Source organism: Streptomyces sp. Act143 (genome assembly GCF_003143935.1).
In the GTDB taxonomy this organism is placed as follows: Bacteria; Actinomycetota; Actinomycetes; order Streptomycetales; family Streptomycetaceae; genus Streptomyces.
Genome location: NZ_QFRX01000001.1, coordinates 7895412 through 8009020 on the forward strand (window position 1 = coordinate 7895412; position 113609 = coordinate 8009020).

105 protein-coding genes, 1 tRNA gene and 1 pseudogene (2 of these 107 cut by a window edge) are annotated in these 113609 nt (G+C 71.4%); 63 read left to right on the top strand and 44 right to left on the bottom strand.

Annotated features, from left to right (window positions below):
• The 4 genes from DI272_RS36030 to DI272_RS36045 form a co-directional block, all read left to right on the top strand.
• Positions 1-1118, top strand: partial view of an NYN domain-containing protein gene (locus DI272_RS36030; RefSeq protein ID WP_109499368.1) — the 3' portion only. The gene continues 97 nt to the left of window position 1, outside the view; 1118 of the gene's 1215 nt are visible here — the last part of the coding sequence; its start codon lies off the left edge, out of view; the stop codon is at positions 1116-1118.
• A gap of 106 nt (positions 1119-1224) precedes the next feature.
• Positions 1225-2199 carry an ABC transporter ATP-binding protein gene (locus tag DI272_RS36035; RefSeq protein WP_109499369.1) on the top strand — a complete coding sequence of 325 codons (975 nt, stop codon included), beginning with the start codon at positions 1225-1227 and terminating at the stop codon, positions 2197-2199.
• Positions 2200-2311: 112 nt separating this feature from the next.
• Positions 2312-3133, top strand: a complete 822-nt coding sequence (locus DI272_RS36040; RefSeq protein ID WP_109499370.1) for an ABC transporter permease — start codon at positions 2312-2314, stop codon at positions 3131-3133.
• Between the two features lie 34 nt (positions 3134-3167).
• Complete coding sequence (locus DI272_RS36045) at positions 3168-3839, top strand: AAA family ATPase (RefSeq protein WP_109499371.1); 672 nt, start codon at positions 3168-3170, stop codon at positions 3837-3839.
• Between the two features lie 260 nt (positions 3840-4099).
• On the opposite strand, the gene ybaK is transcribed toward DI272_RS36045, so the two are convergent.
• The 4 genes from ybaK to DI272_RS36065 form a co-directional block, all read right to left on the bottom strand.
• Complete coding sequence (ybaK, locus tag DI272_RS36050) at positions 4100-4606, bottom strand: Cys-tRNA(Pro) deacylase (protein ID WP_109499372.1); 507 nt, start codon at positions 4604-4606, stop codon at positions 4100-4102.
• 19 nt (positions 4607-4625) lie between these two features.
• Positions 4626-5366, bottom strand: a complete 741-nt coding sequence (locus DI272_RS36055) for an LON peptidase substrate-binding domain-containing protein (protein WP_109499373.1) — start codon at positions 5364-5366, stop codon at positions 4626-4628.
• Positions 5367-5377: 11 nt separating this feature from the next.
• Entirely contained in the window at positions 5378-6400 is a 1023-nt protein-coding gene (locus tag DI272_RS36060) for a hypothetical protein (RefSeq protein ID WP_109499374.1), read from the bottom strand.
• A 127-nt stretch (positions 6401-6527) separates the two neighbouring features.
• Positions 6528-8087 (bottom strand): oxidoreductase, encoded by a 1560-nt coding sequence (locus tag DI272_RS36065; RefSeq protein ID WP_309221686.1) that lies wholly within the window; start codon positions 8085-8087, stop codon positions 6528-6530.
• Between the two features lie 158 nt (positions 8088-8245).
• Between DI272_RS36065 and hisD the strand changes: the two genes are divergently transcribed.
• The 10 genes from hisD to DI272_RS36110 all read left to right on the top strand — a co-directional run bounded on the left by hisD (position 8246) and on the right by DI272_RS36110 (position 15952).
• Entirely contained in the window at positions 8246-9571 is a 1326-nt protein-coding gene (gene hisD / locus DI272_RS36070) for a histidinol dehydrogenase (protein WP_109499376.1), read from the top strand.
• Positions 9568-10677 (top strand): histidinol-phosphate transaminase, encoded by a 1110-nt coding sequence (locus tag DI272_RS36075; RefSeq protein ID WP_109499377.1) that lies wholly within the window; start codon positions 9568-9570, stop codon positions 10675-10677. The genes hisD and DI272_RS36075 overlap by 4 nt, the downstream gene beginning before the upstream one ends.
• On the top strand, positions 10674-11267 hold the full coding sequence (hisB, locus tag DI272_RS36080; RefSeq protein ID WP_030932889.1) for an imidazoleglycerol-phosphate dehydratase HisB: 594 nt from the start codon (positions 10674-10676) through the stop codon (positions 11265-11267). Before DI272_RS36075 ends, hisB begins: the two co-directional genes overlap by 4 nt.
• On the top strand, positions 11264-11428 hold the full coding sequence (locus DI272_RS44755; protein WP_181387431.1) for a hypothetical protein: 165 nt from the start codon (positions 11264-11266) through the stop codon (positions 11426-11428). The genes hisB and DI272_RS44755 overlap by 4 nt, the downstream gene beginning before the upstream one ends.
• Positions 11425-12072 (top strand): imidazole glycerol phosphate synthase subunit HisH, encoded by a 648-nt coding sequence (gene hisH / locus DI272_RS36085; RefSeq protein ID WP_375138087.1) that lies wholly within the window; start codon positions 11425-11427, stop codon positions 12070-12072. Before DI272_RS44755 ends, hisH begins: the two co-directional genes overlap by 4 nt.
• The gene (priA, locus tag DI272_RS36090) at positions 12072-12809 is read left to right on the top strand and encodes a bifunctional 1-(5-phosphoribosyl)-5-((5-phosphoribosylamino)methylideneamino)imidazole-4-carboxamide isomerase/phosphoribosylanthranilate isomerase PriA (protein WP_109499379.1); all 738 of its coding nucleotides are present in this window, start codon (positions 12072-12074) and stop codon (positions 12807-12809) included. The genes hisH and priA overlap by 1 nt, the downstream gene beginning before the upstream one ends.
• Entirely contained in the window at positions 12806-13210 is a 405-nt protein-coding gene (locus DI272_RS36095; protein WP_109499380.1) for a RidA family protein, read from the top strand. The genes priA and DI272_RS36095 overlap by 4 nt, the downstream gene beginning before the upstream one ends.
• Positions 13207-13962 carry an imidazole glycerol phosphate synthase subunit HisF gene (gene hisF / locus DI272_RS36100; protein WP_109499381.1) on the top strand — a complete coding sequence of 252 codons (756 nt, stop codon included), beginning with the start codon at positions 13207-13209 and terminating at the stop codon, positions 13960-13962. The genes DI272_RS36095 and hisF overlap by 4 nt, the downstream gene beginning before the upstream one ends.
• A gap of 122 nt (positions 13963-14084) precedes the next feature.
• Positions 14085-14675, top strand: coding sequence for a helix-turn-helix domain-containing protein (locus DI272_RS36105; RefSeq protein ID WP_109499382.1), 591 nt, complete (start codon positions 14085-14087; stop codon positions 14673-14675).
• A gap of 14 nt (positions 14676-14689) precedes the next feature.
• Complete coding sequence (locus tag DI272_RS36110; RefSeq protein ID WP_109499383.1) at positions 14690-15952, top strand: MFS transporter; 1263 nt, start codon at positions 14690-14692, stop codon at positions 15950-15952.
• 4 nt (positions 15953-15956) lie between these two features.
• On the opposite strand, the gene DI272_RS36115 is transcribed toward DI272_RS36110, so the two are convergent.
• Positions 15957-16592: a TIGR03085 family metal-binding protein gene (locus DI272_RS36115; RefSeq protein ID WP_109499384.1), complete on the bottom strand. Its 636-nt coding sequence runs from the start codon at positions 16590-16592 to the stop codon at positions 15957-15959.
• Between the two features lie 83 nt (positions 16593-16675).
• On the opposite strand from DI272_RS36115, the gene hisI reads away from it, so the two are divergent.
• The 11 genes from hisI (at position 16676) to lgt (ending at position 25582) form a co-directional block, all read left to right on the top strand.
• Positions 16676-17068, top strand: coding sequence for a phosphoribosyl-AMP cyclohydrolase (gene hisI, locus DI272_RS36120; protein WP_109499385.1), 393 nt, complete (start codon positions 16676-16678; stop codon positions 17066-17068).
• Positions 17069-17079: 11 nt separating this feature from the next.
• The gene (locus DI272_RS36125) at positions 17080-18558 is read left to right on the top strand and encodes an anthranilate synthase component I (RefSeq protein ID WP_109499386.1); all 1479 of its coding nucleotides are present in this window, start codon (positions 17080-17082) and stop codon (positions 18556-18558) included.
• Positions 18559-18677: 119 nt separating this feature from the next.
• Entirely contained in the window at positions 18678-19319 is a 642-nt protein-coding gene (locus DI272_RS36130; protein ID WP_109499387.1) for a TIGR02234 family membrane protein, read from the top strand.
• Between the two features lie 179 nt (positions 19320-19498).
• Entirely contained in the window at positions 19499-19747 is a 249-nt protein-coding gene (locus DI272_RS36135; protein WP_109499388.1) for an HGxxPAAW family protein, read from the top strand.
• Positions 19748-19852: 105 nt separating this feature from the next.
• Positions 19853-20302 carry a DUF2752 domain-containing protein gene (locus tag DI272_RS36140; protein WP_109499389.1) on the top strand — a complete coding sequence of 150 codons (450 nt, stop codon included), beginning with the start codon at positions 19853-19855 and terminating at the stop codon, positions 20300-20302.
• Between the two features lie 138 nt (positions 20303-20440).
• On the top strand, positions 20441-21250 hold the full coding sequence (gene trpC, locus DI272_RS36145; RefSeq protein ID WP_109499390.1) for an indole-3-glycerol phosphate synthase TrpC: 810 nt from the start codon (positions 20441-20443) through the stop codon (positions 21248-21250).
• A gap of 22 nt (positions 21251-21272) precedes the next feature.
• Positions 21273-21521 (top strand): tryptophan biosynthesis modulator TrpM, encoded by a 249-nt coding sequence (gene trpM, locus DI272_RS46310; RefSeq protein WP_109499391.1) that lies wholly within the window; start codon positions 21273-21275, stop codon positions 21519-21521.
• A gap of 59 nt (positions 21522-21580) precedes the next feature.
• Positions 21581-22864 (top strand): tryptophan synthase subunit beta, encoded by a 1284-nt coding sequence (gene trpB / locus DI272_RS36155; protein ID WP_109499392.1) that lies wholly within the window; start codon positions 21581-21583, stop codon positions 22862-22864.
• A complete protein-coding gene (gene trpA / locus DI272_RS36160) occupies positions 22861-23679 on the top strand; it encodes a tryptophan synthase subunit alpha (protein ID WP_109499393.1) in 819 nt (272 codons plus the stop codon). Before trpB ends, trpA begins: the two co-directional genes overlap by 4 nt.
• A gap of 88 nt (positions 23680-23767) precedes the next feature.
• Positions 23768-24544, top strand: coding sequence for a thioredoxin domain-containing protein (locus tag DI272_RS36165; protein WP_109499394.1), 777 nt, complete (start codon positions 23768-23770; stop codon positions 24542-24544).
• 93 nt (positions 24545-24637) lie between these two features.
• Positions 24638-25582, top strand: a complete 945-nt coding sequence (gene lgt, locus DI272_RS36170; protein WP_109499395.1) for a prolipoprotein diacylglyceryl transferase — start codon at positions 24638-24640, stop codon at positions 25580-25582.
• 140 nt (positions 25583-25722) lie between these two features.
• On the opposite strand, the gene DI272_RS36175 is transcribed toward lgt, so the two are convergent.
• The 7 genes from DI272_RS36175 to DI272_RS36205 form a co-directional block, all read right to left on the bottom strand.
• On the bottom strand, positions 25723-26550 hold the full coding sequence (locus tag DI272_RS36175; protein WP_109499396.1) for a CoA ester lyase: 828 nt from the start codon (positions 26548-26550) through the stop codon (positions 25723-25725).
• Positions 26547-27737, bottom strand: a complete 1191-nt coding sequence (locus DI272_RS36180; RefSeq protein ID WP_109499397.1) for a CaiB/BaiF CoA-transferase family protein — start codon at positions 27735-27737, stop codon at positions 26547-26549. The genes DI272_RS36175 and DI272_RS36180 overlap by 4 nt, the downstream gene beginning before the upstream one ends.
• Complete coding sequence (gene rbsK / locus DI272_RS36185; RefSeq protein WP_109499398.1) at positions 27734-28630, bottom strand: ribokinase; 897 nt, start codon at positions 28628-28630, stop codon at positions 27734-27736. Before rbsK ends, DI272_RS36180 begins: the two co-directional genes overlap by 4 nt.
• Complete coding sequence (locus DI272_RS36190) at positions 28627-30033, bottom strand: ADP-ribosylglycohydrolase family protein (protein WP_109499399.1); 1407 nt, start codon at positions 30031-30033, stop codon at positions 28627-28629. The genes rbsK and DI272_RS36190 overlap by 4 nt, the downstream gene beginning before the upstream one ends.
• On the bottom strand, positions 30021-31133 hold the full coding sequence (locus tag DI272_RS36195; protein WP_309221702.1) for an ADP-ribosylglycohydrolase family protein: 1113 nt from the start codon (positions 31131-31133) through the stop codon (positions 30021-30023). Before DI272_RS36195 ends, DI272_RS36190 begins: the two co-directional genes overlap by 13 nt.
• 113 nt (positions 31134-31246) lie before the next feature.
• Complete coding sequence (locus DI272_RS36200; RefSeq protein ID WP_109499401.1) at positions 31247-32503, bottom strand: ADP-ribosylglycohydrolase family protein; 1257 nt, start codon at positions 32501-32503, stop codon at positions 31247-31249.
• Entirely contained in the window at positions 32500-33582 is a 1083-nt protein-coding gene (locus DI272_RS36205; RefSeq protein WP_109499402.1) for an ADP-ribosylglycohydrolase family protein, read from the bottom strand. The genes DI272_RS36200 and DI272_RS36205 overlap by 4 nt, the downstream gene beginning before the upstream one ends.
• A 273-nt stretch (positions 33583-33855) precedes the next feature.
• Between DI272_RS36205 and DI272_RS36210 the strand changes: the two genes are divergently transcribed.
• From DI272_RS36210 to DI272_RS36220, 3 genes are all read left to right on the top strand, one after another.
• Positions 33856-34587, top strand: a complete 732-nt coding sequence (locus DI272_RS36210) for a VIT1/CCC1 transporter family protein (protein ID WP_109499403.1) — start codon at positions 33856-33858, stop codon at positions 34585-34587.
• A gap of 372 nt (positions 34588-34959) precedes the next feature.
• The gene (gene gltB / locus DI272_RS36215; protein ID WP_109499404.1) at positions 34960-39558 is read left to right on the top strand and encodes a glutamate synthase large subunit; all 4599 of its coding nucleotides are present in this window, start codon (positions 34960-34962) and stop codon (positions 39556-39558) included.
• On the top strand, positions 39551-41014 hold the full coding sequence (locus DI272_RS36220) for a glutamate synthase subunit beta (protein WP_109499405.1): 1464 nt from the start codon (positions 39551-39553) through the stop codon (positions 41012-41014). Before gltB ends, DI272_RS36220 begins: the two co-directional genes overlap by 8 nt.
• 99 nt (positions 41015-41113) lie before the next feature.
• On the opposite strand, the gene DI272_RS36225 is transcribed toward DI272_RS36220, so the two are convergent.
• The 3 genes from DI272_RS36225 to DI272_RS36235 all read right to left on the bottom strand — a co-directional run bounded on the left by DI272_RS36225 (position 41114) and on the right by DI272_RS36235 (position 44311).
• Positions 41114-41776, bottom strand: coding sequence for a calcium-binding protein (locus DI272_RS36225; RefSeq protein ID WP_181387432.1), 663 nt, complete (start codon positions 41774-41776; stop codon positions 41114-41116).
• Positions 41773-42936, bottom strand: coding sequence for a non-hydrolyzing UDP-N-acetylglucosamine 2-epimerase (wecB, locus tag DI272_RS36230; RefSeq protein ID WP_109499406.1), 1164 nt, complete (start codon positions 42934-42936; stop codon positions 41773-41775). The genes DI272_RS36225 and wecB overlap by 4 nt, the downstream gene beginning before the upstream one ends.
• A 130-nt stretch (positions 42937-43066) precedes the next feature.
• Positions 43067-44311 (bottom strand): glycosyltransferase family 2 protein, encoded by a 1245-nt coding sequence (locus tag DI272_RS36235; protein WP_109499407.1) that lies wholly within the window; start codon positions 44309-44311, stop codon positions 43067-43069.
• A gap of 444 nt (positions 44312-44755) precedes the next feature.
• Between DI272_RS36235 and DI272_RS36240 the strand changes: the two genes are divergently transcribed.
• Together DI272_RS36240 and DI272_RS36245 are read left to right on the top strand one after the other, a co-directional pair.
• Positions 44756-46648: a polysaccharide deacetylase family protein gene (locus DI272_RS36240; RefSeq protein ID WP_258314782.1), complete on the top strand. Its 1893-nt coding sequence runs from the start codon at positions 44756-44758 to the stop codon at positions 46646-46648.
• Positions 46645-47679 carry a hypothetical protein gene (locus tag DI272_RS36245; RefSeq protein WP_258314783.1) on the top strand — a complete coding sequence of 345 codons (1035 nt, stop codon included), beginning with the start codon at positions 46645-46647 and terminating at the stop codon, positions 47677-47679. The genes DI272_RS36240 and DI272_RS36245 overlap by 4 nt, the downstream gene beginning before the upstream one ends.
• A 183-nt stretch (positions 47680-47862) precedes the next feature.
• Here DI272_RS36245 and DI272_RS36250 read toward each other — a convergent pair whose 3' ends face one another.
• Positions 47863-48771 (bottom strand): chitosanase, encoded by a 909-nt coding sequence (locus DI272_RS36250; protein ID WP_109499409.1) that lies wholly within the window; start codon positions 48769-48771, stop codon positions 47863-47865.
• The gene (locus DI272_RS36255; RefSeq protein WP_109499410.1) at positions 48768-49691 is read right to left on the bottom strand and encodes a rhomboid family intramembrane serine protease; all 924 of its coding nucleotides are present in this window, start codon (positions 49689-49691) and stop codon (positions 48768-48770) included. The genes DI272_RS36250 and DI272_RS36255 overlap by 4 nt, the downstream gene beginning before the upstream one ends.
• Before the next feature lie 99 nt (positions 49692-49790).
• Between DI272_RS36255 and DI272_RS36260 the strand changes: the two genes are divergently transcribed.
• Positions 49791-50519: a VWA domain-containing protein gene (locus DI272_RS36260; RefSeq protein ID WP_109499411.1), complete on the top strand. Its 729-nt coding sequence runs from the start codon at positions 49791-49793 to the stop codon at positions 50517-50519.
• Here DI272_RS36260 and DI272_RS36265 read toward each other — a convergent pair.
• Positions 50500-51354: an aldo/keto reductase gene (locus DI272_RS36265; protein ID WP_109499412.1), complete on the bottom strand. Its 855-nt coding sequence runs from the start codon at positions 51352-51354 to the stop codon at positions 50500-50502. The genes DI272_RS36260 and DI272_RS36265 overlap by 20 nt on opposite strands.
• A gap of 59 nt (positions 51355-51413) precedes the next feature.
• Here DI272_RS36265 and DI272_RS36270 point away from each other — a divergent pair, with 59 nt between their 5' ends.
• Together DI272_RS36270 and DI272_RS36275 are read left to right on the top strand one after the other, a co-directional pair.
• A complete protein-coding gene (locus DI272_RS36270; protein ID WP_109499413.1) occupies positions 51414-51782 on the top strand; it encodes a MerR family transcriptional regulator in 369 nt (122 codons plus the stop codon).
• Positions 51783-51814: 32 nt separating this feature from the next.
• Complete coding sequence (locus DI272_RS36275; protein WP_109499414.1) at positions 51815-53464, top strand: cytochrome bc complex cytochrome b subunit; 1650 nt, start codon at positions 51815-51817, stop codon at positions 53462-53464.
• Here DI272_RS36275 and DI272_RS36280 read toward each other — a convergent pair.
• The gene (locus DI272_RS36280) at positions 53439-54383 is read right to left on the bottom strand and encodes an acyl-CoA dehydrogenase family protein (protein ID WP_109499415.1); all 945 of its coding nucleotides are present in this window, start codon (positions 54381-54383) and stop codon (positions 53439-53441) included. The two genes, DI272_RS36275 and DI272_RS36280, sit on opposite strands and share 26 nt — an antisense overlap.
• On the bottom strand, positions 54383-55522 hold the full coding sequence (locus DI272_RS36285; RefSeq protein WP_109499416.1) for an acyl-CoA dehydrogenase family protein: 1140 nt from the start codon (positions 55520-55522) through the stop codon (positions 54383-54385). Before DI272_RS36285 ends, DI272_RS36280 begins: the two co-directional genes overlap by 1 nt.
• Before the next feature lie 70 nt (positions 55523-55592).
• Here DI272_RS36285 and DI272_RS36290 point away from each other — a divergent pair, with 70 nt between their 5' ends.
• From DI272_RS36290 to DI272_RS36300, 3 genes are read left to right on the top strand one after another with little or no spacing between them, the layout of a single operon-like run.
• Positions 55593-56378, top strand: coding sequence for an SDR family oxidoreductase (locus DI272_RS36290; RefSeq protein ID WP_109499417.1), 786 nt, complete (start codon positions 55593-55595; stop codon positions 56376-56378).
• Positions 56379-56393: 15 nt separating this feature from the next.
• Positions 56394-57005 carry a TetR/AcrR family transcriptional regulator gene (locus DI272_RS36295; RefSeq protein ID WP_109499418.1) on the top strand — a complete coding sequence of 204 codons (612 nt, stop codon included), beginning with the start codon at positions 56394-56396 and terminating at the stop codon, positions 57003-57005.
• Positions 57006-57028: 23 nt separating this feature from the next.
• Complete coding sequence (locus DI272_RS36300) at positions 57029-58186, top strand: acetyl-CoA C-acetyltransferase (protein WP_109499419.1); 1158 nt, start codon at positions 57029-57031, stop codon at positions 58184-58186.
• Here the strand turns inward: DI272_RS36300 and DI272_RS36305 are convergent.
• Genes DI272_RS36305 through DI272_RS36320 form a run of 4 tightly spaced genes read right to left on the bottom strand, consistent with a single transcriptional unit; the run spans position 58170 to position 61526 of the window.
• Positions 58170-59219, bottom strand: coding sequence for a nitronate monooxygenase family protein (locus tag DI272_RS36305; RefSeq protein WP_109499420.1), 1050 nt, complete (start codon positions 59217-59219; stop codon positions 58170-58172). The genes DI272_RS36300 and DI272_RS36305 overlap by 17 nt on opposite strands.
• The gene (locus tag DI272_RS36310) at positions 59219-59950 is read right to left on the bottom strand and encodes a CoA-transferase subunit beta (protein ID WP_109499421.1); all 732 of its coding nucleotides are present in this window, start codon (positions 59948-59950) and stop codon (positions 59219-59221) included. The genes DI272_RS36305 and DI272_RS36310 overlap by 1 nt, the downstream gene beginning before the upstream one ends.
• Positions 59947-60783 carry a CoA transferase subunit A gene (locus DI272_RS36315; RefSeq protein WP_109499422.1) on the bottom strand — a complete coding sequence of 279 codons (837 nt, stop codon included), beginning with the start codon at positions 60781-60783 and terminating at the stop codon, positions 59947-59949. Before DI272_RS36315 ends, DI272_RS36310 begins: the two co-directional genes overlap by 4 nt.
• Complete coding sequence (locus tag DI272_RS36320; protein ID WP_109499423.1) at positions 60780-61526, bottom strand: enoyl-CoA hydratase family protein; 747 nt, start codon at positions 61524-61526, stop codon at positions 60780-60782. The genes DI272_RS36315 and DI272_RS36320 overlap by 4 nt, the downstream gene beginning before the upstream one ends.
• A 54-nt stretch (positions 61527-61580) precedes the next feature.
• Here DI272_RS36320 and DI272_RS36325 point away from each other — a divergent pair, with 54 nt between their 5' ends.
• Positions 61581-62321, top strand: coding sequence for an SDR family oxidoreductase (locus DI272_RS36325; protein ID WP_109499424.1), 741 nt, complete (start codon positions 61581-61583; stop codon positions 62319-62321).
• Position 62322: 1 nt separating this feature from the next.
• A complete protein-coding gene (locus tag DI272_RS36330) occupies positions 62323-63228 on the top strand; it encodes an SDR family oxidoreductase (protein WP_109499425.1) in 906 nt (301 codons plus the stop codon).
• Between the two features lie 115 nt (positions 63229-63343).
• Here DI272_RS36330 and DI272_RS36335 read toward each other — a convergent pair whose 3' ends face one another.
• The gene (locus DI272_RS36335) at positions 63344-64225 is read right to left on the bottom strand and encodes a hypothetical protein (RefSeq protein WP_109499426.1); all 882 of its coding nucleotides are present in this window, start codon (positions 64223-64225) and stop codon (positions 63344-63346) included.
• A gap of 45 nt (positions 64226-64270) precedes the next feature.
• Entirely contained in the window at positions 64271-66004 is a 1734-nt protein-coding gene (locus tag DI272_RS36340; protein WP_109499427.1) for a beta-galactosidase family protein, read from the bottom strand.
• 97 nt (positions 66005-66101) lie between these two features.
• Between DI272_RS36340 and DI272_RS36345 the strand changes: the two genes are divergently transcribed.
• From DI272_RS36345 to DI272_RS36370, 6 genes are all read left to right on the top strand, one after another.
• The gene (locus tag DI272_RS36345; RefSeq protein ID WP_109501234.1) at positions 66102-66977 is read left to right on the top strand and encodes an AraC family transcriptional regulator; all 876 of its coding nucleotides are present in this window, start codon (positions 66102-66104) and stop codon (positions 66975-66977) included.
• Positions 66978-66988: 11 nt separating this feature from the next.
• Positions 66989-67339 carry a chorismate mutase gene (locus tag DI272_RS36350; RefSeq protein WP_109499428.1) on the top strand — a complete coding sequence of 117 codons (351 nt, stop codon included), beginning with the start codon at positions 66989-66991 and terminating at the stop codon, positions 67337-67339.
• Positions 67340-67481: 142 nt separating this feature from the next.
• Complete coding sequence (locus DI272_RS36355) at positions 67482-68033, top strand: two-component system response regulator (protein ID WP_109499429.1); 552 nt, start codon at positions 67482-67484, stop codon at positions 68031-68033.
• Between the two features lie 56 nt (positions 68034-68089).
• A complete protein-coding gene (gene pepN, locus DI272_RS36360; RefSeq protein WP_109499430.1) occupies positions 68090-70585 on the top strand; it encodes an aminopeptidase N in 2496 nt (831 codons plus the stop codon).
• A gap of 160 nt (positions 70586-70745) precedes the next feature.
• Positions 70746-72152 (top strand): aminotransferase class V-fold PLP-dependent enzyme, encoded by a 1407-nt coding sequence (locus tag DI272_RS36365; protein WP_109499431.1) that lies wholly within the window; start codon positions 70746-70748, stop codon positions 72150-72152.
• Positions 72149-73585, top strand: a complete 1437-nt coding sequence (locus DI272_RS36370; RefSeq protein WP_109499432.1) for a lysine N(6)-hydroxylase/L-ornithine N(5)-oxygenase family protein — start codon at positions 72149-72151, stop codon at positions 73583-73585. Before DI272_RS36365 ends, DI272_RS36370 begins: the two co-directional genes overlap by 4 nt.
• Before the next feature lie 67 nt (positions 73586-73652).
• Here DI272_RS36370 and DI272_RS36375 read toward each other — a convergent pair whose 3' ends face one another.
• On the bottom strand, positions 73653-75458 hold the full coding sequence (locus tag DI272_RS36375) for a bifunctional UDP-sugar hydrolase/5'-nucleotidase (protein WP_109499433.1): 1806 nt from the start codon (positions 75456-75458) through the stop codon (positions 73653-73655).
• Positions 75459-75608: 150 nt separating this feature from the next.
• On the opposite strand from DI272_RS36375, the gene DI272_RS36380 reads away from it, so the two are divergent.
• Both DI272_RS36380 and pyk read left to right on the top strand, forming a co-directional pair.
• Positions 75609-76325, top strand: a complete 717-nt coding sequence (locus tag DI272_RS36380) for an SIMPL domain-containing protein (protein ID WP_109499434.1) — start codon at positions 75609-75611, stop codon at positions 76323-76325.
• Positions 76326-76426: 101 nt separating this feature from the next.
• Complete coding sequence (gene pyk, locus DI272_RS36385; RefSeq protein WP_109499435.1) at positions 76427-77863, top strand: pyruvate kinase; 1437 nt, start codon at positions 76427-76429, stop codon at positions 77861-77863.
• A gap of 10 nt (positions 77864-77873) precedes the next feature.
• On the opposite strand, the pseudogene DI272_RS36390 reads toward pyk, so the two are convergent.
• A pseudogene (locus DI272_RS36390) lies at positions 77874-78662 on the bottom strand (helix-turn-helix domain-containing protein).
• A gap of 77 nt (positions 78663-78739) precedes the next feature.
• A tRNA-Leu gene (locus tag DI272_RS36395) sits at positions 78740-78826 on the bottom strand.
• 96 nt (positions 78827-78922) lie between these two features.
• Here DI272_RS36395 and DI272_RS36400 point away from each other — a divergent pair.
• On the top strand, positions 78923-79579 hold the full coding sequence (locus DI272_RS36400; protein WP_079310942.1) for an ANTAR domain-containing response regulator: 657 nt from the start codon (positions 78923-78925) through the stop codon (positions 79577-79579).
• Between the two features lie 65 nt (positions 79580-79644).
• Here the strand turns inward: DI272_RS36400 and DI272_RS36405 are convergent, their stop codons facing one another.
• The 9 genes from DI272_RS36405 to DI272_RS36440 all read right to left on the bottom strand — a co-directional run bounded on the left by DI272_RS36405 (position 79645) and on the right by DI272_RS36440 (position 89373).
• Positions 79645-80361 (bottom strand): ABC transporter ATP-binding protein, encoded by a 717-nt coding sequence (locus tag DI272_RS36405; protein WP_079310941.1) that lies wholly within the window; start codon positions 80359-80361, stop codon positions 79645-79647.
• The gene (locus tag DI272_RS36410) at positions 80358-81239 is read right to left on the bottom strand and encodes an ABC transporter ATP-binding protein (RefSeq protein ID WP_109499436.1); all 882 of its coding nucleotides are present in this window, start codon (positions 81237-81239) and stop codon (positions 80358-80360) included. The genes DI272_RS36405 and DI272_RS36410 overlap by 4 nt, the downstream gene beginning before the upstream one ends.
• 3 nt (positions 81240-81242) lie before the next feature.
• A complete protein-coding gene (locus tag DI272_RS36415) occupies positions 81243-83069 on the bottom strand; it encodes a branched-chain amino acid ABC transporter permease (protein ID WP_109499437.1) in 1827 nt (608 codons plus the stop codon).
• Between the two features lie 5 nt (positions 83070-83074).
• The gene (locus tag DI272_RS36420) at positions 83075-84007 is read right to left on the bottom strand and encodes a branched-chain amino acid ABC transporter permease (RefSeq protein WP_109499438.1); all 933 of its coding nucleotides are present in this window, start codon (positions 84005-84007) and stop codon (positions 83075-83077) included.
• A gap of 130 nt (positions 84008-84137) precedes the next feature.
• Positions 84138-85367, bottom strand: coding sequence for a branched-chain amino acid ABC transporter substrate-binding protein (locus DI272_RS36425; RefSeq protein ID WP_109499439.1), 1230 nt, complete (start codon positions 85365-85367; stop codon positions 84138-84140).
• Positions 85368-85654: 287 nt separating this feature from the next.
• Positions 85655-86263, bottom strand: a complete 609-nt coding sequence (locus DI272_RS36430) for a Tat pathway signal sequence domain protein (RefSeq protein WP_109499440.1) — start codon at positions 86261-86263, stop codon at positions 85655-85657.
• Positions 86260-86496, bottom strand: a complete 237-nt coding sequence (locus tag DI272_RS44290) for a hypothetical protein (protein ID WP_146238417.1) — start codon at positions 86494-86496, stop codon at positions 86260-86262. The genes DI272_RS36430 and DI272_RS44290 overlap by 4 nt, the downstream gene beginning before the upstream one ends.
• 49 nt (positions 86497-86545) lie before the next feature.
• Positions 86546-87034: a PaaI family thioesterase gene (locus DI272_RS36435; RefSeq protein ID WP_109499441.1), complete on the bottom strand. Its 489-nt coding sequence runs from the start codon at positions 87032-87034 to the stop codon at positions 86546-86548.
• Between the two features lie 59 nt (positions 87035-87093).
• Positions 87094-89373 carry an FdhF/YdeP family oxidoreductase gene (locus DI272_RS36440; RefSeq protein ID WP_109501235.1) on the bottom strand — a complete coding sequence of 760 codons (2280 nt, stop codon included), beginning with the start codon at positions 89371-89373 and terminating at the stop codon, positions 87094-87096.
• Positions 89374-89800: 427 nt separating this feature from the next.
• On the opposite strand from DI272_RS36440, the gene polA reads away from it, so the two are divergent.
• Together polA and DI272_RS36450 are read left to right on the top strand one after the other, a co-directional pair.
• Positions 89801-92527 (top strand): DNA polymerase I, encoded by a 2727-nt coding sequence (polA, locus tag DI272_RS36445; protein WP_109499442.1) that lies wholly within the window; start codon positions 89801-89803, stop codon positions 92525-92527.
• 432 nt (positions 92528-92959) lie between these two features.
• Complete coding sequence (locus tag DI272_RS36450; RefSeq protein WP_181387433.1) at positions 92960-93385, top strand: hypothetical protein; 426 nt, start codon at positions 92960-92962, stop codon at positions 93383-93385.
• Here the strand turns inward: DI272_RS36450 and DI272_RS36455 are convergent.
• Positions 93297-94160 carry a DUF4184 family protein gene (locus DI272_RS36455; protein WP_109499443.1) on the bottom strand — a complete coding sequence of 288 codons (864 nt, stop codon included), beginning with the start codon at positions 94158-94160 and terminating at the stop codon, positions 93297-93299. The genes DI272_RS36450 and DI272_RS36455 overlap by 89 nt on opposite strands.
• A 276-nt stretch (positions 94161-94436) precedes the next feature.
• Here DI272_RS36455 and DI272_RS36460 point away from each other — a divergent pair, with 276 nt between their 5' ends.
• The 3 genes from DI272_RS36460 to DI272_RS36470 all read left to right on the top strand — a co-directional run bounded on the left by DI272_RS36460 (position 94437) and on the right by DI272_RS36470 (position 97451).
• Positions 94437-96155, top strand: coding sequence for a lytic transglycosylase domain-containing protein (locus tag DI272_RS36460; protein ID WP_109499444.1), 1719 nt, complete (start codon positions 94437-94439; stop codon positions 96153-96155).
• A 150-nt stretch (positions 96156-96305) separates the two neighbouring features.
• The gene (locus DI272_RS36465) at positions 96306-96440 is read left to right on the top strand and encodes an SPW_0924 family protein (RefSeq protein WP_109499445.1); all 135 of its coding nucleotides are present in this window, start codon (positions 96306-96308) and stop codon (positions 96438-96440) included.
• A gap of 21 nt (positions 96441-96461) precedes the next feature.
• Positions 96462-97451: a DUF3068 domain-containing protein gene (locus DI272_RS36470; protein WP_109499446.1), complete on the top strand. Its 990-nt coding sequence runs from the start codon at positions 96462-96464 to the stop codon at positions 97449-97451.
• On the opposite strand, the gene DI272_RS36475 is transcribed toward DI272_RS36470, so the two are convergent.
• Together DI272_RS36475 and DI272_RS36480 are read right to left on the bottom strand one after the other, a co-directional pair.
• Positions 97441-100269 carry an ATP-dependent helicase C-terminal domain-containing protein gene (locus DI272_RS36475; protein ID WP_109499447.1) on the bottom strand — a complete coding sequence of 943 codons (2829 nt, stop codon included), beginning with the start codon at positions 100267-100269 and terminating at the stop codon, positions 97441-97443. The genes DI272_RS36470 and DI272_RS36475 overlap by 11 nt on opposite strands.
• Positions 100270-100273: 4 nt before the next feature.
• Complete coding sequence (locus DI272_RS36480) at positions 100274-101086, bottom strand: class I SAM-dependent methyltransferase (protein WP_109499448.1); 813 nt, start codon at positions 101084-101086, stop codon at positions 100274-100276.
• A gap of 366 nt (positions 101087-101452) precedes the next feature.
• On the opposite strand from DI272_RS36480, the gene rpsA reads away from it, so the two are divergent.
• From rpsA to DI272_RS36500, 4 genes are all read left to right on the top strand, one after another.
• The gene (gene rpsA / locus DI272_RS36485) at positions 101453-102949 is read left to right on the top strand and encodes a 30S ribosomal protein S1 (RefSeq protein WP_031166273.1); all 1497 of its coding nucleotides are present in this window, start codon (positions 101453-101455) and stop codon (positions 102947-102949) included.
• A 494-nt stretch (positions 102950-103443) separates the two neighbouring features.
• Positions 103444-104382 (top strand): PAC2 family protein, encoded by a 939-nt coding sequence (locus DI272_RS36490; protein ID WP_109499449.1) that lies wholly within the window; start codon positions 103444-103446, stop codon positions 104380-104382.
• A gap of 45 nt (positions 104383-104427) precedes the next feature.
• Positions 104428-105099: a dephospho-CoA kinase gene (gene coaE / locus DI272_RS36495; RefSeq protein ID WP_109499450.1), complete on the top strand. Its 672-nt coding sequence runs from the start codon at positions 104428-104430 to the stop codon at positions 105097-105099.
• 50 nt (positions 105100-105149) lie between these two features.
• Entirely contained in the window at positions 105150-105530 is a 381-nt protein-coding gene (locus DI272_RS36500; protein WP_109499451.1) for a tetratricopeptide repeat protein, read from the top strand.
• A gap of 4 nt (positions 105531-105534) precedes the next feature.
• Here DI272_RS36500 and DI272_RS36505 read toward each other — a convergent pair whose 3' ends face one another.
• Positions 105535-105855 (bottom strand): DUF6343 family protein, encoded by a 321-nt coding sequence (locus DI272_RS36505; RefSeq protein WP_109499452.1) that lies wholly within the window; start codon positions 105853-105855, stop codon positions 105535-105537.
• 49 nt (positions 105856-105904) lie between these two features.
• On the opposite strand from DI272_RS36505, the gene DI272_RS36510 reads away from it, so the two are divergent.
• From DI272_RS36510 to DI272_RS36520, 3 genes are all read left to right on the top strand, one after another.
• Positions 105905-106837 (top strand): acyltransferase domain-containing protein, encoded by a 933-nt coding sequence (locus DI272_RS36510; protein ID WP_109499453.1) that lies wholly within the window; start codon positions 105905-105907, stop codon positions 106835-106837.
• 49 nt (positions 106838-106886) lie between these two features.
• Complete coding sequence (locus DI272_RS36515) at positions 106887-107588, top strand: bifunctional 2-polyprenyl-6-hydroxyphenol methylase/3-demethylubiquinol 3-O-methyltransferase UbiG (protein WP_181387434.1); 702 nt, start codon at positions 106887-106889, stop codon at positions 107586-107588.
• A 98-nt stretch (positions 107589-107686) separates the two neighbouring features.
• Positions 107687-108175, top strand: a complete 489-nt coding sequence (locus DI272_RS36520) for a DoxX family protein (protein WP_109499455.1) — start codon at positions 107687-107689, stop codon at positions 108173-108175.
• 99 nt (positions 108176-108274) lie between these two features.
• Here DI272_RS36520 and DI272_RS36525 read toward each other — a convergent pair whose 3' ends face one another.
• Positions 108275-108862: an RNA-binding S4 domain-containing protein gene (locus tag DI272_RS36525; RefSeq protein ID WP_109499456.1), complete on the bottom strand. Its 588-nt coding sequence runs from the start codon at positions 108860-108862 to the stop codon at positions 108275-108277.
• 213 nt (positions 108863-109075) lie between these two features.
• On the opposite strand from DI272_RS36525, the gene DI272_RS36530 reads away from it, so the two are divergent.
• Positions 109076-109753, top strand: coding sequence for a uracil-DNA glycosylase (locus DI272_RS36530; RefSeq protein ID WP_109499457.1), 678 nt, complete (start codon positions 109076-109078; stop codon positions 109751-109753).
• Positions 109754-109790: 37 nt separating this feature from the next.
• The gene (gene pip, locus DI272_RS36535) at positions 109791-110744 is read left to right on the top strand and encodes a prolyl aminopeptidase (protein WP_109499458.1); all 954 of its coding nucleotides are present in this window, start codon (positions 109791-109793) and stop codon (positions 110742-110744) included.
• Positions 110745-110772: 28 nt separating this feature from the next.
• On the opposite strand, the gene DI272_RS36540 is transcribed toward pip, so the two are convergent.
• Complete coding sequence (locus DI272_RS36540; protein ID WP_109499459.1) at positions 110773-111432, bottom strand: GntR family transcriptional regulator; 660 nt, start codon at positions 111430-111432, stop codon at positions 110773-110775.
• Between the two features lie 146 nt (positions 111433-111578).
• Between DI272_RS36540 and DI272_RS36545 the strand changes: the two genes are divergently transcribed.
• Both DI272_RS36545 and DI272_RS36550 read left to right on the top strand, forming a co-directional pair.
• On the top strand, positions 111579-113057 hold the full coding sequence (locus DI272_RS36545) for an NCS1 family nucleobase:cation symporter-1 (protein ID WP_109499460.1): 1479 nt from the start codon (positions 111579-111581) through the stop codon (positions 113055-113057).
• A gap of 5 nt (positions 113058-113062) precedes the next feature.
• Positions 113063-113609, top strand: partial view of an aspartate/glutamate racemase family protein gene (locus DI272_RS36550; RefSeq protein ID WP_109499461.1) — the 5' portion only. Its footprint extends 173 nt past the window's final position; 547 of the gene's 720 nt are visible here — the first part of the coding sequence; the start codon lies at positions 113063-113065; the stop codon falls past the right edge of the window.

The window sequence follows — 113609 nt, forward strand, 5'->3', positions numbered from 1 at the left end:
ATCACGCCGCCCTCATCCAGGGCCTGCGCGACCGCGCCGAGTCGGACACGGAACGGCCGCTGCTGCGCATCTACTGGTTCGACGGCGCCCCCGACCGCGTCCCCCAGCCCGAGCACCGCCGGCTGCGCGTGATGCCCCGGGTCACCGTCCGGCTCGGCGCCCTGACCCGCAGCGACGGACGCTGGGCCCAGAAGGGCGTCGACGCCGCCATGCACGCCGAGCTCACCGAGCTGGCCCGCAACCGCGCCTGCTCCGACATCGTCCTGGTCACCGGCGACGGCGACCTGCTGCCGGGCATGATGGCCGCCAAGGAGCACGGCGTCGCCGTCCACCTGTGGGCCGTACAGGCCGCCGACGGCGACTACAACCAGTCCGAGGACCTGGTCGCCGAGGCCGACGAACGGCGCGTGCTGGACCGTACGTGGATCACCAAGGCCGTCCGCGCCAAGGAACTCGGCGGGGTCTGCGCCCCGCCGCCCGCGCCCCGGCCCGAGATCGCCGCGATCCTCTCCGCGCCGCTGCCCGAGTCCGCGCTCACCGCGGCCGCCGAGCGCTCCGCCGACGAGGGCGAGCACACCCCCGCCGCCGCGTCCGAGAACGGCACCCAGGAACGGGTGCCCGCGCCCAAGGGCGTGCCCACCCCCAAGGACCTGGCCGCCCTGCGCGCCCCCGGCGTCCAGCCCCAGCACCCGGCCAACGCCACCCTGCGCTGGTCCTCCGACAAGGGCTGGGTCGACCGCCCCGGCGGCTCCGCCGAACCGCCCGAGGTCGCGGCCATGCCCACGCTCGCCCAGCTCACCACCGCCGAGCAGCGCTGGGCCGACCGCGAGGAGGACATCACGACCGTCGGCGGCGACCCCTACGAGGTGGGGCAGGTCTTCGCCCGGCGCTGGATGGAGCGGCTCGGCGACCAGAGCCACCTCCAGAAGCTGTCCGGGATGTACCCGCGCGTCCCGCACCGCATCGACGGCGAGCTGCTGCGCTATGCCGCCCGCTTCGGGCTGCTCGCCCACAAGGACGACCAGATCGACGAGCACGACCGGTACGCGATCCGGGCAGGTTTCTGGCGCGAGATCGACGTACGCACGGCCGCCGAGCACGCGCCCGCGGGGGAGTGAAACGGCACATACGCCGCCCCAAGGGCGAGCAGGGGGTGCCGACCCCGTAGGCTCGTCCCTTGTGAGTACGCGCGCGGGACAGGCACTTCGGCACGGCGACGATGTCGTGTGCGCGGTGCGCGGACTGACCAAGACCTATCCCGCGGGACGCGGCCGGCGCGGCGTCCCCGCGACGCCCGAGGTGCGGGCCACCGACGATGTACGACTCGACATCCGCGGCGGTGAGATCTTCGGGCTGCTCGGTCCGAACGGTGCCGGCAAGTCCACCCTCGTGCGCCAGCTGACCGGCCTGATGCGCCCCGACAGCGGCAGCGTCGAGATCCTCGGGCACGACATCGTGCGCCACCCGGAGCGGGCCGCGCGCATCCTCGCCTACCTCGGCCAGGAGTCCACCGCCCTCGACGAGCTCACCGTCTCGCTCGCCGCCGAGACCACCGGACGGCTGCGCGGCCTGGAGGCGCGCGCGGCCCGGGCCGAGCGGGACGCCGTACTGGAGGAGCTGGGGCTCACCCCGCTCGCCGGGCGGGCGATCAAGAAGCTGTCCGGCGGTCAGCGGCGGCTGGCGTGCTTCGCCGCCGCGCTGGTCGGGGAGCGGCCGCTGCTGGTGCTCGACGAGCCGACCACCGGCATGGACCCGGTGGCGCGGCGGGCCGTGTGGTCCGCCGTCGACCGGCGCCGGGCCGAACGCGGGACGACCGTGCTGCTCGTCACCCACAACGTCATCGAGGCCGAGACCGTCCTCGACCGGGTCGCGGTCCTCGACCGGGGGCGGGTGATCGCCTGTGACACCCCCGCCGGGCTCAAGGAGCAGGTCGCCGGGGAGGTCCGGGTCGACCTCGTGTGGCGCGAGGCCGCGCCGCTGCACGTCCCCGAGGTCGCGGCCCTGCACGACCGGGCCGTCGAGGCCGGACGCCGCTGGACGCTCCGGCTCGCCCCCGAGGAGGCCCGCGCGGTCGTCGCCACCGTCACCGGCGGGGCCGCCTTCGCCGCCCTGGACGACTTCACGCTGGCCACGCCCAGCCTGGAGGACGTGTACCTGGCACTCGGCGGGGCGGCACGGCAGGGGCTGGTGAAGGCATGAACGCTTTGAAGGCTCTTGAGCCGGGCTTGAGCACCCGGGCCGTAGCATCCGTACGGAGACCGAACAGGGCGAACGTATCGGTGACCCCGCTGGTGAAAGGGAGCAGCGCCACGTGAGTGTCGTACCCGCCGAGGTGCTGCCCGGCGGCGCCGTGGCCGTCGAGGAGACGGACCGGGGCGCGGCCGAGCTCGGGCCGCGGGCGCGGCTGTGGCCGGCGCTCGTGGCCGTGTACCGGGCGCAGCTGTCGCGCGCCCGGGTCGCGCGCATCCCGCTGCTGTTCGTGGCGACCTTCCAGTCCGTCGGGATCATGATCCTGATGCGCGGGGTCGTGGACGGCGGCGGCGAGGCGCGGGCCGTGGTCGCCGGGTCGGCGGTGCTCGTCGTGGCCTTCGTCGCGCTGAACCTGCTCGCCCAGTACTTCGGGCAGCTGCGGGCGAGCGGGGGGCTGGACCACTACGCGACGCTGCCCGTGCCGCCCGCCGCCGTCGTGCTCGGCGCGGCGGGGGCGTACGCCTCCTTCACCGTGCCCGGGACCGTCGTGACGGCCGTGTTCGGGTGCGTGCTGTTCGGGCTGCCGATGGCGCACCTGTGGGTCCTCGTCGCGGTGATCCCGCTCGCCGGGGCCGCGCTGGCCGGTCTGGGCGCGGCCTTCGGGCTGCTCGCGCCGCGGCCGGAACTGGCGACGGTGCTCGGCCAGTTGGGCATGTCCGCGGCGCTGCTGCTGGGGGTGCTGCCGGCCGACCGGATGCCGGAGGGGGTGCGGTTCCTGCGGGACCTGCTGCCCTCGACCTACGGCGTGGAGGCCTTCGCGCGGACCTTCGGGCCGCATCCCGACTGGGCGTTCGTCCTCGGTGACCTGGCCGTCTGCGCCGCGGTCGGGGTCGTCTCGCTGGGCGTGGCCACCTGGGCGTACCGTCGGGCGGCCGTCCGGTGACGCGCCGCACAGGCGGGCCTGGCACGATGTCAGGGTGACCGCACCGCTGACTCCTCCTCCACCGCCGAGTGACCCGTCTTCGCACCAGGCCTGGCAGGTGCCACCGCCGTACGGTGCCGGCGGGTCCGGAAGTCTGTACGAACAGGACGGTCCCGGCATGAAGACCGAACTGCGGGAAGCCGCCGTGATCACGGTGGCGGTGGCGCTCGGCGGGGCGCTGCTGGGGGTGCTGTGGTGGTGGCTGGCGCCGCATGTGCCGCTGGTCGGGGACATCGTCGAGAAGCGCTGGGTCGTCTACCTCAAGGACTCCGAGGGGGAGCAGGCGGTCGGCGTCGACGGAACGTTCACGCTGCTCGGGCTGGCCTTCGGGGCCGTGACCGCGTTCGTCGTGTTCCTGCTGCGACGGCGTGGGGGAGTGCCGTTGGTGGTGGCGCTCGGGGTCGGGGGGCTGCTCGGGTCGCTGCTGGCGTGGCGGGTCGGGATCTGGCTCGGGCCCGCGCAGGACGTCCTGGCCCATGCCAAGTCCGTGGGCAAGGGGGTGACGTTCTCGGCGCCGTTGAAGCTCGGGGCCAAGGGGGCGTTGCTGGCCTGGCCGCTGGGAGCGTTGCTGGTGCACCTCGGGCTCACGGGGTTGTTCGGGCCCCGGGACCCTGAGGTGCCGTACGGGATGGGGCCGGGGCCTTACGGGGCGAAGCCGTCGGTGTAGCTCGTCAGTGGCCCGGGGTGGGGGCTGGGCGGGGGCGGGTCTCGCTCGGCCCGCGCTGGCGGGGTGCCGCTGCGCCCATCCGTGCCGCCCTGCGGCACGACTGCCCGCAGCTACGCGGGGGGAGCACGTGCCGCTGAGAACCCTCTACGCCGGGCGCCTGCCGTGGTTCGAGCGGCCCTTCTTGATGCGCCACTTCCGCTTGCGCGTCTTCTTCGACATGTCCCTCGTACTTAGCCGAGGAACGGGCCCGCGTCGAGAGGTCACGCACGGCCGATGGGGGCCACCACCGCTTCCGTGAGCTTCGCCAGGTCCTCGGGGGACAGTTCGACCTCCAGGCCGCGGCGGCCCGCCGAGACGCAGACGGTGGTGTGCGCGGACGCCGACGCGTCCAGGACCGTGGGGAGCTTCTTGCGCTGGCCCAGGGGGGAGATGCCGCCGCGGACGTAGCCCGTGGTGCGTTCGGCCAGGGCCGGGTCGGCCATCGCCGCGCGCTTGCCCTTCACCGCCGCCGCCAGGGCCTTCAGGTCCAGCTGGCCCGCCACCGGGACCACCGCCACCGTCAGGGCGCCGTCCACGTCCGCCACGAGGGTCTTGAAGACGCGCTCGGGGGACACGCCCATCGCCTCGGCCGCCTCCTCGCCGTAGGAGGGGTGGTTCGGGTCGTGGTCGTAGGCGTGGACGGTGAAGGTCACGCCCGCCGCAGTCAGGGCCACCGTCGCGGGGGTGCCGCCCGACTGCTGGGCTTGCTTCTTGGACTTCTTCGCCATCGGTCGTCGTCCTCGGGGCTCAGTTCAGACTCGTCGGGCCGCGCGTCAGGTCCGACGCCGGCAACGACGGCAGATTACGGATGATCGCCGTCTCCGAGCGAAGGAGTTTCAGTTCGTCGCGCAGCCGGGACGCGGTGTCCGGGGCCTGGAGGAGGCGCTGCTTGGTGGGGGTGTCGAGCATCATCGCCGCTGCCACCAGGTAGGACACGACCGCCGGTTCGTCCGGCAGCTCCGAGCCCGTGGTCAGGGAGCGCTCGCGGGCGCCCGCCAGCCGCTTCTGGTACTGGCGGAAGGCCCGCAGGACGCCCTCCGCGAGCGCGCCGGCCTCCTCGCCGCGCTCCTCCGGGAGTTCCTCCAGCTCCGCCGTCAGGTACGGGCCCGACGCGTCCACCGACAGCAGCTTCACCCGTGTCGTGCCGGTCGCCAGCACTTCGAACGTGCCGTCGGCCCGCTCTCTGACGGTCGCCGCGTCCGCGATGCAGCCGGTGCCGTGGAAGGCCTGGGCGGGGTCGGCGCCGAAGCCCGCCGCCGGGCCCTTGTCGGGGCTCGCCGTGGGATCGGGCAGGCCGGGTTCGCTCGCCGCCACCTCGTGGCCGTCGCGGATCGCGACGACGGCGAAGCGGCGCGGTTCGTCCTCGGGGGCCTTCAGGAGTTCACGCATCATGGCGCGATAGCGCTCCTCGAAGACGTTCAACGGGAGCACCAGCCCCGGGAACAGAACCGAGTTCAGGGGGAAGAGCGGGAGCCGGACGGTGGTCACGGCGCAAAAGCCTAATGGTCGCGGGAGTGTGCACGGGCGCGGTGCTCACTCCGTGGATGGCCGGAGGCCGATCGGAGGCGCAGATCCTGGCGCAGTTCCAGGAACCGGCCCAGCGGATCGTCCGACACCTGGTCCCAGGGGAAGGAGGTCGCGTACGGACCGATCCGGCGCATCTGCTCCAGGGCGTCGGGCCGGCGGTCCAGCAGTGAGAGGACGTACGCCAGCTTGTTGCGCATCTCGGCGGGCCACGGGTCCGCCGTCGGGAACCGCGCCGACAGCGCGATCGCCCGGTCCGCCGCCGCGTCCAGCCGGGCGCGCGGGATGTCGGGGCCGCAGCCGTCCGTCAGATAGGCGAGCGCCGCCCGCGTCGGCAGGGCCTGGACGAGGGAGTCGGCCGGGGCGTCCTGCGCGGCCGTCTCCGCGAAGTCGAAGCACTCGTGGTGCGAGCCGTGCCAGCTGTCGGCCAGATAGTGCAGGGCGGCGGCGTGGCAGCCGTAGTGGTGCGGGGCGCGGCGGATCGCCGCCTCCCACAGCTCCTCGAAGTACTTGTGCCCGGCGTTCGAGCCGCGCGCGTGGTCCAGGGCGATCCGCCACGGCACCGGATCGCGGCCGTCACCGCGCGCGGCGGCCGTGATCAGCGGGCTCACCTCACGCAGCAGCTCCGCGCGGGCCGGCGACCGCCAGGCGCGGGTCACGGCGAGCTGGGCGCCCAGCACCAGCAGGTCCGGGTCGCGCGGGGCGGCCGTACGCCAGTTCTCGAACCACTCGGGGCGGGAGTGCGCGAAGGACGCGAGGCGTACGACGTACCGGTCGCGGTGTTCCCAGGCGGCGCCCGTGCGGGTGGCCGCGAGCAGCTCGGCCGCCACCTCGTACGATCCCTGCCCCGCGGCCACGAGGGCCGGGCCGAGCCGGTCGTCGGGCGCGTCAAGGAGCACCTCGGCGTCGGCCGGGAGCGCGACGTGCGGGTGATCGACGGTCCTGGTCGGCCGGGAGGAGCGGACGAACGGGGGCAGCAGAGCCATGGTGTCGACCATTGAAAAGCCGCAGGTCGCGGATGCGCCAGAGGTTGCGGGCAAAGTGCGGAAAGTTGTACGCCGTCAGGTCAAGAGCGCGTAAAAAGGTTACTGTTCAACAACTGTTCGCTCGCTGTGCCCCTCAGGGTCAATTGCGTCTCAGCAGCCTCGTCGCCCCCGCCGCCACCGTCGTGGCCAGGATCCAGCCCAGCAGGATCATCGCCGCCGCCAGCCACTGCCAGCCGCCGCGCAGTTGCCAGAACCCGACCTGGCCGAGGTCGATGACCGGCAGGAGCAGGTCGAGGGCGAACAGGGTGGTGTTCCAGTGCGGCCCCTCACCGCCCTTGAGCGGCGGATGGTCCGCGTGCGCGAACGCCACCGAGCCCGCCGCCCACAGCACCGCCATCCACACCAGCGCCCGCCCCGGCCGGTAGCCGTAGGCGACCGTCCAGTCCTGCGCGTACCCCCACAGCTTGGCGGCCGGGGGCAGCGTCTCGCGGCGGCGGCGCTGCTTGGCGAGCAGCACCTCCCGCGCGTCCTCGTCCTCGCCGCCGGCCCGCAGCACGGTCGCGAGCCGCTCGTACGGCTCCGGGTTGTACTCGGCGGTCGCCGCGGACACCCAGTCCAGCCGCTCCTCCAGCGGGAAGGGGCCCCTCGGCACCAGGTTCTCGTAGCTGAAGCCGCCCATGTGCAGCCGCCCCGGGCCCGGCCAGCTGTCCGTGCGGTCCATCAGGTTCACCACCCGCGCCCCCGACAGCACCACCCGGCCGCGCGCGGGCGCTTCCCCGAGGAACCGCAGCTCGGGCGTCTGGATGCGGCGCAGCGACAGCTCCTGGTCGTCGGTGAGGGTGAACCGGGCCTTCTCGAAGTCGACCGCGTCCCCGAACCGCCCGTCGTCCAGGCGCAGCCCGCCCTCGCAGGTGAAGCGCTGGACGCGCGTGCCCTGCGCCGGGGTGGCCCCGCTGAGCAGCGGGCTGCCGATGCCCGCCGGGGTCAGGTACATCGAGCGGCCGACGGTCAGCTGGGGGGCGTTGAGCGCGAGGCGCGTGTAGGGGTTGGCCAGCTTCGCGCCGCGCAGGCTCAGCGAGACGCCGATCTTGGCGCTGCGCAGGCTCAGCTCGCCGTGCGACTCCAGGAGCTCGGCCTGGAGGTCCTGCCCGACCGTCATGCCGTCGGCGGCGATCGACCGGCCGCTGCGGTCCCGGTAGACGATCGCCTGGTTGAGCAGCAGGTCGGTGCCGATGTGCGCGTCGGTCAGCCGGACGCCGTTGTGGAAGCGGCAGCGGGGCAGATGCAGATCGCCCTCGGTGTGCACGCGGGCCGCCTCCAGGCGCGGCACCGAGCAGTTCACCAGGCGGACGGTGGTGAAGCGGGCCTCCGGCAGCAGGACGTCCCGCTCGAACCGGCAGCCCTTCATCTCCACGTACGGCACCACGATGCCGCCGGCCAGCTCCAGGGCGCCGCTGATCTGCACGCCGGACAGCTTCAGCGACGACACCCGGCCGGCCAGCGCGGGCGGTCCGTCCAGCAGCAGCCAGCACACGATGCGGGCCCGCACGGTCCGCTCGGGGCCCCACGGGTGCCCGCCGTGCGGATCGTCGACGATCGCGTCGCCGCTGCTCAGGTCGTACACGCTGCCGTTGCGGAAGGCCTGCCACATGCCGACCTCGGCCGGTGTCAGGTCGTCCGGCAGGTCCCCCTCGGTCACCGGTCCTCCCATCGTGTCCTCGCACCCCCGGTCATGCCCGTTCGGTCACCCCCGAAGCACAGGACGTGAGGGCGATCTTCCGGGTTCCGTATCAGGCCGCGTATCAGTCACTGGAATGCCCGGACGACGCCGAACCGGGGTCTGAGAGAATTGACCCCGTGATCTCCCGAACCGATCTGCGCGGCGACGCCCTCCCCGAGGGCCCCGCCCTGCGCGACCTGCTGCCCCGAGCCGACTTCGACGTTCAGGCCGCCCTGGAGAAGGTGCGTCCGATCTGCGAGGCCGTGCATCATCGTGGCGACGCGGCGCTGATCGACTTCGCGGAGAAGTTCGACGGGGTGCGGCTGCAGCAGGTGCGGGTGCCCGCGGAGGCGCTCACCAAGGCCCTCGCCGAACTCGACCCGGCCGTGCGCGCGGCCCTGGAGGAGTCCATCCGCCGCGCCCGTCTCGTCCACCGCGAGCAGCGCCGCAGCACCCACACGACCCAGGTCGTGCCCGGCGGCACCGTCACCGAGAAGTGGGTGCCCGTCGACCGGGTCGGGTTGTACGCGCCCGGCGGCCGGTCGGTCTACCCGTCCTCCGTGATCATGAACGTGGTGCCCGCGCAGGAGGCCGGCGTGCCGTCCGTCGCGCTCGCCTCGCCCGCCCAGGCCGAGTTCGACGGCCTCCCGCACCCGACGATCCTCGCCGCGTGCGCGCTGCTCGGCGTCGACGAGGTGTACGCCGCCGGCGGCGCGACCGCCGTCGCGATGTTCGCGTACGGCACCGAGTCCTGCCCGCCCGCCAACATGGTCACCGGCCCCGGCAACATCTGGGTCGCCGCCGCCAAGCGCTACTTCACCGGCAAGATCGGCATCGACGCGGAGGCCGGCCCGACCGAGATCGCGATCCTGGCCGACGCGACGGCCGACCCGGTGCACGTCGCCGCCGACCTGATCAGCCAGGCCGAGCACGACCCGCTGGCCGCCGCCGTCCTGGTCACCGACTCCGTCGAGCTCGCGGACGCCGTCGCCAAGGAGCTGGAGCCGCAGGTCGCGGCCACCCGGCACATCGAGGACCGGATCGTCCCGGCCCTCGGCGGCAAGCAGTCCGCGATCGTCCTCGTCGACGGCGTCGAGGAGGGCCTGCGGGTCGTCAACGCCTACGGCGCCGAGCACCTGGAGATCCAGACCGCCGACGCCGCCGCGGTCGCCGAGCGGGTGACCAACGCCGGCGCGGTCTTCCTCGGCCCCTGGGCACCGGTGTCGCTCGGCGACTACGCCGCCGGGTCCAACCACGTCCTGCCCACCGGCGGCTGCGCCTGCCACTCCTCCGGGCTCTCCGTCCAGTCCTTCCTGCGCGGCATCCACATCGTCGACTACACGAAGGACGCGCTGGCGGAGGTGGCGCACCACGTGGTCACGCTGGCGGAGGCGGAGGACCTGCCCGCGCACGGCGCGGCGATCAAGGCCAGGTTCGGTTGGAAGGTGCCTGAGAGCAAGTGAGCTTCGGAATCGACGATCTGCCCGTACGGGACGAGCTGCGCGGCAAGTCCCCCTACGGCGCGCCCCAGTTGGACGTGCCGGTACGGCTGAACACCAACGAGAACCCCTACCCGCTGCCCGAGCCGCTGGTCGAGCGCATCGCCGAGCGCGTCCGCGAGGCCGCCCGCGACCTCAACCGCTACCCCGACCGGGACGCGGTGGAGCTGCGCACCCAGCTCGCCAGGTACCTGACGGACACCTCGGGGCACGAGGTCGGCCTGGCCAACGTATGGGCCGCCAACGGCTCCAACGAGGTCCTCCAGCAGTTGCTGCAGACCTTCGGCGGGCCCGGCCGTACGGCCATCGGCTTCGAGCCGTCGTACTCGATGCACGCGCTCATCGCGCGCGGCACCGGCACGGGCTGGATCTCCGGTCCGCGCAACGCGGACTTCACGATCGACGTCGAGGCGGCCACGCGGGCCGTCGCCGAGCACCGGCCGGACGTCGTCTTCATCACCACCCCCAACAACCCCACCGGCAACGCGGTCCCGCCGGAGACGGTCCTCGCGCTGTACGAGGCCGCGCAGGCGGCGAAGCCGTCGATGGTCGTGGTCGACGAGGCGTACATCGAGTTCAGCCACGGCGACTCGCTGCTGCCGCTCATCGAGGGGCGGCCGAACCTCGTCGTCTCGCGGACGATGTCGAAGGCATTCGGCGCGGCGGGCCTGCGCCTCGGCTACCTCGCCGCGCACCCGGCGGTCGTGGACGCCGTACAGCTCGTACGGCTGCCCTACCACCTGTCGGCCGTCACCCAGGCGACCGCCCTGGCCGCCCTGGAACACACCGACACGCTGCTCAAGTACGTCGAGCAGCTGAAGTCGGAGCGGGACCGGCTGGTCAGCGAGCTGCGGTCGATCGGCTACGAGGTCGTCGAGTCCGACGCGAACTTCGTCCAGTTCGGCCGCTTCGCCGATGCCCACACGGCCTGGCAGCAGATCCTCGACCGGGGTGTCCTGGTCCGGGACAACGGCATTCCGGGGTGGCTGCGGGTCTCCGCCGGAACCCCCGAAGAGAACGACGCGTTCCTCGACGCGGTCCGTGACATGAAGAAGGAGCAGAGCGCATGAGCCGCGTAGGACGCGTGGAGCGAGTCACGAAAGAGACCTCCGTGCTCGTCGAGATCGATCTCGACGGCAGCGGCAAGGTCGATGTGTCGACCGGTGTCGGCTTCTACGACCACATGCTCGACCAGCTCGGTCGCCACGGCCTGTTCGACCTCACGGTCAAGACCGAGGGCGACCTGCACATCGACTCGCACCACACCATCGAGGACACCGCCCTCGCCCTCGGCGCCGCCTTCAAGCAGGCGCTCGGCGACAAGGTGGGCATCTACCGCTTCGGCAACTGCACGGTCCCCCTGGACGAGTCGCTGGCCCAGGTGACGGTGGACCTGAGCGGCCGCCCCTACCTGGTGCACACCGAGCCCGAGAACATGGCGCCGATGATCGGCGAGTACGACACCACCATGACCCGGCACATCCTGGAGTCCTTCGTCGCCCAGGCCCAGATCGCGCTGCACGTGCACGTGCCCTACGGGCGCAACGCCCACCACATCGTGGAGTGCCAGTTCAAGGCGCTGGCCCGGGCGCTGCGCTACGCGTCCGAGCGGGACCCGCGCGCGGCCGGCATCCTCCCCTCCACGAAGGGCGCGCTGTGAACGGCCTGTCCACCGTCCTGATCGTCCTCGGCCTGTTCCTGGTCGGCGGCATCATCTCCTTCGTCAAGCAGGGGATGCCCAAGCAGCTCATCGTGCTGCTCTCGATCGGCGCCGCGATGTGCCTGGTCGCCGGTGTCCTGAGGCTGGAGGTGTGGAATTGAGCGCGGCATCGAGCAAGAAGGTCGTCGTCTTCGACTACGGCTTCGGCAACGTCCGCTCCGCCGAGCGCGCCCTCGCGCGCACCGGAGCCGACGTCGAGATAACGCGTGACTTCGACAAGGCCATGAACGCCGACGGGCTGCTGGTGCCGGGCGTCGGTGCCTTCGCCGCCTGCATGAAGGGCCTCAAGGAGGCGCGCGGCGACTGGATCATCGACCGCCGGCTGTCCGGCGGGCGGCCGGTCATGGGCATCTGCGTCGGCATGCAGATCCTCTTCGCGCGCGGCATCGAGCACGGCGTGGAGACCGAGGGCCTCGACGAGTGGCCCGGCTCGGTCGAACCGCTCCAGGCCGAGATCGTGCCCCACATGGGCTGGAACACCGTGGACGCCCCGGCCGGCTCCCAGCTCTTCGCGGGCCTGGACGCGGACGCCCGCTTCTACTTCGTGCACTCCTACGCCGTCCACGACTGGTCCCTGGAGACGCACAACGCGGCCCTCACGGCCCCGCTGGTGACCTGGTCGACGCACGGCAAGCCCTTCGTGGCCGCCGTCGAGAACGGCGCCCTGTGGGCCACGCAGTTCCACCCCGAGAAGTCCGGCGACGCCGGAGCGCAGCTGCTGAACAACTGGATCGGAACCCTCTGATGCCCTCGAAGCCCGCACGGCTCGAACTCCTCCCCGCCGTCGACGTCCGGGACGGCCAGGCCGTCCGCCTCGTGCACGGCGAGTCCGGGACCGAGACCTCGTACGGCTCTCCCCTTGAGGCCGCCCTCACCTGGCAGCGCTCGGGCGCCGAATGGCTCCACCTCGTCGACCTGGACGCGGCCTTCGGCACCGGCGACAACCGGGACCTGGTCCGTGAGGTCACCGAGGCCATGGACATCAAGGTCGAGCTGTCCGGCGGCATCCGGGACGACGCCTCCCTGGCGGCGGCCCTCGCCACCGGCTGCACCCGCGTCAACCTCGGCACCGCTGCCCTGGAGACCCCGGAGTGGGTCGCCAAGGTCATCGCCGAGCACGGCGACAGGATCGCGGTGGGCCTGGACGTCCGCGGCACGACCCTGAAGGGCCGCGGCTGGACCCGCGACGGCGGCGACCTGTACGAGACGCTGGCGCGCCTCGACTCCGAGGGCTGCGCGCGGTACGTCGTCACCGACATCGCCAAGGACGGCACGCTGCAGGGCCCCAACCTGGAGCTGCTGCGCAACGTCTGCGCGGCGACCGACCGGCCGGTCGTGGCGTCCGGCGGCGTGTCCTCGCTGGACGACCTGCGTGCCATCGCCGAGCTGGTACCCCTCGGTGTCGAGGGCTCCATCGTCGGGAAGGCCCTGTACGCGAAGGCGTTCACCCTGGAAGAGGCCTTGGAGGCTGTGTCGTCATGACGTCGGAAGCCGTACGGCGGGTGCAGAGCGGAAGCCCCTGGGAAGAGTCCTTCGGTTTTGCACGCGCCGTCGCGGCGGGCGACCGTGTGCTGGTGTCGGGCACGACCTCCTTCAAGGGAGACGTGCTGTACGGGGAGGGCGACCCCTACGAGCAGGCCAAGGTGGCCTTCACCAGCGCGGTCGAGGCGATCGGCGAGTTCGGGCTCGATGTCGGGTCGGTCATCCGGACCAGGATGTTCCTCACGCACTCGCGGGACGTCGACGAGGTGGGCCGTGCCCACAAGGAGCTTTTCGACGCGGTGCGCCCGGTCTCGACCCTCCTCGTCGTGGAGGGCTTCGTCGACCCGCGCATCCTCGTCGAAGTCGAACTAGAGGCATTCAGAGGAGCCGTGAACTCATGACCCTGGCGGTCCGAGTCATCCCCTGCCTGGACGTGGACAACGGCCGGGTCGTCAAGGGCGTCAACTTCCAGAACCTGCGCGACGCGGGCGACCCCGTCGAGATGGCCAAGGTGTACGACGCCGAGGGCGCCGACGAGCTGACGTTCCTGGACATCACCGCGTCGTCGGGCAACCGCGAGACGACGTACGACGTGGTGCGCCGCACGGCCGAGCAGGTCTTCATCCCGCTCACGGTCGGCGGCGGCGTGCGCACCGCCGAGGACGTGGACAAGCTGCTGCGGGCCGGTGCGGACAAGGTCGGTGTGAACACCGCCGCGATCGCGCGTCCGGACCTCATCCGCGAGATCGCCGAGCGCTTCGGCCGGCAGGTGCTGGTGCTGTCCGTGGACGCGCGCCGGACGCCCGAGGGCACCTTCGAGGTCACCACCCACGGCGGCCGCAAGGGCACCGGCATCGACGCCGTCGAGTGGGCGCACCGGGCCGCCGAGCTGGGCGCGGGGGAGATCCTGCTCAACTCGATGGACGCGGACGGCACGAAGGACGGCTACGACCTGGAGATGATCGCCGCCGTCCGCAAGCACGTGACGGTCCCGGTGATCGCCTCCGGCGGTGCCGGCAAGCTCGCCGACTTCGCCCCGGCGATCGAGGCGGGGGCGGACGCGGTGCTGGCGGCGTCGGTGTTCCACTTCGGCGATCTGCGGATCGGAGAGGTGAAGGACGCGCTGCGGGAGGCCGGGCACCCGGTGCGGTGACGCGCTGCTGAGCTGAGCCCCGGGCGCCGGTGAGGTGGCCGGGGCTTTCTCACCGAAAGATGCGAAAGGTAAGTTGCGCAAAATATGTTGTGCAATTTTTCCTTCGCATCTACGGTGGAGGCATGACAGGAAAAGAGCGGGACCGGCGGATCACGGACGTGGGCACCCTCAAGGCGCTCGCGCACCCCCTGCGGATGAGGCTCTGCCGGAACCTCACGCTGATGCGGGTCGCCACCGCCTCTCAGCTGGCCGAGCAGGTCGACGAGGCCGTCTCGCTGGTCAGCTACCACCTGCGCAAACTCGCCGAGTTCGGGCTCATCGAGGAGGCCGAGCCGCAGAGCGCGGACGGTCGCGAGCGGTGGTGGCAGCTCGCCTCCGACGGGGTCAGCATCCACCACGAGGACTTCAGCGCCGCCCCCGAGGAGGCGGCCGCGCACACCGCGGCCAGCAGGCTCTTCGCCGAGCAGCGCATGGACATGTACCGGCGCTGGCTCGACGAGCGCGCCCACTGGAGCGAGGCATGGAACCGCAGGGCCGAGTCCTCCGAGTCGGCGCTCCGCCTCACCGCGGACGAACTGGCCGAGCTGAACAAGGAGATGCTCGCGCTCCTGCACAAGTACGACGAGCTGGGCCGGGCCGCCGAGACCGCCGGCGACACCGAGGGCCGCGAGAACGTCGCGGTGCACACGTACGCCTTCCCGTTCCGCGCCTGAGAGGACCCGGCCCCGTGACCGCCACGCTCGCAGCCCCGCTCGACGCAGCCTCCGCCCGGCCCGCCCACCGCGACGGCAACGTCCTGCGCTGGCTCGCCGCCTACACCTCCTCCATGGTCGGCGACAGCGTGTACTACATCGCCCTGTCCTGGGCCGCCGTCCAGGCGGGCAGTCCCTCACAGGCCGGGCTCGTGATGTCCGTGAGCGCGCTGCCCCGCGCGGTGCTGATGCTGGGCGGAGGAGTGATCGCCGACCGGCTGGGACCGCGCCGGGTCGTCATCGCCAGCGACGCGGTGCGCTGCGCGGCCGTCCTCGCGGTGGCGGCGCTGCTCTTCCTCGGCAGCCCCGGACTGTGGCCGCTGGCCGCGCTGGCGTTCGTCTTCGGCACCGTTGACGCCGTGTTCATGCCGGCCGTGGGCGCCCTCCCCGCGCGCGTGACGTCACGGGACCAGCTCGCGCGCGTGCAGGGCATGCGGGGCCTGGCCATCCGGTTCGCGAGCGTGGTCGGCGGACCGCTCGGCGGGCTCGGGGTGGCCGTCGGCGGGGCGGCGGCCGCGTTCGGACTCGCCGGGCTGCTGATCGCGGTGTCGGTGCCGCTGCTGGTCAGCGTGCGGATGACGGGGCTGCCCGCCGACGACAACGACAAGGCCGGCGCACAGGACAGGGGCACCGCCTGGAACGACCTGGTGAGCGGCCTGCACTACATCCGCCGGCACCGCGTCCTCGCCCCGCTGATGCTGGCCATCGCCCTCGGCGACCTCGGCTTCGTCGGCCCGCTCAACGTCGGCCTGACCCTGCTCGCCGACGAACGCGGCTGGGGCGCCTCCGGCATGGGCGCGGTGCTCGCCGGGTTCGGCGTCGGCGCGGGCGCCGCCGCCCTGCTCCTCACCGTGCGCGGGCGCCTGCCGCACGCCGGGCAGGTCGCGGCGTACGCCATCCTCGCGGGCTCCGTCGCGATCGGCGCGCTGGCCTACGTGCCGACCCTGGTCGCCGCCGTCGGCACCGCCCTGCTCGTCGGGCTCCTCGCCGGACTCAGCGGCGCGATGTGCGGGGCCCTGCTCCAGACCCACGCCGACCCCGCCTTCCTCGGCCGCGTCACCGCCGTCGCCGGACTGGTCAGCCTGGGCTTCGCGCCGCTGAGCATGCCGCTGTCCGCCGCGGCCATCGGGGCGTGGGGCACCGGACCGGTGTTCGTGGTGAGCGCGGCGGTGTGCGGGCTCGGCGGGGTCGTCGCCCTGCTGGTACGGGACCTGCGCCGCGCCGAGCTCCCGGAGTAGGTGCCTAGATCCCCAGCTGCTTCCCCTCGTGCAGCTTGGCGATGGCCTCCTTGTCGCCGTCCAGCTCCACCTTGGCGGCGCTCTTGCGGCCGTAGAGGAACAGCAGCAGCTCCGACGGCTCGCCCGTCACCGTCACCACCGGCGTGCCGCGGTGGGCGACCGCCGTCTGGCCGTCGGGGCGGCGCAGTACCAGGCCGGTCGGGACGCCGCGGCCCATCAGGCGGGCGGTGCGCTCCAGACGGGACCACAGGGCGTCCTGGAAGACGGGGTCGAGCTCGCGGGGCGTCCAGTCGTCCTGGGCGCGGCGGACGTCCTCGGTGTGGACGTAGAACTCGATCGTGTTGGACGCCTCGTCGAGCTGCTTGAGCTGGAACGGCGAGAAGCGCGGCGGGCCGGTACGGATCAGCTGGATCAGCTCCTCGTACGGCTTGGCGGCGAACTCCTCCATCGCCTTGTCCAGGCGGCCGGAGAGCTGCTTGATGAGGAGACCGGCGGAGGCGTCCGGGCGGCGCTCGCGCACCACCACGTGCGCGGCGAGGTCCCGGGTCTGCCAGCCCTCGCACAGGGTGGGCGCCTCGGGACCGGCGGTCTCCAGGAGGTCGGCGAGCAGAAGTCGTTCACGCTTGGCGAAAGTCGACATGCCGTCAGCCTACGACCGCGCAGCAGGTCCGCACAGTGGACACCACGCCAGGACTGTCCGTGGCGCGCGGCACAATGGCACCCATGACCAGCACGCCCCCGCCCAGCAACCTCGACCCCGCGATCGCCGCGCGCCTCAAGCGCAGCGCCGACGGGCTCGTCCCCGCGATCGCCCAGCAGTACGACACCGGTGAGGTGCTGATGCTGGGCTGGATGGACGACGAGGCGCTGCACCGCACGCTGACCACCGGCCGCTGCACGTACTGGTCGCGCAGCCGCCAGGAGTACTGGGTCAAGGGCGACACCTCCGGCCACTTCCAGTGGGTCAAGTCGGTCGCCCTGGACTGCGACGCCGACACCGTGCTGGTCAAGGTCGACCAGGTCGGCGCCGCCTGCCACACCGGCGCGCGCACCTGCTTCGACGCCGACGTGCTGCTCAAGGACGCCGATTCCGGCGCACGGGCCCAGGATCAGTAAGGTCACCGGCCATGGACCTCGAGACCTTCCGCAAGCTCGCCACCGACCGGCGTGTCATCCCGGTCACGCGCAAGCTCCTCGCCGACGGCGACACCCCGGTCGCGCTCTACCGCAAGCTCGCCGCCGAGCGCCCCGGCACCTTCCTGCTGGAGTCCGCGGAGAACGGCCGTTCCTGGTCCCGGTACTCCTTCGTGGGCGTGCGCAGCGCCGCCACCCTCACCGCCCGCGACGGCCAGGCCCACTGGCTCGGCGCGCCGCCCGTCGGCGTCCCCACGGACGGCGACCCGCTCGCCGCCCTGCGCGCCACCATCGAGGCCCTGCACACCCCCCACCAGGAAGGCCTGCCGCCCTTCACCGGCGGCATGGTCGGCTACCTTGGCTACGACATCGTGCGCCGCCTGGAGAAGATCGGCCCGGGGGAGCGGGACGACCTGAGGCTCCCCGAGCTGACCATGCTCCTCACCAGCGACCTCGCCGTGATGGACCACTGGGAGGGCTCGGTCCTGCTGATCGCCAACGCGATCAACCACAACGACCTCGACACCGGTGTCGACGAGGCCCACGCGGACGCGATGGCCCGCCTGGACGCCATGGAGGCGGACCTCACGCGCGCGGTGGCCCAGCCGCCCGCCGTCCTGCCGCCCTCCGAACTCCCCGAGTACACGGCCCGGTGGGGCGGCACGGAGTTCCAGGCGGCCGTCGAGGACATCAAGGAGCGCATCCGCGCGGGCGAGGCCTTCCAGGTCGTCCCCTCCCAGCGCTTCGAAACGCCGTGCACGGCGAGCGCGTTGGACGTCTACCGGGTCCTGCGGGCCACCAATCCCTCCCCGTACATGTACCTGTTCCGCTTCGACGGCTTCGACGTGGTCGGATCCAGCCCGGAAGCCCTGGTGAAGGTCGAGGACGGCCGGGCCATGGTCCACCCCATCGCCGGCACCCGCTGGCGCGGGGCCACCCCGCAGGAGGACCAGGCCCTCGCCGACGAGCTGCTCGCCGACCCCAAGGAGCGCGCCGAGCACCTGATGCTGGTCGACCTCGGCCGCAACGACCTGGGACGGGTCTGCGAGCCGGGCTCGGTCGAGGTCGTCGACTTCATGTCCATCGAGCGGTACTCCCACGTGATGCACATCGTCTCGACGGTCACCGGAAAGGTGGCGGAGGGCCGCACGGCCTTCGACGTCCTCACCGCCTGCTTCCCGGCCGGCACCCTCTCCGGCGCCCCGAAGCCGCGCGCGATGCAGATCATCGACGAACTCGAGCCGTCCCGGCGCGGGTTGTACGGCGGCTGCGTCGGCTACCTCGACTTCGCGGGCGACTCCGACACGGCCATCGCGATCCGTACGGCCCTGCTCAGGGACGGTACGGCGTACGTCCAGGCGGGCGCCGGGATCGTCGCCGACTCCGACCCGGTCGCCGAGGACACCGAGTGCCGCAACAAGGCGGCGGCGGTGCTGCGGGCGGTGCACACGGCGAACCGACTCGGCAGCTAGCACCCCTCTCGGCACCCCTCTCAGCACCCCTCTCCGAGGACGGACAGCGGCTCTCCCCGAGAAATGGGGCGCTTCTCATACGAACCCCGGGTGACGGTTCGCCCGGGGTTCGGGCGATAGTGGAGTACGTGACTGCTGTACCTCACCCCCGTTCCGAAGCCGCAGGACCCGCCAGGGCCGGCCGCCTCAGCCTCGCCGTAGCCCTGCTCTCCGGCGCGCTCGGCGCCGCCGTGGCGCTGCTCGCGACCCGCCAGCAGTGGTCCTCGGGCACCGCGACCGTGGCCGGCGGCGACTTCCCGCTCACCGCGAAGGGCAGCGACGTCACGGGCGTCCCCGCGGCCCTCGCCATAGTGGGCCTCGCCGCGCTCGTCGCCGTCTTCGCCGTCCGCAAGGTCGGCCGCTTCGCGGTCGCCGGGCTGCTCGCGCTCTCCGGCGTCGGCATCGTCGTCGCGGCCCTGCTCGGCGCGTCCGACAGTTCGGCGCTCGACGAACAGGCGGCGTCCGCCTCCGGCGACGCGGCCGCCACCGTCGACGGGCTCAGCCACACCGCGTGGCCGTACGTCGCGGTCGCCGGCGGGGCGTTGATCCTGCTCGCCGGGTTGCTCGCGCTGCGGTACGGGCGGATGTGGCCCGCGATGTCCGGGCGGTACGAGCGCAACGGGGAGCCGCGGGCGGTTCGGCGGACGAAGGCCGTCGATCCTGAGCGGCCGGAGGAGATGTGGAAGGCGCTCGACCGAGGAGAGGACCCCACGGGGGCCTGAGGGGCCGTTTCCGGCCCGTGGGCCGGCGGGGCCGTTCGCGCAGTTCCCCGTGCCCCGGGTCGCTTCGCTCACCGGGGTCGACCCGCTAGGGCCACCCCTGCTCACGTCCCCCGCGCGCGTGCGGGACAATGGACCCGAGCGTCCGGCTCAGACACGAATACAGCAACGAGGAGCAAGTCATGGCGGGCAGCAGCCACGGTCACACCCCGGCCGCCTGGACCGGTGTCACGATCGCCTTCATCGGTTTCTGCGTCGCGGGCGCCTTCATGGTGATGGCCCAGCCCGCGGGCTTCTGGGCCGGCATGGCGATCGTGGTCATCGGCGGCGTCGTCGGCTGGATCATGAGCGCGATGGGCCTGGGCCAGCCGAAGGACGCCCACAAGGACCTCCTCGCCTCGCAGCCGGAGCCGGCGAGCGCCCAGGGCTGAGCGGCACCCAGGGCTGAGAGCGACAGCAGCCACCTCGTGGAGGGGCGGACCGGTCATGAGGCCGGGACCGCCCCTCACGCGCGTCCGGGGCCCTGCGGGGGCACAATGCAAGGCGTGAACGCCGACAGCCAGAGGGTGACGAGCGTGATGACCCCCACGCGCGTGCTGGGGCGCCTGGCCGTGCCCGCGGGCGTCCTCGCGGCCGTCGCCGGGGCCTTCGCCTACGTGGCCGCCGTGGACCCCAACGAGCCCGGCCACTACCCGGTCTGCCCGCTGCTGCGCCTCACCGGCCTGTACTGCCCCGGCTGCGGCGGACTGCGCAGCGCGCACGCCTTCGTCCACGGGGACGTCATGGCGGCCCTCCAGGCCAACGCCCCGGCCGTGCTCGGCTATCTGGGGTTCGCCGTGCTGTGGACCGTCTGGGTGGTCCGCGCGGCGCGCGGACGGCCGCTGCGGATCGATCTCGGCCCCGTCCACCTGTGGACGCTGGGGACGTTGCTGCTGGTCTTCACCGTTGTCCGGAACCTGCCGTTCGGTGGCTGGCTGCATCCTTGATCAATTGGCGAACGTCCAGGTAGTGGGACCGGCGTCAACCGGATGCGAGGCCTACGCCCTCCTGCGGATACCATCGCAGTGACCACCTGTTTTCACCGGTCGCTGGAACTGTCAACCGTCTGGAAGGGGGCCGCTCGCGTGAGTGTGCTCGACGAGATCATCGACGGAGTCCGTGCCGACCTCGCGGAGCGGCAGGCGCGCGTCAGCCTCGACGAGCTCAAGGAGCGCGCGGCGAAGGCTCCCGCGGCAAAGGACGGCGTGGCCGCGCTGCGCGGCGACGGCGTCAAGGTCATCTGCGAGGTCAAGCGTTCCAGCCCCTCCAAGGGCGCGCTGGCCGCGATCGCCGACCCGGCGGGCCTGGCCGCGGACTACGAGGCGGGCGGCGCCGCCGTCATCTCCGTCCTCACCGAACAGCGCCGCTTCGGCGGCTCGCTCGCCGACCTGGAGGCCGTCCGCGCGCGCGTGGACATCCCGGTCCTGCGCAAGGACTTCATCGTCACGTCGTACCAGCTGTGGGAGGCCCGGGCCTACGGCGCCGACCTCGCCCTGCTGATCGTGGCGGCCCTCGAACAGCCCGCCCTGGAGTCCCTCATCGAGCGCGCCGAGTCCATCGGGCTCACCCCGCTCGTCGAGGTCCACGACGAGGACGAGGTCGAGCGGGCCGTGGACGCCGGCGCGAAGATCATCGGTGTCAACGCCCGCAACCTCAAGACCCTTGAGGTCGACCGCGGCACGTTCGAGCGCGTCGCCCCCGAGATCCCCGACCACATCGTCAAGGTCGCCGAGTCCGGCGTCCGCGGCCCGCACGACCTCATCGCGTACGCCAACGCCGGCGCCGACGCGGTCCTGGTCGGCGAGTCCCTGGTGACGGGCAAGGACCCGAAGACGGCGGTGGCGGACCTGGTGGCCGCGGGCGCACATCCCGCATTGCGCCACGGCCGCGGATGATCATTCGGTAGGCTAGGTTCCGATGACCCTCTCGCTGACCCTGACGACCGTGGACCGGTACGCCCGCCTCGCGCGCGGCTGCCGACCGCGGGGTTGCCGCGCGCCGGCACGCAGGGTCCACGGCCGCCGGGTGCGGTACGTGATCGGAGATGAGCCGGGGCAAGTGAACGGCATGCGATGGCAGCGGACCTCAAGGGGCGCGGGGCTCTGCTCGATGCGCGGCTACCGCCGCGTGGGCGCGACCAGCCACATCCGGTCCGCAGCCGACTGACCCTCCCCGCCCCCACGGCGAACAGTGTCTTTTCCACGCACTCACCGTGAGGTTTCCGCATGCCCAGCGAGTTCTTCATCCCCGACCCCGAGGGTCAAGTCCCCAGCCCCGAAGGCTACTTCGGCGCCTTCGGCGGCAAGTTCATCCCGGAGGCCCTCGTCGCCGCCGTGGACGAGGTCGCCGTCGAGTACGACAAGGCCAAGCACGACCCCGAGTTCGCCCGCGAGCTCGACGACCTGCTGGTCAACTACACCGGCCGCCCCAGCTCCCTCACCGAGGTGCCGAGGTTCGCCGAACACGCCGGTGGCGCCCGGGTGTTCCTCAAGCGCGAGGACCTCAACCACACCGGCTCCCACAAGATCAACAACGTCCTCGGCCAGGCCCTGCTCACCAAGCGCATGGGCAAGACGCGGGTCATCGCGGAGACCGGCGCCGGACAGCACGGCGTGGCCACCGCCACCGCCTGCGCGCTGTTCGGCCTCGAATGCACCATCTACATGGGTGAGATCGACACCCAGCGCCAGGCCCTCAACGTGGCCCGGATGCGCATGCTCGGTGCCGAGGTCATCGCCGTGAAGTCCGGCAGCCGCACGCTGAAGGACGCGATCAACGAGGCCTTCCGCGACTGGGTCGCCAACGTCGACCGCACCCACTACCTCTTCGGTACGGTCGCCGGTCCGCACCCCTTCCCGGCGATGGTGCGCGACTTCCACCGCGTCATCGGCGTCGAGGCCCGCCGCCAGATCCTGGAGCGGGCCGGCCGCCTCCCCGACGCGGCGATCGCCTGCGTCGGCGGCGGCTCCAACGCCATCGGCCTCTTCCACGCCTTCATCCCGGACACCGGCGTACGCCTCATCGGCTGCGAACCGGCCGGGCACGGCGTGGAGACCGGCGAGCACGCGGCCACCCTGACCGCGGGCGAGCCCGGCATCCTGCACGGTTCGCGCTCCTACGTCCTCCAGGACGAGGAGGGCCAGATCACCGAGCCGTACTCGATCTCGGCCGGTCTGGACTACCCGGGCATCGGCCCCGAGCACTCCTACCTCAAGGACTCCGGCCGCGGCGAGTACCGCGCGGTCACCGACGACGCGGCCATGCAGGCGCTGCGTCTGCTGTCCCGCACCGAGGGCATCATCCCGGCCATCGAGAGCGCCCACGCGCTGGCCGGTGCCCTGGAGGTCGGCAAGGAACTCGGCAAGGACGGGCTGATCATCGTCAACCTGTCCGGCCGCGGCGACAAGGACATGGACACGGCCGCGCGCTACTTCGGCCTGTACGACACCGACGCCGAGGTCGCGGCCGACGCCGCCGACCTCGCCGAGATCGAGGGGGACGCCAAGTGAGCGGGAACATCCAGCTGCTGACCGACACCCTCGCCGGTGCCAGGGCCGAAGGGCGTTCCGCGCTCATCGCCTACCTCCCGGCCGGGTTCCCGACCGTGGACGGCGGCATCGAGGCGATCAAGGCCGTCTTCGACGGCGGCGCCGATGTCGTCGAGGTGGGGCTGCCGCACAGCGACCCCGTCCTCGACGGCCCCGTCATCCAGACCGCCGACGACATCGCCCTGCGCGGCGGCGTCAAGATCGCCGACGTGATGCGGACGGTGAAGGAGGCGTACGAGGCCACCGGGAAGCCGGTGCTCGTGATGACGTACTGGAACCCGATCGACCGCTACGGCGTCGAGCGCTTCACCGCGGAGCTGGCCGCGGCGGGCGGGGCGGGCTGCATCCTGCCCGACCTGCCCGTGCAGGAGTCGGCGCTGTGGAGGGAGCACGCCGAGAAGCACGGCCTCGCGACCGTCTTCGTCGTGGCGCCGAGCAGCAAGGACGAGCGCCTCGCGCAGATCACCGCGGCGGGCAGCGGGTTCGTGTACGCCGCCTCGCTGATGGGCGTCACCGGCACCCGTGAGTCGGTGGGCGCGCAGGCCCAGGACCTGGTCGAGCGCACCCGCGCCACCGGCTCCGGCCTGCCCGTCTGCGTCGGCCTCGGCGTCTCCGACGCCCGGCAGGCCGCTGAGGTGGCCGGCTTCGCCGACGGCGTGATCGTCGGCTCGGCCTTCGTGAAGCGGATGCTGGACGCGCCCGACGACAAGGCCGGTGTCGAGGCCGTCCGCGAACTCGCCGGTGACCTGGCGAAGGGCGTGCGCGGACAGGCGTAACAAGTCCGGACGTTTCGTACAGGTCACTCGAACGGGTGGACCTGGGACCGGGGAGGCGCGCTGCGCCTCCCCGGTTCGTTTCCGGGGTGTGAGCGAGAAGAACCGTGAGGGAAAGCGCACCGCCCGTGAGCGGCTGGCGGTCGAGCGTGAGAAGCAGAAAGCCGCGGAGAGGCGGCGCCGGACGCTGATCGTGGGCGCCAGCGTCGTCTGCGTGCTGGGCCTCGCGGCGGTGATCGGAGTGGTCGCCGCCAACGCGGGCAAGGACGACGGAGGCGACTCCGCGGGCCCGGTCGTGGCGCCCTCGGGGGCCAACGGCGACGACAACCTCGCCATCCCGGTGGGCAAGACCGACGCCAAGTCCACGCTCACGGTCTGGGAGGACTTCCGCTGCCCGGCCTGCAAGTCCTTCGAGGACACCTACCGCGCGACCATCCACGAACTGACCGACGCCGGCCAGTTGAAGGTCGAGTACCACCTCGCGACGATCATCGACGGCAACATGGGCGGCACCGGCTCCCGCACCGCGGCCAACGCCGCGGCCTGCGCCCAGGACGCGGGCAAGTTCCCCGCCTACCACGACGTGCTGTACGAGAACCAGCCCGCGGAGACGGACGACACGTACGCCGACAACAGCAAGCTCATCGAGCTGGCGAAGAAGGTCGACGGCCTGGACACGGCGACGTTCCGGACGTGTGTCGAGAAGGGCACCCACAACAGCTGGGTCGCCAAGTCCGCGGCGGCCTTCCGCAGCGGCGGATTCAGCGGCACCCCGACCGTCATCCTCAACGGCAAGAACATCTACCAGGACCAGACGATGACCCCGGCGAAGCTGAAGAAGCAGGTGCAGGAGGCGGCGAAAGGGTGACGAAGGGTAAGAGAATTCCGACCTTCCCGTTATGGAGCCGTAGCCGGGCTGCCTGCCGTCGGCGGCACCCGGCACGGTAGCGTCGGACCTGCCATGGAACTTGCCTACATTCCCAGCCCGTCGCACGGGGTGTACCACCTCGGTCCCATCCCGCTGCGCGGCTACGCGTTCTGCATCATCATCGGCGTCTTCGTCGCGGTCTGGCTCGGCAACAAGCGCTGGATCGCCCGCGGCGGCCGCGCCGGCACGGTGGCCGACATCGCGGTCTGGGCGGTGCCCTTCGGCCTCATCGGCGGCCGGCTCTACCACGTGATCACGGACTACGAGCTGTACTTCAGCGAGGGCCGTGACTGGGTGGATTCCTTCAAGATCTGGGAGGGCGGCCTCGGCATCTGGGGCGCGATCGCGCTCGGCGCGGTGGGTGCCTGGATCGGCTGCCGCCGCCGGGGCATCCCGCTGCCGGCCTACGCCGACGCCATCGCCCCCGGCATCGCCCTCGCGCAGGCCATCGGGCGCTGGGGCAACTGGTTCAACCAGGAGCTGTACGGCCGGGAGACCGACCTGCCCTGGGCCCTGAAGATCACGTCCTCGACGGACGGCCGGGTCCCCGGCACCTACCACCCGACGTTCCTGTACGAGTCCCTGTGGTGCATCGGCGTGGCCCTGCTCGTCATCTGGGCCGACCGCCGCTTCAAGCTCGGGCACGGGCGGGCGTTCGCCCTGTACGTCGCGGCGTACTGCGTGGGCCGGTTCTGGATCGAGTACCTCCGCGTCGACGACGCCCACCACATCCTGGGCCTGCGCCTGAACAACTGGACCGCGCTCATCGTGTTCCTGCTGGCGGTCGCCTACATCGTGATCTCGGCGGCCAAGCGGCCGGGTCGCGAAGAGGTCGTCGAGCCGGGTGCCGCGGACGACGGTGTCTCCGACGGTGAGGCCGAGGGCGCCGAGAAGGCCGGGGCCGACTCCGAGGAGACGCAGGACGAGGCCGACTCCACCGAGGTGAAGGACGAGGCCGAGTCGGCCAAGAAGAGCTGACGACCGGTTGTACGACGACGAGGGCGCCCGGCGATCGCCGGGCGCCCTCGTCGTGTGCGAACGGCTGGTCGCGGTGAGCCCGGCACCGCCGGACCGGGCCGCGAGGGTGCTCGCCGTCGCCGTGCGAGAGAAGCAGGCCGTCAGGTCCGGCGGGCGAGGGACAAGGTGCGCTGTGCCGTCGCCACCACCGCCGCGTCGATGAAGCTGCCGTCCGGCAGCGCCTGAGCGCCCTGTTCCGTCGCCGCCGCCTTCACGATGCGCTCCGCCTTCTCGATCTCCTCCGGGGTCGGGAGGTAGGCGCGTTCGATGACCGGGAGCTGGCGGGGGTGGATGGCCGCCCGGCCCAGCAGGCCCAGGGCGCGGCCGTGGGCGCAGGAGGCGGCCAGGCCCTCCAGGTCGCGGATGTCGGGGTGGACCGACTGAGGCGGGGGCGGGAGATTCGCGGCGCGCGCCGCCACGATCACGCGGGAGCGGCACCAGTCGAGGCCCGCGTCCTCCCGTACGCCCAGGTCCGCCCGGAGGTCGGCCTCGCCGAGGGCGATGCCGCGCAGGGACGGGTGGGCCGTGGCGATCGTGTGGGCGTGCTCGATGCCGAGGGCCGACTCCAGGAGGGCGAAGAGGGCGGGTGCGCCGCCGTCGGCGGGGGCGGTGCGTTCGGCGATGGTGGTGATCTGCTGGGGCCTCGTCACCTTGGGCAGGCGGAGGCCGGACAGGCCCGGCAGGGCCGCCACCGCCTTCAGGTCCGCTGCCGCCAGCGGGCCGTCCAGAGCGTTGACGCGGACGTGCACCGGGACGGGCTGCCGTTCGGTGAGGAGCTCGGCGGTGGCGTCACGGGCGTACTCCTTGCGGTGCGGGGCGACCGCGTCCTCCAGGTCGACCACGACGACATCGGCGCCGGCCGCCAGCGCCTTCGCCACGACGTGCGGACGGTCGCCGGGGGCGTACAGCCACGTCAGGGGGGTGGTCATACCGCGCCCTCCTCGCGCAGGGCTGCCAACTCGGCTTCGGTCAGGCCTAGTTCGGTCAGAACCGCCGCCGTGTCCGCGCCGTGCGGGCGGCCCGCCCAGCGGATCGCGCCGGGGGTGGCGGAGAGGCGGAAGAGGACGTTCTGCATGCGGAGCGGGCCGAGTTCGGGGTCGGGGAGGGTGGTGATGGTGTCCAGGGCCGCGTACTGCGGGTCCGTCATCACGTCCCGGACGTCCTGGACCGGAGCCACCGCCGCCTCCGCCTTCTCGAAGGCGGCCAGCACCTCTGTGCTGGTGCGCTCGGCGATCCAGGCGCCGACCGCCTCGTCCAGGACATCGGAGTGCCGGGCCCGGTCGGCGCCGGTCGCGAACCAGGGCTCCTCGATGAGGTCCGGGCGGCCCACCAGCCGCAGCACGCGCTCCGCGATCGACTGCGCGGAGGTGGAGACGGCCACCCAACTGCCGTCCGCGGTGCGGTAGGTGTTGCGGGGGGCGTTGTTGGCGGACCGGTTGCCGGTGCGCTGCTGGACGTAGCCGAGCTGGTCGTACCAGGTGGGCTGGGGGCCGAGGACGGTGAGGATCGGCTCGATGATCGCCATGTCGACGACCTGGCCCTCGCCGGTGCGGTCGCGGGCCGCCAGGGCCGTCATGACGGCGTACGCGGTCGCCAGCCCGGCGATGGAGTCGGCGAGGCCGAAGGGCGGCAGCGTCGGGGGCGCGTCCGGCTCGCCGGTGATCGCGGCGAAACCGCTCATCGCCTCGGCGAGGGTGCCGAAGCCGGGGCGGTGGGCGTGCGGGCCGAACTGGCCGAAGGCGGTGACCCGGGTCAGGATCAGACGGGGGTTGGCCGCGGACAGCTCGTCCCAGCCCAGGTCCCATTTCTCCAGGGTGCCGGGGCGGAAGTTCTCGATGATCACGTCGGCGCCGGCGGCCAGCCGGAGGAGGGTGGCCCGGCCGCCCGGTCTGGAGAGGTCCAGGGTGATCGTGCGCTTGTTGCGGCCCAGGACCTTCCACCACAGCCCGATGCCGTCCTTGGACGGGCCGTGGCCGCGGGAGGGGTCGGGTTTCGCGGGGTGCTCGACCTTGACGACCTCCGCGCCGAAGTCGCCGAGCAAGGTGGCGGCGAGGGGGCCGGCGAAGAGGGTGGCGAGGTCGAGGACGCGCAGGCCGGAGAGCGGGGTGCCGGTCATGCGTGGTACTGCTTCTCGATCTCGGAGCGGTAGGGCATCGACGCCGACGCCCCCGCCCGCTGCACCGAGAGCGCGGCCGCCGCTGCCGCCCAGTGCAGCGCCTCGCGGATGGGCCGCTCCTCGCTGAGCGCGACCGCGAGGGTGCCCGCGAAGGTGTCGCCCGCGCCGGTGGAGTCCACGGCGGTGACCGCCGGGGCGGGCACGGCGAGCGGTTCGGCGGCGTCACGGGACAGATAGAGGCTGCCCGCCGCGCCGAGCGTGACGACGACCGCCGGTACCCGGTCGAGGAGGGCGTGGGCCGCCGCGATCGGGTCGGACAGGCCGGTGAGGGTGGTCGCCTCGTACTCGTTGGGCAGCAACAGGTCGGTGGCGGCCAGGAGTTCGGGCGGCAGGGGCTGCGCGGGGGCCGGGGTGAGGATCGTCCGGACGCCGTGGGCGCGGGCTGCCTCGGCGCCGGCCAGGACGGCCTTCAGCGGGATCTCCAGCTGGAGCAGCAGGGCGTCGGCGGAGGCGATCAGGCCCTCGTCGCCGGGGGCGAGATGGTCGACGGTGCCGTTCGCGGCGGGGATCACGACGATCGCGTTGCCGCCCTCGTCGTCGACGACGATGTGCGCGGTGCCGGACGGGCCCTCGACGGTGCGCAGGTGGTCGGTGTCGACGCCGGAGTGTTCGAGGGTGGAGCGGAGCTGGTGGCCGTAGGCGTCGTTGCCGACCGCGCCGATCATCGAGACGGTGGCGCCGGCGCGGGCCGCGGCGATCGCCTGGTTGGCGCCCTTGCCGCCGGGGATCGTGCGGAACTCGCGGCCGGTGACCGTCTCTCCGCGCTGCGGGGCCTTCTCGACGTACGCGACGAGGTCCATGTTCGTGCTGCCGAGCACGGCGATGTGCGTCATGGGCGGGGTGCCTCCACGGGGGTGCGGTCGAGGGGGAGGGCGTGGGTGAGGGTGAGGGTGTGGGTGAGGTGGGCCAGGGTGTCGAAGCCGGTGCCGTCGAAGTCGCCGACCGAGGTGGCGAGCCGGTTCTTCAGGGGGGCCGTCCAGCGGTCGGGGAGCGCGGCGGGGGTGCCGGCGAGGAGGGCGGCGATGCTGCCGGCCGTCGCGCCGTTGGAGTCGGTGTCCCAACCGCCGCTCACCGCTTTGCAGATGGAGCCGGTGAAGTCGCCGTTCGCGTGGGTGAGGGCGGCGGCGATCAGGGCGGTGTTGGGGATGGCGTGGACCCAGTGGTGGGCGGGGGCGTGGATGGCGTGGAGTTCGTCCACGACCGTGTCGAAGTCCGGTGTGGTTCGGGCCAGTCGGATCGCGTGACGGACGGCGGTGGCCAGGCGGGAGCCGGAGGGTACGACCGTCAGGCCGGTGTGCAGGCAAGCGTGGACGTCGTGGGTGCCGGTCGTCGCGGCGGCGATCGTCGCCGCCGTGAACATCGCCGCGTAGACGCCGTTCGCGGTGTGGGTGAGGGTGGCGTCCCGGTGGGCCTGTTCCGCTGCGGACGCCGGGTCGCCCGGGTTGGTCCAGCCGTGCACGTCGGCGCGGATCAGAGCGCCGATCCACTCGCGGAAGGGGTTGCGGTGGCGGGCGGTGTGCGGGGGTTCCAGGCCGAGGAGGAGGTTGCGGCAGGCGACGCGTTCGGCGGTGAAGGTGCGGCCTGCGGGGAGTTCTTCCAGCCAGAGGGTGGCCACGTCGAAGGTGGTGAAGGCTTTGCCGTGGCGTCGGAGCAGCAGGAGGTTGAGCAGGGGGTAGTTGAGGTCGTCGTCCTCCGGCATGCCGTCGATGTTCTCGGCGAGGGAGGTGGGGGCGGAGCGGCGGTTCCACGGGTGTGCGGTGAGGAGGTCCGGGGGGACGCCCTGTGCGGTGAAGTAGGTGTCGAGGGGCCAGTTGCCGGTGGCCCCGGCCAGACGGCGGATGGCTTCGAGGGGGAGTTTCTCCACGGGCTTGCCCAGGAGACAGCCGACTGCCCGGCCCAGCCAGGCCGCTTCGTAGGCGGCGGGAGCGGGGGTGGCGGCGGGGTGTGTTCCGCCTGGCCAGTTCGGGCACAGTGCCCTGATCCCTGCCAGGTCGGTCGGTTCCTGGTCCGCCCGGCTGCTGGGCAGGTCCGCCAGTTCGTCCAGCAGGTCCTTCGCCAGGAGGCGCAGGTAGCGGGAGGCCGGTTGCGGGGAGGCGCCCGCTCTCAGGGGGGCATCCTGGCCGCCCGCCGCCTGCCATCTCGCCGCGATGACCCCGGCCTCCCGGCCGTCCAGGGCCGCCTGGCGGAGTTCGTGGCCCAGGAGGTCTTCCGGCTGGACCCAGGTCAGTCGGAGCATCTGAGGCCTCCGATCGCCGTGAACGCGGCCTCGTGGGCGCGGCGGCGGTGGATGTCGCGGTCGTAGATCTCGCGGGTCACCCGGGTGAGGGTCCGCGCCGGTTCCCAGAGGTCCAGCCGGCTGGCCTCCGCGACCTGCTTGGACCAGGTCTCCGGGACCGGGGAGCCGAGGGCGCCCGCGATCGCGCCGGCCATCGTCGCGATGGAGTCGCAGTCGCGGCCGTAGTTCACCGCGCCCAGGACGGCGTTGCGGTAGTCGCCGTCGGCCACGATCACCATGCCCAGGGCGACGGGGAGTTCCTCGATCGCGTGCAGCCGGGACGGGCGCCGGGCGCCGAGGGAGGGGGCGCGGTAGTCGGGGCCGACCGTGTCGTAGGGGGACACCGCCTCGCGGAGGGGGGCCAGGGCCGACTCGAAGGCGGTGTGGCGGGTCGCCGCCTCGCAGACCTTCTCGATCGCCGTCCTGGTGCCGTCCTTCGCCAGGGCGAGGCAGTGGGCGACGACGGTCTCCGGGGTCGCGCCCGGCTCGCAGGCCGCCGCCACCGCCGCGGCGAAGACGCCCGCCGCCTCGCGGCCGTACGACGACTGGTGGGCGCCCGCGATGTCCAGGGCCTCGGCGTAGGCGGCCCGCGGGTTCGCCGCGTTGACCAGGCCGACCGGGGCCATGTACATCGCCGCACCGCAGTTGACGATGTTGCCGACGCCTGCCTCGCGGGGGTCCGCGTGGGCGTAATGGAGGCGGGTGACCAGCCATTTCTCCGCGAGGAAGATGCGGTGGACGGGGAGGGCCTCCTGTTCCAGTTCCGGGATCCAGCGGGGTGTCGTCATCAGGTCGGGGACCAGGTGCTCGGCGACGGCGTAGGCGTCCAGGTGGTCGCGGACCTCGGCGTAGACCCTGATCAGGGCGTGTGTCATCAAGGTGTCGTCGGTGACGTGGCCGTCGCCCTTGTGGTACGGGGCCAGGGGGCGGGCCGTGCGCCAGGCGTCGCCGTTCCAGGGGCCGACGATGCCGTGGACGCGGCCGGCGTGGCGTTCGAGGATCTGGTCGGGGGAGTAGCCCTCCACCGGGCCGCCCAGCGCGTCGCCGACCGCGGCGCCCACGAGGGCGCCGGTGATGCGGTCGTCGAGGCTGGTGTCCGGGGGGTCGGGCGAGGGGGTGTGCTGTGGTGGTTCGTGTTGTGAGTGTTGTGATGTTTTGTGTGGCATGAGGCGAATCATCCTCCTGGCGGGGCCGGTTGTGCGGCTTCCAGGAGTTCGGCGAGTTCCACCAGGTCGGTGCCGGTGAGGCGGGGCAGGGCGCAGCCGGAGAGGATGCGGCAGGTGTCCCGCCAGGCGGGCGGGAGGGCGGCGGCGCCGCCCAAAGCGCCGGTGAGGGCGCCGGTCAGGGCGGGCGCGGAGTCCGCGACGCGGGAGAGGCAGGCGGCTGCGGGGACCGCGGCCGAGATGTCGCCGTTCGCCGCGGTCGCGAGGGCCAGGGCGACCGGGACCGTTTCGGCGGCCGCGATGCCGTAGCTGTAGACGTGATCGACGATCTGGTGTTCCAGGAGGGGGACCAGGGCGAAGGCGTCGGGTGTGGCGCGGGCCAGGCCGAGGGCGTGGCGGGCGTTGCGGCCGATCTCCGTGGACGGGGGGAGTTCGGCGAGGGCGGCGTCCACGCAGGCGTGGACGCCGGCTCCGGTGAGGGCGAGGGAGAGGGCCGCCGCCATGGCCCGGGCGCCGTGCACGCCGTCGCCGTCCTGGGTGTAGCGGGCGTCGAACTCGGCCAGATCGGCGGCGAGTTCGGGGTTGCCGGGGTGGGCGACCGCGAGGACGCAGGCCCGGACGCAGGCGGCGTCGTCGAAGTAGTGGGGGTTGTCGTGGCCGGTCGCGGGCGGGCGCAGGCCGGTGGCGAGGTTGCCGAGGCCGGCGCGGACGGAGATGCGGGCGCGCAGGGGGAGTACGGCGGACTCGATCTCCGGGGCGCGGTGCGCGGCGGCGGCGACTTCGCCGGCCAGGGTGGTCCAGGTGAGGTCGATCGCGGCTCGGGTGCGGCGGTCCCGGCTGAGGTCGGGGAGCGTGGTGTCGTCGCCCGCGCGCAGGAGGGACTCCGCGGTGAAGGCCGCCCATTCGGCGTCGTCGGAGGGGCCGAGGCGGAGCGGCTCGGGGGGCTGGTTGAGGGCGATGGGGACGGGGAGGGTGGTGGTGGCGTTGTGTTCGGCGAAGGTGTCGAGTTCGCGGGTGAGGCGGCGGGTCCAGTCGGGCATGCGGGCGGCTCGGTGGCGGGCGGCGGGCCAGCCGGCGGCGTCGCCTGCGGCCAGGCCGAGGAGGAGGCCTTCGATGCGGTGAGGGTTCGGGGTGGGGGTGGGGGCGGGGGTGTCGACGGTTGTTCCCTTGGTCCCCGCCGGCCCTGAAGGGGCCTCGTCCTCGAACGCCGGACGGGCCGAGAGGTGGGGGGTGGCGTCATGGGGTGCCCGCACTTGATCGCGTGTCATGCGAGGGCCTCCGCCTCGTCGCCGTCCGCCGCCAGGACGTACTCGCCCGGCGCCGGCACCTGCTCGTCGGGCGCCGGCACCTGCTCGCCGGGCGTCAGCAGATCCGCCACGTCCAGGATGTGATGGCCCGCCATCGACGGCAGGCAGCTGCCCCTCGCCGGGCCGATCGCCGCTGCCCATTCCGCCGGGATCGACGACGCGCCCCGCGTCGCCCCCGCCAGGGCGCCCGCCACCGCCGCCGTGGTGTCCGCGTCGCGGCCCATGTTGACGGCCGTCAGCACCGCCTCCACGAAGTCGCCGTCCGCCGCCGCGTAGGCGCCGAAGGCGAGGGCGACGGCCTCCGGGGCCAGGTCGGTCCAGGGGTAGCCGCCGATCACCACCGCGGAGCGGACCGCTCGTTCGCCCCGGTGGGCCACCGCCACCGCGCGGCGCAGTGAGCGGGCCGTCCAGGAGTCGTCCGGGACGACCGCGAGGGCCGAGGCGACCACCGCGACGGTGGGGGCGCCCGCCATCGCCGCCGCCACGCCCGCCGCCACCGCCTGGCCGCCGTAGATGCCCTCGCCGTCGTGGCTCACCGAGCCGTCGATCGCGACCAGGCGCGCGGCCTCCGCCGGGCGGCCGGACGCGAAGACGCCGAAGGGGGCCGCCCGCATCGCCAGGCCGTCGCTCCAGGCGTGGCGGTGCTGGGCGGAGATGGGGGCCGCGAGGCCTCGCCGCAGGTTCTCCAGGGTGCCGCGTTCGCTGAAGCCCGCGCCCTTGAAGGGGCCTTCCTCGCGGTCGGCGATCCACTCGTGCCAGGCCGCCTCCACGTGGGCCGGGGTGAGTGCCGAACCGTGGCGGGCCAGGAGGAGGCCGGAGAAGATCGCGTACTCGGTGTCGTCCGTGCCGGCGGGCTTCTCCGCGACGTAGCCCGTGATGCGGCCCCAGCGGGCCCTGATCTCGGAGGGCTTCATGTTCTCCGCCGGGGCGCCCAGGGCGTCTCCCACCGCCAGGCCCAGCAGGGCTCCCCGTCCCCGTTCGCGGAGTACGGCGGCGTTCCCGGGCGCCGGGACCGAGGGAATGCAGGCGATCGATGCCATACGGCGGCCTCTCCTCCGGAGGCTCCGCACAGGGCGCGGGGCCTTTGCGGATGTGTCCCACCGGAGGCCGGACACACGAGCATCACTCGCCTCAGCATCACCCGGTCGACATCTGAGCGGGCCTGCGATCGTATGCGCATTCGGGCGCAAAGGTGCAGGTTAGCCCAGGCTTTCCTTTGTGGCGGGTGGGAATTTCTCGTCGTACAGTCGGGTTGTCGGTAATTAGAATCTGTCTAAAGTTAGCTTTGGCTTAGCTTCCCTGGGGGACACCTGATGGCCATCATCGAGACCGAGGCGCCGCTGCACGAGGCGCACCGCGACAACCACACCCACCGTGATGTCAATGGAGGGTGGTTGCGGCCCGCCGTCTTCGGGGCCATGGACGGACTGGTCTCCAACCTCGCCCTCATGACCGGCGTCGCCGGTGGTTCCGTGGGTCAGCAGACCATCGTGCTCACCGGGCTCGCGGGGCTCGCCGCCGGTGCCTTCTCCATGGCGGCCGGCGAGTACACCTCCGTCGCCTCGCAGCGTGAGCTCGTCGAGGCCGAGCTGGACGTCGAGCGGCGGGAGCTGCGGAAGCATCCGCAGGACGAGGAGGCGGAGCTCGCCGCCCTCTACGAGGCCCGCGGGGTGGAGCCCGCCCTCGCGCGTGAGGTCGCCAAGCAGCTCTCGCGCGATCCCGAGCAGGCGCTGGAGATCCATGCCCGGGAGGAGCTCGGGATCGATCCGGGCGAACTGCCCTCGCCGCTCGTCGCCGCCGTCTCGTCCTTCGGGGCCTTCGCGCTCGGTGCACTGCTTCCCGTGCTGCCTTATCTGCTGGGCGCCGCGGCGCTCTGGCCTGCGGTTCTGGTCGCCCTCGCGGGGCTCTTCCTGTGCGGTGCCGTTGTGGCCAGGGTGACCGCGCGGACCTGGTGGTTCAGCGGACTGCGGCAGCTCGCTCTCGGTGGTGCGGCGGCCGGTGTGACGTACGCCCTGGGCAGTTTGTTCGGAACGGCCGTAGGATAGGTCGACCGCTACTTATGCGTTGGGCCGCATAAGTAGCCGTTACTCACTGGTTTCGAATGCTTAACCACTGGGCATGAGCCGTAAGCGCTGTGGGCAATGACGCCTGCCGGGCACCCGCGGGATGGGCGGCGACGCTCCTCCCGCGCCTGGACCGACGGACATCGATCTGTCCCGTTCGGTCCCCACACACTTCAAGCCACGTGCGCGATACCCCCGTCGCCACAGCGTGGCGTCCGCATGCTGGAACGGAGTATCCGGTTCCCGAGAACCGCTCCATCATGTAACCTGCACGAAATTTTGCGCACACGCAGAGGGCCAACGTCGTCCCTCGGCACAGCACATATGCCACTTGAGACGACGACGGGAGAGCCGATGCGTACGCCGCGCCAGCCGTCCCAGCATTCCGCGAATGGCCAGAAGTGGTCCTTCATGGATGCTCGCCCTGCTGCGCAGGGTATGTACGACCCCCGCAACGAGAAGGACGCCTGTGGCGTCGGTTTCGTGGCCACCCTCACCGGCGAGGCGAGCCATGCGCTGGTCGAGCAGGCGCTCACGGTTCTGCGCAACCTGGAGCACCGCGGTGCCACCGGCTCCGAGCCCGACTCGGGTGACGGCGCGGGCATCCTGACCCAGGTGCCGGACGCCTTCTTCCGTGAGGTGGCCGGCTTCGAGCTGCCCGAGGCGGGCGCCTACGCCGTCGGTATCGCCTTCCTTCCGGAGGACGGAACCGAGGACGCCGTCTCGAAGATCGAGACGATCGCCGGTGAGGAGGGCCTGACGGTTCTCGGCTGGCGTGAGGTTCCGGTCGCGCCCGAGCTGCTCGGCGCCACCGCCCGGTCGACGATGCCCGCCTTCCGCGAGCTCTTCGTCGCCGACGGTGCCAGCACCGGCATCGACCTGGACCGCAAGGCCTTCGTGCTGCGCAAGCGCGCCGAGCGCGAGGCCGACGTCTACTTCCCGTCGCTGTCCGCGCGGACCATCGTCTACAAGGGCATGCTGACCACCGGCCAGCTGGAGCCCTTCTTCCCGGACCTGTCGGACCGCCGCTTCGCCTCGGCCGTCGCGCTCGTCCACTCGCGCTTCTCCACGAACACCTTCCCGTCGTGGCCGCTCGCGCACCCGTACCGCTTCGTCGCGCACAACGGTGAGATCAACACCGTCAAGGGCAACCGCAACTGGATGGTGGCCCGCGAGTCGCAGCTCGTCTCCGACCTGTTCGGCAACGACGACAAGGCGCTGGAGCGGGTCTTCCCGGTCTGCACGCCGGACGCCTCCGACTCCGCGTCCTTCGACGAGGTGCTCGAACTCCTCCACCTCGGTGGCCGTTCGCTGCCGCACTCCGTGCTGATGATGATCCCGGAGGCGTGGGAGAACCACGACTCCATGGACCCGGCCCGGCGCGCCTTCTACCAGTTCCACTCCACGATGATGGAGCCCTGGGACGGCCCGGCCTGTGTCACCTTCACCGACGGCACCCAGGTCGGCGCGGTCCTCGACCGCAACGGCCTGCGCCCCGGCCGCTACTGGGTCACCGACGACGGTCTGGTCGTCCTCGGCTCCGAGGTCGGCGTCCTCGACATCGACCCCGCCAAGGTCGTCCGCAAGGGCCGCCTCCAGCCCGGCAAGATGTTCCTCGTCGACACCGCCGAGCACCGCATCATCGAGGACGACGAGATCAAGGCCGCCCTCGCCGCCGAGCAGCCGTACGCGGAGTGGCTGGAGGCCGGCGAGATCGAGCTGTCCGACCTGCCCGAGCGCGAGCACATCGTGCACACGCACGCCTCGGTCACCCGCCGCCAGCAGACCTTCGGTTACACCGAGGAGGAGCTGCGCGTCATCCTCGCCCCGATGGCCAAGGCCGGTGCCGAGCCCATCGGTTCGATGGGTACGGACTCGCCGATCGCCGCGCTGAGCGAGCGTCCGCGCCTGCTCTTCGACTACTTCACCCAGCTGTTCGCGCAGGTCACCAACCCGCCGCTGGACGCCATCCGCGAGGAGCTCGTCACCTCGCTGCGCTCCTCGCTGGGCCCGCAGGGCAACCTCCTCGACCCGACGGCCGCCTCCTGCCGCTCGGTCACCCTGCCCTTCCCGGTGATCGACAACGACGAGCTGGCCAAGCTCATCCACATCAACGCCGACGGCGACATGCCCGGCTTCAAGGCCGCGACGCTGTCCGGTCTGTACCGGGTCTCCGGCGGCGGCGACGCCCTCGCCGCGCGCATCGAGGAGATCTGCGCCGAGGCCGACGCCGCCATCGACAACGGCGCCAGGCTGATCGTCCTGTCGGACCGGCACTCCGACGCCGAGCACGCGCCGATCCCGTCGCTGCTGCTCACCGCGGCCGTCCACCACCACCTCATCCGCACCAAGCAGCGGACCCACGTGGGCCTGCTGGTCGAGGCCGGTGACGTCCGCGAGGTCCACCACGTCGCGCTGCTGATCGGCTTCGGCGCCGCGGCCGTCAACCCGTACCTGGCGATGGAGTCCGTCGAGGACCTCGTCCGCGCGGGCACCTTCCTCTCGGACATCGAGCCCGAGCAGGCCATCCGGAACCTGATCTACGCCCTGGGCAAGGGTGTTCTGAAGGTCATGTCGAAGATGGGCATCTCGACCGTCGCCTCCTACCGCGGCGCCCAGGTCTTCGAGGCCGTCGGCCTGGAGGAGTCCTTCGTCGAGAAGTACTTCAACGGCACCGCCTCCAAGATCGGCGGTGTCGGCATCGACGTCATCGCCAAGGAGGTCGCCGCCCGGCACGCCAAGGCGTACCCCGCCTCCGGCATCGCTCCGGCACACCGCGCCCTGGAGATAGGGGGCGAGTACCAGTGGCGTCGCGAGGGCGAGCCGCACCTGTTCGACCCGGAGACGGTCTTCCGCCTCCAGCACTCGACGCGCGCCAACCGCTACGACATCTTCAAGAAGTACACGGACCGCGTGAACGAGCAGTCCGAGCGGCTGATGACGCTCCGCGGGCTCTTCGGCTTCAAGTCGGACCGTCCGTCGATCTCCATCGACGAGGTCGAGCCGGTCTCCGAGATCGTCAAGCGGTTCTCCACCGGCGCCATGTCCTACGGCTCCATCTCGCGCGAGGCCCACGAGACCCTCGCCATCGCCATGAACCAGCTGGGCGGCAAGTCCAACACCGGTGAGGGCGGCGAGGACCCGGACCGTCTCTACGACCCGGCCCGCCGGTCCGCCATCAAGCAGGTCGCCTCCGGCCGCTTCGGTGTGACCTCCGAGTACCTGGTCAACGCGGACGACATCCAGATCAAGATGGCCCAGGGCGCCAAGCCCGGTGAGGGCGGCCAGCTCCCCGGCCACAAGGTCTACCCGTGGGTCGCCAGGACCCGGCACTCCACCCCGGGTGTCGGTCTGATCTCGCCGCCGCCGCACCACGACATCTACTCCATCGAGGACCTGGCCCAGCTGATCCACGACCTGAAGAACGCGAACCCGCAGGCGCGGATTCACGTGAAGCTGGTCTCCGAGGTCGGCGTCGGTACGGTCGCGGCCGGTGTGTCGAAGGCGCACGCGGACGTCGTGCTCATCTCCGGTCACGACGGCGGCACGGGTGCCTCGCCGCTGACCTCGCTCAAGCACGCCGGCGGTCCCTGGGAGCTGGGTCTCGCCGAGACCCAGCAGACGCTGCTGCTCAACGGCCTGCGCGACCGCATCGTCGTGCAGACCGACGGCCAGCTGAAGACCGGCCGTGACGTCGTCATCGCCGCGCTGCTCGGCGCCGAGGAGTTCGGTTTCGCGACCGCGCCGCTGGTCGTCTCCGGCTGCGTCATGATGCGCGTCTGCCACCTGGACACCTGCCCGGTCGGCATCGCCACCCAGAACCCGGTGCTCCGCGACCGGTTCTCCGGCAAGGCCGAGTACGTCGTGAACTTCTTCCAGTTCATCGCCGAAGAGGTCCGCGAGATCCTCGCCGAGCTGGGCTTCCGCTCCATCGAGGAGGCCGTCGGCCACGCCGAGACCCTCGACGTGACCCGCGCGGTCGACCACTGGAAGGCGCAGGGCCTGGACCTGGAGCCGCTGTTCCACGTCCCGTCGCTGCCCGACGGCGCGGTCCGCCACCAGCTGATCGAGCAGGACCACGGCCTGGAGAAGGCGCTCGACAACGAGCTCATCAAGCTCGCCGCCGACGCCCTGGCCGCCGACTCGGCGACCGACGCCCAGCCGGTGCGCGCCCAGGTCGCGATCCGCAACATCAACCGCACGGTCGGCACCATGCTCGGCCACGAGGTGACGAAGAAGTTCGGTGGCGCGGGCCTGCCCGACGACACCATCGACATCACCTTCACCGGCTCCGCGGGCCAGTCCTTCGGCGCCTTCCTCCCGCGCGGCATCACGCTGCGCCTGGAGGGCGACGCCAACGACTACGTCGGCAAGGGCCTCTCCGGCGGCCGGGTGATCGTCCGTCCCGACCGGGGCGCCGACCACCTCGCCGAGTACTCCACGATCGCGGGCAACACGATCGCGTACGGTGCGACCGGCGGCGAGCTCTTCCTGCGCGGCCGGACCGGCGAGCGGTTCTGCGTCCGCAACTCCGGTGCCCTGGTGGTCTCCGAGGGCGTGGGCGACCACGGCTGCGAGTACATGACCGGTGGTCACGCGGTGGTCCTCGGCGAGACGGGCCGCAACTTCGCGGCCGGCATGTCCGGTGGCGTCGCGTACGTCATCGACCTCGACAAGGACAACGTCAACGTCGGCAACGTCGGCGCCGTGGAGGCCCTGGACGAGACCGACAAGCAGTGGCTGCACGACGTGGTGCGCCGTCACCAGGAGGAGACCGGCTCCACGGTCGCCGAGAAGCTCCTGGCCGAGTGGGACACCGCGGTGGACCGCTTCAGCAAGATCATCCCCAGCACGTACAAGGCTGTGCTCGCCGCCAAGGCCGCCGCCGAGCAGGCCGGACTCTCCGAGTCCGAGATCACCGAGAAGATGATGGAGGCGGCGACCAATGGCTGATCCCAAGGGCTTCCTGAACCACGGCCGTGAGGTCGCCAAGTCCCGTCCGGTCGACGTCCGGCTGAAGGACTGGAACGAGGTCTACGTCCCCGGCTCCCTGCTGCCGATCATCAGCAAGCAGGCCAGCCGCTGCATGGACTGCGGCATCCCGTTCTGTCACAACGGCTGTCCGCTCGGGAACCTCATCCCCGAGTGGAACGACTACGCCTACCGCGAGGACTGGGCGGCTGCCTCGGAGCGCCTGCACGCGACCAACAACTTCCCGGAGTTCACCGGTCGCCTCTGCCCCGCGCCCTGCGAGTCGGCGTGTGTGCTCGGCATCAACCAGCCGCCGGTCACCATCAAGAACGTCGAGGTCTCGATCATCGACAAGGCGTGGGACACCGGCGACGTCGCGCCGCAGATCCCCGAGCGCCTGTCCGGCAAGACCGTCGCCGTCATCGGCTCCGGCCCGGCCGGCCTCGCCGCCGCCCAGCAGCTCACCCGGGCCGGCCACACGGTCGCCGTCTACGAGCGCGCGGACCGCATCGGTGGCCTCCTCCGGTACGGCATCCCCGAGTTCAAGATGGAGAAGCGGCACATCAACCGCCGCATCGAGCAGATGCGCGCGGAGGGCACCCGCTTCCGCACCGGCATCGAGATCGGCCGCGACCTCAAGGCGACCGACCTGAAGAAGCGGTACGACGCCGTCGTCATCGCCGCCGGTGCGACCACCGCCCGTGACCTGCCCGTCCCGGGCCGCGAGCTCAAGGGCATCTACCAGGCGATGGAGTACCTGCCCCTGGCGAACAAGGTGCAGGAGGGTGACTACGTCACCGCTCCGATCACCGCCGAGGGCAAGCACGTCGTGGTCATCGGCGGTGGCGACACCGGCGCCGACTGCGTGGGCACCGCCCACCGCCAGGGCGCGGCCTCGGTCACGCAGCTGGAGATCATGCCCCGCCCGAACGACGAGCGGAACGACGTCACCCAGCCCTGGCCGACCTTCCCGATGCTCTACAAGGTCACCTCGGCGCACGAGGAGGGCGGCGAGCGGGTCTACTCCGTCTCCACCACCCACTTCGAGGGCGACGAGGACGGCAACGTCCAGTGGCTGCACCTCACCGAGGTGGAGTTCATCGAGGGCAAGCTGACCCCGAAGCCGGGCACGGAGCGCAAGATCCCCGCCCAGCTGGTCACCCTCGCCATGGGCTTCACCGGCACCGACCGGGAGAACGGCCTGGTGGAGCAGTTCGGCCTGGAGCTCGACGAGCGCGGCAACATCGCCCGCGACGCCGACTTCCAGACCAACGTCCCCGGTGTCTTCGTCGCCGGTGACGCGGGCCGCGGCCAGTCGCTCATCGTGTGGGCGATCGCGGAGGGCCGCTCGGCCGCCCGCGGCACCGACCGGTTCCTGACCGGCACCAGCGACCTGCCGGCGCCGATCCGCCCGACGGACCGCGCGCTGATGGTCTGACGGTTCATCAAAGACGTCCCGTACAAAGGCGTACGGAACACAGGCGGCGCTCGCCCATCCAGTCCCCGACCGGACGATGGGCGGGCGCCGTCGCCCTTTTCAACCGGAGGACGCCTCCAGGCCCTCGAACTCCACCCTCGCGTCCTCCGAGTACGCGCCCACCCGGCCCTGGGGGTAAGGCAGTTCGGTGTCCGTGTACTTCACCAGCGGCTTGCCGTCCACCGAGACGGACAGCGCCGCCCCGCGCTGCTCGACCTGGACGTCGTACCAGGGGCCCACGGGGTACTCCGTCCGTCCGGTCGCCAGGAAGCGCTGGCCGCCGGGATAGGCGGGGTCGCGCTTGCCGAGCTCCCAGCCGTTCGGTTTGAGGGTGATGTAGTAGAAGTGCTCCGGGTCGGTGTACGCCCAGACCAGCCACGGCACTTCCCACGGGTTCGGCCTGGGTTCGCGCAGCTGCTTCAGCGTCCGCATCCGGGCCTCGTAGCGCACGTCCGTGTAGGAGGCCGTGCTCACCACCAGGCCGGCGTGGGTGGTGCCCGGGTCCTCGGCGGCCATGGGGGAGAGGGTGAGCGAGGAGTCGTCGCCGTGGTTGGTGCCCATGCCGTTGAACACGGACAGCCAGCGGCCGTGGGTGGTGCCGTCGATCCACGGCTTCGGGGGCGGGGACGCGCCGCCCTGGCACTGGCTCACCGTGACGGCGATGATCGCGGCCAGGGTGAGTACCAGTGCCAGTCCGGTGACGCTGCGGCCCCTGCGAGTCATGCCGTCGAGTATGGCCCGGATGCCGTCAGGCCGACCGGGACATCGGCGGCGAAGTCCTCCGCCAGCTGGCCCAGGATGCGGTGCGAGGCATCGCCGTCGCCGAAGGGGTTGCCGGCGGTGGCCATGCGCCGGTACTCCGCCGGGTCGTCGAGGAGCCGTTCCGACCAGGTCACGATGGCGTCCGGGTCCGTGCCGATCAGCCGGGCGGCGCCGGCCTCGACCGCCTCGGGCCGCTCGGTGGTCGTCCGCAGCACGAGCGAGGGCTTGGCCAGGCTCGGGGCCTCCTCCTGGATGCCGCCGGAGTCGGTGAGGACGAGGTCGCATTCGGCGAGGGTCGCCGCGAAGTCCAGGTAGCCGAGCGGCTCGACCAGCGAGATGCCCTTCTGGCCGTCGAGTTCGGGCAGCAGCGCGTCGCGGACGGCCGGGCTCTTGTGCAGCGGCAGCACGATCTCGACGTCCCCGCGCCGCGCGAGCCGGGTCAGTGCCCGCCCCATCCCGCGCATCCGCTCGCCCTGGTTCTCCCGGCGGTGCAGGGTGACCAGGATGCGTTTGGCGTCGGTGCGGAACGCGGAGTCGCCGGCGCCCTCGGCGAGCACCCACAGCAGGTTGTCGATGACGGTGTTGCCGGTGGTGAACACCTGCTCGTCGGGTACGCCCTCGTCGGTGAGGTGCCGGGCCGCGGCCGGGGTCGGGGCGAAGTGCCAGCGGGCGATCCGGCCGATGAGGCTGCGGTTGAGCTCTTCCGGGAACGGGTTGTCGATGACGCCGGTGCGCAGCCCGGCCTCGACATGGGCGACCGGGATCTTCTCGTAGAAGGCGGCCAGGGCGCCGGCCAGCGCGGTGGTGGTGTCCCCCTGCACCACCACCAGGTCCGGCCGCTGCTCCCGCATCGCCGCGCCCAGCTCCCGCACCAGCCGGGCGGTCAGGTCGGAGAGCTGCTGCCGGGCGCGCATCACGTCGAGGGCGATCCGGACGTCGACGCCCAGCATGCCGAGCATCTGGTGGAGCATCTCGCGGTGCTGGCCGGTGGTGACGACGATCGGCTCGAACTGCCGGCCGGCCGCCATCGCCCGTGCCACGGGCGCCAGTTTGATCGCTTCCGGGCGGGTGCCGAGCACCAGCAGGGCGCGTACGGGCATGGCTGACGGAGGTGTGGACATGATGGGTGCCCCCCTTGGGCATACGTGATCGGCGCAGCGATCACGTGAGGGTGATGAGAGGTGGAGCGAGGACCCGCGCGGGGATCGGGCGCGGCCTGAACGTCCTCGGGTGCGAAAGGGCTGAAGGGGCTCAGGTGCGCGCGGTCTTGAGCCAGCCCCGCTGGCCGGTGAGCATCCGCCAGAAGCCCCACCAGCCGGCCGCGAACCAGATGTAGCCGTAGAAGACGAAGACATGGGCGAGCAGGACCGAGCGCACCAGTCCGAGGTCGCGTTCCCGCTTGGCGTACACGAAGCCGTACGCGTAGGCGGCGGTGAATGACAGCAGGTACGGGCCGAGCAGCCACATCGGCGACACGAGCGGGTGCCCCACCTGTACGGAGGCCACCGTGGTGGCGCCGACGGCGACGAGGAAGGACAGCGGCAGCAGCGAGGTGAGCAGGATCAGCACCGGGCTGGAGAGGTGGTACAGCAGGTCGAGCGCGGGTCTGGTCGGGACGTCCCTGAGGATGAGCGGGACGAGTCCGGCCGACTGCAGATGGCCCTGGAACCAGCGGGACCGCTGGCGGATCAGGCGTCGCAGGCTGAGCACGGCCTGCTGGGAGACCGCGGCGGTGGTGCAGTGCTGGTTGGTCCAGCCCTTGGCGATCAGCCGTACGCCGAGGTCGAGGTCCTCGGTGAGGCTGTCGCTCCAGGGGCCGTCGCCGTCCAGGGTGTTGAGCGCCGACAGCCGCATGAACTGCCCGTTGCCGCCCATGCCGACGCTCCCGATGGAGCGGCGGGCGCTCTGGAAGACATCGCCGTAGACGACGAACTCCATGTCCTGCATGCGGGCGAGCAGGCCGAGGTGCCGGTTGTACATCCGGACGCAGACCTGGACCGCGCCGGTCCTCGGGTCGTCGAAGTAGGGGTCGACCGACTGCACGACGTGCGGATCGAGCCGTCCGTCGGCGTCGACCACGCAGAGGACCACGTCCGCCGGGTCGTGGCCGGCGAGGAGGCCCGACTCGCGCAGGTGCCGGACCCCGTCGTTGAGGGCGGCTCCCTTTCCCCTGCGGGCGTTCGGCGGGGTGCGCCGGTGCAGCCGGACCAGGGTGGGGTCGGCGGCCAGGGCGATCTCGGAGGTGCGGTCGTCCGAACCGTCGTCGATGACCAGCGCCATGAAATTCCGGGCGGGCAGTGAAGTGATCCGTGCCAGGCTTTCAGAAAGCACTTTCTCCTCGTTGAGGCAGGCGAGGAGAAATACATAGAACCGGTCTCTCCGGTCCGTTCGGGAACGGCGAATTCTGCGCCTCGACAACACGTAGAGACTGGTGTTGTAGCACCCGGCCATAATGATCAGGGTGATGCTCGACCACAGAAGCAGTTCAGTGATCATGGGTACTCCCGGTACTGACCTGCGCCCTTTGTGCCTGGCGGCGCAGTCTTATCCGGGCCAGCAATATCAGACAGGCCGTCAAACAATAGAACAGAAATCCGGCCCCGGCGGTCGCCTGCAGGGCTTTGGCCAAAGGTAGCCCGGGTACTGCTTCTGGCGCGGCCATCGCCCCTGCCAGGGGCAACAGAGCCCCCAGGGCGGGTCGTCCGTACATTGTCCCCCCATATTTCACAGCGCGTCCCCATCGCGCGAAGGTGAACGTAGCAGACCTCAAGGGTGACCCAGAAGGCTATTCGAAAAAAGGACATGTCCGATCTTCCCGTAGGGTCTTCTGGCACTCCGGAAATTCACCCTTCGGCCCATTGACACCCTTCGCGGCCGTCAGAAGAATCAGTGACTTCTTGTTGGGAAAAACCTTTGCCAAGGATTGGCAAAGTGGGGGGAATGATCGTGAGAACACTGATCCCAAGAACAATGATCCCTGCCCGGCGACGGCTGATCTCCAGGATTTCCGTCGTGCTGCTGCTGCTCGCCGCGCTGCTGAGCGGCACGTTCCTGGCCGCCGGAGCCCAGGCCGCGGGCGGCGGCCACCGGCACGGCCACGAGGCCGTCGGCGGAAAGTCCGGCCTGAGCCGCGTCGACCTCAAGGGCTGGGCGAAGGCCCAGATCAAGGCGGACCGGGCCCGCCACGCCAAGCCCCGCAAGCAGAGCGCCACGACGACGCTCCTGGCCACGGCCGCCCTGCGCACCGGCACCGCGACGGCCGTGACCCGGCAGGCCACCCTGCTCCGGGCCGCCGACGCCGGGGTGGCCGCCGCGGCCGAACCGAGCGCCCTCGTGCTCTACGACACCGCGGGCCCCTACGGCCAGTTGGGCGAGCTGTACGCCATGGCCGCGGCCAACCTCGCGGGCCACTTCGGCACCGTGACCGCCAAGCCCGTCCAGCAGTACACGGCCGGCATGGCCGAGTCGTACTCGGCCGTCATCTACATCGGCTCGACCTACTACTGCTGCGACGTCCCGGACGCCATCCCGGCCGCCTTCTACCAGGACGCCGCCACCACCACCAAGCCCGTGCTGTGGATGGGCGCCAACATCTGGAACATGGCGAACTCGGTGGGCGTAGCCCAGTTCACGCAGAAGTACGGCTGGGATCCGACGACGTCGTACTACGAGGACGGCGGTTCGATCGGGACCGTGACCCAGGTGACGTACAAGAACCAGGCCCTGACCCGGAAGATCCCGGCCGGCCAGGACGGCGGCGTGCTGCGCCCCAACGTCCTCACCGGTCCCGGCTACCCCGCCGTCACCCGGCTCGCGGAGGGGCTCGACACCTCCAACGGACACACCTTCGGATGGGCGGTCCGCTCCTCGAACCTCACCTACATCGGTGAGATCCCGTTCGCCTACGTCTCCGAGAGCGACCGGATCATCGCCCTGGAGGACCTCCTCTTCGACGCCCTCGCGCCCGCCACCGCCGAACGGCACCGGGCGATGCTGCGCCTGGAGGACATCAGCCCCGACGCGGACCCGACCGAACTGCGCGCGATGGCCGACTACCTCAAGTCGCAGAACATCCCGTACGGCATCAACGTGATCCCCGTCTACACCGACCCCAACGGCACCTACAACAACGGCGTCCCGCAGACGGTCACGCTCGCCCAGCGGCCGCAGGTGGTCAGCGCCCTGAAGTACATGCTGGCCAGGGGCGCGGTCCTGATGGACCACGGCTACACGCACCAGTACAGCAATGTCGCCAACCCCTACAACGGCGTCACCGGCGACGACTTCGAGTTCTACCGGGCACACGTCGACGCCTCCGACAACGTCGTCTACGACGGCCCCGTCGCCGAGGACTCCACCGCCTTCGCCCAGGGCCGGGTCAACAGCGCGCTGGCCGCCTTCGCCGCCGTCGGACTGCCGAAGCCGACGCTGTGGACCACCCCGCACTACGCGGGTTCGGCCACCGACTACAAGGTCTTCAGCTCCAACTTCTCGGCCCGCCTGGAGCGTTCGCTGTACTTCTCCGGAACCCTCAGCGGCAACTCCGCCGGACCCAACGTGTTCATCGGCCAGTTCTTCCCGTACGTCGTGAAGGACGTCTACGGCACCAAGGTGCTGCCCGAGAACATCGGCAACTACGAACCCGACGCCTACAACAACCACCCGCCGAGGCTGCCCGCCGACCTGATCGCCTCGGCCAGGGCCAACCTGGCCGTCCGGGACGGGTTCGCCAGCTTCTTCTACCACCCCTACTACCCGACCCAGCCGCTCAAGGACACGGTGGACGGCATCAAGGCCCTGGGCTACACCTTCGTCAGCCCGACGAGCCTGTGAGGGAGACCGCCCTGAGGAGGAGGGCCGTCGCCGCTGCCGCGGTGGCGGCCCTCCTCGCCGCCGGGGCCTGCACCACCACCGGCCCCTCCGACGGCAAGAAGCCGGAGCCGGTCATGCGCGGTATCACCCTGCCCTCCTGGAACCGCACCGACTACGACAGCCCCGCCGCCGCCCGCTATCTGCGGGACATCGGGGCCACCGGGGCCCGCTGGGTCACCTTCACCCCGACCTGGTACCAGCGCGAGCGCACCGACTCGCAGCTGCACCCCACCGAGGAGACCGCGAGCGACGCCGGCCTGCGGCGGATCGTGCGCCGCGCCCACGCGGCCGGCCTCAAGGTGATGATCAAGCCGCACGTGGACCTGCCCGGCGACGTCGACCGCGCCGAGATCCGCCCCCGTGACCGGGCCGCCTGGTTCACCTCGTACCGCCGCTTCATCACCCACTACGCCGACCTCGCGGCGGACACCGGCGCCGAGCAGTTCGCGGTCGGCACCGAGCTCGCCGGGGTCTCCGGCGACCGCGCGGCCTGGACCCGGACCATCGACACCGTCCGCGACCACTACGACGGCACCCTCACCTACGCCGCCAACTACGACGAGTACACGAAGATCCGCTTCTGGAAGCAGCTCGATCTCATCGGCATCGACGCCTACTGGCCGCTGGCCGAGAAGCCCACCCAGGACGTGGCGCGACTGCGCCGCGCCTGGCGGCCGATCGCGACGCGGCTCGCCGCGTTCGCCGAACGGTACGACCGGCGCGTGCTGTTCACCGAGGCCGGATACGTCAGCCAGCGCGGCTCGACCACCGCGCCGTACGCCTGGGACCTCAGCGAACGCACCGGCGACGCCGAACAGGCCGCCGCCTACCGGGCGTTGCTGGAGACCTTCACCGGCCGCCGGTGGTGGGCCGGGGTGTGCTGGTGGATGTGGGACGACTGGCCGGACAGCGGCGAGACGCCCGCGCAGCTGGCGTACACGCCGCACGGGAAACCGGCGGAGCGGGTGCTGCGAGAGGAATGGGGCGGCTAGGGCCTGTCCGGCGGATCAGGTCGCAGGAAAGCAGCGGCGCCTTGTCAGCGCAGGTGAGCGGGGTCTGGTGCGTCGAGCTGCAAGGCGGAGAAGGGCGGCGACGCGGAGCGTCGGCAACCGACGACAACGCCGCAGACCGGCGTGCCAGGCCCCGCGTCTGCGGCACGATCCGCCGGACAGGCCCTAGGGCACCTTGTACGTCTCCCCGTACACCGCCCACGTCAACGGTGTCTCCAGCCCGAGCTTCCCCTCGCGCAGGAACCGGCGCTGGGCGGTGTCGACGCGGGAGGTGTCGATGTCCGCCTTGCGGGTCTTCATCGCGGCCTCGCGGACGTCGAGGAAGGCGCTGAGGTAGGCCTTTTCCGAGCCGCCCTCGGAGGGCAGGTCGGCCTTCTTCAGGGCGCTCTCGCGCAGGCCGTAGAAGCTGGTGGCGTTGGTGCCGGGGCCGTGGAAGACCATGGCGTCGTAGTAGACGAACTGGCCCAGGGCGCCCAGGCCGTCGAGCTTGGCCAGGCGGACCGCGGGGTCGAAGTAGACGCGGTCGCGTTCCGCGTCCTGGGCCGCGCGGAACGCCTCGACCTTCGCCTCCGCCTTCCACGCCGCGGTGAAACCGGGGTCCAGGCCCTCGTGCGAGTCCGTGCCGTCGACCTCGCGCAGGGCGGGGAGGTAGCGGGCGAGGCCGTTGCCGGGGTGGTCCTCGGTGTAGCGCTCGACCAGGGTGAGCAGGTCGTGGGTGCCGGTGCAGAAACCGATGATGCCGGCGGTGTAGCCCTGGCCGTCGCCGATGTCCTCGATGTAGGCGTAGGCGGTGCGCCAGTCGAGGGTGGAGTTCTCGGCGCTCGCCACGATCTGCTGGGCCAGCTCCTTCTTGGCCGGGGCGGCGAGGCCGGGCGGCAGCGCGGCGATGGCCTTGTCGTCGGCCGAACGCCGCTCCTCGGCGCGGCGCTTGGCCGCCTCGCCGGACGCGTTCTCACCGGCCGACCGGGAGGTGCGGTCCGGTTCCCCGGAGGAGTCCGAGGGCGTCATGAAGAAGATCCCCGCGGCCATGGCGACGGGAACGGCCCCGAGCAGCAGGACACCCGCACGTCTCACCGCGCCACCTCCGAGACCTTCACCAGGGTCAGGACCACGAGCAGCGCGAGCAGGGCCAGGCAGGCGGTCGCCTGGATCAGGCCGCGGCGCGGTCCCCGGGGAGCGTACGCGTAGGCGAGCGCGACCGCACCCCCGGTGAGCAGTCCGCCGAGGTGGCCCTGCCAGGACGTCAGGAAGGCCGAGCCGACCAGCCAGGCCAGCATGTAGGCCATGAAGCGGTTCACGCCGCGCAGGTCCGCACCCACCCGGCGGGCCAGCACGTAGTACGCCCCGGCCAGCCCGAAGATCGCCCCCGACGCGCCCAGCGACTCCGTCCCGGGGTCGGAGAGCAGCGCCTCGCCGACGGAACCGCCGACCGTCGCGAGGAGGTAGAGCCCGAGGTACCGGACCCGGCCCAGCGCCGGTTCCACGACCCGGCCGAGCTGCCACAGCGAGACCATGTTCAGCACGATGTGCAGCAGCCCGAAGGTGCCCTCCGTGGGCTCCAGGTGCAGGAAGCCGCTGGTCAGCAGCCGCTCCCACTGGCCGGCGACCAGGCCCTCGGCGTGGAAGTCGGACGGGTAGGAGGACTGGTAGACGTAGTACCCGCCGTCCGGGCCCACCAGCCCCGCGGTGAGCATCGCGAAACGGTCGACGATCGCCGGGCGGACCACCTCGCCGACGTACGCGAGCACATTGAGCCCGATCAGTACGTACGTCACCAGCGGCACCGCCGACACCCGGCCGCCGACGAGCGTGCGGGCCTGCCGCACCGACTTGGCGCCCTCCTTCACACACTCCACGCAGTGGTGACCGACCGCCGCCTCGCGCATGCAGTCCGGGCATATGTACCGGTCGCAGCGGGTGCAGCGGACATGGGACGCCACCTTGGGATGGCGGAAGCAGGTGGTGACGGCGGACTCGGTGGCCTCGGGTTCCACGGCCGGCTCCTCAGGAGATGGGACGATCTGTGAGCCGGTGGGGACGGCGGCGAACAAAAATAGCCAATGCCCGTGAAGAGAGAGACGGTGGGGGAACGAATGGCGGCGATCAGCCTCAGCAAGGTCGAGGAGACGGCACCCGCGCTGGTGAACCTGTACAAGAGCGCCGGGGTCTCGCTGCGCAAGCACGGACTGGACGGGCTGCGGGCCGCGGTCTACCTCGTCGTCGACTACTCCGGTTCCATGAAGCCGTACTACCAGGACGGCAGCGTCCAGGCGCTCGCCGACCGGGTGCTCGGACTCTCCGCGCACCTCGACGACGACGGCACCGTCCCGGTCGTCTTCTTCTCCACCGACGTCGACGCCGAGACCGAGATCGCCCTCGCCGACCACCAGGGGCGGATCGAGCGGATCGTGGCCGGGCTCGGGCACATGGGCAAGACCAGTTACCACCTGGCGATGGACGCCGTCATCGACCACTACCTCGACAGCGGCTCCCGGGAACCCGCCCTCGTCGTCTTCCAGACCGACGGCGGCCCGATCAACAAGCTCGCCGCGGAACGGTACTTGTGCAAGGCGGCCCGGCTCCCGCTGTTCTGGCAGTTCATCGGCTTCGGGGACGCCAGGAGCAAGCAGTTCGACTATCTGCGCAAGCTCGACGACCTGTCCGTCCCGGACAAGCGGGTCGTCGACAACGCCGGCTTCTTCCACGCCGGTTCGGAGCCGCGGAAGGTGTCCGACGCCGAGCTGTACGACCGTCTCGTCGGCGAGTTCCCGAAGTGGCTGGTGGCCGCGCGGGCGCAGGGGATCATCCCGCCGCGCGCTTGAACTGCTCCTCGCTGAGGGGGAGTCCGAGGGCGGCGGCGTTCTCCGCCAGGTGGACCGGCGACGAAGTCCCCGGGATCGGGAGCACGTTCGGGGCTCGGTGCAGCAGCCAGGCCAGGGCCGTCTGCGAGGCCGTCGCGCCCAGTTCCGCGGCGACCTCGGCCAGCGCGGCCCGCTCGCCCCCGCTGACCGGGAAGTACGGCACGAAGGCGATCCCGCGCTCCGCGGTGTGGTCGATCACCGGGTCGTGGCCGCGTTCGGCCAGGTTGTACATGTTCTGCACGCTCGCGACCGGCGCGATGCGCGAGGCCTCCTCGATGTCCGCGACGGACACCTCGGAGAGGCCGATGTGCCGTACCTTGCCCTCCTCCTGGAGCTGCTTGAGCGCGCCGATCTGGTCGGCGAGCGGGTAGGCCGGATCGATGCGGTGCAGGTACAGCAGGTCGATACGGTCGGTGCGCAGCCGGCGCAGGCTCAGCTCGGCCTGCTGGCGCAGGTAGGCGGGGTGGCCGTGCGTGACCCACTCGGTGGGGCTCGGGCGCACGACACCCGCCTTCGTCGCGATCACGACGCCGTCGCGGTGCGGCCGGAGGGCCTCGGCGAGCAACTCCTCGTTCGCGCCGAGGGCGTAGGCGTCGGCGGTGTCGAAGAGGTTCACCCCGAGCCCGACCGCCTCGCGGAGCAGGGCGACCGACTCCGCGCGGTCGGTGGGCGCGGTCCAGATGGGTGCCGTCATGCCGGAACGCTCGTGCGGGGCGTTCGCCAGGCGCATCGCGCCGTAGCCGATCCGCCGTACCTCGAGGTCGCCGCCGAGCTGGAATACCTTGCTGTTCGTCATGGCTGCGACGCTATGAGCTCACATGGATGTGAGGTTCAAGTGTCTGTGATGGGGGTCACATGAAGATCGGGGAGCTCGCCCGGGAGACCGGCGTCAGCGTGCGGCTGCTGCGCTACTACGAGGAGCAGGGCCTCCTGGACGCCGGACGCACCCCGGGCGGTCAGCGCGTGTACGACGCCGGTGCGCCGGTGACCGTACGCCGTATCCGTGCCCTCCTCGACGCCGGGCTGCCCACCCGGGTGATCCGTGAGGTCCTGGACTGCGTGTGCGGCAGCGATGCCGAGGTCGAGCCGTGCCTGACACCGGTGCTCCTGGAGCAACTCCAGGGGATCGAGGAGCGGATCGCCGGTCTGGAGGGTTCACGCCGTTCGCTGGCGCGGCTGCTCGCCCCGTTGGCTCAGCCCGGTGAGCGTGCCACTCTGGGGTGATCCGACGGTGATCCGACGGGAGGCGGCGACCTATGGACGGCGCACGGACGGTGAACGGACGCGCGGACGCGAGGAGTTCGGCTCCGCCCGGCAACGGCGAGAAACTCGCCGACTGGGCGGACGGGCGGCTCGGCCTGTACGGGCTGGCCAAGGCCAACATGCGCAAGCTGTTCCCGGACCACCCGTCGTTCATGCTGGGCGAGATCTGCCTCTACAGCTTCATCGTCATCATCCTGACCGGCATCTACCTCACCCTGTTCTTCGAACCGAGCGGCGTCGAAGTCGTCTACAACGGCTCCTACGAACCCCTCAACGGGGTCGTGATGACCCGGGCGTTCGAGTCCACGCTGGACATCAGCTTCGAGGTGCGCGGCGGGCTGCTGATCCGGCAGATCCACCACTGGGCGGCGCTGGTCTTCGTCACCGGCATGCTCGTGCACATGATGCGGGTGTTCTTCACCGGCGCCTTCCGCAAGCCGCGAGAGGTCAACTGGGTATTCGGCTGGACCCTGTTGATGCTCGGCATCCTCACCGGACTGACCGGCTACTCGCTCCCCGACGACCTGCTGTCCGGCACCGGCATCCGCTTCGCGCAGGGCGCCATCCTGTCCGTGCCGATCGTCGGCACGTATCTGTCGTTCTTCCTGTTCGGCGGGGAGTTCCCGGGGCACGACATCATCCCGCGGCTGTTCCCCATCCATGTCCTGCTGCTGCCCGGGATCATGCTGGGTCTGGTGACCGCGCACCTGATCCTGGTCTTCTACCACAAGCACACACAGTTCCCGGGCCCCGGCCGCGACGAGAAGACGGTCGTCGGGATGCCGCTGCTGCCCGTGTACGCCGCCAAGGCGGGCGGCTTCTTCTTCCTGGTCTTCGGCATGCTGGCGCTCATGGGCGGCATCGCCCAGATCAACCCCGTGTGGGCCTTCGGGCCGTACCGCCCCGACCTCGTCACCACGGGCGCCCAGCCCGACTGGTATCTGGGCTTCTCCGAAGGGCTGATCCGGGTGATGCCGGGATGGGAGATCAACGCCTGGGGCCACACCCTCCAGTTGGGTGTCTTCATCCCCTTCGCGCTCTTCCCGCTGATCCTGGCCGCCATCGGGGCCTATCCGTTCATCGAGGCGTGGATCACCGGTGACAAACGCGAGCACCACATCCTGGACCGGCCGCGCAACGTGCCCGTGCGCACCGGTCTCGGGGTGGCCTGGCTGAGCCTGTACGTGGTCCTGCTGATCGGCGGCGGCAACGACGTCGTGGCCACCCATCTGCATCTGTCCATCAACGCGATCACGTGGTTCGTGCGGATCGCCGTGTTCGTGGTGCCGGTGCTCGCCTTCGTGGTCACCAAACGGGTCTGTCTCGGGCTCCAGCGCCGGGACCGGGACAAGGTGCTGCACGGCAGGGAGTCGGGCATCATCAGGCGGCTGCCGCACGGCGAGTACGTCGAGGTCCACGAGCCCCTCGCGCAGGCGCAGTTGCACACCCTGACCCAGCACGAGCAGGCCCCGCCCTACGCGATCGGCCCGCTCGTCGACACCAACGGCGTCCGGCGCCCGGTCACCGCCTCCATGCGGGTGCGGGCGCGGCTGGCGCGGGTGATGTTCGGGCCGGAGACGCGCGTCCCGAAGCCGACGGTGGAGGAGTACCGGCAGGTCACGAGCGGCGACCACCAGCACTGAGGACGGTGTCCCGGCACTCCTCCGGGCTGCCCCAGGCGGTGCGCAGGGCGCGGGCCTTGGTCAGCCACAGGGACAGGTCGTACTCCGCCGTGTAGCCGATCGCGCCGTGCAGCTGGAGCGCGGTGCGGGCGCCGGCGTACGCCGCCTCGCCCGCCGTGACCTTGGCGGCGGCGACGTCGGCGGGGTCCAGGGTGAGGGCTGCGGCGAGCACGAGCGGGCGGGCGAACTCCAGGGCCGTCCTGGCGGTGGCCAGTTGGTGCTTGACGGCCTGGAACGAGCCGATGGGGACACCGAACTGGGTGCGCTGCCTGACGTAGGACACCGTCCGGTCGAGAAGGGCGAGGCCGACGCCGAGGGCCTGGGCGGCGGTGGTGAGCCGGGCCAGGAGGAGGGCCCGGGTGGAGTGCGGTGCGGGGGTCAGGAGGTCGCCGGGGGTGAGGGCGGTCAGGCGTCGGGCCGGGTCGAGGGACGGGCGTACCGGGCCGTGGCCGGTGGCGCTGTGCAGGCCGTCAGGGGTGAGGACGAGACGCAGGTCGGCCGCGTCGCCGTCGAGGGCGTACGGGCTGCCGTGGGCCACCGTCGCCATCACCTCGCCCGACGCGATCCGCTGGGCGAGGTCCGGGGCGGGGAGCAGGACGGCTGCCGTGACGGTCTCGACGAGCGGGCCGGGCACGGCATGCCGACCCAACTCCACGAAGGCGAGGGCGAGTTCCAGCGGCCGGACGCCGGCCCCGTCGTACGCCTCCGGCACCGCCAGCGCGAAGACGCCCGCCGCGGCGATGCGGGACCACAGCGCCCGCCCGCTCGCGTGGTCGCCGCGGCTCCAGTCCCGTACCACCGAAGGAGTGCCGGCGGCCGTCAGCATGGCGTCCAGGGACGCCGTGAACGCGCGCTGCTCGGCGTCGGGTGTGAGCCGCATCAGCGTCGCCCCTTCGGCAGGCCCAGCAGGCGCTCGGCGATGATGTCCCGCTGGATCTCGTTGGTTCCCGCGTAGACGGGTCCGGCGAGGGCGAAGACGTACCGCTCCGCCCAGTCCGTGTCCGCCAACTCGCCGTCCGCGCCCAGCAGATCGAGGGCCGTCTCGGTGAGCGCGATGTCGTACTCGGACCAGTACAGCTTGTTCAGGCTGGACTCGGGGCCGAGGGACTCGCCGGCGAGGAAGCGGGAGGCGGCCGTGCAGGTGAACAGCTGGTAGGCGCGGGCGCCGATCAGCGCGTCGGCCACCCGGGCCCGCATGGCGTCCGGGCTGCCCCGGTCGCGCCACAGGGCGTGCAGCCGGTCCGCCGCCGCCAGATAGCGGCCGGGGGAGCGGAGCGTCAGCCCGCGCTCGTTGCCCGTCGCCGCCATCGCGATCCGCCAGCCCTGCCCCGGCTCCCCGATCACGTCCGCGTCCGGCACGAACACCTCGTCCAGGAACAGCTCGGCGAAGGCCGGCTTGCCGTCGAGGCGGGCGATCGGACGGACCGTGACGCCCGGGGCCCGCAGGTCGAACATGAGGTACGTCAGGCCCTGATGGGGTTTCGGGGCGTCCGGATCGCTGCGGAACAGGCCGAAGGCGCGGTCCGCGAAGGCGGCCCGTGAGGACCAGGTCTTCTGGCCGGTCAGCAGCCAGCCCCCGGCCGCGCGCACCGCCTTCGAGCGCAGCGACGCCAGGTCGGAGCCCGCCTCCGGCTCGGACCACGCCTGCGCCCAGATCACCTCCCCGCGGGCCATCGGCGGCAGCACCCGCGCGCGCTGCTCCTCCGTGCCGTGGTCGAAGAGGGTCGGCGCGAGCAGGCTGATCCCGTTCTGGTTGACGCGTCCGGGGGCACCCGCCGCCCAGTACTCCTCCTCGAACAGCAGCCAGCGCACCAGCCCCGCGTCCCGACCGCCGTACCCCGTCGGCCAGTCGACCACCGACCAGCGGTCCGCGGCCAGTTCGGCCTCCCACGCGCGATGGGCGGCGAAGCCCTCCTCGGTCTCCAGAGAGGGCAGCGGAACGGCCGGCACATGGGCCGCGAGCCACGCCCTGGCCTCCTGCCGGAACGCCTCCTCCTGGGGCGTGAAGGCGAGATCCATCGGCGAACCGTCCTTCCCGGTTCCTCCATCGACCTTCCCTAACAAGTGTTTGGTAGGTTAGCGTGCCCTCATGACAGGCGTCGAGAGTCCGGTGTACGAGCCGGGGCACGGGCTGCTGAAAGGCCGTACCGCCGTCATCACCGCCGCGGCCGGTGCCGGCATCGGCGGCGCGACCGCGCGGCGCTTCCTGGAGGAGGGCGCACGCGTGATCGTCAGCGACGCGCACCTGCGCCGGCTCAAGGAGTACGAGGCCGAACTGGCCCGGGAGTTCCCGGGCGCGGTGACCTCCGTGCCCTGCGACGTCACCGACGAGACACAGGTGACGGCGTTGTTCCAGGCGGCGCTGCGCGCGCACGGGCGGCTCGATGTCGTCGTCAACAACGCCGGCCTCGGCGGGACTTCGGACCTCGTCGACATGACCGACGAGCAGTGGACGCGGGTGCTCGACGTGACGTTGAACGGGACCTTCCGGTGCACCCGGGCCGCCCTGCGGCTGATGCGGGACTCCGGCGGCGGCGTCATCGTCAACAACTCCTCCGTGGTCGGCTGGCGCGCCCAGGCCGGACAGGCGCACTACGCCGCCGCCAAGGCCGGTGTGATGGCGCTGACCCGGTGTGCCGCGATCGAGGCCGCCGCGTTCGGCGTGCGCGTCAACGCCGTGGCCCCCAGCCTCGCCATGCACCCGCACCTCGTGAAGGTGACCTCGGCGGAGCTGCTGGCGGAGCTGACCGGACGGGAGGCCTTCGGGCGGTGGGCCGAGCCCTGGGAGGTGGCCAACGTGATCGTGTTCCTGGCGTCCGGCTACTCGTCGTACCTGACGGGAGAGGTCGTCTCGGTCAGCTCCCAGCGCGCGTAGGACGAGAATGGACCCGTGCCGACCAAGAAGAAGCCCCAGGTGACCGCCGCCCCCGCCCGGCGTCGGGAACTCCTCGACACCGCCGCCGAGGTCTTCGCCGAACAGGGCTACAACGCCACCACCGTCCGCAAGATCGCGGACCATGCGGGCATGCTCGCGGGCAGTCTCTACTACCACTTCGACTCCAAGGAATCGATGCTGGAGGAGATCCTGCGGACCTTCCTCGACGAGCTCTGGGACGGCTACGACACCGTCCTGGCGGCCGAGCTGGGCCCCCGCGAGACCCTCGAAGCGCTCGTCACCGAGTCGTTCCGGGAGATCGACCGGCACCGCGCCGCCGTCGCGATCTACCAGAAGGAGAGCAAACAGCTCGTCGCGCAGGAGCGGTTCGGCTTCCTCGCCGAGTCGCAGCGCAAGTTCGAGAAGGCGTGGCTGTCCACGCTGGAACGCGGGGTCGCCGCCCGGGTGTTCCGGGCCGACCTCGACACCCGGCTGACGTACCGCTTCGTGCGCGACACCGTGTGGGTCGCCGCGTCCTGGTACCGGCCCGGCGGGCAGCACCGCCCGGAGGAGATCGCCCGGCAGTACCTGTCGATGGTGCTGGACGGGATCGCCGTACGCGAATAGCCCCTATCTGGCAGGGAGTTGGCATGGCCGAGGCCTACATCGTCGAAGCGGTCCGGACGCCCGTCGGGCGGCGCGGGGGAGGACTGAGCGCGGTCCACCCGGCCGACCTCGGGGCGCATGCGCTGGCCGCGCTGGTGGAACGGGCCGGGATCGACCCGGGCGCCGTCGAGGACGTCGTCTTCGGGTGTCTGGACGCGGTCGGGCCGCAGGCCGGGGACATCGCCCGGACCTGCTGGCTGGCGGCCGGGCTGCCCGAGGAGGTGCCGGGCGTGACCGTGGACCGGCAGTGCGGCTCCTCCCAGCAGGCCGTGCACTTCGCGGCGCAGGGCGTGCTGTCCGGCACCCAGGACCTGGTCGTCGCCGGTGGCGTGCAGAACATGTCGATGATCCCGATCGCCTTCGCCACCCGGCAGGCCGCCGAACCGCTCGGGCTGACGCAGGGCCCCTTCGCGGGCAGCGAGGGCTGGCAGGCGCGGTACCCGGGCAAGCCGGTGAACCAGTTCGCCGGCGCCGAGATGATCGCCGCGAAGTGGGGCATCAGCCGGCAGGACCAGGAGGAGTTCGCACTCCGCTCCCACCAGCGCGCGGTCCGCGCGATCGACGAGGGGCGCTTCGCGCGGGAGACCGTGGCGTACGGGGACGTCGACGTCGACGAGGGGCCGCGCCGCGACACCTCGCTGGAGAAGATGGCCGGGCTGAAGCCGGTCATCGACGGCGGCACCGTCACCGCCGCCTGCTCCTCCCAGGTCTCCGACGGAGCCGCCGCCATGCTGCTCGCCTCCGAGCGGGCGGTACGGGAACACGGGCTCACCCCCCGCGCGCGCGTGCACCACCTCTCGGTGCGCGGCGAGGACCCCATCCGCATGCTCACCGCGCCCATCCCGGCCACCGCCCACGCCTTGAAGAAGACCGGCCTGTCCATCGACGCGATCGACCTCGTCGAGATCAACGAGGCCTTCGCGCCGGTGGTGCTGGCGTGGCTGAAGGAGACGGGCGCCGACCCGGAGAAGGTCAACGTCAACGGGGGCGCCATCGCCCTCGGGCACCCGCTGGGCGCGACCGGCGTCAAGCTGATGACGACGCTGCTGCACGAACTGGAGCGCACGGGCGGCCGGTTCGGGCTCCAGACGATGTGCGAGGGCGGCGGGCAGGCCAATGTGACGATCATAGAGAGGCTCTGAGGTTCTCCAGCACCTCCTCGGCCTCCTGCACGATCCGCCCCACCAGCTCCGCGCACGACGGCAGGTCGTCGATCACCCCGGCGACCTGCCCGGAGGCCATCACCCCGAGGTCCGTACGGCCGTCCACCATCGCCGACCTGAGCAGCATGGGCGTGTTGGCGGCGAGCAGGACCTGGCTCCAGGTGAGGTTCTTGCCGTGCTTCATGGCGAGGCCGTCGTGGACCAGTTGGCGCCAGGTGAGCCCGGACAGCCGCCGGAAGCCCGCGGCCTTGCGCAGGGCACGCCAAAGGGCCCGCGCCCGGCCGGTGTTCTCCAGTGCCGTCACCAGGTCGGTGCGCAGCATCCGGTGGGGCAGGCCGTCGACCGCGCGGGTCACCGTCACGTCCGTGACACCGGCCGCGAGATAGCGCCGCTTCACCGCGTCCGGCACCGTCGAGTCCGACGTCAGCAGGAACCGCGTCCCCATCGCCACGCCCGCCGCCCCGTAGGCCAGCGCCGCGACCAGCCCCCGCCCGTCGAAGAAGCCGCCCGCCGCCACGACCGGGATGTCCACCGCGTCGACCACCTGCGGCAGCAGCACGGTCGTCGCGACCTCACCGGTGTGGCCGCCGCCCTCCCCGCCCTGCACGATCACCGCGTCCGCGCCCCACGCCGCGACCTTCTCGGCATGGCGGCGGGCGCCGACGGACGGGATGACGACCACGCCGGCCGCCTTGAGCTCGGCGATCAGCTCGGGGGAGGGGGCGAGGGCGAAGGACGCGACCCGCACGCCCTCCTCGATCAGCAGCCGCACCCTGTCCCCGGCGTCCGCGGCGTCGGCCCGCAGATTCACGCCGAAGGGCGCATCGGTACGGGACCTGACCTCCCGTACCGCCGCGCGCAGCTGGTCGAGCGTCATCGTCGCGGCGGCCAGGACGCCCAGCGCGCCCGCGTTCGCCGTGGCCGACACCAGGCGCGGGCCCGCGACCCAGCCCATCCCGGTCTGCACGATCGGATGCCGGACCCCGACGAGCCGGGTGAGTGCCGTGTCCATCAGGCGGCGACCTCCCTGGAGCGGGTGTCGCCCGGGTCGAGCACCTCGCGGATCAACTTGAGTTCCGAAGCGGTCGGTTCACGGGTGTACGGCACCTCGGAAGGGATCGTCAGGGTGAATCCCGTGGCCTCCGCGACCTGCTCCACACGCACTCCGGGATGCAGCGAGGCCAGCCGCATCGAGTGGTCCGGCGTCGCGAAGTCGAAGACGCCGAGGTCGGAGACGACCCTGGGGATGCGGTGGAAGCGGGCCCCGGCGCCATGGTCGTACCCGGCGTGGTCGTACCCCACTCCGCACACCATGTCGACCTTCTCCACGAACACCCGCCGGGAGTGCCTGGGCACCCAGTAACTCGTCGGGTTGTTCAGGGTGTTGACCGGTGCCCCGCGCACCCCCAGCAGCTGGCGTCTCGGCCGCTCCCAGGCGCCGATGCAGCAGATGTTCTGGTTGCCGTACCGGTCGATCTGGCTCGCCCCCATCATCACGTGCCGCCGGCCGCCCGTGACCAGGGCGAGATGCTGCCGGTACGGCAGCCAGCCCTCGACGGTGCCGTCGGCGTCCACGAGCATCGCCTCCCCGTCGGTCAGCAGCAGGTCCGGCGCGAAGGTGAGGCGGGCCAGCCGGGCCCCCACGGAGGGGATCAGGCCCATGGGGCTCGCGAGGATCTCGCCCGCGTCGCGCCAGGCCTCGGCGCAGGCGATCACGCAGTACTCGGCGCGGGTCGCGGTCATGTCGTCCTTCCGGGTCGGCTCGTCCCGCCTGACCGGTCGTCGGCGAGGTACCGCTCGGCGAACTCCGGCCACGGGGTGGTCGCGTACGCGCGCTGGGCGTCCTCGTCGCGGCCGTAGTCGGGGGCGCAGGAGGTGAAGTGCGCGCCGTTCGGCGCCTCGACGACTCCGGTCACCACATGCCGTTTGACCAGCAGCGACTGGGGCGGCCCTGCCTTGCCCAACTCGGCCGTGCCGACGATGCGTTCGCAGGAGACGTACGCCGCGTCGGCCGCCTCGCAGAACAGGTCGTCGAAGTACGGGTCGGGGCCCAGGTACTGTCCGTTGCCCCGCCGGTCGGCGCGGTTGACGTGGACCAGGGCCGCGTCGAGGCGCAGGGCGGGCACGGCGACGAAGGTCTCGCCGTCGTCGTACGGCGAAGTCACCGTCCTGAGGCCGGGGTTGACCCGCATGACGTCCGAGCCGAGGCCGGCCCGCACGGGCAGGAACGGCAGCCGGTTGGCGGCCGCGTGCAGTCCCCACATGAACATGGCCTCGTCGAGTTCCGTCAGTTCGAAGGCGCCCCGCTCACGGGCGGCCCGGTAGTGGGGTTCCAGGGGGATGGAGTCGAGGGTGACGAAGGGGGCGACGAGCCTGCGCAGGCGTCCGGCGGCGGCGAGCATGCCGACGTCGGGGCCGCCGTAGGAGACGACGGTGAGATCGGTGATCCCGGTACGGAGCAGTGCTCTCACCAGGGCCATCGGCTTGCGGCGGGCGCCCCAGCCGCCGATGCCGAGGGTCATGCCGCTGTCCAGACGCGAGACGGCCTCGTCGGCGGTCATGGTCTTGTCGCTCATCCGGCGTCCTCCTTCCCGAACCTGTCCCGCACCCGGTCCGCGACCCCGCTCACGCTCGCCTCGAAGGTGAACCCCTGCTCGAAGCGGTAGCTGCGGCGGACGTCGACCGGGTCGATGCCGTTGAGGGCGGCCTTGGCGAGCCGCAGCAGCTCTCCGTCCTTCGCGGCGATCTCCCGCGCCAACCCCAGCGCCGCGTCGCCGAGTTCGTCGCGCGGTACCACCGCCCACACCGACCCGTGCCCGTGCAGCTCGGCCGCGGTGACGGTGCGGGAGGTGAAGTACAGGGCGCGCATGAGGTGCTGGGGGACGAGCCGGGCCAGGTGGGTGGCGGCGCCCAGGGCTCCCCGGTCGAGCTCGGGCAGCCCGAAGGAGGCGTCCTCGCTCGCGACGACCACGTCCGCGTTCCCGGCCAGTCCCACGCCGCCGCCCAGGCAGAACCCCTGCACGGCCGCCACCACCGGCACCTCGCACTCGTACACGGCCGAAAAGGCCTCGAAACAGCCGCGGTTGACCCCGACCAGCGCGTCCGGGCCACGCGCCTGGATCTCCTTGATGTCCACGCCCGCGTTGAAGCCCCGCCCCTCGGCGGCCAGCACCACACAGCGCGTCCCGGGATCGCGGCCGGCCGTGCGCACGGCGTCCGCCAGCGCGTACCAGCCGTCCACCGGAAGGGCGTTCACCGGCGGGAAGTCGACCGTGACGACGGAAATCCCCTTTTCCGGGGATGAGGTGGAGACACCCATGGAAGCATCAGCTACCTTTCCACCAAACGTTTGTTAGGTGGAGGGTAGCGGCGAATGGAGCTGAAAGGGAGGGTCGCCGTCGTCACCGGAGGAACCCGGGGCGTGGGCGCCGGGGTGGCGCGCTCCTTCGCGGCGGCGGGCGCCGAGGTCGTGGTCTGTGCCCGCCGCCCGCCCGAAGTGCCCCTCAAAGGTGCTGAGTTCATGCCGCTCGACGTCCGTGACCAGGACGCCGTGCACGCCTTCTTCGCCGCCCTGCCCCGCGTCGACGTCCTCGTCAACAACGCGGGCGGCGGCCCCTACCGGCTGCTCGCCGACGCGGACGCGGCCCGGCACGCGCGCGTGATCGAGCTCAACCTCCTGGCCCCGCTGACGGTCTCCCTCGCCGCGTACCCGCACCTGAGGCGCGCGAAGGGCTCCGTCGTCATGGTCGGCAGCGTCAGCGGCAGCCGCCCCTCGCCCGGTTCGGCGGCGTACGGGGCGGCGAAGGCGGGGCTGGAGAACCTGGCCCGCTCGATGGCGGTGGAGTGGGCGCCGGACGTCCGGGTCAACACGCTGGTCGTCGGCATGGTCCGCACCGAACTCGCCCACCTGCACTACGGCGACGAGGAGGCGGTCGCCGCCGTCGCGCGCACGGTCCCGCTCGGACGCCTGGCCGAGCCGTCCGACGTGGGCGCCGCGGCCGTGTTCCTCGCCTCGGAGGCCGCCGCGTACCTCAGCGGGGCCTCGCTCCTGGTGCACGGGGGCGGGGAGCGGCCGCTGTTCCTGGATGCCGCAACTGCCGACAGGGAGACGTGAGATGAGCGGAATCTGCGACGGCCGGGTCGTCGTCGTCACCGGGGCGGGCCGAGGTCTCGGGCGGGCGCACGCGCTGGCGTTCGCCGCGGCGGGGGCGCGGGTCGTGGTCAACGACCTGGGTGTGGGGCTGGACGGCACCCCCGGCTCCGGCAGCCCGGCGGCCCGGGTGGTCGCGGAGATCCGCGCGGCGGGCGGCGAGGCGGTCGCGCACGGCGGCGACATCGCGACCACCGAGGGGGCGGCGGGCCTGATCGCGACGGCCGTGGAGACGTACGGCCGCCTCGACACCCTGGTCAACAACGCCGGATTCCTGCGCGACCGGATGCTGGTCAACCTCGACGAGGACGACTGGGACGCGGTGCTGCGGGTGCACCTCAAGGGCCACTTCCTGCCGCTGAAGCACGCGGCGGCGCACTGGAGGGGCGAGGCGAAGGCGGGCCGCATGCCGCAGGCCCGGATCGTCAACACCAGCAGCGGCGCGGGGCTGCTGGGCTCGCTGGGGCAGGGCAACTACAGCGCCGCCAAGGCCGGGATCGTCGGGCTGACGCTGGTCGCCGCCGCCGAACTCGCCCGCTACGGCGTCCAGGTCAACGCCATCGCGCCCGCCGCCCGCACCCGGATGACGGAACGCACCTTCGCCGAGACGATGGCGGCGCCCGCGGCCGGGTTCGACGCGATGGCCCCCGAGAACGTCTCACCGCTCGTCGTCTGGCTGGGCTCCGCGGCGAGCGAGGGCGTGACCGGCCGGGTCTTCGAGGCGGAGGGCGGCCGGATCACGGTCATGGAGGGGTGGCGGGCGGGACCGAGCGCCGACAAGGGGGCGTGCTGGGCGCCCGACGAAGTGGACGGCGTGGTACGGAAGTTGCTGGCGCAGGCCGCAGAACCCGGGCCGGTGTACGGGGCGTGAGCCTCACTCGGCCGGCCGGGCCGCCGCCCGGCGCTGGAGCCAGGCAAGCAAGAATTTCGTCGGCCGGACCGACTGCCTGCGGACAGGGTGAGGCCCCGCGGAGCCCCTCCGTGTCCTAGGTGTCGCACTCCAGCACCGTCCGGCACACCCCGCACCGCGCCCGCATCCGCCCCCGCACCGGCACCCGGATCTTCTGATGGCAGGTCGGGCAGGGAAAGGACACCCGCAGCTGCCCGCCCCCGTCCGGACTGAACGCGTACGGCACCCCGGCCGGCGCGGCGGCCGCATGGCGCCGCTCCCGCGCGTACCGCCGCCGCCCCGCCCACCCGGCCGCGGTCAGCGGCGGCTGCTGCTCGTCCTCCCGCGCCCGCGCCATGCCCTTCACATACGCCGTGTAGGCCTGCGGACTGGTGAACCACACCGACGGGTCCTCCCCGAACACCAGCGACCGCTTGGCGAGGACGTACCCGAACTCCTCCGGCGTCAGATACCCCAGCTTCTGCGACGAGGCCCCGTCCTCCCGGTAGGCGTCCAGCAGCAGCCACCCGGCCCCCAGGTACGTCGCCGCCGTGTCCGTGAGGATCTCGTTGTCCCGCGTCCCCGGGAAGGACAGCCCCAGGCGATGCAGATACACATGCATCACCTCGTGCGCGAGCGCCGCCCCGATGTCCCGGCGATGCGTCCGGAACCGGTCGTTGAGCTCCACGAAGTACTCCGGCCCGGCCGCGAGTTCCACGTTCGCCGCATGCGTCATCTCACGGAAGCCGACGATCATCCGGGCATCGGGGAGCCGGTAGTGCCGCACCATCTCGCGCGCCACCCGCTGCGCGCCCAGATGGAGATCGTCCGTGTCGCAGAACGCCACGTCCGCCGGGGCCACACTGGTCGCGAAGGTCTGGACGGTGTCGTACGACAGTCGTTTCCAGAGCGCGGTGATCGCGGCCCGCACCGTCTCCAGATGCGGGTATCCGTGCTCGACCGGTCCGTCGTTCGCCACGCCCGTACCCCCAAGACGCCGAGAACCCGATTCCACTCTACGAGGTCACCGGCTCCTTACGTACGGCGCCGCCGACGCCTCCTCCAGCTCCAGGACCCACACGTCGTTCACACCCTCCCGCAGCACCGGACCGGGCACGTACAGCGACCGCTGCGGGCCCGCGGACCAGTAGCGGCCCAGATTGAAGCCGTTGATCCACACGAACCCCCGCGTCCACCCCGGCAGCTCGACCACCGCGTCCCCGGCGCCCCGCACCGTGCACGTGCCCCGGTAGAGCCCCGGGGCGCGCTGCCCGTCGAAACGCCCGAAGGGCACGCCGGTCACGTCCTCCAGCGCGTCCAGCCGCAGCCCCCGCGCGCGTACCCCGTGCAGGAACTGCCGCTCGTGCAGCAGCCCCCCGGTGATGCCCTTGGCCTCCCCGGTGCGCGGCCCGTAATTGACCCGGCCCAGCGACTCCACCCACAGCTCCACGCGCGCGTGCCCGGCGACCGGTTCCTTCAACCGCTCGTCCGCCTCCGTCAGCACCCCGGCCCGCTCCCCGTCGACGTACACCACGGCCAGGTCACGCAGCCCCCGCGCCACGAACGGATACGGCTGCCGGGGCCCCGGCACGGTCACCTCGTAGCGCACCAGCCCCCGGTCCACGTCCAGCTCCTCGAAGGTCGGCGGGACGGGAGAGGTGACGACCGGCCCGCCCAGCGCCGCCAGCACGTCCGCCGCCGGCGCCCACCGCGTGAACTCCACCTCCGCCCGCCCCGCGAACTGCGGCGGCAGCGGCGGAAGCCCGGGCAACGGGCCGTCCGCGTACGCGGCCAGCACCTCGCGGAAGCGCCAGAACTTCTCCGTCGGGTGCCCGAACTCGTCGATCGGGGCGTCGTAGTCGTACGACGTCACATCGGGCTCCAGCACCCCGTCGTGCAGATCACCGCCGCCCCGGTTCGCCCCCGCCCACCCGGCGAAACTCGTCCCGCCGTGCGCCATGTACAGGTTCACCGAGGCTCCGCACTCCAGGATCTCCCGCAGCGCCCCCGCCGCGTCCCCGGGATCGCGGACGACATGCCCGGCGCCCCAGTGGTCGAACCAGCCGCACCAGAACTCCATGCACATCAACGGGCCCGACGGACGGTGCCGCCGCAGGGTGTCGAAGGCCCCGCGCGCCTGCGAGCCGAAGTTCACCGTGGCCAGCACCCCCGGCACCGAGCCGCCGGTCAGCATGTGGTCCTCCGGACCGTCCGAGGTGAACAACGGCACCGTGACCCCCGCCGCCCGCAGCAGCTCCGCCAGCCACCGCAGATACCCCGCGTCCGAGCCGTAGCTGCCGTACTCGTTCTCCACCTGCACCATGACCACCGGACCGCCCCGGTCGATCTGCCGGGCCACGATCTGCGGCAGCAGACGGCCGAACCAGCGCTCCACCTGTCCCAGATACACCGCGTCGCTCGTCCGCGCGCGCCCCTCCAGCCAGTGCGGCAGCCCGCCGTTCTCCCACTCCGCGCAGATGTACGGCCCCGGCCGCACGATCGCCCACAGCCCCGCCGCCCGCGCCGCGTCCAGGAAACGGCCCAGCGCCTCCGCATCGGCGTACACCCCCGGCCGCGGCTCGTGCAGATTCCACGGCACGTACGTCTCCACACAGTTCAGGCCCATCGCCCGCAGCATCGCCAGCCGGTGCCCCCACTGCGCCTCGTGCACCCGGAAGTAGTGCAGCGCGCCGGACAGCAGCCGCACCGGCCGCCCGTCCAGCAGAAAGTCGTCGTCCCCCACCGCGAACTCGCTCATACGCCCCACCCTCACCGCTGGCGCCGATCACCGTCCATGGACAAAGATCGGCAGGGCTTGGACCGAAGGGAGAGACCCGTTGACCTACCACACCTGGATGCGGTTCTTCACCCCCGGCCCCGCCCACCACCGCCTCGGCCTGGTCTGCCTCGGCGTCGGCCTCCAGTACGGCGCCCTGCCCACCGTCGGCCCCCGCGTCCTCGACCACCACGTCGCCGTCGTCATCAGCACCGGCAGCGGCTGGTACGACCACCCCGACGGACGCCGTACCGCCATCACCGCACCCGCCCTGCTCTGGCTCACCCCGGGCATCCCGCACCACTACGCACCCGACCCCGACACCGGCTGGGACGAGGGCTTCGTCGACTTCACCGGCCCCGCCACCGCCTCCTACACCGACCTCGGCTACATCGAACCCGACCGCCCCGTCGTCCCCCTCTCCGACGCCTCCGCACCCCGCGCCGTCATCGGCCGCATGGCCCGCGCCGCCCGCCGCGACAACCCCCTCCTGGAGGTCGAGACCGGCGCCGCCGTCCACGAACTCCTCGTCGCTCTGCGCCGCGCCCGCGCCGACCTCACCCCCGACGGCGAACAGCTCCTCAAGGCCCTCGCCCGCGACGCCTTCCTGCCCCTGACCATCGCCGACCACGCCACCCGGCACGGCATGACCCCCGCCGAACTGCGCACCGCCGTCCGCCGCGGCGCCGGCTGCAGCCCCAAGGACTACCTCCTCGGCATCCGCCTCGGCCGCGCCAAGGAACTCCTCGCCGGCACCGAACTCCCCGTCGCCGCCGTCGCCCGCCGCGTCGGCTACGACGACCCCGCCTACTTCTCCCGCCTGTTCACCCGCCGCGTCGGCACCCCGCCCGTCCGCTTCCGCGCCCAGCAGAGCCGCGTCGTCCCCGGCGGCTGGAGCGACCAGGTACCCGACCCCGAGGATCCGCCGATCATCCCCGGCACCTGGGCCCCGTAGGGTTGACGCCCATGACCACCAGCAACCCCGGTACCGGTGCCGTCGACCCCGCCGTGCGCGAGGAACTCGCCCGGCTGCGCGACAGCATCGACAACATCGACGCCGCCGTCGTCCACATGCTCGCCGAACGCTTCAAAGCCACCCAGCAGGTCGGCCACCTCAAGGCCCAGCACCAGCTGCCGCCCGCCGACCCGGCCCGCGAGGCCCGCCAGATCGAACGCCTGCGCACCCTCGCCGAGAACGCCAAGCTCGACCCGGCCTTCGCTGAGAAGTTCCTGAATTTCATCATCGCCGAGGTGATCCGCCACCACGAGCGCATCGCGGAGGACGCCTCCAACGGCGCCACGCCCACAGCGAACTGACCTCCGCCGACGCCCCCCGGGGCGTGACAGGACACCCCCCGCAGGGGCATGCTGCGCTGTGCACTCCTTGTCAGCTGACGAGCACACACGGTCAGCGCCTCGGACATAAGCTGGTTGTCCCATGCGGGAGGGACGTCGGGCCATGCCGTCGGATGCCAAGATCCTCATCGTCGACGACCACGAGGACACGCTGTACGCGCTGGAGAGCGCCCTCGCCCCGCTCGGCTACCGGCTCGGCCGGGCCACCAGCGGCGACGAGGCGCTCAAGCAGGTCCTGCGCGGCCAGGTCGGCCTGCTCCTCCTCGACGTCCGCATGCCCGGCGTCAGCGGCCTCGACGTCGTCCGCTACATGCGCCGCGTCGAGCAGACCCAGCACATCCCCGTGGTCCTGCTCACCGGCTTCGGCCCCGACCAGGAACTCACCGCCGCCGCCTTCGGCCTCGGCGTCGCCGACCTCGTCATGAAGCCCATCGACCCCTGGGCCCTGCGCACCAAGGTCCGCTACCTCTACGACAGCCACCGCCGCCGGCTCGCCCTCGAAGAAGAGGTCCGCACCCTGCGCGCCCTCGTCAAGGACGGCCCCGAACCCCCCGGCCGCCCCGCACGACCCGCCCTGCCCCACCCGGACTCCCGCGTCCCCGTCCAACGCGCACAAGGGGCGCACACCGGCAGCCTCGAACAGGACCGGACATAGGGCGCGTACCGATCCGCCCCTGTGCCCCGACCCCGCCATCAGGCAGCATGTCGTGCATGTCCGTACTGACGCGCGACGAAGCGCAGACCCGTGCCACCCTCCTCGACGTCCACCGGTACACGATCGACCTCGATCTGACCACCGGCGACGACACCTTCGACTCGAAGACCGTCATCCGCTTCACCGCGCGCACGGACGCGGACACCTTCATCGAGGTCAAGCCCGCCGAGCTGCGCTCCGTCACCCTCGACGGACAGCCCCTCGACCCCGAGACCCTCGACGGCGACCGCCTGCCCCTGAAGAACCTCACCGCCGGCGCACACGAGCTCCGCGTCGAGGCGGCCATGCGCTACTCCCGCACCGGCGAGGGCATGCACCGCTTCACCGACCCCACCGACGGCGAGACCTACGTCTACTCCAACCTCTGCATGGACGACGCCCAGCGCGTCTTCCCCGTCTTCGACCAGCCCGACCTCAAGGCCGTCTTCGAACTCACCGTCACGGCCCCCCACGGCTGGAGCGTCCTCGCCAACGGCATCACCACCGACCTCGGCGACGGCCGCTGGCAGGCCGCCCCCACCCCGCTCATCTCCACCTACCTCGTCGCCGTCGCCGCCGGCCCCTGGCACTCCGTCCGCACCGAACACCGCGGCCTGCCCTTCGGCATCCACTGCCGCCGCTCGCTCGCCCCCCACCTCGACGCGGACGCGGACGAACTGTTCGAGATCACCAAGCAGTGCTACGACCGCTACCACGAGAAGTTCGAGGAGCCCTACCCCTTCGACTCCTACGACCAGGCGTTCGTCCCCGAGTTCAACGCCGGCGCCATGGAGAACCCCGGACTCGTCACCTTCCGCGACGAGTTCGTCTACCGCTCCGCCGTCACCGACACCGAACGCCAGACCCGCGCCATGGTCATCGCCCACGAGATGGCCCACATGTGGTTCGGCGACCTCGTCACCCTGCGCTGGTGGGACGACATCTGGCTCAACGAGTCCTTCGCCGAGTACATGGGCTACCAGACCCTCACCGAAGCCACCCGCTTCACCGACACCTGGACCGACTTCGGCGTCGTCCGCAAGGCCTGGGGCTACGACGCCGACCAGCGCCCCTCCACCCACCCCGTCGCCCCCGACCCCGAGCTGGTGCCCGACACCGCCTCCGCGATGCTGAACTTCGACGGCATCTCCTACGCCAAGGGCGCCTCCGCGCTCCGGCAGTTGGTGACCTGGCTCGGCGAGAAGGACTTCCTCGCCGGCATCAACACCCACTTCGCCCGCCACAAGTTCGCCAACGCCACCCTCGCCGACTTCATCGACTCCCTCGCCGACGGCACCGAACGCGACGTCCACGCCTGGGCCGACACCTGGCTGCGCACCACCGGCGTCGACACCCTCACCCCCGAGGTCACCCCCGGCGCCGAAGGCACCTGCACCCTCCAGGTCGACCACAAGGGCAGCCGCCCGCACCGCGTCGCCGTCGGCCTCTACGACCAGGACGTCGCGGACGAAGGCCGCCACCTGGTCCTGCGCGACCGCCTGCACCTGGACATCCCGCAGACCGACGGACCGCTGCCCATCGGCAAGCGCCCCGCCCTGCTGCTCCTCAACGACGGCGACCTCACCTACGCCAAGGTCCGCTTCGACCCCCAGTCCTTCAAGACGGTCACCGAAAACCTCTCCGGACTGCCCTCACCGCTGACCCGCGCGGTCGTCTGGAACGCCCTGCGCGACGCCCTCCGCGACGGCGAACTCCCGCCCACCGCCTACCTGGAGGCCGCCCGCGCCCACCTCCCGCACGAAACCGACCTCGCCCTCGTCCAGGGCATCCTCGGCTTCGCCTCCGTCCAGGTCGCCGACCGCTACCTCACCCCCGAGGAACGCCCCGCCGCCCTCGCCACCCTCACCGACCTGTGCCGCGACCTCATCCGCCGCACCGAGGACGGCGACAACCCCGGCCTGCGCCTCATCGCCGTACGCCACTTCATCGACGTCGCCGCCCACCCCGACACCATCGCCGCCTGGCTCGCCGACGGCACCGTCCCCGGCGGCCCCGAACTCGACCCCGAACTGCGCTGGCGCGTCCTCGCCCGGCTCGCCGTCCTCGGCGCCACCGACGAGGCCGCCATCGCCGCCGAACTCGACCGCGACCCCTCCGCCACCGGCCAGGAAGGCGCCGCCCGCTGCCGCGCCGCCCTGCCCGACGCGGACGCCAAGGCCAGGGCATGGGAGGCGATGTTCACCCGCGACGACCTCTCCAACTACCTCTACATCGCCACCGCCCAGGGCTTCTGGCAGCCCGAACAGGCCGACCTCGTCCGCGAGTACGTACCCCGCTTCTTCGAGGACGCCGTCGCCCTCGCCGCCCGCCGCGGCCCCGCCATGGCCGACGCCACCGGCCGGTGGGCCTTCCCGGCACACGCCGTCGACGCCGAGACGCTCCGGCTGGGGGAGCGGTGCCTGAGCGACGCCGACCCCATTCCGGCACTGCGCCGCAGGCTCGCCGACCATCTGGACGACCTGGGGCGGGCGTTGCGGGTGCGGCAGGCCTGATCCGACGGGGTCCGTGAGTCCCGCTCGCGGACCCCGACGTACGACCTCCGCACGGACGTACCCCCTTTCGGGTTCCGATCGTTGGGCTTTTCGGGCGCGATGACGCATCCGCGTACAAGCTGGAACTCCCTCTAGCCCAGCGCGCCCGGGAGGACCCACCATGACCACCCCACCGCTCGCGTCGCGCCCCGACACCCTGCGCCCGCTGCTCGACACGGTCCTGGACGCGCTGGGGGAGGGCACCCGGGCGCGTGGCGGGCCACTGCCCGGGGGCGGCCCGGAGGCGGTCGCGGAGCGGCTGCGGGCGGCGGTGGGGGACGTACTCCCGCAGAAGGGCGATCCGCAGGCGCTACGGCACGTGGTGCGGGCGGTGGCGGAAGGCTCGGCGGACCCGGCGGACCCGTTGTGCTTGGCGCATCTTCACTGCCCGCCCCTGGCGATCGCAGCGGCAGCAGACCTGGCGGCGTCCGTCCTCAACCCGTCCCTGGACTCGTGGGACCAGGCACCTGCGGCTTCCGAGCTGGAGGAACTGGTCACGCGTGCACTGGCGGACGAGGTCTACGCCGACGCCCCCGAAGGCGCGGGGAACCGCGCGACCGGCCGGCAGGGGCCCGCTGCTCTCGCAACGACGGGCGGCACCGAATCCAACCAACTGGCCCTCCTGCTGGCCAGGGAATCCCTCGGTGCCGGCGTCCGCCTGATCTGCGGAACCAACGCGCACCACTCACTGCCCCGCGCCGCCTGGCTCCTCGGCCTTCCGGACCCGGTGATCGTCCCCGCCCCCGCCGGCACCCTCGACCCCGCCGCCCTCGACGACACCCTCGCCAGGCACCAGGGCCCCCACCTCGTCGCCGCCACCGCGGGCACCACGGACGCCGGTCTCATCGACCCCCTCCCCGAGATCGCCGCGGTCTGCGCCGGCCACGGAGCCCGCCTGCACATCGACGCGGCATACGGCGGAGGGCTCCTCTTCAGCGACCGGCACCGCCCCAAGCTCACCGGCACAAGCGCCGCCGACACCGTCACCCTCGACCTGCACAAACTCGGCTGGCAGCCGGTCGCCGCCGGAGTCCTCGCGGTCCGGGCCCCGCAGGACCTCGCCGCCCTCCACCACCACGCCGACTACCTCAACGCCGACGACGACACCGAGGCCGGCCTCCCCGACCTCCTCGGCCGCTCCCTGCGCACCAGCCGCCGCCCGGACGTCCTCAAGACCGCCGTCACCCTGAAGACCCTGGGCCGCACCGGACTCGGCGCCCTCGTCGACCAAGTTTGCGATTTGGCACAGCAGTTCGCGGAACTTCTCGACGCCCGCCCCGGCTTCGAGCTCTATGGCCACCCCACCATCAGCACGGTCCTGTTCCGCCCCGCCCCCGCGACGGACGACGACATCGCCGCCATCCGCCGACAGCTCCTCACCACCGGCCGCGCCGTCCTCGGCCGGGCCCGCCTCGACGGCCGCCTCTGGCTCAAGGCCACCCTCCTCAACCCCCGGACCCGGCCCGACGACCTGGCCGCTCTCCTGAAACTCGTCGAACAACTCGTGGAAGGAACCACCCCCCGATGAGCCCCGCCCCCGCTCCCACCCCGCCCCACCCCCACGAGCCCGACGCACCCCGCGACCTGGTCGGCATCGGCATCGGCCCCTTCAACCTCTCCCTCGCCGCCCTCGCCCACCCCCTCGCCGAACTCGACACCGCCTTCTACGAACAACGCCCCGCGTTCGACTGGCACCCGGGTCTCCTCATCGACGGCGCCAGAGTCCAAGTCCCCTTCCTCGCCGACCTGGTGACGCTCGCCGACCCCGCCAGCCCCTGGACCTTCCTCAACTACCTCAAGACCCGCGACCGGCTCTTCCCCTTCTACTTCGCCGAGCGCTTCCACATCCAGCGCGCCGAGTACGACGCCTACTGCCGCTGGGTCGCCGAGAACCTCCCCGCACTCCACTTCGGCCATCAGGTCGACGCCGTCCGCTGGAACCCCGAACGCGACATCTTCGAGGTCGACTTCACCCAGCTGGACGCCGAAGGGGAAGCCGAAGCCCTCGGCCGGACCTACACCAGGAACATCGTCCTCGGCATCGGCACCGAGCCCTGCATCCCCGAACCCCTCAAACCCCTCGTCGAAGCCGCCGGCGTGCCCGTCATCCACGCCGCCGACTACCTCGCCCACCGCAAGACGCTCGCCGCCGCCGAACACGTCACCGTCATCGGCCTCGGACAGTCCGGCGCCGAGATCTTCCTCGACCTGCTGCGCGAACGCCCCGCCGGCCGCGAAGGGCTGCACTGGCTCGGCCGCACCGAGGCCTTCGCCCCCATGGAGTACTCCAAGCTCGGCCTGGAACACTTCACGCCCGACTACACCCGCTACTTCCACGCCCTCGCCGAAAGCGTCCGCGACCGCCTCGTCACCACCCAGTGGCAGCTCCACAAAGGCATCGACAACGACACCATCACCGCCATCCACGACGAGCTCTACCAGCGCACCCTGCACGGCGGCTGGCCCGACGCCGTCCTCACCCCCGGCGTCCGCGTCCGCACCGCCGGCCGCGTCGCCACCACCAAGGTGGAACTCCACCTCGAACACACCGAGCAGAACACCCGCTCCCGCCTCACCACCGACGCCGTCGTCCTCGCCACCGGCTACCGCGAACGCCCCCTCGACCGCATCCTCGCGGGCCTCGACCCCTACCTGCGCCGCGACAGCCGGGACCGCCCCCGCGTCGACGAACACTTCAGGCTCGTCATGGACCCCTCCGTCACCGGCTCCCTCTACGTCCAGAACGCCGAACGCCACACCCACGGCGTCGGCACCCCCGACCTCGGCCTCACCGCCTGGCGCAGCGCGAGCATCCTCAACACCTTGACCGGCAAGGACCCCTACCCGCTGCCCACCCGAACGGCCTTCACCACCTTCGGACTCGAACAGACGGCCCAGATCCCCCAGGCCCGCCAGGCACCGGCAGCCGCCACCCTCACCCCCCTGACCGACGCCCGATGAAAGACCGTCGCGGACCCGTACCGCCTCAAGGCCGGGTCCGCGACGAGTCCAGCACGCCGGCGCGCGGCTAGAACACCGGCGTACCGTTCCGCGTGAGCTTCCAGTCCACCGACGCGAAGTCCGCCGGGTTCAGCACGCCCTTCGCCGTCACCCACTCCGCGATCCGGGTACGGATCTCCGTCGACTCCGACCACAGCTCCTGCGCCGACGCCACATGCGGGAACGCGCCGCCGCCATTGGCACGGTAGTTGTTCACCGCGAACACGAACTGCTGCGCGTCGTCCAGCGCCGCACCGTTGTACGTCAGGTTCTTGATCCGCGAACCCGCCGCCTGGGCGATGTCGATGTCGTACGACAGCCCCGACACGTAGTCGTAGTTGTAGTCCGGCCGGTTGTTCGCGTTCGTCAGCTTCTCGACGTCGACCACCGCGTCCGCCGCGGTCTGCACGAAGTACTCCGCCGAGTACTCCAGGTACGCCTTGAGCTGCGCCCCCGTCATGAGCTTCGCGACCAGCGTGTTGTCGTACACGTACAGGCTCGACAGATCCCGGATGGTGACATCACCGGCCGGGATCTCCGAGGTCCGCGAGAACGGCGAAGCCTGCGCGAGGACCGGCAGCGACGCGTACTCGGTCGACGCCAGCGCCGCCTTGACCACGTCCTCCTGGACCTTCGTGATCAGGTCGATGATCGGGGCGTCCTTGTACCGCGCCTCGACCGTCGTCAACGTCTCCGTCGCCGTGCCGACGACCTGGTTGACGTACTCCACGACGATGTTGTGGTCGTCCTTCAGCAGCTTGGTGATCCTCGGGTCGTCGGCGACGGAGTTCGAGTTGAGGACGGACGCGGCCACCGACTCGACCGACCACTTGCCCTTCTCGAAGACCAACTCGATGTCGAACAGCGACAACCGCTCCGCGTACGCGAGCGGCTCGGAGAGCACGACCGTCCTGCCGGTCTCGGTGTTGGTGACCTTCAGCTCCGGGATCTCCACATGCGCGTGCCCGACCAGAATCGCGTCGATCCCCGGCACCTGCTGCGCCACCAGCGCCGCCGAGTTCTCGACGTACGGCAACTGGTCACCGTAGGAGGACGTGCCGGACGACCCGGAGTGCGCCGACACCACCACCACGTCCGCGCCCATCGACCGCAGCTTCGGCACCCACTTCGCCGCCTGCTCCTCCAGACCCGGGAACACCAACTTGCCCTGGACGTACGCCTTGTCCCAGATCGCGATGCCCGGGTTGGTCAGACCCAGCACCGCGACCTTCACCGGTGGCGCGCCCGGCACCCGGAACTTCTTGATGAAGTAGGGCGGGAAGGCCGGCTTCAGCGTCTTCGCGTCCAGCGCGTTCGCGCCCAGCAGCGGGAAGTCGCACTGCTCCTCGAACTTCCGCAGTGTCTCGATGCCGTAGTTGAACTCGTGGTTGCCGAGCGCCACGGCGTCGTACCCGATGGCGTTCATGGCCGCGGCCATCGGGTGGACCGGCCCGCCGGGCGCGGTGATCGGGTCCACCTTCGCGTAGTAGTACGTCAGCGGCGTGCCCTGGATCGTGTCGCCCGCGTCGAGCAGCAGCGTGTTGCACCGCCCCTTCTCCGCACGCACCTGGTTCACCAGCGTCGAGATGCGGGCCAGACCCTGGGCGTTGCCCTTGGCGTCCGAGTACTCCGCGTCCTTGAAGTAGTCCCAGTTGAAGATGTGACCGTGCAGGTCCGTCGTGCCCATCACCGTCAGGGAGTACCGCTTCACGGGCTTGTGCCCCTTCCCGGCCCCCGCCGCCTGCGCCGCCGGAGCACCCACGGCACTCGCCAGCGCGACCCCGGCCCCGGTCACGGCGGACTTCTCCAGGAACTTCCTGCGGTTCAACGGCATGTCTCGATCTCCTCGGGGAACAGTCAACAACGCGCGTAGATTCTGACCCGAGCATGCCGAACGGCAATAGTCCCCAGAGGTTTCTTTCTGGTGACCTGTCGTGTGACTTCAGGCACCGGTAACCCACCAAGAAGTGACAGAGTGGGTCGTATGACCACACCCGCGTCCGACCCGTCACCCGCCGTGCCCTACGGCACCCCCGACGCCCCCCGCATCGCCGTCCGCGGCGAAGCACGCCTCGAAGTCGACCCCGAGATCGCCCGCATCGGCGTCACCGTCGCCGCCCGCGGCAAGGACCGCCGCACCGCCCTCGACGACCTGACGCGCCGCAACGCCACCGTCCTCGACCTCATCAAGACCTACGGCGACGCCGTGGAGAGGCTGGAGACGGGCTCCTTCTCCATCACCCCGGAACTGAAGGAAAAGGGCCGCGGCGAACGCATCCACGCCTACCACGGCCGCGTCCGCATCACCGCCGAACTGACCGACTTCACGGCATTGGGTGAACTCACCACGCGCCTGGCCGACTTGGACCTCACCCACGTGGACGGCCCCTGGTGGGCCCTCCGCCTCAACTCACCGGCCTACCGCACCGCACGCCAGCAAGCCGTGCGGGAAGCGGTGCAACGCGCACAGGAGTACGCGGAAGCACTGAGCACGACACTGGCCGCCCTGGTGGAACTCGCCGACATCGGCGCCGAGAACGCCCAACCCCTCGCCCCCGCCGCCCCCGGCGGGCGCATGCGCTCCATGTCCTACGCCGCCGCGGAAGACACCGCCGCCGCCCCCCTCGACCTCGAACCCCAACGCCAGCGCGTCTACGCCCAGGTCAACGCCCGCTTCACCATGCACCCGCCGCACCTGTGAGCCGCGCACTTCAGGACTTGTCAACAACCCTTCACCGAACGGTTGTTGGCCCGCCATGCCGAGCCAATGGCCTACCCGCCGGTAAGCCCTAAGGTCGAACCATGCGCCGAGCGAAAATCGTCTGCACCCTGGGCCCCGCCACCGACACATACGACCAGATCAAGGCACTGGTCGAAGCCGGAATGGACGTAGCACGCTTCAACCTCAGCCACGGCGGCTACGCCGAACACGAGGAGCGCTACCAGCACGTCCGCAAGGCCTCCGACGAGACCGGCCGCAGCGTCGGCCTCCTCGCCGACCTTCAGGGCCCGAAGATCCGCCTCGGCCGGTTCGCCGAGGGCCCCGTACTCCTTGAACGCGGCGACACCTTCACCATCACGGTGGAGGAAGGCGTGGAGGGCAACCAAGGGCAGTGCGGGACGACGTACGCCGGCCTGGCGGAGGACGTGACACCCGGGGAGCGCATCCTCGTCGACGACGGCAAGGTGTGCCTGGAGGTCACGGGGGTCGACGGGCCGGCCGTCCGCACGACGGTCATCGAGGGCGGCGTCATCTCCGACCACAAGGGACTGAACCTCCCGGGTGTGGCCGTGTCCGTTCCTGCCCTGTCGGAGAAGGACGAGGCCGACCTGCGCTGGGCGCTGCGCACCGGATTCGACGTCATCGCCCTGTCCTTCGTCCGCTCCGGACGGGACATCGAGGACGTCCACCGGATCATGGACGACGAGGGCCGCCGCCTCCCCGTCATCGCCAAGGTCGAGAAGCCGCAGGCCGTGGACGCCATCGAGGACATCGTGGCGGCGTTCGACGGGATCATGGTGGCGCGCGGTGACCTGGGCGTGGAGATGCCGCTGGAACAGGTCCCGATCGTCCAGAAGCGGGCGATCAAGCTGGCGAAGCGGAACGCCAAGCCGGTGATTGTGGCGACCCAGATGCTGGACTCGATGATCGACGCGGCCAGGCCGACCAGGGCGGAAGCCTCGGACGTCGCCAACGCGGTCATCGACGGCACGGACGCGGTGATGCTGTCGGGCGAGACGAGCGTGGGCAAGTACGCGGTGGAGACGGTCCGGACGATGGCGCGGATCGTGGAGGCGGCGGAGGAGGACATCCTCGCGAAGGGCTTGCCGCCGCTGACTGAGCGGAACAAGCCTCGTACGCAGGGCGGGGCAGTGGCCCGGGCGGCTGCGGAGATGGGCGACTTCCTGGGCGCGAAGTTCCTGGTGGCGTTCACTCAGTCCGGGGACACGGCGAGGCGGCTGTCCCGGTACCGGTCGCCGATCCCGCTGTTGGCGTTCACGCCGGAGGCGGCTACTCGGTCGCAGTTGAGTCTGTCGTGGGGTGTGGAGACGTTTCTGGGGCCGCGGGTGGAATCGACGGACGCGATGGTCGATCAGGTGGACGAGCTGTTGCTGAAGTACGGGCGGTGCGAGAAGGGGGACGTGGTGGTGATCACGGCCGGTTCGCCGCCTGGGGTGGCGGGGTCGACGAACCTGGTCCGGGTGCATCATGTGGGGGAGGATGACAGTCCCAAGTAAAGGGTTCTTGTTAGTACTTGGGGCCTACGTGGGTGTCGAGTTGGGCGACTGAGGCCTTCTTGGCGACTGAGATGTTGTACGGGCTTCCATTGCGGGTGCAGTGCGTCCACTCGATGCCGAGTTTGTCGAGGGTGTCGGTGCAGAGGCGGCGGATGTCGTCGGAGACGTTGGTGAAGAAGTACCGGGGGTATTCGTAGCGCTTGCGCTCACCGGCGACGAGGCGGGTCGTCCAGTTGGTGATCCGGCATCCGTCGGAGTGGATGAGGCCGCGGATGAACTCCCAGGGGTAGGCGTCGACGATGTCCTGTTGCCAGGGTTCGAGGATGATCGGGCGCTCGTGTTTCTTGCCGGGACCATGCTGTGGGAAGAGGCAATGAAGGTGCTTCGAGTAGACCTTCACGTTGCGGCAGCCGATCTTGCGGACGCGGCATACGGAGTTGTCGGGGAAGACTGTGCGCATGGCCTGCGCGCAGTCATCCATGAGGCCGGGCCATGATTCGTCGCACGTGATCATCAGGTTGGGTACTCGGTGCGCGGAGTACTTGCTGATGTGGCCATCGCCAAGGTAGAGCCCCAGCAGGTAGCTGTACGCCGCCGAGTCGAGATCGCGACCATCACATCGCGGACACTTCGGATCATGCTTGCCTGGGCATTCGCCGCGTTTGGCGCGGTCTAGGTGCTTTCAATAGCCGACTGTCCCGCGGGGCACCGCCAGCTCCCGGGCCACCGCTGCGTTGTTCGCGCCCGCACGCAGCAGGGTCAGGGCTTTCTGTCGCACCTCAGTGCTGTGGATGTTCATGCGATCACCCTGTGTGATTGATCGCGGCGGCGCGCAGTAAAAAGCGGATGTTCACGAGAATGGGAACATCCGCTTTGTGGTGCCGGGTATGGGATTCGAACCCACACGTCCTTTCGGACAGAGGTGTTTGAGACCTCCGCGTCAGCCAGTTGCGCCAACCCGGCTTAGGTTGCTGATGGGAGTGTACCGGGTGACCAAGCCGACCTGCAGCTAGGTAGGCTCTGGTAAGCAGCACCCCTGCCCCTGAACGAGGAGCCCCCGTGACCGCCCCCGAGTCGCCCCAGCCCGTAGACGCGCCCGACGACGACAAGTCGCACGTGCCTCCGCTGACGACCCGTGTCGTCATCGCCGAGGACGAGGCACTGATCCGGCTCGACCTCAAAGAGATGCTGGAGGAAGAGGGCTACAGCGTCGTAGGCGAGGCCGGTGACGGTGAGCAGGCCATCGAGCTGGCCCGTGAGCACCAGCCCGACCTCGTGATCCTCGACGTGAAGATGCCCAAGATGGACGGCATCTCCGCCGCCGAGAAGATCGCCGAGGAGCGGATCGCCCCGGTGCTGATGCTCACCGCCTTCTCGCAGCGTGACCTCGTCGAGCGTGCTCGCGACGCCGGTGCCATGGCTTACCTCGTGAAGCCGTTCAGCAAGAGTGACGTCGTGCCCGCCATCGAGATGGCCGTGTCCCGGTTCACCGAGCTGAAGGAGCTGGAGAAGGAGGTTGCCGACCTCACCCTCCGGCTTGAGACGCGCAAGCTCGTCGACCGCGCCAAGTCCATCCTCCAGACCGAGTACGGGCTGACCGAGCCCGCCGCGTTCCGGTGGATCCAGAAGACGTCCATGGACCGGCGCATGTCGATGCAGCAGGTCGCCGAGGCGGTCATCCAGGACGCCGAGGAGAAGAAGGCGTCCAAGGGCTGACCGGCCAAGCGTGAGGCCCGCGTCCCCAGCCGGGGGCGCGGGCCTCGTCGTATCGGCGTGCGGACTCAGTCCTCGCCCAGGTACGCCTTGCGGACCGACTCGTCGTGCAGCAGGTCCTGCCCGCTGCCCGAGAGGACGATCTTGCCGATCTCCATCACGTGGCCGTGGTCGGCCAGGGACAGGGCCGCCTGGGCGTTCTGCTCGACGAGCAGAATCGTTGTGCCCTGGGACTTCAGTTCGGCGATGGTCGCCATGATCTTCTGCATCATGATCGGGGACAGACCCATGGACGGCTCGTCCAGCATCAGCAGCTTCGGCTGGGACATGAGCGCGCGGCCCATGGCCAGCATCTGCTGCTCGCCGCCCGAGAGGGTGCCCGCGGCCTGCTTGCGACGTTCGCCCAGGATGGGGAAGAGGTCGTAGGCGCGCTGGATGTCCTTCTCGATGCCGGCCTTGTCGTTCCGCAGGAACGCGCCGAGGCGGAGGTTGTCCTCGATCGTCATGCGGGGGAAGATGTGCCGGCCTTCGGGGGAGTGGGCGAGGCCGAGCGAGACGATGTCGTGGGCGGGGACCTTCTTCAGCGACTTGCCGCCGAACTTGATCTGACCGCCGACCGGCTTGAGCAGGCCCGACAGCGTGCGCAGCGTCGTCGTCTTGCCGGCGCCGTTGGTGCCGATGAGGGTGACGACCTCGCCGGCCTCGACCTTGAACGAGATGCCCTTGACGGCCTCGATCTTGCCGTAGGCGACCCGGAGGTCCTCTACTTCGAGCAGTGCGGTCATCGGTCGTTCTCCTTGCCGGGCGTGGCGTCCGACGGGGTGCCCGTCTCGGCCGCCTCGACTTCTGCCACTTCCTCGTCGCCGGGAGCGTCCTCGAACGGTTCGCCGAGGTAGGCGGCGACGACGCGTTCGTCGCCCTGGACGGTGGCGCTGTCGCCTTCGACGAGCTTCTCGCCCTGGACGAGTACGGCCACGCGGTCGCAGAGGTTGAAGATGAAGCGCATGTCGTGCTCGATGACGAGTACGGCGATGCCCTTGTCGCGGATGGCGAAGACCAGTTCCTCGGTGGCGCGGGTCTCCTGGGGGTTCATGCCGGCCGTGGGCTCGTCGAGCAGGAGCAGGCCGGGTTCGCTGGCGAGCGCTCGCGCGATCTCCAGTTTGCGCTGTTCGCCGTAGGGGAGGTTGCGGGCGAGGTGTTCGGCCTTGGCGGCCAGGCCCACGAAGTCCAGGAGTTCCATGGCGCGTTCGCGGGATGCCTTCTCGGCCCTGTGGAAGCCGGGGCCGCGGAGCAGTGCGCTCCACAGGCCTTCCTTCGTCCGGGTGTGGCGGCCGACGAGCACGTTCTCCAGGACCGTCATGTTGGCGAACAGGCGGATGTTCTGGAAGGTGCGGGCGATGCCGGCGGCGGTGACCTTGAAGGACTTGGGCGGCAGGACGTCGCCCTTGTAGCGGACTTCGCCCTCGGTGGGGATGTAGAGGCCCGTCAGACAGTTGAAGAAGGTCGTCTTGCCGGCACCGTTGGGGCCGATGAGGCCGACGATCTCACCGCTGTTGACCTGGAGGTCGACGTTGCGTACGGCGGTGAGGCCGCCGAAGCGCATGGTGACGCCGCGGGCGTCCAGGACGGTGGTCCCGGTGGCGGTGGTGGTGTCCGTGGTCATGTGTCAGGCCCCTGTCTTGCTGAGGACTGCGGGCGCTTCGGCCTCTTCGTGGAATTCGAGCTGGCGGCGCCGGTTGGGGATGAGGCCCTCGGGGCGGAACCGCATGAGGAGGACGAGCGCGAGTCCGAAGGCGAAGAGCTGGTAGTCGCCGAGGAACTGGAGCTTGGCCGGGATGAGGTAGAGCAGTGCGGCGCCGACGAGGGGTCCGGCGATGGTGCCCATGCCGCCGAGGACGACCGCGGCGAGCAGGAACGCCGAGTTCGGCGGGACGACGTGGGCGAACTGGTACTGCTCGGGGGTCACGGTGTAGGTGACGTGGGCCTGCACGGAGCCGGCGAGGCCGGCCAGCGAGGCGCCGAGGGCGAAGGCGATCAGCTTGACGCGGAAGCCGTTGATGCCCATGGCGAGCGCGGCGGTCTCGTCCTCGCGGATGGCGATCCAGGCACGGCCGATGCGCGAGTCGCTGCTGCGCTGGAAGACCACCACGACGACGAGGGTGATGAGCAGCATCAGCAGGAAGTAGTTGGCGAAGCGCGCGATGGTGAAGCCGAGGATGTCGTGCGACTGGCCGAAGTCGAATCCGAGGATGTCGAGGTTCGGGATCGAGGAGATGCCGTTGGAGCCGTTGGTGATGTCGGGTCCGGAGGTGCCGTCCATGTTGAGGACGGTGATGCGGAAGATCTCTCCGAAGCCGAGGGTCACGATGGCGAGGTAGTCGCCGCGCAGCCGCAGGGTGGGGGCGCCGATGAGGACGCCGAAGACCATGGCGACGGCGGCGCCGAGCAGTGCCGACAGCCAGAACGGCAGGTGGACGTCGAAGGGCGAGGCCGGGGAGCCGGAGACCATGGCCGCGGTGTAGGCGCCGACGCCGAGGAAGGCGACGTACCCGAGGTCGAGGAGGCCGGCGAGGCCGACGACGATGTTCAGACCGAGGGCGACGGTGGCGAAGATCAGGATGTAGACGCCGATGGTCGCGTACTGGTCGTCGGACTGGGTGAACGGGAACAGCGCGGCGGCGATGAAGGCGCCGAACATGGTGATGGTGCGGTGCTTGCCGGTGATCGCCGAGACCCGGGCCACGAGCCCGGCCTTGGCGAGGGCGGCGAAGAGGAAGCCGACGGTGAGGAGGAAGCCGACGAAGAGTTCGTCGTACTCGGTGCCGATGCCGTAGGTGAAGACGGTCAGGCCGACGGCCATGGCGGCGACGATGACGAGGATCTCGGCGTAGGTGGGCAGCGCGGGGGCCTTGCGGGGCGTGCCGGAGGCAATGGCGGCCTTGAAGACCGACCAGTTGTGGCGCGCGGTGTGCTTGAACTGCTCCCAGCCGGTGTCGTCGGGGTCGACCGGGTCGGGCTCGGGGCGCTCGAAGGTCAGGGAGAAGGCGCCGAGGAGTGCGGCCAGGGTGACGATCGCGACGATGTAGCCGCCGGGTTCGAGGTTGACGACGCCGCCGAGCTCGGTGCTGATCGCGATGACCGTGTACCAGGCGGTGGCGAAGGTGCCGAGTGCGGCGAGCTTGATGGAGCTGTCGGCCCCCGCGGGGGTGAGCCAGCGCAGGCCCTTGATGCCGTAGGAGGCGAGCCCGAAGAGGGCGGTGAGGGCGCCGCCGATGAGGACGAGGACCTGGAGGCCGCCCGGGTAGCCGTAGACGGTGAGGTCGCCGGGGAATTCGGAGGTCCAGGTCCAGGCGAGGAAGGTGGAGACGACGGCGAGGGCGCCGCCGGCGGTGGCGAGGGCGCGGCCGACGTTCTCGGGGAGGCCGATGAGGCCCTTGGGGGCGCTGTCCTTGTTGACGGGGGCGCCGGTGCTTTCGGTGGTCTGTGTCGTCATCGGTGTCACGCCCTGTCCGCGACGCGCTCGCCGAGCAGGCCCTGTGGCCTGACGAGGAGTACGAGGATGAGGAGTACGAAGGCCCAGACGTTGGCCCAGGACTGGCCGCCGAGGAGGTCGAAGCCGGGGACGTCGGCGATGTAGGCGGTGGCCATGGTCTCGGCGAGGCCGAGGACGAGGCCGCCGAGCATGGCGCCGTAGATGTTGCCGATGCCGCCGAGGACCGCGGCGGTGAAGGCCTTGAGGCCGAGGATGAAGCCCATGCGGAACTGGACCTGGCCGTACTTGAGGCCGTAGGCGACGGCTCCGACGGCGGCGAAGAGGGCGCCGAGGGCGAAGGCGACCACGATGATGCGGTCGGTGTTGATGCCCATGAGCTTGGCGGTGTCCGGGTCCTGCGCGGTGGCCTGCATGCCGCGGCCGGTGCGGGTCTTCATGACGAAGTAGGCGAGGATCGCCATGCTGATGGGGGCGGCGATGAACAGGAAGACGTCGCCGGTCTGGATGGTGACGCTGCCGATCTCGAAGGGTCCGCCCGGGATCTCGGGGAAGTTGATGGACTCCTTGGCGCCGGGGTACCAGGCCCACACCGCCTGCTGGAGGGCGAGGGAGAGGCCGATGGCGGTGATGAGGGGCGCGAGGCGTGGGGCGGTGCGCAGGGGGCGGTAGGCGAACCGTTCCGCTCCGACGGCGACGAGGACTGCCGCGATGACGGCCCCCACGAGCATCAGGGGCAGGGCGATCCACATGGTGGTGCCGTCGGGCAGTACGTACAGGTAGACCGTGAGGGCTCCGAACCCTCCGATCATGAAGATCTCGCCGTGGGCGAAGTTGATGAGCTGGACAATGCCGTAGACCATTGTGTAGCCGATGGCGACCAGCCCGTACATTGCTCCTAGTAGCAGGCCGTTGACCAGCTGCTGCGGCAGTTCGTTCACCGCATGTCCTCCGAGGTTTCGGATGTTCGACGAATGTGACCGGATGTGTGTCCGTGACCGGATGTGACTCCGCGCGGGGCGCCTGTGGAACAGCGCCCCGCGCGGCTCAGGTGTGGTGCGGGTCGGTGGATCAGCCGGTGTAGGTACCGGACTTGACGGCCTTCCAGGCACCGTTCTCGACGGCGTAGACGGTGAGCTGCTTGTTGGTGGCGTCACCGTACTCGTCGAAGGAGACCTTGCCGGTCACACCGTCGAAGGAGACGTTCTGGGTGGCGGCGGTGATCTTCTCGCGGGCGTCGGACGGCAGCTTGCCGCCGTTGTCCTCGACGACCTTCTTCACGGCGAGGATGATCGCCCAGGCGGCGTCGTAGGAGTAGCCGCCGTAGGCCGCGTACTCCTCCTTGTAGCCGGCCGCCTTGTAGTCCGCGACGAACTGCTTGGCGGAGTCGAGCTCCTCGACCGGGGCGCCGACCGAGGTGGCGAGGTCACCGGCGCTGCCGGCACCGGCCAGCTCGACGAAGGTCGGGTCGTAGATGCCGTCGCCGCCGACCAGCGGGATCTTGGCGCCGGAGGCCTTGATCTGCTTGCTGAGCGGGCCGGCCTGCGGGTACTCGCCGCCGTAGTAGACGACGTCGGCGCCGGAGTTCTTGACCTTGGTGGCGACCGCCGAGAAGTCCTTGGTGTCGGGGTCGATGTGGTCGGTGCCGACGACCTTGCCGCCGAGCTTCTTGAACTCACCGGTGAAGGTCGCGGCGAGGCCGGCGCCGTAGGTCTTCTTGTCGTCGATGACGAAGACCTTCTTCTTCTTGGCGTCGTTGTAGACGTACTGCGCGGCGAACGGGCCCTGGATGGCGTCCGTGGTCGCGGTGCGGAAGTACGACTTGTAGGTGCGGACCTTCTTGGTCTGCCAGTCGACACCCTGGGTGAGCGCCGGGCCGGTGTTGGCCGGTGAGATCTGGACGAGCTTGGCGTCGTCGAAGACCTTCTGCATCGACTCGGCGACGGAGGAGTTCAGCGGACCGACGACACCCATGACGGACTTGTCGGACTGGAGCTGGACCGCGTTGGCCTGGCCCGAGGAGGGCTGCGCCTGGTCGTCCAGGGCCTTGATCTCGAAGGTGACGCCGTCGACGAGCTTCTGCTTGTTGGCGTTCTTCGCGGCGAGGTCGACGGAGTTCTTGATGCCGAGGCCGAGCGCGGAGAGGTCACCCGTGAGCGGCGCGTCGACGCCGATGACGACCTTGGTGCCGCCGCTACCGGAGTCCGAGCCGCCGTCGTCGTCGCGCGAGCCGCAGGCGGTGAGGGTGAGTGCTCCCGCCGCCAGCGCGGCGGTGATGGTGATGAGCGAACGTTGACGCACGATTCGTCCTTTCACTGGCGCGGCGCTCCCCCCTGGAAGCGGCCGAGTCTCTGCGCTGGTCCGTTGTGAGATTCCTTGGCGCGGTGACTGGGCGTGACTCTAAGCGCGTGCAGGGAGGGTGGAGGAGGGTCTGACGGAGGCTGTGACGCTCTTGTTATGACACGTCGTAATGCAGAGCGGTACTGAGTGGGTGGAACAGCGGAATTCAGGCCGATTCGCCCTGTCCGCATTGTGAGAACCCGCAGGACTCGATGCAACTTGTTCAGGCGTCTCAGGGGTTTTGGTAATTACCCGGAACCGTTGCTGCAGGCGACTTGTAGGGCCTCTGACAGGTGCTGGGCGTATCGCTGTCCGAGGATGAAACTGTGAACCTCTATTGCGCGCGTATTACGTAGAGTTACGTCAAGGAAAGGGAGTCCGGCGTTCCATGGCACTTTCCTGCATTGCGCCACATGCACCGTGATGACGATCTTGCGGCTGGTCCCCGCGCTCGTCCGGAAAGGGGCTTTTGGTGTGGAGGTCACCGACATGCCGGTGTAGGGCTGGGAAATTCCGGTGACGGTGACCGGCGGGCCGGTCAGCACGCTCAGTTCCACGCCGAAACTGAAGCTCCGGGGACCGGAGTTCGCGGGGGTCGGCTCTCCGCTGAGGTAGCGCATGTCCGTCACCTGGGACGGGTACGGCGGCTCCGGCGGCGCGGGCGGCTGCGGCCGGGTCGCGTACAGGTAGCCGCCCCCCGCGAGGAGGGCCACGGCGGTCGCGGTGGCGAGGACGGCACGCCGGTGGCTGCCGTACAGCTCGGCGAGGCGGCCGTGCGGCCGGGGCGGGCCGGTGGGGTCCAGCACCTCCCAGGGGTGCGTGCCCTCACCCGGCTCGACCGGCCCTACGCCGCTCACTGCGGTGGCCTCTCGCCGGGGCCGCGGTCGCGGTGGCGCCGGAAGGGGGCGCGGTGGCGCTGGAGGGGGCCGCAGTGGCGCTGCTGCGCGCCGTCGCCGGGTGGCTGACGGCCGGTCAACTCGTGGGCGGGCGGCGGCATCACCGCGTGCCCGGTCATGCCCCGGACCGCGTTCCCGGTCCTGCCCCCGGTCCTGCCCCCGGCACCGCGCGCGGGGGCGCCTCCCGTCCTCATGCCCCGACGCTAGGCCGTGGGGGGCGGTCGGGGCCAGAGGTCCTCAAGGTCAGCCGGCGGCCCCGGCGGGGGCGGCGTCGCCGGGGTTCACGTCCCGCAGCAGACAGGTCAGCCGCGCGGTGCACACCCGCCGCCCCTCCTCGTCGCTGATCACGATCTCGTACGTCGCCGTCGACCGCCCCCGGTGCACGGGCGTGGCCACGCCGGTCACCAGGCCCGAGCGCGCCCCCCGGTGATGGGTGCAGTTCAGGTCCACGCCGACGGCGATCTTCGAGCTGCCGCCGTGCAGCATCGAGCCGACCGAGCCGAGGGTCTCGGCGAGGACGGCGGAGGCGCCGCCGTGCAGCAGTCCGTACGGCTGGGTGTTGCCCTCCACGGGCATCGTGCCGACGACCTTGTCCGCCGAGGCCTCGACGATCTCGACGCCCATACGGGTGCCGAGGTGTCCGGCGGAGAACAGGGCCGGGAGGTCCACGCCGAGCGTGGCGTACTCGTCGATGACCTCTTGCGGGAACTTCACGTGCTGCTGCTCGCCCATGGGGCCCGGCTCCGTTCGTCGGGATCGCTCACGTAGGGATCACTCGGCTGACCAAACGCTCAGTCGGTCGCCGATTGTTCCAGACGGACCACGACGGACTTGCTGGCCGGGGTGTTGCTGGTGTCGGCGGTGGCGTCCAGCGGGACGAGGACATTGGTCTCGGGGTAGTAGGCGGCGGCGCAGCCGCGCGCGGTCGGGTAGTGCACGACGCGGAAGCCCCGGGCCCGGCGCTCCACGCCGTCCTTCCACTCGCCGACCAGGTCCACGTAGGAGCCGTCGGCGAGCTTCAGCCGCGCCGCGTCCTCGGGGTTGACCAGGACGACCCGGCGGCCGTTCCTGATGCCGCGGTAGCGGTCGTCCAGGCCGTAGATGGTGGTGTTGTACTGGTCGTGCGAGCGCAGGGTCTGCAGCAGCAGCCGGCCCTCGGGGAGCTCCGGGTACTCGACGGGCGCGGCGGTGAAGTTGGCCTTGCCGGTGGCCGTCGGGAAGCGGCGCTCGTCGCGCGGGGCGTGCGGGAGGGCGAAACCGCCCGGGCGGGCCACGCGCGCGTTGAAGTCCTCGAAGCCGGGGATCACGCGCGCGATGCGGTCCCGGATCGTGGCGTAGTCCTTCTCGAACTCCTCCCAGGGCGTGCGGGAGTCGTCGCCGAGCACGCGGCGCGCGAGGCGGGCCACGATGGCGGGCTCGGACAGCAGGTGGCTGCTCGCGGGCTCCAGGCGGCCCTGGGAGGCGTGCACCATGCCCATCGAGTCCTCGACGGTCACGAACTGCTCGCCGCTGCCCTGGAGGTCGCGCTCGGTGCGGCCGAGGGTGGGCAGGATCAGGGCGCGCGCGCCGGTGACGGCGTGTGAGCGGTTGAGCTTCGTCGACACGTGGACGGTCAGGCGGGCGCGCCGCATGGCCGCCTCGGTGACGTCGGTGTCGGGGGAGGCGGAGACGAAGTTGCCGCCCATGGCGAAGAAGACCTTCGCCTTGCCGTCGCGCAGTGCCTCGATGGCGCGTACGACGTCGTAGCCGTGCTCGCGCGGGGGCGCGAAGCCGAACTCCTTCTCCAGGGCGTCCAGGAAGGCGGGGGCGGGGCGTTCGAAGATGCCCATGGTGCGGTCGCCCTGCACGTTGGAGTGGCCGCGCACCGGGCACACGCCCGCGCCCGGGCGGCCGATGTTGCCGCGCAGGAGAAGGAAGTTGACGACCTCGCGGATGGTTGGCACGGAGTGCTTGTGCTGGGTGAGGCCCATCGCCCAGCAGACGATGGTGCGCTGCGAGGCGAGGACCATGGAGAGGGCCTGCTCGATCTCCGCGCGCGTGAGGCCCGTCGCGGTGAGCGTCTCGTCCCAGTCGGCGGCGCTGGCGGCCTCGGTGAACTCCTCGAAGCCGTGGGTGTGTTCGTTGACGAAGGCCTGGTCGACGGCGCCTTCCGTCTCCAGGATCAGCTTGTTCAGGAGGCGGAAGAGGGCATGGTCGCCGCCGATGCGGATCTGGAGGAACAGGTCGGTCAGGGCGGCGCCCTTGAGCATGCCCTGCGGGGTCTGCGGGTTCTTGAAGCGCTCCAGGCCGGCCTCGGGCAGCGGGTTGACGCTGATGACCTTGGCGCCGCCCGCCTTGGCCTTCTCCAGGGCGGAGAGCATGCGGGGGTGGTTGGTGCCGGGGTTCTGGCCGGCGACGATGATCAGGTCGGCCTTGTAGAGGTCCTCCAGAAGGACGCTGCCCTTGCCGATGCCGATGGTCTCCGACAGGGCGGAGCCGGAGGACTCGTGGCACATGTTGGAGCAGTCCGGCAGGTTGTTGGTGCCGAGTTCGCGCGCGAAGAGCTGGTAGAGGAAGGCGGCCTCGTTGCTGGTGCGGCCCGAGGTGTAGAAGAGGGCCTCGTCGGGGGAGCCGAGGGCGGCGATCTCCTCGGCGACGATGTCGAAGGCGCGCTCCCAGGTGACCGGCTCGTAGTGCGTGCCGCCCTCGGGGAGGTACATGGGGTGGGTGAGCCGCCCCTGCTGGCCGAGCCAGTAGCCGCTGCGGGTCGCCAGGTCGGTGACGGGGTGCGCGGCGAAGAACTCGGGGGTGACCCGGCGCAGGGTGGCCTCCTCGGCCACGGCCTTGGCGCCGTTCTCGCAGAACTCGAAGGTGTGCCGGTGGTCCGGCTCCGGCCAGGCGCAGCCGGGGCAGTCGAAGCCCTCCTTCTGGTTCACGCGCAGCAGCGTCAGCGCGGTCCGCTTCACGCCCATCTGCTGCTGGGCGATGCGCAGCGTGTGCCCGATGGCCGGCAGCCCCGCCGCCGCGTGCTTCGGCCCGGCGACCTCCGGAGCGTCCTGGACCGGATCACCCTTGGGCGGCTTCGTTGCCATCGCGGCGTTCTCCTTCGCGTGCACGTGTGAAGTACGTCTCCGATCCTCGCACGCAACGCCGACATCGATGGTCGCCGGGGTGCGTGGAGGGCGGAGACTATGGTTGCGTATCAAGCAATAGTTGCGGAAGAGGCAACGATGAGGATGGGGGGATAGGGGGAGACGAGGATGGGGGCAGGGGGAGGGGGCGTCGTCGGCGGTGCGTGCGTCTCCCTCTCGTCGCGGCCCGCTCGTCCGAGGTCGCCGTTTCCCGGCATGGCGGCGACACGACGCCTTGGCCGACCGCCCTGGGCGTGGCCGCACCCCCCTCATCACTCGCCCGCGTACAACCGCGGGCGCTCCCGCCGCCGTCCTGGTGCCCCCGACCTCCGTGGCGCCGTTCCGCAGGGTGGCCCGACTGTCAGTGGGTCGTGGCAGGATCGGGGTCGTGGCAGAGACAGCATCGAAGAAGACCGACAACAGCCCCGGCGGCAGCCGCCCGCGCCTGATGCTCATGGACGGGCATTCACTGGCGTACCGCGCGTTCTTCGCGCTGCCCGCGGAGAACTTCACGACCGCGACGGGCCAGCCGACGAACGCGATCTACGGCTTCGCCTCGATGCTGGCCAACACCGTGCGTGACGAGGCGCCCACGCACTTCGCGGTGGCCTTCGACGTCTCCCGCAAGACGTGGCGCTCCGAGGAGTTCACGGAGTACAAGGCCAACCGCTCCAAGACCCCGGACGAGTTCAAGGGCCAGGTCGAGCTGATCGGCGAACTCCTCGACGCGATGCATGTCTCGCGGTTCGCCGTCGACGGCTTCGAGGCCGACGACATCATCGCCACGCTCGCCACCCAGGCCGAGGCCGAGGGCTTCGAGGTGCTGATCGTCACCGGCGACCGCGACTCCTTCCAGCTCGTCAGCGAGCACACCACGGTGCTCTATCCGACGAAGGGCGTCTCCGAGCTGACCCGGTTCACCCCGGAGAAGGTGTTCGAGAAGTACGGCCTGACCCCCGCCCAGTACCCCGACTTCGCGGCCCTGCGCGGCGACCCGTCCGACAACCTGCCGGGCATCCCGGGCGTCGGCGAGAAGACGGCCGCGAAGTGGATCAACCAGTTCGGTTCGTTCGCGGACCTCGTCGAGCGCGTCGAGGAGGTCAAGGGCAAGGCGGGGCAGAACCTGCGCGACCACCTGGAGGCGGTCAAGCTCAACCGCCGCCTGACCGAGATGGTCCGCACCGTCGAGCTGCCGAAGACGGTCGCCGACCTGGAGCGCGCGCCGTACGACCGCAAGACGCTCGCGATGATCCTCGACACCCTGGAGATCCGTAACCCCTCGCTGCGTGAGCGCCTTCTGGCCGTCGACCCGGGCGCCGAGGAGGCCGAGTCGACGCCGGTCGTGACGGCCGGCGTGGAGCTCGACGGCACCGTCCTCGGCACCGGCGAGCTGCCCGCCTGGCTCACCGAGCACGGCACCGACACGCTCGGCGTCGCCACGGTCGACACCTGGGGCCTGGGCGCCGGCTCGGTCGCCGAGATCGCCCTCGCGGCAGCCGGGGGAGCGGCCGCCTGGATCGACCCCACCCAGCTCGACGAGGCCGACGAGCAGGCCCTCGCCGCCTGGCTGGCCGACGCGGGCAGGCCCAAGGTCTTCCACAACGCCAAGAGCGCGATGCGCGTCTTCGCCGAGCACGGCTGGAGCATCGAGGGCGTCTCCATGGACACCGCGCTCGCCGCGTACCTCGTCAAGCCGGGCCGCCGCTCCTTCGACCTGGACGCCCTGTCCCTGGAGTACCTCGGCCGGGAGCTCGCGCCCGCCGCCGCGGCCGACGGCCAGCTCGCCTTCGGCGCGGACGACGGCGCCGAGGCCGAGGCGCTCATGGTGCAGGCCCGCGCCATCCTCGATCTCGGCGAGGCCTTCGCGGCCCGCCTGACCGAGGTCGGCGCCGCGGACCTCCTGCGCGACATGGAGCTGCCCACCTCGGCGCTGCTGGCCCGCATGGAGCGGCATGGCATCGCCGCCGACCGGGCGCATCTGGAGGCCATGGAGCAGATGTTCGCCGGCGCCGTCCAGCAGGCCGTCAAGGAGGCCCACGCCGCCGCCGGGCACGAGTTCAACCTGGGCTCGCCCAAGCAGCTCCAGGAAGTCCTCTTCGGTGAACTCGGCCTGCCCAGGACGAAGAAGACCAAGACCGGCTACACCACGGACGCCGACGCCCTGGCCTGGCTCGCCACGCAGACGGACAACGAGCTGCCGGTGATCATGCTCCGCCACCGTGAGCAGGCCAAGCTGCGCGTGACCGTCGAGGGCCTCATCAAGACCGTCGCCGCGGACGGCCGTATCCACACCACGTTCAACCAGACCGTCGCCGCGACCGGCCGGCTGTCCTCCACCGACCCCAACCTCCAGAACATCCCCGTCCGCACGGACGAGGGCCGGGCCATCCGCCGCGGCTTCGTGGTCGGCGAGGGCTACGAGTCGCTGATGACGGCCGACTACAGCCAGATCGAGCTGCGTGTGATGGCCCACCTGTCCGAGGACGAGGGCCTCATCGAGGCGTTCACCTCCGGCGAGGACCTGCACACCACGGTCGCCTCACAGGTCTTCGCCGTCGAGCGCGACGCCGTCGACGCGGAGATGCGCCGCAAGATCAAGGCCATGTCGTACGGCCTCGCCTACGGCCTGTCCGCCTTCGGCCTCTCCCAGCAGCTCAACATCGAGGCGGGCGAGGCGCGTGCCCTGATGGACACGTACTTCGAGCGCTTCGGCGGCGTCCAGGACTATCTGCGCCGCGTGGTCGACGAGGCGCGGGCGACGGGCTATACGGCGACCCTCTTCGGCCGCCGCCGCTACCTCCCCGACCTCAACAGCGACAACCGCCAGCGCCGCGAGGCCGCCGAGCGGATGGCCCTCAACGCGCCGATCCAGGGCACCGCCGCCGACATCGTCAAGATCGCCATGCTCAACGTCGGCAAGGCCCTGAGCGAGGCGGAGCTGACCTCGCGCATGCTGCTCCAGGTCCACGACGAAATCGTCCTGGAGATCGCCCCGGGGGAGCGTGAGCGGGTCGAGGAGATCGTCCGCCGCGAGATGGCGGGCGCGGTCCAGCTGCGTGCCCCGCTGGACGTGTCGGTGGGCGTGGGACCGGACTGGGAGTCGGCGGCGCACTAGCCTCCGGCGGCAAGTCGTCGCTGTGCGGCGGAGGGAGCCGACCCGCCCCTCCGCCGCAACGCGCGAGCACTTCGGCTACCGCGCGAGCCCCCGGCAACCGCGCGAGCGCCGGTGCAGGACGCAGGACGCGGACGCAAGCCGTCTCCACCGCAACGGCGAGTACGCACGGCGGCGCATTCCGGCCGCGCCGCAGCAACCGCCCCTCGCCACGATCTGACGCGCAACGGCGAGCACACACGACGGCGCATCCCGGCCGCGCCGGACCGACCGCCCCTCCCTACGAACCGACGCGCTACGGGCGAGTACGCACGCAGCGCATCCCGGCCGCGCCGGACCCACCGCGCCTCCCCGCCGCCCGACCCCCGGCGGGCCGTCACTCAGGTGGCCCCCGCGAAAACGCCCCCACCCGCCCCCGCCCGTAAAGATGCGGACATGGGTATACGCACGCTCCACCGCCAGACGGCTCCGGCGCAGGCGACCACCGATGCGACCGCGTCCACCCCAGCCGCGCACGTCCCGCCCTTCTCGGCGGCGGCAAGCACTCCCCGCATTCCCACGGACCTCGCCACGAGGCTCCGCCGGGCGGCCGAGGACGTCCGACACCGGCTCACGCACCGGGACTGGCTCACGCAGCGGGACTGGCTCACCCGGCAGGACCTGCGCCTGTGGGCCGACCAGGCCCGCGGCTATCTGGCGCTGCTCCTCACGGCCGTGCCCCGCTCCCGCCCGGTGCGCACCATGACCGTGTTCATCGCGACGGTCGGCACGGTCACCGACGCCCCGGACGGCTCGGCTCCCGGCCGGTCCGGCCGGTCCGGCCGGTCCCGTCGGGCACCCGAACCGGGCGCCACACCCTGACCGCCACGGCGTACCCCAGCACCCCCAGCACGAGCCCCGCGCCCACGCCGAAGCAGAGCGTCGGGATCAGCTCCCAGGGCCTCGCGGAGGACCCCCAGTAGGCCCACCACCGCGAGGCCCGCTGCACCGCCGCGACCAGCACACAGCCGCCGATGCCGGTCGCGGCCCACCACCGGTCCCGCACCGAGAGCGCCGGCACGCCCGAAGGATCGCTCACCGGCGCCCGCCGCACCCCGTACCCGACGAACACGGCGATCACCACCGCCGCCACCGCCGAACTCCCGTACTGCAGGTACCAGTACAGCGGCGACCCCGCGATCGTCTCGCCCAGCACCGGGAACAGCCGCATCCCCCACCGGTCGAAATGCGTGAACGCGTCCCACACGACATGCGTCAACGCCCCCAGCGCGGCCGACACGTACCACCGCGCCACCAGCGCGGGCCGCACGCGCGCGCGTGGCGCCCCGCAGCGCAGCAGCGCCGCCACCCGCCCCTGCCGCGCCCTCGGCAGCAGCGCCACCAAGGGCTCCCGCACCAGCAGCCACAGTCCCACCAGCGCCCACGCGATGAGCACATCGACGGTGAAGACGCCCGGGAAGGAATGTGTGACGGTCCCGAACTCCATCGCCGAGGAGAACGCGCTCGCCGCGAAGTAGGTCAGGTCGGGAGCGAAGGAACCGGCCACGAGAACGGCCGGAACCCCTCGCCCCCGGCCGGTCCCGTCGGTACGCACGACCGGCAGCACGGCAGCCGCGTGGCTGAGGGTGAACGGCAAGGGGCCTCCCAAGGCAGCGGACGGACCGGCCCAGTATGGCCAACCGGTGAAAACCGGGCACGAACGGGTGCCCGAGCAAAGGAAGTTGCCGTAGGGTCGCCTGGGTCACCCCCGCCGGGGAGCGGGGCCGGACAGCAGAACCGCATCGAACGGTCAAACAGAACAACGTACGGAAAAGCTCCACGAGGGCAACCCGCGCCGCGGGTCGATCGTCACACCATGACGAGCACGTCGGACGGAGACGGGCGCTCGGCGTCCACGGGAGGGGTTCACTTTATGTCGGCGCAATTCGGCAGGAGGCTGCGCAAGGGGGCGGTGGCCACCACCGTCGCCGCCGCGGCGGTCGCGGCACTGTCCGCGTCCCAGGCACCCGGCGTGTCGGTCGACGACAACGGCAGATCGACCACCGCCGACTCCCAGCCCACTCCCGACGCGATCGACGACGACAGCGCGACCGGCGGCTCGCCCTTCTACATGGACCTGCCGCCCCTCAACAGCCCGAACCCCGCACCGACCGAGGGCAGCGGCGGTACCGCCGCCACGGGCACCGGCGAGGCCGGCATCCCCGCGACCGTTCTCGACGCGTACAAGCAGGCCGCGGCGGCCCTCCAGGAGTCCAAGCCCGGCTGCAACCTGCCGTGGCAGCTCCTCGCGGCCATCGGCAAGGTCGAGTCGGGCCAGGCCCGCGGCGGTCGCGTCACCGCCGACGGCACCACCATCGGCCGGATCCTCGGCCCCCAGCTCGACGGCAACGGCTTCGCCCTCATCCCGGACACCGACAACGGCGTCTACGACGGCAACAGCACCTTCGACCAGGCCGTCGGGCCGATGCAGTTCATCCCCTCCACCTGGGAGTGGGCCGGACGCGACGGCAACGGCGACGGCAAGAAGGACCCCAACAACGTCTACGACGCGGCCCTCGCCGCCGGCCACTACCTGTGCCGCAACGGCTGGGACCTGTCCGTCCAGGCCGACATGAACCGCGCGATCCTCAGCTACAACAACTCCCAGGACTACCTGCACACGGTCCTGTCGTGGCTGGAGTACTACCGCAAGGGCACCCACGAGATCCCCGACGGCACCGGCAGCCTGCCCAGTCACCGCAGCGACGACAACGACAGCGCGAGCCCCTCGCCCTCGCCCACCCCGTCGGCGCCCGGCACTCCGAGCACGCCCAGTACCCCCAGTACCCCCAGCACACCCAGTACACCCAGTACGCCGGGCACCCCGTCGACGCCCGGTACGCCGACCCCCACCCCGACCGACACGGTCGACCACCTGGAGGACGCGGGCACCGCGAAGCTCACCGCACAGGCCGGGGACGCCTTCACCAAGCACATCAGCACCCGCGCCGAGACCTCGGCGGGCAAGGCCGTCGGCAAGGTCCGCATCCGCTTCACGGTCGTCGGCGACACCGACGCCACCTTCACCGGCGGCGAGAGCGTCGCCACCGTGGTCACCGACAGCTCCGGCGTGGCCGTCGCGCCCCTGCTGAAGGCGGGGGAGAAGACGGGCGACTTCACCGTCCGTGCCACGGTCGTGGGCCGCGCCGTCGCCGGTCTCGACTACAAGGCCAGCGTCACCGAGCGCGTCGCCGACTCCCTCGCCCGCACCAGCGACACCGCGCTGACCTGCACCCCGGGCGGCGAGTTCGCCGACCAGGTCGAGGTCAAGGCGACGTACGGCGGCGCCGTGGCGGACGGCGTCGCCGCCACCGCCACCCTGATCACCTCGGCGGACGACACCACCGAGAACACCAAGGGCCCCTACTTCAAGGACGCGGACGGCAAGACCGTACGCACCCTGACGGGCCTGGAGACCGACGCCAACGGCCTGCTGAAGCTGCCCAAGCTGTACGCCGACGACACCGCCGGCACGTTCCTGCTCCGCATCAACACCGCGGGCGGCGCGTCCCTGACCGTCGAACTGACGGTCGCGGCGGCCGAGCCGACGGAGTCACCGAGCCCGACGCCGTCGGCCAGCCCCAGCGCATGACTTCTCGTACGGCCACGACGGCGCCCTTCCACGGAGGGGCGCCGTCGTCGTGTGCAACGTGTTCTCATCTCGGCCGCCCGTTGCTACGGTGCCGGACCTGACGACGTATCAGTTCCCGCTGCGTTCGTTCCAGTCCGTCGGGAGGCAGCCATGCGCGCCCTGATCGCCGCCGCGACCGGTCTGGCCGTCGCGCTCGCCCTGGTGTTCACGATCACCGCGATGGGCACGCCGGCCGGCCACACGTCTCCGAAGCCGCTGCTGACGACCGTGCCGTCACACCCGTAACCGCCCGGGAGGGAGGCCGAGATGCGCCGCAAGGCCAGCCTGATCCTGCTCGCCTTCGCCGTGTTCTTCGCGGCACTGTCCCCGATGCTGCGCTGGTACGCCTTCCCGCGCCTGGCCAAGATCCCCGCGGACCAGTACCAGGACATGGTCCTGGAGGCCAAGGACGCCACCCTCGTCGACAACTCCCTCCAGGAGAAGAAGGTCTCCAAGATCACCATCGTGCAGACCCTCAAGGGCAACGTGGAGGCCTCGGAGAAGATCGAGAAGACGCTCGGCCGGGACGTCGTCGTCTGGGACAGCCTGTCCTACGCCCAGGACCCCGACGGCAAGATGGTCGCCTATATCCCCGAGCGCTACATCTTCGACGCGCACAGTCAGGACCCCGTCCACGCCACCGGCGAGATGGTCGACGGCGACCCGGTCAAACGCGAGGGCATCGAGTTCAAGTGGCCCTTCCTGACGGAGAAACGGGACTACGAGTACTTCGACGCGCAGACCCGCACCAGCAGCCCCATCCACTACAAGGGGACGCAGGACTTCCGCGGCCTGGAGGTCTACTACTTCGAGCAGACCATCCCCTGGACCCAGGTGAAGTTCCCCAAGAAGCTGCCCGTGGCCGGCATCACCCCCGATCAGATCGCCAAGACCGGCATGACCCGCTGGTACACCACGGTCCGCAAGTTCTGGGTCGAGCCCGTCACCGGCGCTCCCGTCTACGGCGAGGAGATCCACAAGGAGGAACTCCGCGGCGGCACCCTCCTCGGCGACCGTGAGAAGGTCACGGCGTTCTCCGGGCACGTGAAGATGCGGGAGGACTACATCGAGCACACCGTCGACCTCGTCAAGTCCAACCGCCTGCTGGTCCTGCTGATGACGACGTACCTCCCCTGGGGCTTCCTGACCCTGGGCGTCCTGCTCCTGGCCCTGTCCCTGTGGCTGGAGGCCCGGAACCGCCGCCCGGACGACCCCGTCCCCGTGAACGCCGACGAAGCGGAACCGGTCAGCGCTTGAGGCGGGCGTTGGTGTGGCGGGTCGGCTCGGCGGACGCCGGGTCCTCCGGCCACGGATGCTTCGGATACCGGCCGCGCAGCTCCGCGCGCACGCCCCTGTAGCCGTCCTTCCAGAAGGAGGCCAGATCGGCGGTGACCGCCGCGGGCCGCCCGGCGGGCGAGAGCAGATGGACGAGAAGGGGCACCCCGGCGACACGCGGTGACTCCTGGAGCCCGAACATCTCCTGCAACTTGACGGCAAGAACGGGCTGTTCGGGCTCGGAGTAGTCGATCCGGATCCTGGACCCGCTCGGCACGGCGATCCGCTCGGGCGCCAGTTCGTCGAGGCGTCCCGCCTCACCCGAGGCCCAGGGGAGCAGCCGGTTCAGCCCCTGCCCCGCATCGATCCGCGCCAGATCGGCCCGCCGCCGCGCCCGCCCCAGCTCCGGCTCCAACCACTCGTCCACGCGCGCGTGGAGCGCCTCGTCGGAGACGTCGGGCCAGGGGCCGCCGAGGTGCAGCCGCAGAAAAGCGAGCCGCTGCCGCAGCGCACCGGCCTCCGGCGACCAGCGCAACAGCCCGAGCCCTTCCTGCCGCAGCCCTTCGAGGAGCGCCTCGCGTACGAGGCCGGCGTCGGCGTCCTTCAGCGGCCGCGAGGTCAGCTCGATCGCCCCGAGCCGCTCGACGCGCCGCGCGACGACGTCCCCGTCGGCCCAGTGGACCTCCTGGGCCTCGGAGTACAGCGGGGCGGCGGCCGACCGTGCCGTCTCCTCGTCCACGACCGCGGCGAGCTGCACGCGCGCGTGCCCTCTGCCCACGGGCCGGTCGGCGACCGCCACGGCGATCCAGGGGGCGCCGCGAAGGGCCGACCCGTCGGCCAGCTCGGCGCGGGTGCCGGAGGCCATGAGATAGGAACCGCCGTCTGCTTTCGCGACCCGCTCGGGAAAGGCGAGGGCGGCGACGATCCCGGCGAGCCGCTCATGACCGGCATCGGCCGACCCCCGATCCCGCTGCGCCGGACCCCGCTCGCTGCCGGTCGGAGACGGGTCGACGCCGGCCCGCCCCGCACCGGCGGGCGCCTGCCCCCGACCGGAGAGGGCTTGTCTCTCACTCTCCTCGGGACGAGCCTGGCTCCGTTCGGCGTGTGCTTGCCCTCGATCGGTATGGGCTCGGCCCTGATCGGCCTGCGAGCGGCGCGCGTGCGCCTGTCCCCGATCCGCGTGCGCCTGCCCCCGACCGGAGCGGGCTTGCCTCTCACTCTCCTCGGCCCGTCCCGTTCCGTCCGTGCGGTCGGCCTCGGCGTTCACCTCTGCGGGAAGGGAGTCACGCGTGGGTGAGTGGGAAAAGCCCGCCGAGGCGCCCCGCAGCCGCCGTACCTCCGCCCGCCACCGCCCCGCGTAGGCGTCGCCCCCACGGCGGGCGGCCCGAAGCGCTCCCGCGAGATCGTCGCCGTACTCCCGCGGAGCCTCCTCCGACAGCAGCGCCACCACCTCGGCCGCCCCCTCGGACCCGGCGTCCAGCAACGCCCTCCCCAACCGGGGATGCACCCCCGTCCGAGCCAGCCGAAGCCCCCGCTTCGTGGCCCGCCCGGCCGCGTCCACCGCGTCCACCGCCAGCAGCGCGGCCCGCGCCGCCGCCATCGCCCCGCCCGGCGGCGGGTCCAGCAGCGCCAGCCCGGACGCGTCAGGATCGCCCCAGCACGCGGCCTGGAGCGCGAACGCCGTCAGGTCGGCCACCTTGATCTCCGGCGCCGGGAACAGCGGCAGACGCGCGTCCTCGGCCTCCGTCCAGCACCGGTACACCGCACCCGGCGCCTCACGCCCTGCCCGCCCCGCCCGCTGCCGGCCGGCAGCCCGCGAGGCCCGCACCGTCGCCAGCGCGCTCAGCCCGCGCGCGTGATCCACCCGCGGCTCCCGGGCCAGCCCCGAGTCGACGACCACCCGCACACCCGGAACCGTCAGCGACGACTCGGCCACGGACGTCGCCAGCACCACCCGCCGCCGCTCGGAAGGGGTCAGCGCAGCGTCCTGCACGGCCGCCGGAGCCCGCCCGTGCACCTGGAGCACCTCGACGTCCCCCAGGCCGCCCAGCTGCCCGGCCACCCGCGCGATCTCGCCGACCCCCGGCAGGAAGCACAGGACGTCGCCCGCCCGCTCGGCCAGCGCCCGCCGCACCACCGACGCCACATGGGTCAGCAGCGCCGGATCGACGCGCATCCCGTGCGGCGGCCGTACCGGCCGCGCCGGCGGCGCCCACACCACCTCCACCGGGTGCGAGACGCCCGCCGCCTCGACGACCGGCGCCCCGCCCAGCAGACCCGCCCACCCCTGCGCGTCGGTCGTCGCCGACGCGGCCACGAGCCGCAGCTCCGGCCGCAGGGTCTGCCGTACGTCCCACAGGAAGGCGGCGGCCGTGTCCGCGTCCAGATGCCGCTCGTGGCACTCGTCGAGGACGACGACGTCCACGTCGGCCAGCTCCTGGTCCCGTTGCAGCCGCTGGAGCAGCACACCGGTCGTGACGACCTCCACGCGCGTGTGCCGCCCGACGACCCGCTCCCCCCGCACGGTGTAGCCGACGCTCTGCCCGGCCTTCTCGCCCAGCAGCCATGCCATCCGCCGGGCGGCGGCGCGGGCGGCGATACGACGGGGCTCGGCTACCACGACCCGCCGCGCGGGCGCGCCGTCGCCGAGCAGTCCGGCCAGCACGAGCGGCACCAGGGTCGTCTTGCCGGTGCCGGGCGGCGCGACGAGGACGGCGGTGCCGTGCCCCTCCAGGGCCTCGTTCAGGGCGGGAAGGGCACCGCGTACGGGAAGGGCGTCCAGGGCGTCGTAACGGATCACGCACTCAGTCTCGTACGCACACGAAGATCGCCGTTCCCGGGATCAGGTTGCCGCGCAGCGGCGACCAGCCGCCCCACTCGGAGGTGTTCCAGGCCGGCCACTCCGGCTCGACCAGGTCCACCAGTCGCAGGTCGGCGGCCACGATGTCGCGCACCCGGTCGCCGATGGTCCGGTGGTGCTCGACGTAGACGGCGTGGCCGTCCTCGCCCTGCTCGACGTACGGCGTGCGGTCGAAGTACGAGGCCGAGACGCTCAGCCCCTCCGGGCCCGGCTCGTCCGGGAACGCCCAGCGGATCGGGTGGGTGACGGAGAAGACGAACCGGCCGCCGGGCCGGAGCACGCGGCGCACCTCGCGCAGGACCAGGACCGGGTCGGCGACGAAGGGCAGCGCCCCGTACGCCGAGCAGGCCAGGTCGAAGGAGGAGTCGGCGAAGGGGAGGGCGCCGGCGTCGGCGCAGACCAGGGGGAAGGGGCCGCCGATGCGCAGGGCGTGCTGGAGCTGGCGGTGGGAGATGTCCAGGGCGACCGGGCGGGCGCCCTGGGCGGCCAGCCAGCGCGAGCACTGGGCCGCTCCGGCGCCGATCTCCAGGACGTCCCTGCCCTTGAGGTCCTCCGGCGGGCCGAGCAGCTCGGCCTCCACCTCGTCCAGGCCCTCGGGGCCCCAGACGAAGCGGTCGTCGCCGAGGAACGTGCCGTGCTCGACCTGGTACTCGTCCGCGTTCCGGTCCCACCAGCCCCGGTTGGCCCGGGAACTCTCTGCCACTCCCGCGTCGCGTCGGGTGGCTTCGGGCTCGAACGCCTCGCGCTCTTGGATGATCGGCTCCCTCGTCGTACTCTTCCCTCCAACCCGTCCCCACGGGTGTCACGGAAGAGGTGCCTCAGGCCTGCACGGCCTCCAGAGACAGTTCTTGTGCCGGGTATGCGGCGATCCGCCCCGGGTGTGCGCCTTCGCGCATTGACCCTGCCCGGCTGCCCCCGTATGCTACAAGTTGCGCTGCGGGCCTGCGCACCTCAGACGTAGCAGGCTGCGCTCGCATCTGTTGTATGTCCCCTCGGTTTTCGAGGCGCCATCACCGGATTCCCGGTTTGGCGCTTCCTTGGCTGTCCGGCTTCTTCAGAGCGATACGGGCTCCCGGCGTAGCAGTACCTACGACTCAATGTCCGTACCGGAGCCCTTTCCCACATGACGAGCAGCACCGAGACCACCGCCACCACCCCGCAGGTTGCGGTCAACGACATCGGTAACGAGGAAGCCTTCCTCGCCGCGATCGACGAGACGATCAAGTACTTCAACGACGGCGACATCGTCGACGGCGTCATCGTGAAGGTCGACCGGGACGAGGTCCTGCTCGACATCGGTTACAAGACCGAAGGTGTCATCCCGAGCCGCGAGCTCTCGATCAAGCACGACGTCGACCCCAACGAGGTCGTCGCCGTCGGTGACGAGATCGAGGCCCTGGTCCTCCAGAAGGAGGACAAGGAAGGCCGCCTGATCCTCTCGAAGAAGCGCGCCCAGTACGAGCGTGCCTGGGGCACCATCGAGAAGATCAAGGAAGAGGACGGCATCGTCACCGGTACCGTCATCGAGGTCGTCAAGGGTGGTCTCATCCTCGACATCGGCCTCCGCGGCTTCCTCCCGGCCTCCCTGGTCGAGATGCGCCGCGTCCGCGACCTCCAGCCCTACGTGGGCAAGGAGCTCGAGGCGAAGATCATCGAGCTGGACAAGAACCGCAACAACGTGGTCCTGTCCCGCCGTGCCTGGCTGGAGCAGACCCAGTCCGAGGTCCGCCAGACGTTCCTCACGACCCTCCAGAAGGGTCAGGTCCGTTCCGGTGTGGTCTCCTCGATCGTCAACTTCGGTGCCTTCGTGGACCTGGGTGGCGTCGACGGTCTGGTCCACGTCTCCGAGCTGTCCTGGAAGCACATCGACCACCCGTCCGAGGTTGTCGAGGTCGGCCAGGAAGTCACCGTCGAGGTCCTCGACGTCGACATGGACCGCGAGCGCGTCTCCCTGTCGCTGAAGGCGACCCAGGAAGACCCGTGGCAGCAGTTCGCCCGCACCCACCAGATCGGCCAGGTCGTGCCCGGCAAGGTCACGAAGCTGGTTCCGTTCGGTGCGTTCGTCCGCGTGGACGAGGGCATCGAGGGTCTGGTGCACATCTCCGAGCTGGCCGAGCGCCACGTGGAGATCCCGGAGCAGGTCGTCCAGGTCAACGACGAGATCTTCGTCAAGGTCATCGACATCGACCTCGAGCGTCGTCGCATCAGCCTCTCGCTGAAGCAGGCCAACGAGTCCTTCGGTGCCGACCCGGCCTCGGTCGAGTTCGACCCGACCCTGTACGGCATGGCCGCGTCCTACGACGACCAGGGCAACTACATCTACCCCGAGGGCTTCGACCCCGAGACCAACGACTGGCTCGAGGGCTACGAGAAGCAGCGCGAGGAGTGGGAGCGCCAGTACGCCGAGGCGCAGACCCGCTTCGAGCAGCACCAGCAGCAGGTCATCAAGAGCCGCGAGGCCGACGCTGCCGCTGCCGCCGAGGGTGGCGACGCCGCCGGTGCGGCTCCGGCCGCGGGTGGCGGTTCGTACTCCTCCGAGGGTGCGGACACGTCCGGCGCGCTGGCCTCGGACGAGGCGCTCGCCGCGCTTCGCGAGAAGCTCGCGGGTGGCCAGAGCTGAACGCAGGCCGCTGAGGCTTAGCCGTTGAGCTGAGGGGTCGCACCTTTCGAGGTGCGGCCCCTCAGGGTTTTCCGGTGGTGCGGTGAGCGGTGTTCCGGGTGCGGGCCGACGGGGGACTGGGCGCGCAGTTCCCCGCGCTCCTCAAGGGCGTTGCGGAACCGGACAGACACCCGAGTGACGCGTGAGTCGTCACGGGCCCGCCGCGCATCCTCGCCAAAGGCGGTGCGGCTTCCGCTGCGCACGCGGCATCGTCATCAGACGCCCCACCTGGACGCCCCCTGGCCCGACGGCACCCCGGGCGGCCCCGTCGACGTCCGTCGCGAGCGGGGCGATCCCCCGAGCCGTCGCGCTCCTCCACGCGCGCGTGCGGGCCTCGTGACGGGGTGGAGCGGCGCATGAGATGCCCGTAAGAGGTGCCTGATCAGAGGCGTGGGTGGGAATGCCCATGCCCTGGGGGGCGTTGTGCAGTACGAACACGAGGAGGAGCGGTCACAGTGCTTGATCCGCAGGGTTTGTACGCATGGGAGCCGAAGGGCCTGGCTGTCGTCGACATGGCGCTCGCCCAGGAGTCGGCCGGCCTTGTCATGCTCTACCACTTCGACGGATACATCGACGCGGGCGAGACCGGCGACCAGATCGTCGACCGGGTGCTCGACTCGCTGCCCCACCAGGTCGTGGCCCGTTTCGACCACGACCGGCTCGTGGACTACCGCGCCCGCCGACCGCTGCTGACCTTCAAGCGCGACCGCTGGACGGACTACGAGGTCCCCTCGATCGAGGTCCGGCTCGTCCAGGACGCCACCGGGGCGCCCTTCCTGCTGCTGTCCGGCCCGGAGCCGGACGTGGAGTGGGAGCGCTTCGCGGCGGCCGTCGAGCAGATCGTGGAGCGGCTCGGCGTCCGGCTCGCCGTGAACTTCCACGGCATCCCCATGGGCGTCCCGCACACCCGCCCCGTAGGCCTCACCCCGCACGGCAACCGCAACGACCTCGTGCCGGGCCACCGCAGCCCCTTCGAGGAGGCGCAGGTCCCCGGCAGCGCCGAGTCGCTCGTCGAGTACCGCCTCATGGAGGCCGGACACGACGTCCTGGGAGTCGCCGCGCACGTCCCGCACTACATCGCCCGCTCCCCGTACCCGGACGCGGCCCTGACCGTCCTGGAGGCCATCACGGCGGCCACCGGTCTGGTCCTGCCGGGCATCGCGCACGCCCTGCGCACCGACGCCCACCGCACCCAGACCGAGATCGACCGCCAGATCCAGGAGGGCGACGAGGATCTCGTGGCCCTCGTCCAGGGCCTTGAGCACCAGTACGACGCCGCGGCGGGCGCCGAGACCCGCGGCAACATGCTCGCCGAATCGGCCGACATCCCGTCCGCCGACGAGATCGGGCGGGAGTTCGAGCGCTTCCTGGCGGAGCGGGAGGGCGACAGCTGAGCCCTGCGGGACGCGATGTCAGCGGCACCCCCTAAGCTGCGGCTCATGCTGAAGGTGGGCCTGACCGGCGGGATCGGCGCCGGCAAGAGCGAGGTGTCGCGGCTGCTCGTAGAGCGGGGTGCCGTGCTGATCGACGCGGACCGCATCGCGCGCGAGGTCGTCGCGCCGGGTACGCCGGGACTGGCCGCTGTCGTGGCGGCCTTCGGGGACGGCGTGCTCGCCGCCGACGGCAGCCTGGACCGGCCCGCACTGGGGTCGATCGTGTTCGCCGACCCCGACAGGCTCGCCGTGCTGAACTCGATCGTGCACCCGCTGGTGGGCGCCCGCTCCCGGGCCCTGGAATCCGCCGCCGACGAGAACGCGGTCGTCGTCCACGACGTCCCGCTCCTCACCGAGAACGCCCTCGCCCCGCTCTACGACGTCGTGGTCGTCGTCGACGCGAGCCCCGAGACCCAGCTCGACCGCCTCGTCAGGCTGCGCGGCATGACCGAGCAGGACGCCCGCGCGCGGATGGCCGCCCAGGCCACGCGGGAGCAGCGCCTGAAGATCGCGGACATCGTCATCGACAACGACGTCCCCCTGGAAGACCTGCGGCGCCGCGTGACGGACGTGTGGGAGGAGCTCGTACGAAGAGCTCGCGCGTCCCACGATGCGGCCCAGGCGTCTCAGAGCACCCCCGAGCCGTCCCGCGGCTCGCCCCGGGCGACCCAGGAATAGCAGCCCCTCGTCCGGGCGTTGAACCCGTCCAGTGAGGGAAGGACTTTGCCGTGCCCGAGACCAGCGGTTCGACCGGACGTACTCCGGAGACGCATGTCATCGACTTCCGTGCCGCCGAGCAGCTGCTCGCCGCGCGGGACCCCAAGGGTGCGGTGAAGCTGCTCGACCAGGTGATCGCCGCGCACCCCGAGAACACCGCCGCCCGTCTGCTGCGCGCGCGTGCCTTCTTCGCCGCGGCCCAACTGCGGCCCGCGGAGCTGGAGTTCACCATCGTCCTGGAGCGCGAGCCGGACAACGCGTTCGCACACTTCGCACTCGCCCGCACCTATGAGCGCCAGGCCCGCCCCGACCAGGCCAAACGGCACTTCCGGCTGGCCGCCGCACTGGACCCGAACCCGCAGTACCTGAAGGCGGCACGCTTCGACTCGTGACGGCTCAGGGAGCGGGCCGGTCCGGAGGACCGCTCGGCCGGCGGTTCCCCGGTCGCCGGTGCGGCGGCCGGTTCTCCACCGGCCGGTACGGCGGGACGTCCGGGCCCGGCTGGTAGTGCGGGCCCTGGCGGATGTGCCGGAGGATCAAGGTCAGATCGACGGTGATCACCAGCCACAGCACCCCGCAGGCGGCCGCCCAGCCGGGACGGCCCGCGAGCGCGAACGCGGCCGTCCCGAAGACCGTCCAGACCACCCCCCAGACGCTCAGCCAGAGACGCGCCCGCAGAGCACTGCGCGCGGTCGTGGGCTCACTGCCCGTACGCATTGGGATCACCGCTCCTCTCTGAAAACGTAACTCTTCACCGGGGGAACACGTGCTGCCGGAGACCGACGATCTCGCCGAGGCGCTGCTCGACCTCGCGGTACCCCATGAGGACATCGACGAACTCGTGCGGATGCGCCGCAGGGTGACGGACGACCCGGAGACGCGGTCGCTGCTGGAGGCGTCGGCGGAACAGCTCGTCCGGGGCATGGGCGAACCCGGGGGCGGCGATGCCGACCTGACCGGGCCCGACCGGGAGCCGGGCCCGCTGCGGAGCTGCTTCCCGGTGTACGTCTTCGTCGCGGTGCTGCCGTACACGCGCGCGTACCACCGCGACCGGGGCGTCCCGGCCGACGTCTCCCGGCGCACCCTCGCCGACCTGGGGCGGAACATGGCCGTCCACCGGCGGCGGCACGGCCGGGCCGGGGTGCAGTCCCCGCGGTGGCTCACCCGTCATTTCTGCGGCGAGCTGTACCAGCTGGGGCGGCTCCAGTTCGAGCGGACGCGGCTCTGGCGGGGCGCGGCGCGGCAGCTCGCGTCCGTGGGGCTGGACGCGCCGGTCGGCACGCCGTGTCTGGACCTCCACATCCCTGACTTCCTCGGGCCCCTGTCGCCGGACGCCTGCGACCGCTCGCTGGCCCTGGCCGCCGAGTTCTTCGCCCGGTGCTACCCGGAGGAGAAGCACCGGGCGGCGATGTGCCACTCCTGGCTGCTGGACCCGCAGCTGAAGCGCTACCTGCCCGCGGACTCCAACATCGTCCGCTTCCAGGAGCGGTTCCGGATCGCCCCGCAGGACACCGAGCCGGCCGACACCGAGCCCGTTCAGTTCGTCTTCGGGGACCCGGAGTCGGCGGTCGCGGGCCTGCCGCGGCGCACGGCGCTGGAACGGGCGGTGGGGGACCATCTGCGGTCCGGCGGCCACTGGTACATCGGGCACGGATGGTTTCCCCTGCCGTCCCAGGGACTCGGTCCCTCGAACGGGTGAAGCTGTTCGGTCGGGGAACGGGCGTGCGGATGCGGGCCGTTGGACGGGCATGGAGCTGAAAATGCGTGAGGGGTACGAGGGGACGGGACCCGGGGCGATCACCCCGGACGGCTGCGCGGTGGAGCTGTACGCACGGCTCCCGGTGTACGACGAGCCGGACATCATCGCCGCGGCCGTACCGGCGGGGGCGCGCATCCTGGAACTGGGCTGCGGTGTGGGGCGGATGACCCACCCGCTGCTGGAGCGGGGCTTCACGGTCACGGCGGTGGACGAGTCCCCGCAGATGCTGGAGCGCGTCCGCGGGGCGCGCACGATATGCGGCAAGGTCGAGGACCTCGACCTGGGCGAGACGTTCGACGTGGTGATGCTCGCGTCGTTCCTCGTGCACAGCGGGGACACCGAGGTGCGGCGCGGCCTGTTGCACACCTGCGCCCGGCATGTGGCCGACGGCGGGTGCGTACTGATCCAGCGGGAGGGCGAGGAGTACCACACCGACCTGCCGCGCGAACGCGTCGACCCGAGCGGCTTCACCGTGCGGATGGTGTCCGCGGAGCCGGTGGGGGACGGGGTGAACTCGGTGCACGCGGAGTACGAGTTCCCCGACGCGGTGTGGACCCAGACCTTTCTGTCCCGGCCGCTGACGAAGGAGCAGTTCGAGGGGGCGCTGGCGGAGGCGGGGCTGCGGGTGGACAAGTACCTGACGGAGGACCGGATCTGGGTGCGGGCGGTACGGGTGGGGGAGGCCGCCTAGAAAGCGCGCATTCCCTCGCCGGGCGGCGATGAGTTTTGCCGGGGGAGGCGGTCTGTCTCTGTGACAGCACAACGAACCGCTTTCCACAGGAGATTCCGATGTCCGAGACGACCGTCCCCGGCACCTCCGTCCCCACCGCTTCCCCCGCCTCCTCCGCCGACTCCCGTACCGGCACCGTCGTCGCCGAGACCGCGACCGCCCGAGGCCGCCGCGCCAGGATCGCCCTGCGCACCATTCAGGTGCTGCTCGCCCTGTTCTACGCCTTCGCGAGCGCGCTGCCCAAGCTGATCGCGCACCCCACGGCCGTCGACGCCTTCGCCGAGATGGGCTGGGGCAATGCGGGGATGTACATCATCGGCACACTGGAACTCGCCGGTGCCGCCGCCCTGTTGATCCCGGTGCTCCAGTCGGTGGCCGCGGTGGCGCTGAGCGGGCTGATGGTGGGCGCCTTCGTGGTCCAGGTCTCCTACTTCGACGGGGAGAACGCCGCGACGCCCCTCATCCTGATCGTGCCGCTGGCCCTCATCGCCTGGGCCCGACGCGACCACAACGCACGGCTGCTGCGGCTGGTGGGACGACGAGGGTGACCTGTGCGGCCGCTTCGGCAGTGACACCGACGCACAGGGCGACGACGTCCGGCGGGCCGGAGGGCCTGGGCCGGACGTCGTCGCCGTGTGCGGGTGGTCTCACGGTCGGGGGGTGCGGCCGCCCGTTCCCGGCTCGCCGCCGAAGCCGCGCAGCCGTTCCATGTCCCGGCGGTCCCGCTTGGTCGGGCGTCCCGCGCCGCGGTCGCGGATGCCTGCCGGAGCGACGGCCTCGCGCGGCGGAGGCGGCGGGCTGTTGTCGACGTAGCACTGCACGGCGACCGGGGCCCCGACCCGCTTCCGGATCAGGCGCTTGACGACGACGATCCGCTCACGTCCCTCGTGCACCAGACGGACCTCGTCGCCGACACGGACGGAGTGGGCCGGCTTGACCCGCTCGCCGTTCACCCGGACATGACCGCCCTTGCAGGCGGCGGCACCGGCGGAGCGGGTCTTGATCAGGCGCACGGACCAGATCCAGCTGTCGACCCGAACCGTCTCGCCCTGCTGCGGCCCGGCGGCCTCGGCGGCGGCGACAGCGGCGGCGACCTGCTGGTCCGGTCCCGCGTCGGCACCAGGACCGGGCGCCTCCGCGCCGGTGGCGGCCGGTGCCCTCTCGGTTCCGTTCCGAGCGGGTGCGTCGGTGTTCATGCGCTCGCCCGCCTCGCCCTCCACACGTTCAGCAGCCATGCCCCGACCTTAGCCCGACGGCCTGGTCCACCCCGACGGAATTCCACGCCGGGCCCTGCCACGCCGGGCCCTGCCACGCCGGGCCCTGCCACGCCGGGCCCTGCCACGCCGGGCCCCTCCACCCCCCGGCCCTGCCACCCCCGGCCCGCCACGTCCGGCCCTGCCCCCCCGGCGTGCTGCCGGCCGGCACGGAGACGGTCGTACGGTGGTGTCGTGGACGCTCTTGCCGACCTCGACCTGCGTATCGCGGGCTGCCGGGCCTGTCCCCGCCTGGTCGACTGGCGCGAGGAGGTGGCCCGCACGAAACGGGCCGCCTTCGCCGACCAGACGTACTGGGGCCGCCCCGTACCCGGTTTCGGGCCGTCGGACGCCCGGATGCTGATCATCGGCCTCGCGCCCGCCGCGCACGGCGGCAACCGCACCGGTCGGATGTTCACCGGCGACCGCTCCGGAGACGTGCTGTACCGGGCGCTCCACGACGTCGGCCTCGCCTCGCAGCCCACGTCCGTGTCCGCCGACGACGGGCTGGAACTGCACGGCGTCCGCATCACCTCGCCCGTGCACTGCGCCCCGCCCGCCAACAAGCCGACCCCGGGGGAGCGGGACACCTGCCGTCCCTGGCTGGTGCAGGAGCTGAGACTGCTGCGGCCGACGCTGCGGAGTGTCGTCGTACTCGGCGCCTTCGGCTGGCAGGCCACGCTGCCCGCGCTGGCGGAGGCGGGGTGGGAGGTGCCCCGCCCGCGCCCGGTCTTCGGGCACGGGGCGCGCGTACCGCTCGACGGAATCGAGCTGTTCGGCTGTTTCCACGTCAGCCAGCGCAACACGTTCACCGGCCGACTGACCCCGCAGATGCTCCGGGACGTGCTGCGCACGGCGGCCGCGGTCTATTGAGGCGACCGTGCACCGGCGCGGGAGTTAAGGTCACCGGATGCCTCTCTACCCGGAGATCGAACCGTACGACCACGGCCTGCTCGATGTCGGAGACGGCAACCACGTCTACTGGGAGACCTGCGGAAATCCACACGGCAAGCCGGCCCTCGTGCTGCACGGCGGGCCGGGGTCCGGTTCCACATCCTGGGCGCGGCGCCTGTTCGACCCGGCCGCGTACCGGATCGTGCTGCTCGACCAGCGCGGCTGCGGGCGTTCCACGCCGCGCGCGAGTGTGTACGAGACCGACATGAGCGTGAACACCACCCCTCATCTGCTCGCCGACCTGGAGCTGCTGCGGCGGCATCTGGGGATCGAGCGGTGGCTGGTGTGGGGCGTGTCGTTCGGGTCGGTGCTCGGGCTGCGGTATGCCCAGACGCATCCCGAGGCCGTCTCGGAGCTGGTGCTGACCGGGGTCGCGACGGGGTCGAACGCGGAAGTCGCCTTGTTGACAAGGGGACTTGGGCGGATCTTCCCCGAGGCCTTCGAACGCTTCGTCGCGGAGGTGCCGGTCGGCGAGCGGTCCGGGAACCTCGCCGCCGCGTACAGCCGGCTGCTGGAGTCGTCCGACCCCGAGGTGCGGGCTCGGGCCGCGCGGGCGTGGACCGACTGGGAGACGGCGACGATTCCGGCGCCGCCGCGGTCGGTCGAGCGTTTCGAGAACCCGGAGTTCCGCCTCGGCTTCGCCCGCACCGTCACGCACTACTGGGGCAACGACCACTTCCTGGAGGCGGACGGCGTCGTCCTGCGTGACGCACACCTGCTGAAGGGCATCCCCGGCACGCTCGTCCAGGGCAGCCTGGACTTCGGCAACCTTCTCGGCATCGTCTGGCGGCTCCATCAGGCCTGGCCGACGAGCGAGTTGGTGGTGATCGACGAGGTCGGGCACAACGCGGGCGCGCCCGACGTGGTCGAGGCGCTGGTCGCCGCGACCGACAAGTACGCCCATAGGTGAGAGGGTCGAGGGGCGCCGCCGCGGTGGTTCAGCGGGGTTCCCCGAACAGCTGCCGTACCGTCGACTCGTAGTTGGTCCGCACGTGGGCGAGGGCGTGCGCGCGGGCCCGCTCCGGGTCGCCGGACGCGATCGCCTCGTACAACTCACGGTGTTCTATAAGGAGTTGGGGCCACTCCTCGTTCCGGCGGGTCATCCAGCGCAGTCGGCCGGCGACCGGTTCGAGGGCCTCGATCAGCAGGGTGTTGCCGGCCATGGCCACGATGCGGTCGTGCAGCCGGCTGTTGATGTCCGTGATCGCCTCCGCGTCGCCCGCCTCGGTCGCGGTCGCCGCCTGGTCCAGGAGCCGTTCTACCTCGGCCAGCTCCTGCGGGGTCGCGCGGGCCGCGGCCAGCCCGGCCGCGTAGACCTCCAGCGCCTCGCGCAGCTCGAAGAGCTCCTTGACGTCCTGCGGGGTGAGCCGCCGTACGACGGTCCGGCGTGGTGTCTCGAAATGGACGAAGCCCTCGGCGACCAGGGCGCGGATCGCTTCGCGGACCGGCACCCGGGAGACGCCGAAGCGCTCGGCGAGCTCTCTTTCGACCAGTCGGTCGCCCGGGCGCAGACCGCCCGCGATGATCTCCTGCCGCAGGGCGGCCAGGACGCGTTCGCGGACGGCGCCGAGGGGTTCGATCTTCGTCGTGGAGCTCATGCAGCCATCTTCGCCGACTCCGGAGGTGTTTTACGGAGCGTTAACGAACGCGACATCGGTCGGAACGCTTGACGGGAGGAGCATGACCGCAGTTTGGTATACCAAACGGCCGCCACCCTCCTCCGTCCCCGGCACATGGAGGCCCCGTGTCCCTCGCTGACCGCGCCACAGCCACCGGCGCCGCCGCGTTCGTCCCCGACCCCCGCCTCACCAACGAAGACCTCGCGCCCGCGGGGAAGCGGAACTGGAAGGTCTTCGACCTCTTCGCGATGTGGATGTCCGACGTCCACAACCTGGGCAACTACACCTTCGCCGCCGGTCTGCTCGTCCTCGGCATGAACGTGTGGCAGGTCTTCACCTCGCTCCTCGTCGGCTTCGTGCTCATCTACATCGGCATGAACTGGATGGGGAGGATCGGCCAGCGCCACGGCGTGCCCTTCCCGGTCGTCAGCCGCATCAGCTTCGGCGTCTGGGGCGCCAACATCCCGGCCCTCATCCGGGCCGTGATCGCCATCATGTGGTACGGCATCCAGACCTATCTGGCCTCGGTCGCGGTGAACGTGATGCTGCTGGCCGCCTGGCCGGGCCTGGAGTCCTGGACGCACAGCTCCTTCCTGGGCCTCGACGCGCTCGGCTGGATCTCCTTCCTCTCCCTCTGGCTGATCCAGGCGCTGATCATCAGTCAGGGCATGGAATCTGTGCGGAAGTTCCAGGACTTCTGTGGTCCGGCCATCTGGCTGGTCATGATCGCGCTCGCGGTCTGGGTCCTGGCCAAGGCCGACTGGACCATCTCCCTCACCACCACCCCGCACCCGGTGTCGGTCGGCGAGCAGTGGCGGCAGTGGTTCGGCGCGATCGGACTGATCCTCGCGACGTACGGCACGCTGATGCTCAACTTCTGCGACTTCTCCCGCTTCGCGCCGGACTACCGCACCGTGCGCCGCGGCAACTTCTGGGGCCTGCCGATCAACTCCACGGCCTTCGTGGTCGTCTCGGTGATCGTCACGGCCGGTTCGCTGGAGGTGTTCGGCGAGGCCATCACCGATCCGGCGGAGCTGGTGGCCAAGGTCGGCAACACCTGGGTCCTGGTCGTCGCCGCGCTCACCTTCGCCGTCGCCACCATGGGCGTCAACATCGTCGCCAACTTCGTCTCACCGGCGTACGACCTCGCCAACGTCTGGCCGCAGAAGATCACCTTCAAGGTCGGCGGCATGATCAGCACGGTGGCGGCGCTGGTGGTGACCCCCTGGAACCTCTTCTCCAACCCCACGGTCGTCAACTACTTCCTCGGCGGTCTCGGTGCCTTCCTGGGCCCGCTGTTCGGCGTGATCATGCTGGACTACTACTGGATCAAGAAGGGCCGCGTGGACGTGAACGAACTGTTCGACGGCACCCCCGGCGCCCGCTACTACTACCGGAAGGGCGTCAACCCCAAGGCGCTGTGGGCCTTCCTGCCGGCGGCGGGCGTCGCGGCGGTCCTCGCCCTGGTGAAGACGTTCAGCGACGTGGCCCCGTACTCCTGGTTCATCGGCACGGCGCTGGCGGCGGGACTGTACGCGGTGCTGTGCCGCGACGAACGCACGGCCACGGCAGCGGCTACGACCAACGAGGCTGTGGAGGTCTGACGGAAGTGCGGATCGTCGTCACCAACTGCAACACCACGCAGGAGATGACCGAGGAGATCGTACGAGGTGCCCGGGCCGCGGCAGGCCCGGGCACCGCCGTGACCGGGCTGACGCCGCGGTGGGGACCCGAGTCGGCCGAGGGCTGGCTCGACAGCTACCTGTCGGCCGCCGCGGTGATCGACCTCCTGCGCACCTACGAGGGACCGGCCTACGACGCGGTCGTCATGGCCGGCTTCGGAGAACACGGGCGGGAAGGCGTCCGGGAGCTGGTGGACGTGCCGGTCGTCGACATCACCGAGGCGGCGGCCCATCTGGCCTGCCTGCTCGGCCGCCGCTACGGGGTGGTCACCACCCTGGAACGCTCCTGCGGCCAGATCGAGGACAGCCTGGAACTGGCGGGCGTCGGCCGCAACTGCGCGGCGGTTGTCGGAACGGGCCTGAGCGTCCTCGAACTCGGCGACGCGGAGCGCACGGAGGCCGCCTTCGTCGCCGCCGCGGAGAGAGCGATCGCAGCGGGGGCCGAGGTGCTGGTGCTGGGCTGCGCCGGAATGA

What these genes read in the sequence shown, in the direction of transcription:
- DI272_RS36060 (WP_109499374.1), bottom strand. Translation starts at nt 6,400, where the DNA reads ATGGTCGACACCATGGCTCTGCTGCCCCCGTTCGTCCGCTCCTCCCGG.
- pepN (WP_109499430.1), top strand. Translation starts at nt 68,090, where the DNA reads ATGTCCGTACTGACGCGCGACGAAGCGCAGACCCGTGCCACCCTCCTC.
- DI272_RS36285 (WP_109499416.1), bottom strand. Translation starts at nt 55,522, where the DNA reads ATGGATCTCGCCTTCACGCCCCAGGAGGAGGCGTTCCGGCAGGAGGCC.
- DI272_RS36375 (WP_109499433.1), bottom strand. Translation starts at nt 75,458, where the DNA reads ATGCCGTTGAACCGCAGGAAGTTCCTGGAGAAGTCCGCCGTGACCGGG.
- DI272_RS36460 (WP_109499444.1), top strand. Translation starts at nt 94,437, where the DNA reads ATGTCGGCGCAATTCGGCAGGAGGCTGCGCAAGGGGGCGGTGGCCACC.
- hisI (WP_109499385.1), top strand. Translation starts at nt 16,676, where the DNA reads ATGACCAGCACGCCCCCGCCCAGCAACCTCGACCCCGCGATCGCCGCG.
- DI272_RS36135 (WP_109499388.1), top strand. Translation starts at nt 19,499, where the DNA reads ATGGCGGGCAGCAGCCACGGTCACACCCCGGCCGCCTGGACCGGTGTC.
- DI272_RS36465 (WP_109499445.1), top strand. Translation starts at nt 96,306, where the DNA reads ATGCGCGCCCTGATCGCCGCCGCGACCGGTCTGGCCGTCGCGCTCGCC.
- DI272_RS36105 (WP_109499382.1), top strand. Translation starts at nt 14,085, where the DNA reads ATGACAGGAAAAGAGCGGGACCGGCGGATCACGGACGTGGGCACCCTC.
- gltB (WP_109499404.1), top strand. Translation starts at nt 34,960, where the DNA reads ATGCGTACGCCGCGCCAGCCGTCCCAGCATTCCGCGAATGGCCAGAAG.
- DI272_RS36300 (WP_109499419.1), top strand. Translation starts at nt 57,029, where the DNA reads ATGGCCGAGGCCTACATCGTCGAAGCGGTCCGGACGCCCGTCGGGCGG.
- DI272_RS36305 (WP_109499420.1), bottom strand. Translation starts at nt 59,219, where the DNA reads ATGGACACGGCACTCACCCGGCTCGTCGGGGTCCGGCATCCGATCGTG.
- DI272_RS36350 (WP_109499428.1), top strand. Translation starts at nt 66,989, where the DNA reads ATGACCACCAGCAACCCCGGTACCGGTGCCGTCGACCCCGCCGTGCGC.
- DI272_RS36320 (WP_109499423.1), bottom strand. Translation starts at nt 61,526, where the DNA reads ATGGGTGTCTCCACCTCATCCCCGGAAAAGGGGATTTCCGTCGTCACG.
- DI272_RS36235 (WP_109499407.1), bottom strand. Translation starts at nt 44,311, where the DNA reads ATGATCACTGAACTGCTTCTGTGGTCGAGCATCACCCTGATCATTATG.
- DI272_RS36525 (WP_109499456.1), bottom strand. Translation starts at nt 108,862, where the DNA reads ATGGCTGCTGAACGTGTGGAGGGCGAGGCGGGCGAGCGCATGAACACC.
- DI272_RS36265 (WP_109499412.1), bottom strand. Translation starts at nt 51,354, where the DNA reads ATGACGAACAGCAAGGTATTCCAGCTCGGCGGCGACCTCGAGGTACGG.
- DI272_RS36325 (WP_109499424.1), top strand. Translation starts at nt 61,581, where the DNA reads ATGGAGCTGAAAGGGAGGGTCGCCGTCGTCACCGGAGGAACCCGGGGC.
- DI272_RS36275 (WP_109499414.1), top strand. Translation starts at nt 51,815, where the DNA reads ATGGACGGCGCACGGACGGTGAACGGACGCGCGGACGCGAGGAGTTCG.
- DI272_RS36200 (WP_109499401.1), bottom strand. Translation starts at nt 32,503, where the DNA reads ATGACACGCGATCAAGTGCGGGCACCCCATGACGCCACCCCCCACCTC.
- DI272_RS36505 (WP_109499452.1), bottom strand. Translation starts at nt 105,855, where the DNA reads ATGCGTACGGGCAGTGAGCCCACGACCGCGCGCAGTGCTCTGCGGGCG.
- DI272_RS36315 (WP_109499422.1), bottom strand. Translation starts at nt 60,783, where the DNA reads ATGAGCGACAAGACCATGACCGCCGACGAGGCCGTCTCGCGTCTGGAC.
- DI272_RS36415 (WP_109499437.1), bottom strand. Translation starts at nt 83,069, where the DNA reads ATGACGACACAGACCACCGAAAGCACCGGCGCCCCCGTCAACAAGGAC.
- rbsK (WP_109499398.1), bottom strand. Translation starts at nt 28,630, where the DNA reads ATGACGCACATCGCCGTGCTCGGCAGCACGAACATGGACCTCGTCGCG.
- hisB (WP_030932889.1), top strand. Translation starts at nt 10,674, where the DNA reads ATGAGCCGCGTAGGACGCGTGGAGCGAGTCACGAAAGAGACCTCCGTG.
- DI272_RS36095 (WP_109499380.1), top strand. Translation starts at nt 12,806, where the DNA reads ATGACGTCGGAAGCCGTACGGCGGGTGCAGAGCGGAAGCCCCTGGGAA.
- DI272_RS36240 (WP_258314782.1), top strand. Translation starts at nt 44,756, where the DNA reads ATGATCGTGAGAACACTGATCCCAAGAACAATGATCCCTGCCCGGCGA.
- DI272_RS36440 (WP_109501235.1), bottom strand. Translation starts at nt 89,373, where the DNA reads ATGGCAACGAAGCCGCCCAAGGGTGATCCGGTCCAGGACGCTCCGGAG.
- DI272_RS36180 (WP_109499397.1), bottom strand. Translation starts at nt 27,737, where the DNA reads ATGACCGGCACCCCGCTCTCCGGCCTGCGCGTCCTCGACCTCGCCACC.
- DI272_RS36290 (WP_109499417.1), top strand. Translation starts at nt 55,593, where the DNA reads ATGACAGGCGTCGAGAGTCCGGTGTACGAGCCGGGGCACGGGCTGCTG.
- DI272_RS36380 (WP_109499434.1), top strand. Translation starts at nt 75,609, where the DNA reads ATGACCACACCCGCGTCCGACCCGTCACCCGCCGTGCCCTACGGCACC.
- pip (WP_109499458.1), top strand. Translation starts at nt 109,791, where the DNA reads ATGCCTCTCTACCCGGAGATCGAACCGTACGACCACGGCCTGCTCGAT.
- priA (WP_109499379.1), top strand. Translation starts at nt 12,072, where the DNA reads ATGCCCTCGAAGCCCGCACGGCTCGAACTCCTCCCCGCCGTCGACGTC.
- DI272_RS36270 (WP_109499413.1), top strand. Translation starts at nt 51,414, where the DNA reads ATGAAGATCGGGGAGCTCGCCCGGGAGACCGGCGTCAGCGTGCGGCTG.
- DI272_RS36405 (WP_079310941.1), bottom strand. Translation starts at nt 80,361, where the DNA reads ATGACCGCACTGCTCGAAGTAGAGGACCTCCGGGTCGCCTACGGCAAG.
- DI272_RS36190 (WP_109499399.1), bottom strand. Translation starts at nt 30,033, where the DNA reads ATGCTCCGACTGACCTGGGTCCAGCCGGAAGACCTCCTGGGCCACGAA.
- DI272_RS36280 (WP_109499415.1), bottom strand. Translation starts at nt 54,383, where the DNA reads ATGCGGCTCACACCCGACGCCGAGCAGCGCGCGTTCACGGCGTCCCTG.
- DI272_RS36330 (WP_109499425.1), top strand. Translation starts at nt 62,323, where the DNA reads ATGAGCGGAATCTGCGACGGCCGGGTCGTCGTCGTCACCGGGGCGGGC.
- DI272_RS36115 (WP_109499384.1), bottom strand. Translation starts at nt 16,592, where the DNA reads ATGTCGACTTTCGCCAAGCGTGAACGACTTCTGCTCGCCGACCTCCTG.
- DI272_RS44290 (WP_146238417.1), bottom strand. Translation starts at nt 86,496, where the DNA reads ATGAGGACGGGAGGCGCCCCCGCGCGCGGTGCCGGGGGCAGGACCGGG.
- rpsA (WP_031166273.1), top strand. Translation starts at nt 101,453, where the DNA reads ATGACGAGCAGCACCGAGACCACCGCCACCACCCCGCAGGTTGCGGTC.
- DI272_RS36175 (WP_109499396.1), bottom strand. Translation starts at nt 26,550, where the DNA reads ATGACCACCCCCCTGACGTGGCTGTACGCCCCCGGCGACCGTCCGCAC.
- DI272_RS36520 (WP_109499455.1), top strand. Translation starts at nt 107,687, where the DNA reads ATGTCCGAGACGACCGTCCCCGGCACCTCCGTCCCCACCGCTTCCCCC.
- DI272_RS36260 (WP_109499411.1), top strand. Translation starts at nt 49,791, where the DNA reads ATGGCGGCGATCAGCCTCAGCAAGGTCGAGGAGACGGCACCCGCGCTG.
- DI272_RS36355 (WP_109499429.1), top strand. Translation starts at nt 67,482, where the DNA reads ATGCCGTCGGATGCCAAGATCCTCATCGTCGACGACCACGAGGACACG.
- DI272_RS36340 (WP_109499427.1), bottom strand. Translation starts at nt 66,004, where the DNA reads ATGAGCGAGTTCGCGGTGGGGGACGACGACTTTCTGCTGGACGGGCGG.
- DI272_RS36205 (WP_109499402.1), bottom strand. Translation starts at nt 33,582, where the DNA reads ATGGCATCGATCGCCTGCATTCCCTCGGTCCCGGCGCCCGGGAACGCC.
- DI272_RS36540 (WP_109499459.1), bottom strand. Translation starts at nt 111,432, where the DNA reads ATGAGCTCCACGACGAAGATCGAACCCCTCGGCGCCGTCCGCGAACGC.
- DI272_RS36345 (WP_109501234.1), top strand. Translation starts at nt 66,102, where the DNA reads ATGCGGTTCTTCACCCCCGGCCCCGCCCACCACCGCCTCGGCCTGGTC.
- DI272_RS36435 (WP_109499441.1), bottom strand. Translation starts at nt 87,034, where the DNA reads ATGGGCGAGCAGCAGCACGTGAAGTTCCCGCAAGAGGTCATCGACGAG.
- DI272_RS36140 (WP_109499389.1), top strand. Translation starts at nt 19,853, where the DNA reads ATGCAAGGCGTGAACGCCGACAGCCAGAGGGTGACGAGCGTGATGACC.
- DI272_RS36365 (WP_109499431.1), top strand. Translation starts at nt 70,746, where the DNA reads ATGACCACCCCACCGCTCGCGTCGCGCCCCGACACCCTGCGCCCGCTG.
- trpM (WP_109499391.1), top strand. Translation starts at nt 21,273, where the DNA reads ATGACCCTCTCGCTGACCCTGACGACCGTGGACCGGTACGCCCGCCTC.
- trpB (WP_109499392.1), top strand. Translation starts at nt 21,581, where the DNA reads ATGCCCAGCGAGTTCTTCATCCCCGACCCCGAGGGTCAAGTCCCCAGC.
- ybaK (WP_109499372.1), bottom strand. Translation starts at nt 4,606, where the DNA reads ATGGCGAAGAAGTCCAAGAAGCAAGCCCAGCAGTCGGGCGGCACCCCC.
- hisF (WP_109499381.1), top strand. Translation starts at nt 13,207, where the DNA reads ATGACCCTGGCGGTCCGAGTCATCCCCTGCCTGGACGTGGACAACGGC.
- DI272_RS36225 (WP_181387432.1), bottom strand. Translation starts at nt 41,776, where the DNA reads ATGACTCGCAGGGGCCGCAGCGTCACCGGACTGGCACTGGTACTCACC.
- DI272_RS36310 (WP_109499421.1), bottom strand. Translation starts at nt 59,950, where the DNA reads ATGACCGCGACCCGCGCCGAGTACTGCGTGATCGCCTGCGCCGAGGCC.
- coaE (WP_109499450.1), top strand. Translation starts at nt 104,428, where the DNA reads ATGCTGAAGGTGGGCCTGACCGGCGGGATCGGCGCCGGCAAGAGCGAG.
- DI272_RS36125 (WP_109499386.1), top strand. Translation starts at nt 17,080, where the DNA reads ATGGACCTCGAGACCTTCCGCAAGCTCGCCACCGACCGGCGTGTCATC.
- pyk (WP_109499435.1), top strand. Translation starts at nt 76,427, where the DNA reads ATGCGCCGAGCGAAAATCGTCTGCACCCTGGGCCCCGCCACCGACACA.
- DI272_RS36410 (WP_109499436.1), bottom strand. Translation starts at nt 81,239, where the DNA reads ATGACCACGGACACCACCACCGCCACCGGGACCACCGTCCTGGACGCC.
- wecB (WP_109499406.1), bottom strand. Translation starts at nt 42,936, where the DNA reads ATGTCCACACCTCCGTCAGCCATGCCCGTACGCGCCCTGCTGGTGCTC.
- lgt (WP_109499395.1), top strand. Translation starts at nt 24,638, where the DNA reads ATGGAACTTGCCTACATTCCCAGCCCGTCGCACGGGGTGTACCACCTC.
- DI272_RS36210 (WP_109499403.1), top strand. Translation starts at nt 33,856, where the DNA reads ATGGCCATCATCGAGACCGAGGCGCCGCTGCACGAGGCGCACCGCGAC.
- DI272_RS36470 (WP_109499446.1), top strand. Translation starts at nt 96,462, where the DNA reads ATGCGCCGCAAGGCCAGCCTGATCCTGCTCGCCTTCGCCGTGTTCTTC.
- DI272_RS36220 (WP_109499405.1), top strand. Translation starts at nt 39,551, where the DNA reads ATGGCTGATCCCAAGGGCTTCCTGAACCACGGCCGTGAGGTCGCCAAG.
- DI272_RS36515 (WP_181387434.1), top strand. Translation starts at nt 106,887, where the DNA reads ATGGAGCTGAAAATGCGTGAGGGGTACGAGGGGACGGGACCCGGGGCG.
- DI272_RS36370 (WP_109499432.1), top strand. Translation starts at nt 72,149, where the DNA reads ATGAGCCCCGCCCCCGCTCCCACCCCGCCCCACCCCCACGAGCCCGAC.
- DI272_RS36450 (WP_181387433.1), top strand. Translation starts at nt 92,960, where the DNA reads ATGGGTATACGCACGCTCCACCGCCAGACGGCTCCGGCGCAGGCGACC.